General features: G+C 66.0%; 111 protein-coding genes (1 of these 111 cut by a window edge). 58 read left to right on the plus strand and 53 right to left on the minus strand.

The window, feature by feature from the left end; all coding sequences use genetic code 11:
- Positions 1 to 739 carry the 5' portion of a calcium:cation antiporter gene (locus AC07VL_RS11695; protein ID WP_494805986.1) on the minus strand. Its footprint begins 347 nt before the window's first position, so only the first 739 of its 1086 coding nucleotides appear in the window; its start codon is at positions 737 to 739; its stop codon lies beyond the left edge, outside the window.
- A gap of 277 nt (positions 740 to 1016) precedes the next feature.
- Between AC07VL_RS11695 and AC07VL_RS11700 the strand changes: the two genes are divergently transcribed.
- Positions 1017 to 1379, plus strand: a complete 363-nt coding sequence (locus AC07VL_RS11700) for a hypothetical protein (protein WP_494805987.1) — start codon at positions 1017 to 1019, stop codon at positions 1377 to 1379.
- A gap of 5 nt (positions 1380 to 1384) precedes the next feature.
- Here AC07VL_RS11700 and AC07VL_RS11705 read toward each other — a convergent pair whose 3' ends face one another.
- A complete protein-coding gene (locus AC07VL_RS11705) occupies positions 1385 to 2536 on the minus strand; it encodes a GGDEF domain-containing protein (RefSeq protein WP_300755372.1) in 1152 nt (383 codons plus the stop codon).
- Between the two features lie 37 nt (positions 2537 to 2573).
- On the minus strand, positions 2574 to 2849 hold the full coding sequence (locus AC07VL_RS11710; RefSeq protein ID WP_494805988.1) for a hypothetical protein: 276 nt from the start codon (positions 2847 to 2849) through the stop codon (positions 2574 to 2576).
- Positions 2850 to 3064: 215 nt separating this feature from the next.
- Between AC07VL_RS11710 and AC07VL_RS11715 the strand changes: the two genes are divergently transcribed.
- Both AC07VL_RS11715 and AC07VL_RS11720 read left to right on the plus strand, forming a co-directional pair.
- Complete coding sequence (locus AC07VL_RS11715; protein ID WP_494805989.1) at positions 3065 to 3838, plus strand: spermine/spermidine synthase domain-containing protein; 774 nt, start codon at positions 3065 to 3067, stop codon at positions 3836 to 3838.
- A gap of 150 nt (positions 3839 to 3988) precedes the next feature.
- Positions 3989 to 6865, plus strand: a complete 2877-nt coding sequence (locus AC07VL_RS11720) for a bifunctional diguanylate cyclase/phosphodiesterase (protein WP_494805990.1) — start codon at positions 3989 to 3991, stop codon at positions 6863 to 6865.
- Between the two features lie 154 nt (positions 6866 to 7019).
- Here the strand turns inward: AC07VL_RS11720 and AC07VL_RS11725 are convergent, their stop codons facing one another.
- The 6 genes from AC07VL_RS11725 to AC07VL_RS11750 all read right to left on the minus strand — a co-directional run bounded on the left by AC07VL_RS11725 (position 7020) and on the right by AC07VL_RS11750 (position 12883).
- Positions 7020 to 7262: a hypothetical protein gene (locus AC07VL_RS11725; RefSeq protein WP_494805991.1), complete on the minus strand. Its 243-nt coding sequence runs from the start codon at positions 7260 to 7262 to the stop codon at positions 7020 to 7022.
- Entirely contained in the window at positions 7246 to 8310 is a 1065-nt protein-coding gene (locus AC07VL_RS11730; protein ID WP_494805992.1) for an MORN repeat-containing protein, read from the minus strand. The genes AC07VL_RS11725 and AC07VL_RS11730 overlap by 17 nt, the downstream gene beginning before the upstream one ends.
- 79 nt (positions 8311 to 8389) lie before the next feature.
- A complete protein-coding gene (locus tag AC07VL_RS11735) occupies positions 8390 to 9271 on the minus strand; it encodes a LysR substrate-binding domain-containing protein (protein ID WP_494805993.1) in 882 nt (293 codons plus the stop codon).
- A gap of 80 nt (positions 9272 to 9351) precedes the next feature.
- Positions 9352 to 9969 (minus strand): PAQR family membrane homeostasis protein TrhA, encoded by a 618-nt coding sequence (trhA, locus tag AC07VL_RS11740; protein WP_494805994.1) that lies wholly within the window; start codon positions 9967 to 9969, stop codon positions 9352 to 9354.
- 141 nt (positions 9970 to 10110) lie between these two features.
- Positions 10111 to 11622: an NYN domain-containing protein gene (locus AC07VL_RS11745; protein WP_494805995.1), complete on the minus strand. Its 1512-nt coding sequence runs from the start codon at positions 11620 to 11622 to the stop codon at positions 10111 to 10113.
- Positions 11623 to 11734: 112 nt separating this feature from the next.
- Positions 11735 to 12883: a dienelactone hydrolase family protein gene (locus AC07VL_RS11750; protein WP_494805996.1), complete on the minus strand. Its 1149-nt coding sequence runs from the start codon at positions 12881 to 12883 to the stop codon at positions 11735 to 11737.
- A gap of 214 nt (positions 12884 to 13097) precedes the next feature.
- Here AC07VL_RS11750 and AC07VL_RS11755 point away from each other — a divergent pair, with 214 nt between their 5' ends.
- Positions 13098 to 13469 carry a flagellar basal body protein gene (locus tag AC07VL_RS11755; protein WP_290601292.1) on the plus strand — a complete coding sequence of 124 codons (372 nt, stop codon included), beginning with the start codon at positions 13098 to 13100 and terminating at the stop codon, positions 13467 to 13469.
- 25 nt (positions 13470 to 13494) lie between these two features.
- Here the strand turns inward: AC07VL_RS11755 and AC07VL_RS11760 are convergent, their stop codons facing one another.
- The gene (locus AC07VL_RS11760; protein ID WP_494805997.1) at positions 13495 to 14094 is read right to left on the minus strand and encodes a TetR/AcrR family transcriptional regulator; all 600 of its coding nucleotides are present in this window, start codon (positions 14092 to 14094) and stop codon (positions 13495 to 13497) included.
- 140 nt (positions 14095 to 14234) lie between these two features.
- Here AC07VL_RS11760 and AC07VL_RS11765 point away from each other — a divergent pair, with 140 nt between their 5' ends.
- The 3 genes from AC07VL_RS11765 to AC07VL_RS11775 are packed head-to-tail and all read left to right on the plus strand — an operon-like array spanning position 14235 to position 17130.
- Entirely contained in the window at positions 14235 to 15296 is a 1062-nt protein-coding gene (locus tag AC07VL_RS11765; RefSeq protein ID WP_494805998.1) for a sugar phosphate isomerase/epimerase family protein, read from the plus strand.
- Positions 15297 to 15331: 35 nt separating this feature from the next.
- Positions 15332 to 16204 carry an alpha/beta fold hydrolase gene (locus AC07VL_RS11770; RefSeq protein WP_494805999.1) on the plus strand — a complete coding sequence of 291 codons (873 nt, stop codon included), beginning with the start codon at positions 15332 to 15334 and terminating at the stop codon, positions 16202 to 16204.
- On the plus strand, positions 16201 to 17130 hold the full coding sequence (locus AC07VL_RS11775; protein ID WP_494806000.1) for an alpha/beta hydrolase: 930 nt from the start codon (positions 16201 to 16203) through the stop codon (positions 17128 to 17130). The genes AC07VL_RS11770 and AC07VL_RS11775 overlap by 4 nt, the downstream gene beginning before the upstream one ends.
- A 54-nt stretch (positions 17131 to 17184) precedes the next feature.
- Here AC07VL_RS11775 and AC07VL_RS11780 read toward each other — a convergent pair whose 3' ends face one another.
- Both AC07VL_RS11780 and AC07VL_RS11785 read right to left on the minus strand, forming a co-directional pair.
- Positions 17185 to 17724, minus strand: a complete 540-nt coding sequence (locus tag AC07VL_RS11780) for a molybdopterin-dependent oxidoreductase (RefSeq protein WP_494806001.1) — start codon at positions 17722 to 17724, stop codon at positions 17185 to 17187.
- A 27-nt stretch (positions 17725 to 17751) separates the two neighbouring features.
- Positions 17752 to 19755: a TonB-dependent receptor plug domain-containing protein gene (locus AC07VL_RS11785; protein ID WP_494806002.1), complete on the minus strand. Its 2004-nt coding sequence runs from the start codon at positions 19753 to 19755 to the stop codon at positions 17752 to 17754.
- A gap of 270 nt (positions 19756 to 20025) precedes the next feature.
- Here AC07VL_RS11785 and AC07VL_RS11790 point away from each other — a divergent pair, with 270 nt between their 5' ends.
- From AC07VL_RS11790 to AC07VL_RS11825, 8 genes are all read left to right on the plus strand, one after another.
- The gene (locus AC07VL_RS11790) at positions 20026 to 20850 is read left to right on the plus strand and encodes an IclR family transcriptional regulator (RefSeq protein ID WP_494806003.1); all 825 of its coding nucleotides are present in this window, start codon (positions 20026 to 20028) and stop codon (positions 20848 to 20850) included.
- A gap of 55 nt (positions 20851 to 20905) precedes the next feature.
- Positions 20906 to 22060 (plus strand): acyl-CoA dehydrogenase family protein, encoded by a 1155-nt coding sequence (locus AC07VL_RS11795; protein WP_494806004.1) that lies wholly within the window; start codon positions 20906 to 20908, stop codon positions 22058 to 22060.
- 11 nt (positions 22061 to 22071) lie between these two features.
- A complete protein-coding gene (locus AC07VL_RS11800; protein ID WP_494806005.1) occupies positions 22072 to 23613 on the plus strand; it encodes a class I adenylate-forming enzyme family protein in 1542 nt (513 codons plus the stop codon).
- Between the two features lie 103 nt (positions 23614 to 23716).
- Entirely contained in the window at positions 23717 to 24883 is a 1167-nt protein-coding gene (locus AC07VL_RS11805; RefSeq protein ID WP_494806006.1) for an ABC transporter substrate-binding protein, read from the plus strand.
- Positions 24884 to 24983: 100 nt separating this feature from the next.
- Entirely contained in the window at positions 24984 to 25856 is an 873-nt protein-coding gene (locus AC07VL_RS11810; RefSeq protein WP_290601311.1) for a branched-chain amino acid ABC transporter permease, read from the plus strand.
- Positions 25853 to 26827, plus strand: a complete 975-nt coding sequence (locus tag AC07VL_RS11815) for a branched-chain amino acid ABC transporter permease (protein ID WP_494806007.1) — start codon at positions 25853 to 25855, stop codon at positions 26825 to 26827. Before AC07VL_RS11810 ends, AC07VL_RS11815 begins: the two co-directional genes overlap by 4 nt.
- Positions 26820 to 27533, plus strand: a complete 714-nt coding sequence (locus AC07VL_RS11820) for an ABC transporter ATP-binding protein (RefSeq protein ID WP_131377111.1) — start codon at positions 26820 to 26822, stop codon at positions 27531 to 27533. Before AC07VL_RS11815 ends, AC07VL_RS11820 begins: the two co-directional genes overlap by 8 nt.
- Positions 27526 to 28227: an ABC transporter ATP-binding protein gene (locus AC07VL_RS11825; protein ID WP_494806008.1), complete on the plus strand. Its 702-nt coding sequence runs from the start codon at positions 27526 to 27528 to the stop codon at positions 28225 to 28227. The genes AC07VL_RS11820 and AC07VL_RS11825 overlap by 8 nt, the downstream gene beginning before the upstream one ends.
- A 39-nt stretch (positions 28228 to 28266) precedes the next feature.
- On the opposite strand, the gene AC07VL_RS11830 is transcribed toward AC07VL_RS11825, so the two are convergent.
- Positions 28267 to 29259 (minus strand): HDOD domain-containing protein, encoded by a 993-nt coding sequence (locus tag AC07VL_RS11830; RefSeq protein ID WP_494806009.1) that lies wholly within the window; start codon positions 29257 to 29259, stop codon positions 28267 to 28269.
- Positions 29260 to 29420: 161 nt separating this feature from the next.
- Between AC07VL_RS11830 and AC07VL_RS11835 the strand changes: the two genes are divergently transcribed.
- Positions 29421 to 30005 carry a DinB family protein gene (locus AC07VL_RS11835; RefSeq protein ID WP_494806010.1) on the plus strand — a complete coding sequence of 195 codons (585 nt, stop codon included), beginning with the start codon at positions 29421 to 29423 and terminating at the stop codon, positions 30003 to 30005.
- Between the two features lies 1 nt (position 30006).
- On the opposite strand, the gene AC07VL_RS11840 is transcribed toward AC07VL_RS11835, so the two are convergent.
- Complete coding sequence (locus AC07VL_RS11840) at positions 30007 to 30399, minus strand: VOC family protein (protein WP_494806011.1); 393 nt, start codon at positions 30397 to 30399, stop codon at positions 30007 to 30009.
- Positions 30400 to 30482: 83 nt separating this feature from the next.
- Between AC07VL_RS11840 and AC07VL_RS11845 the strand changes: the two genes are divergently transcribed.
- The 6 genes from AC07VL_RS11845 (at position 30483) to fghA (ending at position 34320) form a co-directional block, all read left to right on the plus strand.
- Entirely contained in the window at positions 30483 to 31022 is a 540-nt protein-coding gene (locus tag AC07VL_RS11845; protein ID WP_494806012.1) for a GNAT family N-acetyltransferase, read from the plus strand.
- A 131-nt stretch (positions 31023 to 31153) separates the two neighbouring features.
- Positions 31154 to 31405 (plus strand): hypothetical protein, encoded by a 252-nt coding sequence (locus tag AC07VL_RS11850; protein WP_326456841.1) that lies wholly within the window; start codon positions 31154 to 31156, stop codon positions 31403 to 31405.
- Positions 31402 to 31647 (plus strand): hypothetical protein, encoded by a 246-nt coding sequence (locus AC07VL_RS11855; protein WP_494806013.1) that lies wholly within the window; start codon positions 31402 to 31404, stop codon positions 31645 to 31647. The genes AC07VL_RS11850 and AC07VL_RS11855 overlap by 4 nt, the downstream gene beginning before the upstream one ends.
- 161 nt (positions 31648 to 31808) lie before the next feature.
- Positions 31809 to 32480 (plus strand): signal peptidase I, encoded by a 672-nt coding sequence (lepB, locus tag AC07VL_RS11860; protein WP_494806014.1) that lies wholly within the window; start codon positions 31809 to 31811, stop codon positions 32478 to 32480.
- Positions 32481 to 32530: 50 nt separating this feature from the next.
- Positions 32531 to 33394, plus strand: coding sequence for an NAD-dependent protein deacetylase (locus tag AC07VL_RS11865; RefSeq protein ID WP_494806015.1), 864 nt, complete (start codon positions 32531 to 32533; stop codon positions 33392 to 33394).
- 56 nt (positions 33395 to 33450) lie between these two features.
- Complete coding sequence (fghA, locus tag AC07VL_RS11870) at positions 33451 to 34320, plus strand: S-formylglutathione hydrolase (RefSeq protein ID WP_494806016.1); 870 nt, start codon at positions 33451 to 33453, stop codon at positions 34318 to 34320.
- A gap of 10 nt (positions 34321 to 34330) precedes the next feature.
- Here the strand turns inward: fghA and AC07VL_RS11875 are convergent, their stop codons facing one another.
- From AC07VL_RS11875 to AC07VL_RS11890, 4 genes are all read right to left on the minus strand, one after another.
- Positions 34331 to 34993, minus strand: coding sequence for a dienelactone hydrolase family protein (locus tag AC07VL_RS11875; protein WP_494806017.1), 663 nt, complete (start codon positions 34991 to 34993; stop codon positions 34331 to 34333).
- Positions 34994 to 35183: 190 nt separating this feature from the next.
- A complete protein-coding gene (locus AC07VL_RS11880) occupies positions 35184 to 37514 on the minus strand; it encodes a xanthine dehydrogenase family protein molybdopterin-binding subunit (protein WP_494806018.1) in 2331 nt (776 codons plus the stop codon).
- Positions 37507 to 37977 (minus strand): (2Fe-2S)-binding protein, encoded by a 471-nt coding sequence (locus tag AC07VL_RS11885; protein ID WP_494806019.1) that lies wholly within the window; start codon positions 37975 to 37977, stop codon positions 37507 to 37509. Before AC07VL_RS11885 ends, AC07VL_RS11880 begins: the two co-directional genes overlap by 8 nt.
- Before the next feature lie 41 nt (positions 37978 to 38018).
- Positions 38019 to 39317 carry a c-type cytochrome gene (locus AC07VL_RS11890; RefSeq protein ID WP_494806020.1) on the minus strand — a complete coding sequence of 433 codons (1299 nt, stop codon included), beginning with the start codon at positions 39315 to 39317 and terminating at the stop codon, positions 38019 to 38021.
- A gap of 201 nt (positions 39318 to 39518) precedes the next feature.
- Between AC07VL_RS11890 and AC07VL_RS11895 the strand changes: the two genes are divergently transcribed.
- The 9 genes from AC07VL_RS11895 to AC07VL_RS11935 all read left to right on the plus strand — a co-directional run bounded on the left by AC07VL_RS11895 (position 39519) and on the right by AC07VL_RS11935 (position 46336).
- The gene (locus AC07VL_RS11895) at positions 39519 to 41171 is read left to right on the plus strand and encodes a Na+/H+ antiporter (protein ID WP_494806021.1); all 1653 of its coding nucleotides are present in this window, start codon (positions 39519 to 39521) and stop codon (positions 41169 to 41171) included.
- A 194-nt stretch (positions 41172 to 41365) separates the two neighbouring features.
- The gene (yfiR, locus tag AC07VL_RS11900) at positions 41366 to 41941 is read left to right on the plus strand and encodes a regulatory sequestration protein YfiR (RefSeq protein ID WP_494806022.1); all 576 of its coding nucleotides are present in this window, start codon (positions 41366 to 41368) and stop codon (positions 41939 to 41941) included.
- Positions 41938 to 43203 (plus strand): diguanylate cyclase DgcN/YfiN, encoded by a 1266-nt coding sequence (gene dgcN / locus AC07VL_RS11905; RefSeq protein ID WP_494806023.1) that lies wholly within the window; start codon positions 41938 to 41940, stop codon positions 43201 to 43203. The genes yfiR and dgcN overlap by 4 nt, the downstream gene beginning before the upstream one ends.
- 17 nt (positions 43204 to 43220) lie before the next feature.
- Positions 43221 to 43724, plus strand: coding sequence for an outer membrane lipoprotein YfiB (gene yfiB, locus AC07VL_RS11910; protein WP_494806024.1), 504 nt, complete (start codon positions 43221 to 43223; stop codon positions 43722 to 43724).
- 2 nt (positions 43725 to 43726) lie between these two features.
- The gene (locus AC07VL_RS11915; RefSeq protein ID WP_494806025.1) at positions 43727 to 44227 is read left to right on the plus strand and encodes a gluconokinase; all 501 of its coding nucleotides are present in this window, start codon (positions 43727 to 43729) and stop codon (positions 44225 to 44227) included.
- Between the two features lie 67 nt (positions 44228 to 44294).
- Entirely contained in the window at positions 44295 to 44612 is a 318-nt protein-coding gene (locus AC07VL_RS11920) for a DUF3144 domain-containing protein (protein WP_290601337.1), read from the plus strand.
- Complete coding sequence (locus AC07VL_RS11925; protein ID WP_494806026.1) at positions 44612 to 45526, plus strand: acyl-CoA desaturase; 915 nt, start codon at positions 44612 to 44614, stop codon at positions 45524 to 45526. The genes AC07VL_RS11920 and AC07VL_RS11925 overlap by 1 nt, the downstream gene beginning before the upstream one ends.
- 79 nt (positions 45527 to 45605) lie before the next feature.
- Positions 45606 to 46001 (plus strand): TetR/AcrR family transcriptional regulator, encoded by a 396-nt coding sequence (locus AC07VL_RS11930; RefSeq protein ID WP_494806027.1) that lies wholly within the window; start codon positions 45606 to 45608, stop codon positions 45999 to 46001.
- A complete protein-coding gene (locus AC07VL_RS11935) occupies positions 45983 to 46336 on the plus strand; it encodes a PH domain-containing protein (protein WP_494806028.1) in 354 nt (117 codons plus the stop codon). The genes AC07VL_RS11930 and AC07VL_RS11935 overlap by 19 nt, the downstream gene beginning before the upstream one ends.
- Positions 46337 to 46345: 9 nt before the next feature.
- Here the strand turns inward: AC07VL_RS11935 and AC07VL_RS11940 are convergent, their stop codons facing one another.
- The 5 genes from AC07VL_RS11940 to AC07VL_RS11960 form a co-directional block, all read right to left on the minus strand.
- Positions 46346 to 46888 (minus strand): gamma carbonic anhydrase family protein, encoded by a 543-nt coding sequence (locus AC07VL_RS11940; RefSeq protein ID WP_494806126.1) that lies wholly within the window; start codon positions 46886 to 46888, stop codon positions 46346 to 46348.
- A gap of 31 nt (positions 46889 to 46919) precedes the next feature.
- Positions 46920 to 47663, minus strand: a complete 744-nt coding sequence (locus AC07VL_RS11945; protein ID WP_494806029.1) for a CPBP family intramembrane glutamic endopeptidase — start codon at positions 47661 to 47663, stop codon at positions 46920 to 46922.
- Between the two features lie 84 nt (positions 47664 to 47747).
- Positions 47748 to 48884, minus strand: coding sequence for a benzoate/H(+) symporter BenE family transporter (locus AC07VL_RS11950; RefSeq protein ID WP_494806127.1), 1137 nt, complete (start codon positions 48882 to 48884; stop codon positions 47748 to 47750).
- A 177-nt stretch (positions 48885 to 49061) separates the two neighbouring features.
- Positions 49062 to 50537 (minus strand): MocR-like pyridoxine biosynthesis transcription factor PdxR, encoded by a 1476-nt coding sequence (pdxR, locus tag AC07VL_RS11955; RefSeq protein WP_494806030.1) that lies wholly within the window; start codon positions 50535 to 50537, stop codon positions 49062 to 49064.
- Positions 50534 to 51475 carry a hypothetical protein gene (locus tag AC07VL_RS11960; RefSeq protein WP_494806031.1) on the minus strand — a complete coding sequence of 314 codons (942 nt, stop codon included), beginning with the start codon at positions 51473 to 51475 and terminating at the stop codon, positions 50534 to 50536. The genes pdxR (AC07VL_RS11955) and AC07VL_RS11960 overlap by 4 nt, the downstream gene beginning before the upstream one ends.
- A gap of 149 nt (positions 51476 to 51624) precedes the next feature.
- Here AC07VL_RS11960 and AC07VL_RS11965 point away from each other — a divergent pair, with 149 nt between their 5' ends.
- Together AC07VL_RS11965 and AC07VL_RS11970 are read left to right on the plus strand one after the other, a co-directional pair.
- Positions 51625 to 52080 (plus strand): META domain-containing protein, encoded by a 456-nt coding sequence (locus tag AC07VL_RS11965; protein WP_494806032.1) that lies wholly within the window; start codon positions 51625 to 51627, stop codon positions 52078 to 52080.
- A 55-nt stretch (positions 52081 to 52135) separates the two neighbouring features.
- A complete protein-coding gene (locus AC07VL_RS11970) occupies positions 52136 to 52846 on the plus strand; it encodes an HAD-IA family hydrolase (protein WP_494806033.1) in 711 nt (236 codons plus the stop codon).
- Here the strand turns inward: AC07VL_RS11970 and AC07VL_RS11975 are convergent.
- From AC07VL_RS11975 to ssuE, 5 genes are read right to left on the minus strand one after another with little or no spacing between them, the layout of a single operon-like run.
- Positions 52803 to 53633, minus strand: a complete 831-nt coding sequence (locus AC07VL_RS11975; protein WP_494806034.1) for an ATP-binding cassette domain-containing protein — start codon at positions 53631 to 53633, stop codon at positions 52803 to 52805. The two genes, AC07VL_RS11970 and AC07VL_RS11975, sit on opposite strands and share 44 nt — an antisense overlap.
- A 21-nt stretch (positions 53634 to 53654) precedes the next feature.
- Positions 53655 to 54446 (minus strand): aliphatic sulfonate ABC transporter permease SsuC, encoded by a 792-nt coding sequence (gene ssuC / locus AC07VL_RS11980; RefSeq protein WP_494806035.1) that lies wholly within the window; start codon positions 54444 to 54446, stop codon positions 53655 to 53657.
- Between the two features lies 1 nt (position 54447).
- Entirely contained in the window at positions 54448 to 55608 is a 1161-nt protein-coding gene (gene ssuD / locus AC07VL_RS11985) for an FMNH2-dependent alkanesulfonate monooxygenase (RefSeq protein ID WP_494806036.1), read from the minus strand.
- Positions 55609 to 55623: 15 nt separating this feature from the next.
- Positions 55624 to 56634 carry a sulfonate ABC transporter substrate-binding protein gene (locus AC07VL_RS11990; protein ID WP_494806037.1) on the minus strand — a complete coding sequence of 337 codons (1011 nt, stop codon included), beginning with the start codon at positions 56632 to 56634 and terminating at the stop codon, positions 55624 to 55626.
- 24 nt (positions 56635 to 56658) lie between these two features.
- On the minus strand, positions 56659 to 57279 hold the full coding sequence (gene ssuE, locus AC07VL_RS11995; RefSeq protein ID WP_494806038.1) for an NADPH-dependent FMN reductase: 621 nt from the start codon (positions 57277 to 57279) through the stop codon (positions 56659 to 56661).
- Between the two features lie 254 nt (positions 57280 to 57533).
- Between ssuE and AC07VL_RS12000 the strand changes: the two genes are divergently transcribed.
- The 6 genes from AC07VL_RS12000 (at position 57534) to AC07VL_RS12025 (ending at position 63431) form a co-directional block, all read left to right on the plus strand.
- The gene (locus AC07VL_RS12000; protein WP_494806039.1) at positions 57534 to 58742 is read left to right on the plus strand and encodes an acyl-CoA dehydrogenase family protein; all 1209 of its coding nucleotides are present in this window, start codon (positions 57534 to 57536) and stop codon (positions 58740 to 58742) included.
- 21 nt (positions 58743 to 58763) lie between these two features.
- Complete coding sequence (locus AC07VL_RS12005; protein ID WP_494806040.1) at positions 58764 to 59591, plus strand: MetQ/NlpA family ABC transporter substrate-binding protein; 828 nt, start codon at positions 58764 to 58766, stop codon at positions 59589 to 59591.
- 3 nt (positions 59592 to 59594) lie between these two features.
- Complete coding sequence (locus AC07VL_RS12010; RefSeq protein ID WP_494806041.1) at positions 59595 to 60986, plus strand: LLM class flavin-dependent oxidoreductase; 1392 nt, start codon at positions 59595 to 59597, stop codon at positions 60984 to 60986.
- A 63-nt stretch (positions 60987 to 61049) separates the two neighbouring features.
- Entirely contained in the window at positions 61050 to 61892 is an 843-nt protein-coding gene (locus AC07VL_RS12015; RefSeq protein ID WP_494806042.1) for a hypothetical protein, read from the plus strand.
- A gap of 65 nt (positions 61893 to 61957) precedes the next feature.
- Positions 61958 to 62866 (plus strand): subclass B3 metallo-beta-lactamase, encoded by a 909-nt coding sequence (gene bla, locus AC07VL_RS12020; RefSeq protein WP_494806043.1) that lies wholly within the window; start codon positions 61958 to 61960, stop codon positions 62864 to 62866.
- Between the two features lie 85 nt (positions 62867 to 62951).
- The gene (locus AC07VL_RS12025) at positions 62952 to 63431 is read left to right on the plus strand and encodes an META domain-containing protein (RefSeq protein WP_494806044.1); all 480 of its coding nucleotides are present in this window, start codon (positions 62952 to 62954) and stop codon (positions 63429 to 63431) included.
- Between the two features lie 136 nt (positions 63432 to 63567).
- Here AC07VL_RS12025 and epsC read toward each other — a convergent pair whose 3' ends face one another.
- A complete protein-coding gene (gene epsC, locus AC07VL_RS12030; RefSeq protein WP_494806045.1) occupies positions 63568 to 64521 on the minus strand; it encodes a serine O-acetyltransferase EpsC in 954 nt (317 codons plus the stop codon).
- 200 nt (positions 64522 to 64721) lie between these two features.
- On the opposite strand from epsC, the gene AC07VL_RS12035 reads away from it, so the two are divergent.
- Positions 64722 to 65909 (plus strand): multidrug effflux MFS transporter, encoded by a 1188-nt coding sequence (locus AC07VL_RS12035; protein WP_494806046.1) that lies wholly within the window; start codon positions 64722 to 64724, stop codon positions 65907 to 65909.
- A gap of 126 nt (positions 65910 to 66035) precedes the next feature.
- Here the strand turns inward: AC07VL_RS12035 and AC07VL_RS12040 are convergent, their stop codons facing one another.
- Complete coding sequence (locus tag AC07VL_RS12040) at positions 66036 to 66350, minus strand: hypothetical protein (RefSeq protein ID WP_494806047.1); 315 nt, start codon at positions 66348 to 66350, stop codon at positions 66036 to 66038.
- A gap of 80 nt (positions 66351 to 66430) precedes the next feature.
- Positions 66431 to 66871, minus strand: a complete 441-nt coding sequence (locus AC07VL_RS12045; protein WP_494806048.1) for a carboxymuconolactone decarboxylase family protein — start codon at positions 66869 to 66871, stop codon at positions 66431 to 66433.
- A gap of 103 nt (positions 66872 to 66974) precedes the next feature.
- Between AC07VL_RS12045 and pdxR (AC07VL_RS12050) the strand changes: the two genes are divergently transcribed.
- Positions 66975 to 68447: a MocR-like pyridoxine biosynthesis transcription factor PdxR gene (gene pdxR / locus AC07VL_RS12050; RefSeq protein ID WP_494806049.1), complete on the plus strand. Its 1473-nt coding sequence runs from the start codon at positions 66975 to 66977 to the stop codon at positions 68445 to 68447.
- On the opposite strand, the gene AC07VL_RS12055 is transcribed toward pdxR (AC07VL_RS12050), so the two are convergent.
- The 5 genes from AC07VL_RS12055 to trxC form a co-directional block, all read right to left on the minus strand.
- Positions 68416 to 69006 carry a DUF1287 domain-containing protein gene (locus tag AC07VL_RS12055; protein ID WP_494806050.1) on the minus strand — a complete coding sequence of 197 codons (591 nt, stop codon included), beginning with the start codon at positions 69004 to 69006 and terminating at the stop codon, positions 68416 to 68418. The genes pdxR (AC07VL_RS12050) and AC07VL_RS12055 overlap by 32 nt on opposite strands.
- Positions 69007 to 69068: 62 nt before the next feature.
- Positions 69069 to 69404 (minus strand): DUF6616 family protein, encoded by a 336-nt coding sequence (locus AC07VL_RS12060; protein WP_494806051.1) that lies wholly within the window; start codon positions 69402 to 69404, stop codon positions 69069 to 69071.
- 24 nt (positions 69405 to 69428) lie between these two features.
- Positions 69429 to 70175, minus strand: a complete 747-nt coding sequence (locus tag AC07VL_RS12065; protein WP_494806052.1) for a HEAT repeat domain-containing protein — start codon at positions 70173 to 70175, stop codon at positions 69429 to 69431.
- The gene (locus AC07VL_RS12070) at positions 70172 to 70681 is read right to left on the minus strand and encodes a MarR family winged helix-turn-helix transcriptional regulator (RefSeq protein ID WP_494806128.1); all 510 of its coding nucleotides are present in this window, start codon (positions 70679 to 70681) and stop codon (positions 70172 to 70174) included. Before AC07VL_RS12070 ends, AC07VL_RS12065 begins: the two co-directional genes overlap by 4 nt.
- A gap of 70 nt (positions 70682 to 70751) precedes the next feature.
- The gene (gene trxC / locus AC07VL_RS12075) at positions 70752 to 71204 is read right to left on the minus strand and encodes a thioredoxin TrxC (RefSeq protein ID WP_494806053.1); all 453 of its coding nucleotides are present in this window, start codon (positions 71202 to 71204) and stop codon (positions 70752 to 70754) included.
- A gap of 195 nt (positions 71205 to 71399) precedes the next feature.
- On the opposite strand from trxC, the gene AC07VL_RS12080 reads away from it, so the two are divergent.
- Positions 71400 to 72815: a coniferyl aldehyde dehydrogenase gene (locus AC07VL_RS12080; RefSeq protein ID WP_494806054.1), complete on the plus strand. Its 1416-nt coding sequence runs from the start codon at positions 71400 to 71402 to the stop codon at positions 72813 to 72815.
- On the opposite strand, the gene AC07VL_RS12085 is transcribed toward AC07VL_RS12080, so the two are convergent.
- Positions 72816 to 73421: a LysE/ArgO family amino acid transporter gene (locus AC07VL_RS12085; RefSeq protein ID WP_494806055.1), complete on the minus strand. Its 606-nt coding sequence runs from the start codon at positions 73419 to 73421 to the stop codon at positions 72816 to 72818.
- A 204-nt stretch (positions 73422 to 73625) separates the two neighbouring features.
- Here AC07VL_RS12085 and AC07VL_RS12090 point away from each other — a divergent pair, with 204 nt between their 5' ends.
- Together AC07VL_RS12090 and AC07VL_RS12095 are read left to right on the plus strand one after the other, a co-directional pair.
- Positions 73626 to 74516, plus strand: coding sequence for a LysR family transcriptional regulator ArgP (locus AC07VL_RS12090; RefSeq protein ID WP_290601380.1), 891 nt, complete (start codon positions 73626 to 73628; stop codon positions 74514 to 74516).
- A 160-nt stretch (positions 74517 to 74676) separates the two neighbouring features.
- Positions 74677 to 75621: an alpha/beta hydrolase gene (locus AC07VL_RS12095; RefSeq protein ID WP_494806056.1), complete on the plus strand. Its 945-nt coding sequence runs from the start codon at positions 74677 to 74679 to the stop codon at positions 75619 to 75621.
- Positions 75622 to 75784: 163 nt separating this feature from the next.
- Here AC07VL_RS12095 and AC07VL_RS12100 read toward each other — a convergent pair whose 3' ends face one another.
- The 5 genes from AC07VL_RS12100 to AC07VL_RS12120 form a co-directional block, all read right to left on the minus strand.
- Entirely contained in the window at positions 75785 to 76420 is a 636-nt protein-coding gene (locus tag AC07VL_RS12100) for a phasin family protein (RefSeq protein WP_494806057.1), read from the minus strand.
- Positions 76421 to 76665: 245 nt separating this feature from the next.
- Positions 76666 to 76995 (minus strand): DUF2628 domain-containing protein, encoded by a 330-nt coding sequence (locus AC07VL_RS12105; protein WP_494806058.1) that lies wholly within the window; start codon positions 76993 to 76995, stop codon positions 76666 to 76668.
- Positions 76996 to 77022: 27 nt separating this feature from the next.
- Entirely contained in the window at positions 77023 to 77394 is a 372-nt protein-coding gene (locus AC07VL_RS12110; protein ID WP_290601384.1) for a VOC family protein, read from the minus strand.
- Positions 77395 to 77591: 197 nt separating this feature from the next.
- Positions 77592 to 78863 (minus strand): YncE family protein, encoded by a 1272-nt coding sequence (locus AC07VL_RS12115; RefSeq protein ID WP_494806059.1) that lies wholly within the window; start codon positions 78861 to 78863, stop codon positions 77592 to 77594.
- Positions 78864 to 78919: 56 nt separating this feature from the next.
- Positions 78920 to 79813 carry a creatininase family protein gene (locus AC07VL_RS12120; protein ID WP_494806129.1) on the minus strand — a complete coding sequence of 298 codons (894 nt, stop codon included), beginning with the start codon at positions 79811 to 79813 and terminating at the stop codon, positions 78920 to 78922.
- Between the two features lie 412 nt (positions 79814 to 80225).
- On the opposite strand from AC07VL_RS12120, the gene AC07VL_RS12125 reads away from it, so the two are divergent.
- Together AC07VL_RS12125 and AC07VL_RS12130 are read left to right on the plus strand one after the other, a co-directional pair.
- Positions 80226 to 80663, plus strand: a complete 438-nt coding sequence (locus AC07VL_RS12125; RefSeq protein WP_494806060.1) for a hypothetical protein — start codon at positions 80226 to 80228, stop codon at positions 80661 to 80663.
- A gap of 269 nt (positions 80664 to 80932) precedes the next feature.
- Complete coding sequence (locus tag AC07VL_RS12130; RefSeq protein WP_494806061.1) at positions 80933 to 81289, plus strand: hypothetical protein; 357 nt, start codon at positions 80933 to 80935, stop codon at positions 81287 to 81289.
- 123 nt (positions 81290 to 81412) lie between these two features.
- Here the strand turns inward: AC07VL_RS12130 and AC07VL_RS12135 are convergent, their stop codons facing one another.
- The 3 genes from AC07VL_RS12135 to AC07VL_RS12145 all read right to left on the minus strand — a co-directional run bounded on the left by AC07VL_RS12135 (position 81413) and on the right by AC07VL_RS12145 (position 85504).
- Positions 81413 to 83059, minus strand: coding sequence for a methyl-accepting chemotaxis protein (locus tag AC07VL_RS12135; protein WP_494806062.1), 1647 nt, complete (start codon positions 83057 to 83059; stop codon positions 81413 to 81415).
- A 95-nt stretch (positions 83060 to 83154) separates the two neighbouring features.
- Positions 83155 to 84276, minus strand: coding sequence for a patatin-like phospholipase family protein (locus AC07VL_RS12140; protein ID WP_494806063.1), 1122 nt, complete (start codon positions 84274 to 84276; stop codon positions 83155 to 83157).
- A 313-nt stretch (positions 84277 to 84589) separates the two neighbouring features.
- Positions 84590 to 85504 (minus strand): LysR family transcriptional regulator, encoded by a 915-nt coding sequence (locus tag AC07VL_RS12145; RefSeq protein WP_494806064.1) that lies wholly within the window; start codon positions 85502 to 85504, stop codon positions 84590 to 84592.
- A gap of 107 nt (positions 85505 to 85611) precedes the next feature.
- Between AC07VL_RS12145 and AC07VL_RS12150 the strand changes: the two genes are divergently transcribed.
- The 11 genes from AC07VL_RS12150 (at position 85612) to AC07VL_RS12200 (ending at position 100996) form a co-directional block, all read left to right on the plus strand.
- Positions 85612 to 87180 carry an MFS transporter gene (locus AC07VL_RS12150; RefSeq protein ID WP_494806065.1) on the plus strand — a complete coding sequence of 523 codons (1569 nt, stop codon included), beginning with the start codon at positions 85612 to 85614 and terminating at the stop codon, positions 87178 to 87180.
- 224 nt (positions 87181 to 87404) lie between these two features.
- On the plus strand, positions 87405 to 88625 hold the full coding sequence (locus AC07VL_RS12155) for a maltoporin (protein WP_494806066.1): 1221 nt from the start codon (positions 87405 to 87407) through the stop codon (positions 88623 to 88625).
- 446 nt (positions 88626 to 89071) lie between these two features.
- On the plus strand, positions 89072 to 90085 hold the full coding sequence (locus AC07VL_RS12160) for a substrate-binding domain-containing protein (RefSeq protein WP_494806067.1): 1014 nt from the start codon (positions 89072 to 89074) through the stop codon (positions 90083 to 90085).
- 299 nt (positions 90086 to 90384) lie between these two features.
- Positions 90385 to 92022, plus strand: coding sequence for an alpha-amylase family glycosyl hydrolase (locus tag AC07VL_RS12165; RefSeq protein ID WP_494806068.1), 1638 nt, complete (start codon positions 90385 to 90387; stop codon positions 92020 to 92022).
- A gap of 84 nt (positions 92023 to 92106) precedes the next feature.
- Positions 92107 to 93192 carry an ABC transporter ATP-binding protein gene (locus AC07VL_RS12170; RefSeq protein ID WP_494806069.1) on the plus strand — a complete coding sequence of 362 codons (1086 nt, stop codon included), beginning with the start codon at positions 92107 to 92109 and terminating at the stop codon, positions 93190 to 93192.
- Between the two features lie 109 nt (positions 93193 to 93301).
- Positions 93302 to 94522 carry a maltose/maltodextrin ABC transporter substrate-binding protein MalE gene (gene malE, locus AC07VL_RS12175; protein ID WP_494806070.1) on the plus strand — a complete coding sequence of 407 codons (1221 nt, stop codon included), beginning with the start codon at positions 93302 to 93304 and terminating at the stop codon, positions 94520 to 94522.
- Between the two features lie 128 nt (positions 94523 to 94650).
- Entirely contained in the window at positions 94651 to 96162 is a 1512-nt protein-coding gene (gene malF / locus AC07VL_RS12180) for a maltose ABC transporter permease MalF (RefSeq protein WP_494806071.1), read from the plus strand.
- Positions 96163 to 96172: 10 nt separating this feature from the next.
- Positions 96173 to 97063, plus strand: a complete 891-nt coding sequence (gene malG / locus AC07VL_RS12185) for a maltose ABC transporter permease MalG (RefSeq protein WP_494806072.1) — start codon at positions 96173 to 96175, stop codon at positions 97061 to 97063.
- 2 nt (positions 97064 to 97065) lie between these two features.
- Complete coding sequence (locus AC07VL_RS12190; protein WP_494806073.1) at positions 97066 to 98700, plus strand: alpha-amylase family glycosyl hydrolase; 1635 nt, start codon at positions 97066 to 97068, stop codon at positions 98698 to 98700.
- Positions 98697 to 99608 carry a carbohydrate kinase family protein gene (locus AC07VL_RS12195; RefSeq protein WP_494806074.1) on the plus strand — a complete coding sequence of 304 codons (912 nt, stop codon included), beginning with the start codon at positions 98697 to 98699 and terminating at the stop codon, positions 99606 to 99608. Before AC07VL_RS12190 ends, AC07VL_RS12195 begins: the two co-directional genes overlap by 4 nt.
- Before the next feature lie 101 nt (positions 99609 to 99709).
- Positions 99710 to 100996, plus strand: a complete 1287-nt coding sequence (locus AC07VL_RS12200) for an O-acetylhomoserine aminocarboxypropyltransferase/cysteine synthase family protein (protein ID WP_494806075.1) — start codon at positions 99710 to 99712, stop codon at positions 100994 to 100996.
- Here the strand turns inward: AC07VL_RS12200 and AC07VL_RS12205 are convergent.
- A complete protein-coding gene (locus AC07VL_RS12205) occupies positions 100993 to 101814 on the minus strand; it encodes an SDR family NAD(P)-dependent oxidoreductase (protein ID WP_494806076.1) in 822 nt (273 codons plus the stop codon). The two genes, AC07VL_RS12200 and AC07VL_RS12205, sit on opposite strands and share 4 nt — an antisense overlap.
- 167 nt (positions 101815 to 101981) lie before the next feature.
- Between AC07VL_RS12205 and AC07VL_RS12210 the strand changes: the two genes are divergently transcribed.
- On the plus strand, positions 101982 to 102563 hold the full coding sequence (locus tag AC07VL_RS12210) for a TetR/AcrR family transcriptional regulator (RefSeq protein ID WP_494806077.1): 582 nt from the start codon (positions 101982 to 101984) through the stop codon (positions 102561 to 102563).
- Here AC07VL_RS12210 and AC07VL_RS12215 read toward each other — a convergent pair.
- The 7 genes from AC07VL_RS12215 to AC07VL_RS12245 form a co-directional block, all read right to left on the minus strand.
- The gene (locus AC07VL_RS12215; protein ID WP_494806078.1) at positions 102535 to 103563 is read right to left on the minus strand and encodes an AAA family ATPase; all 1029 of its coding nucleotides are present in this window, start codon (positions 103561 to 103563) and stop codon (positions 102535 to 102537) included. The genes AC07VL_RS12210 and AC07VL_RS12215 overlap by 29 nt on opposite strands.
- Positions 103560 to 104939, minus strand: a complete 1380-nt coding sequence (locus AC07VL_RS12220) for an acyl-CoA synthetase family protein (protein WP_494806079.1) — start codon at positions 104937 to 104939, stop codon at positions 103560 to 103562. The genes AC07VL_RS12215 and AC07VL_RS12220 overlap by 4 nt, the downstream gene beginning before the upstream one ends.
- A complete protein-coding gene (locus tag AC07VL_RS12225) occupies positions 104936 to 105529 on the minus strand; it encodes a hypothetical protein (RefSeq protein ID WP_494806080.1) in 594 nt (197 codons plus the stop codon). Before AC07VL_RS12225 ends, AC07VL_RS12220 begins: the two co-directional genes overlap by 4 nt.
- An 87-nt stretch (positions 105530 to 105616) precedes the next feature.
- Positions 105617 to 107407, minus strand: a complete 1791-nt coding sequence (locus AC07VL_RS12230) for a VWA domain-containing protein (RefSeq protein WP_494806081.1) — start codon at positions 107405 to 107407, stop codon at positions 105617 to 105619.
- The gene (locus AC07VL_RS12235) at positions 107404 to 108375 is read right to left on the minus strand and encodes a hypothetical protein (RefSeq protein ID WP_494806082.1); all 972 of its coding nucleotides are present in this window, start codon (positions 108373 to 108375) and stop codon (positions 107404 to 107406) included. The genes AC07VL_RS12230 and AC07VL_RS12235 overlap by 4 nt, the downstream gene beginning before the upstream one ends.
- A gap of 9 nt (positions 108376 to 108384) precedes the next feature.
- A complete protein-coding gene (locus AC07VL_RS12240) occupies positions 108385 to 108870 on the minus strand; it encodes a hypothetical protein (protein WP_494806083.1) in 486 nt (161 codons plus the stop codon).
- Complete coding sequence (locus AC07VL_RS12245; protein ID WP_494806084.1) at positions 108867 to 110447, minus strand: AAA family ATPase; 1581 nt, start codon at positions 110445 to 110447, stop codon at positions 108867 to 108869. Before AC07VL_RS12245 ends, AC07VL_RS12240 begins: the two co-directional genes overlap by 4 nt.
- Positions 110448 to 110528: the final 81 nt, after the last annotated feature.

The raw sequence follows: 110528 nt of genomic DNA on the forward strand, positions 1-110528 counted from the left end.
CCATGGCGGCAATCGCCGTCTCCAGCGCGGGCGCCAGCGACTTGGCCAGCAGCACCACGGCGCCCAGGCAGACCAGCAAGGCGCCGGCGCTGATCCAGGCGACGGTGGGCGTGGGCGGCGCGGCATGCACTTCCTCGTCGCCCACGGCTTCCTTGGGCAGGAAGTAATCGCGGTGACGCACCGTCTGCACCAGCACGAAGGTGCCGTACAGGACCAGCGAGATCACGGCGATGAAGATCAGCTGGCTGGAATTGTAGTACGGGCCGGCCGCGCTGGAGGTGTAGTTCGGCAGTACCAGGGTCAGGATGGCGATGGCCGCCAGGGTGGCCAGCGAGGCGCTCACGCCCAGCAAGCCGAAGCTCTGCTCGCGGTGGCGCCCGGCGCCCAGCAGCAGGCAGATGCCGACGATGCCGTTCAGGATGATCATGATGGCGGCAAACACGGTGTCGCGCGCCAGGCCCGTCGTTTCCGGCCCGCCCGCCAGCATCAGCGAGACGATCAGCGCCACCTCGATGAGGGTCACGGCCAGCGCCAGCACCAGGGTGCCGTACGGCTCGCCGATGCGGTGGGCGACCACTTCCGCGTGATACACGGCGGCCAGCACGCTGCCGATCAGGCCGGCGACGAGCAGGATCTGGTAAAAGCCGCCGACGTTGAAGGTGGAGCCGAACAGGAACAGCCAGCCGGCGACCGGCGCGGCAAGGGGCCATACAGGCAGGGATTTGAGACTTTTCATCATGGGCCTTGCAAGAGTAAGAAAGAGGGGTGCGGTGCGGACGGCACGCGGGGGCAAGCGACCGCCCCATAGCATAACTTGCTTAGCTTAAATGAAAGTTAGGGTATTCACATGTCGGCGGCAGATGCCCGGCGCCCAGGAAAACTTGCTGCGGCGCACCTGCCCCTTACCCATAACTATAGTCCCTTTGGTAACATGCGGTTGCAATTTTCTTGTCTTTTTGCTTGCGGACACCGTCATACTGCGGGGCACGCCTTCCCGGCATGACCAAGGAGCAAGCATGATTTCAGCAGGTAGCGCAGTCGCGCGCACGGTATTGTTCGCTTTCGCGGGCAGCTTGCTGTGCGCCGCCGCCCAGGCGCGCGAAGCGACGCCGGCCGCACACCCGGGCACAGCGCCGGCGCAGCACGTGGACGCGAACTGGGCCACCCCGCCGGCGCCGGCCGCCTCCCGGTGGCAGGACAGCCTGCCGCCCGCGCCGCCGGTGGCGCCGCGCGAGGAAAAAATCCTGCCCAGGAGTGAATGGCTGAGCGTGGAACCGATGAAGGCGCCGGACCGGCGCTGCGATCCCGGCCTCGATGCCCTGTTCCTCAGCAAGGAATGCGGCAAGGAACCCAGCTGGCTGGGTTCGCCCAAGAAATAAGCGGCTTACACGTCCAGCGTGCTCGCGCCCGGCGCCTCGGCCACCTGGTTGCGGCCCGCCTGCTTGGCCGCCTGCAGCGCTTCGTCGGCCCGCTTGAACAGGCTGACGGTGCTGTCCTCGGCGCGGATGGTGGTCACGCCCAGGCTGGCCGTCAGCTGCAGCACGGCGCGTTCCGTCTTGACGGGCAGCGCTTCGACGGCGGCGCGGATGCGCTCGGCCACCATCAGCGCATCGGCCAGGGTCGTGCGCGGCAGCTGGATGGCGAATTCGGCGCCGCCCAGGCGCCCCATCAGGTCGCTGTCGCGCAATTGCTGGCGGCAGGTATCGACGATGGCCTTGAGCACCGCATCGCCCACCGGATGGCCGTAGCTGTCGTTGACGCGCTTGAAATGGTCGATATTGAGCACCACCAGCGCCGTCGGCAGGCCGGGCCGGCGCGCCAGCGCCATCCACGGCGCCAGCGCCTGGTAAAAGCCGCGCCTGTTCGGCACGCCCGTGGCCGCGTCGATCACTTCCAGGCGCGCCAGTTCGCTGCCCAGCTTTTCGCGCGACAGCAGCAGGTAGCCGAAGGCATTCGTCAGCATCATCAGGTACAGCGCACCGAAGCCGGCCAGCTGCATCAGTTCCGCGTCAAAACCGGGCACGGTGGCGGCCAGCACGCCGCGCGCCGCGATCAGCAGCGACAGGATGCCCATGCTGACGACGAGGAAGCGGCGCAGCATGCTCGCCTCGCGCCACTTCAGGCACAGCGCGGCCACGCCGCCCAGGAAGAAGCCGGCCACGATCAGCGAACCGCCCGCGCTGCGCAGCAGCGGCGCCACGTCGAACACGTAGCAAGTGGCGAACAGCGCGAGCGCGCCGCCCAGCGCCGGCAGCACGGTGCGGCGCCAGCCGCTGCGCCCGGCCGCCTGCCACAGCGCGCCGGCGTCCAGCGCCATGCCGGCAAACAGCAGGCTGTTGCCCAGCAAGATGGAGAGGAAGTCGGGCAGCACGCCGCGGAAATACAGCAGGCACCAGGCCACGGCCTGGCATTGCTTGGCCACCGCCCAGGTGGACATGCTGAGCGACTTCTTGCGCTCGTATTCGAAGAAGAACAGGGCCGCGCACAGGCTCAGGTTGCCGAGCGCCAGGGCCAGTACCAGGGTCTTGATATCCATGGGCTACGCCATCGCCGCGCCGGCGCGGCAGCTGCTGTCAGATTTCGTGTTCGACATTGGTGCTGCCGTCGCCGACCTTGCTGGCCCAGGCCTGCACGAAATACTGCTTTTCCAGTGCGCTGGGCGCTTCATGCCAGAAAACGATGAGAGTGCCCTTGTGATCGTGGATCTGCGCCACTTTTTCAATGAAACCGACATTGCCGGCCTGGTCGGCCAGCGCCGCCGCGTAACCATACACGCGCGTCAGCCGTTCGATGCGGTCGGGTTCGGTAAAGCTATTCGTGGCCGTAATGATGGGGTGATCCAAAAACATGCGTATCTCCATGGTGCCCGTCTGCGCGGCCTTGCCGCCGCCAGCCGTAGTTGCCTCGCGCCGTGCCCGCAAGGGCGCGTCAAACGGCAGGTGGCCAGCCCGCCGCGCTATTGCGCACACGGTGTGCGGATTATAATCGGGTATGCTCTCGGGAGCTTATCAGATTTCTCTGAATGCAACAAAACATCCACCCACGCAATGCAGTGACCTCATCCATGCCGCATCCCCCGCCCGCCCCCTTGCCGCCGCCCCAGGTCCATACCTGCGGCGACCGCCGCCGCCTGGAATTCCAGCCCGGCATGGTCCAGAGCGAAATGCTGCTGTCGCGCCCCGACCACCTCTTGCTGCGCTATGCGCGCGCCATGATGTGCTTTACCCTGTTCGTGCCGCGTCCGCGGCATATCCTGATGGTGGGACTGGGCGGCGGCTCGCTGCTGAAATTCTGCCATCGCCACCTGCCCGAGGCGCGCATCACCGTGCTGGAACTGCGCGCCGACGTGATCGCCCTGCGCGGCCAGTTCATGCTGCCGCCCGACGACGCGCGCCTGCGCATCATCGAGACGGACGCCGTCAGCTACATCCGCCAGCATCCGGGCTGCGCCGACGTGCTGCTGCTCGACGGCTACGACGAGACGGGCTTGCCGCCCGCCCTGGGCAGCGCGCGCTTCTATGCGGACTGCCTGCGCGCCCTGCTGCCCGGCGGCGTGCTCGTCGCCAACCTGTTCAGCTATGACGAGCACTACCCCGCCATGCTGGAGCGCCTGATGCTGACCTTCCGCGGCGCCGTGTGCAGCTTCGACGGCATCGCCGGCAACAACCGCATCATCTTCGCCGCCAAGCCGGAGCGGCGCGGCGACGGCCGCGCCATGCGCGCCGTGCGCCTGGTGCGCTGGCGCCGCGCGGCCGGCCTGGCCTTCCTGAACCGCCTGCTGCCCGCATGGCAGCTGTGGCGCCTGCGCCGCCTGTCGGGCGCAGCCAGCGACGGATAGTCATTCTTCATGGGCAAGTATATTGTTGCTTATTAGCAGCGATCTGGTGCAAAATTCGCATGATGGATATGATTTATGACAAACTACGGCCTGCGCGGGCCGGCAGGTGCTGCCGAGCAATTGTATCCATGAAGTGAGATAGGAAACCCCATGTTGCGTGGCCGCCTGCCATTGTCGATTTCCGCCGCGGCCGCATTGACCCTGGCCTGCGGCGTCAGCGTGACGGCCGTGCTGTTCGCGGCCATCAGCCAGCTCGAATACGACAAGATGAGCCTGAGCCTGCAGCAGCGCGCCGGCGCCCGCGTGGCGGCCATCGAGCAGGGACTCGATGACGCGGTGGAAGTGCTGACCACCACCAACCAGCTGTTTGCCGCCGTCGTGCCCGTCACGCGCGCGCAGTTCCACGATTTCACCACGCCGCTGCTGCAGCGCCACCCCTTCATCCAGGCCTTCAACTTCCACCGCTTCGTGCCGCACGCGCAGCGCGCCGCCGTCGAAGCGGAACTGCGCAGCGTCGTGCCCGACTACGTCATGACGGAAATGCGCGACGGCGTCATCGTGCCCGCGGCCACGCATGCCAGCTACCTGGTGGTCGACTACCTCGAGCCGCTGCAGGGCAACCGTCCCGCCTTCGGCCTGAACGTGCGCCCGGACGGCTTGCTGGCCGGCGCGCTGGAGCAGGCCATCGTCAGCGGCCAGACCACCGCCACCGGCCTGCTGGCCCTGGCGCAGGGACCGCAGCGGGGTTTCGTCATCCTGCGCCCCGTGTACCGCCACGGCCTGCCCTTGCAGACGGTAGCGCAGCGGCGCGCGGCGCTGATCGGCGACACGGCCGCCATCATCCGCGCCAGCGAACTGGTGGAAAAAATCCTGGCCGGCGCCGACCTGCTGGGCGATCCGCAGCTGGAAGTGAGCGTGTATGCGGACGCGGGCGCCGATCCCCGCCAGCTGATCTTCCAGCACGGCCTGGCGGCGGGCGAACAGCCCGACAGCGCCTGGAAATCGCTGCCGCCGTGGCTGCAATTTGCCTACCACAGCCACTACGACCGGGCCTTTTCGTCGGCTGGCCGGCCATGGCACGTGCGCGTGGTGGCCCATCCGCGCCCCTTCCTGGCCGATCACATGGGTTCGCTGTTCACCCTCATCGCCGGCTTGCTGTTCAGCTTGCTGACGGCCGCCTTCGTGCAATCGCTGACGCAGCGCTCGCGCCGCGTGCAGCTGCTGGTGGAGCAGCGCACGGCCGACCTCAAGCGCAGCAATGAACTGCTCAGCGCCGACGTGCGCGCGCGCCAGCGCACCGAGCGGGCGCTGCAGGAAAGCGAAAAGCGCTTCCGCCGCCTGCTGGCCCTCTCCTCGGACTGGTACTGGGAGCAGGACGTCAACTTCTGCTTCACCCACATCACCAGCGGGTTTACGGACAAGTCGAACATGCCGCTGGAACGCTTCATCGGCATGACGCGCTGGGACAACAACCCGGACATGCGCAACTCGCGCTGGGGCAAGCAGCATATCGCCAACCTGGAAGCGCACCTGCCCTTCGCCAACCTCGAATACGCGATGCACGACCGCGACGGCAAGCTGCGCTGGTTCAGCATCAATGGCGAGCCGCTGTTCAACGAGCTGGGCGAGTTCCGCGGCTACCGGGGCACGGGCTCGGAAATCACGGAACGCAAGCTGGCCGAGCAACAGATCCAGCATATCGCCCACCATGACGTGCTGACGGGCCTGCCCAACCGCGCCCTGCTGCGCGACCGCCTGACGCAGGCCATGGCCCTGTCGCGCCGCAAGAACCGCGCCCTGTGGGTGCTGTTGATCGACCTCGACCGTTTCAAGTTCGTCAACGACAGCCTGGGCCACAAGGCGGGCGACCTGCTGCTGAAGACCATCGCCATGCGCCTGCAGGCCAGCCTGCGCGAAAGCGATACCGTGGCGCGCCTGTCGGGCGACGAATTCGTCGCCATCCTGTGCGAACAGGCCGATGAAATCCTCAGCAGCGCCATCGTGCAGCGCGTGATGGACGCCGTGGCACAGCCGGTATTGCTCGACGGCAAGGAATTTTTCGTCACCTGCAGCATCGGCGTGGCCGTCTACGACATGTCGCGCTACGACGCCCCCGGCGACGTGACCCTGCATGGCGAGACGCAGAACCTGATCGAACAGGCGGACATCGCCATGTACTGCGCCAAGAAGCAGGGCCGCAACAACATCAAGTTCTACACGACGGCCATGAACCAGGCCACCCTGGAGCGCCTGCGCATCGAAACGGCGCTGCGCAACGCGCTCGAACGGGAACAGTTCGTGCTGCATTACCAGCCGCAGGTGGACCTGGCCAGCGGCCGCATCGTCGGCGTGGAAGCGCTGCTGCGCTGGCAGCACCCGGACCTGGGCATGGTGGCGCCGCAGCGCTTCATCGCGCTGGCCGAGGATACGGGCCTGATCGTGCCGATCGGCGCCTGGGTCATGCGCCAGGCCTGCGCGCAGATGCAGGCCTGGCATGCGGCGGGACTGGGACCGCTGCGCCTGGCCGTGAACCTGTCGGCGCGCCAGTTCAACGAACCGAACCTGGTGGCCTCGATCGGCGAGGTGCTGGCCGCGACGGGCCTGGCGCCGGCCTGCCTGGAACTGGAACTGACGGAAAGCCTGTTCATGCACGACGTGGCGCTGGCCGTCAGCCAGCTGCACGACATGAAGGCGCTGGGGGTGCAGCTGTCGATCGACGATTTCGGCACCGGCTATTCCAGCTTTGCCTACCTGCGCACCTTCCCCATCGACGTGCTGAAGATCGACCGCAGTTTTGTCGGCGACGTGGCGCGCGACGCGGACGATGCGGCCATCGTCGTCTCCATCATCGCGCTGGCGCACAATTTGAAGCTGCGCGTGGTGGCCGAGGGCGTGGAAACGGCGCAGCAGCTCGATTACCTGCGCCAGCATGGCTGCGACGAGGCGCAGGGTTATTATTTCAGCCATCCGCTGCCGGCGCAGGAAGTGGAGCTGCTGCTGGGCAGCGAAACCGTCACCGCCGCGTAGAGCGGACAGAAATAATCCCCAGCGCGTGGGGATGATGGGTATTGCAAGCGACGGCAGCAGCTTATTTCCGGCTCAGACTATCCAGCAAGGCGTAGGCGATGATGGAGTCGCCCACGTCGGGCGCATGGCTCATGCCGCCTGCCGAGATGGCGACTTACTGCTTGCCGGTCGCCGGCGACTTGCAGACCAGCGGCGCCGCCACGGCACCCACGGGCAGGCGCGCCTTCCACACCTCCTTGCCCGTGGCCGAATCGAGCGCCCGCAGAGAGTTATCCTGCGTGCCGGCGCAGAAGATGAGGCCGGACGCCGTCGACGTCGGGCCGCCGAGGGTCGGCATGCCCAGCGGGATCGGCAAGTGCGCCTGGATGCCCAGCGGGCCGTCAGCCGGTAAAGGCATAGCTGAAAGCCACCGCCATCGCGCACGGCTGCCCGCCGCAACGGCCCGGCGTATATTTGGCCAGCATGAGCATGGATGCCACCAGGTTCCCCACCTGGCTGCTCGGCATTTTCAGCAGCGCGACGCTTTGCGGCACGCCCTGTTCGTCGATGCTGACTATCGCAAGCACTTCGCCGAGCCGGTCCATCTGCCGGATCAGGTTGCTCAGGTTGCGTGACAGCTCGCCATGGCCAAATGCCGGATAGGGCGGCACGTCATCCTCCTGCAGCAAGGGATAGTCGTGTTTCACCAGCCGTTGCTGATCCGGCGTCAGCGCCGCATAGGATTTTTCGGGCGGCACGATATAGCCGGTCGCGGCCACGTCGAACAGGTGCGATCCCACCGGCGGTTCCGCATGTTTCGCCCGGTACTGCTGGGTCGATGGCGGCGCGACTTCATTCCCTGTCAGCAGGAAACTGCCGTTGAAACGTCCTTTCAGCACCTGCCCGTTGGGATACAGGATTTCTCCGTCGCCATCTGGCCTGCCGTGGTGCCACTGCCCCCTGTAGCTGCCGCCCAGCGCGAATACCTTGGTGCCGCTGCCTTCCGGCCAGCCGGCGTGGTCCCCGCCGCCTTGCCAGCCGCCTTCGTAGCGGTCGCCGCCGGGCGAGAAAAACTTGACGTTGCCCACCACGCGGCCATGCTCGAAGGTCCCTGCCAGCTTGCCCTGGTTCGCAAACACGATGACGCCCGCGCCATGCAACTGGCCATTGCGGTAGGTGCCGTCATGCAGGCTGCCGTCGGCCCATTGCGCGATGCCGGCACCGTCCGGCATGCCCTTGCTCAGATTGCCCTCGTAGCGTTCCGTCTCCTTGCCGGCCTTGCTCCATTGCAAAGCGCCGGGACCGCTGGCATAGCCATCCTTGCAAGCACCGTTCCAGTCGGGCGTGTGGCCTGCCACCCGGGGAGGCTGGACGACGCGGCACCCCTCCTTGCCCGCATAGACGGGCTCGGCAGCACCGGCGAATCCGCTGCACAGCAGCACAACGACAGCAAGGTATGTTTTCATGCGATATCCGAATAGTTAAAATTACAACCTTAACATTCTTCCTTCGGAGAAATATACGTGCTTTGTCACGCGGCGGACTTTACAGCTTCTGCTGCAGGAATTCGAGGAAACAGCTGATGCGCTGCGCCAGCTGCGTGTTGCGGTAATACACGGCGTGGATCTGCTGGCGGTAGCCCGTATAGAACGGCTGCAGCACCTGCACCAGGCGGCCCGCGGCGATGTCGTCCCGCGTCATGAAGTCGGACAGGCAGACGATGCCCTGGTCGTGCAGGGCCAGCTGGCGCAGGGTTTCGCCGCTGGAGGCGGCCAGCGCGGGCACGATCTGCAGGCTGTTGCCCGCCTCGTGGCGCAGCGGCCACTGATTGCCCGGTTCGTACTGCGCAAAGCCCAGCAGCGCGTGGCCGGACAGTTCTTCCGGCGTGGCGGGCGTGCCATGGCGCGCCAGGTAGGCGGGTGTGGCCAGCACGTGCAGGGGGCTGGCACTGAGGGCGCGCGCATGCAGGGTCGAGTCGACCAGGGCGCCGATGCGGATGGCGATATCCGTGCGGTGCTCGAGCAGGTCGGCGATCTGGTCATTGCTGGTCAGCTCCAGGCGGATCTCCGGGTACATGGCGCGAAATTCCGCCACGTGGGGCACCACGCAGTGCAGCATGAAGGGCGAGGCGGCGTCGATGGACAGGCGGCCAGCCGGTTTCTGGCGGCGGATGCGGATCGATTCCTCCACGTCTTCCATCGAGGCGAGGATGGCGCGCGCCTTGTCCAGGAACAGCTGGCCCTCTTCCGTCAGCTCCATGCGCCGCGTGGTGCGCGTCAGCAGCGAGGTGGCCAGCTTGTCTTCCAGGCGCGACAGGGCGCGGCTCACGCCCGAGGTGGTTTGTCCCAGGTGCACGGCGGCGGCGCTCAGGGTGCCGCTGTCGATGACGGTGACGAAGATTTTCAGGTCGTCCGAATTGATGTCCATTCATGCCTTATTCTTGCTTTTGCTTCACATATCGCGCCATTATAATAGATTGAAAGCAACAGTGAAGGCGGCAGCCAACGTCAGGCAACGTAGAACAAAATGGCGACAAAGTGGCAGCAACTGCCGGCCAGCACGAACAGGTGCCAGATGCCGTGGCCATGGCGCAGCTTGTGGTCGGTGGCATAAAAGACGATGCCGCCCGTGTAGCACAGGCCGCCCGCCACCAGCCACAGGAAACCGTTCCATTCCAGCGCCGCCAGCAGGGGCTTGAGGCCGATGACGATGAGCCAGCCCATGGCCACGTAGATCACCAGCGACAGGATGCGCGCGCCCCTGGCGTAGACGTATTCCTGCACGATGCCGATGACGGCCAGGCCCCAGACGACGCCGAACAGCGACCAGCCCCACGGCCCGCGCAGGGTCACCAGCATGAAGGGCGTGTAGGTGCCCGCGATGAGCAGGTAGATGGCGCAATGGTCGAGCCGCTGCAGCACGGCCTTGGCCTTGCCGCGCATGCTGTGGTAGAGGGTGGATGTGAGATATAAGGTCAGCAGCATGGCCGCGTAGACGCTGCAGCTGACGATCTTCCATGGGTCGCCCGTGCGGGCCGCCACGACGATCAGGAGGACGCCGCCGATGGCCGCCAGCGCGGCGCCCACCGTATGGGAAATGCTGTTGAACCGTTCACCGTGATACATGCACCACCGCCCGCCGCGTTAAAGACAGGCTCATCGTACACGCTTGCGCGCTTGGCGGTCGTGCGCCTGGCCAAGGCCGGCGCACGCCGAAGGCCGGGACGGGCCCGACGGGTCTGCCCACGGCGGCGGTGCGGATGCCAATCAGGCCGCTTCCGCCTTCTTGCGCGCCGGACGGCGTGCCGGCGTCTTGCGCGGCGCCTTGGCCGGCTTGTCTTCGGCGACGGGGGCGATTTCCACCGCGACCGCTTCGACCACCACGGGCGCCGCTTCCACAACCGCTTCCGCCGCCTTCCTGGCCGGCTTTTTCGCTGCGGCCGCCTTGCGGGCCGGCGTGCGCGGCTTGGCCTTCGGCTTCGCTTCGGCGGCCGCTTCCACCGCCACTTCCGCTACCGGCTCCGGCTCAGGTACCGGGACAGTCGCGGCTTCCACCACCGGTGCTGCCTCGAGAGCCTCGGCACGTGCTTCGCGGGCGCCATCGCCATTCTTGCGGCCGCCACGACCATTGCGGCGCGAACCGCGCTTGGCGTTGCCTTCTTCCGCCACGACCTCGACTGCGGCTTCGGCCACTTCGTGCACCACCTCGGGCTGCGGCGCCGGCGCATACTGCTCGATGACGTCGACGGAGGTTGCCACATCGGCCACCGGCACGAAGGCCTGTGGCGCGGATTCGCCGCGGCGCTGCTCGTTCTGCTTGCGGCCGCCACGGCCATTGCGGCGCGAATCGCGGCGGCTGCCACCTTCGCGGTTGCCCTCTTCCGCCGTCACGACGGCTTCGCCGCCGGCGACGGCGTCGCTGGCCGCTTCCCCGCTCACGGGCGCAGCCACGGGCACCAGGCCGCTGCTGCGGTAGACATAGGCGCCCGACTTTTCATCGCGGCCGAATTCCAGCAAGCCGCGCGTCTGCGCTTCTTCCAGCAGGTTGCCGAAGGTGCGGAAGCCGTAGTACGACTCGCTGAAGTCGGGCTTGCGGCGCTTGATCGCTTCCTTCAGCATCGAAGCCCAGATCTTGCCGCTGTCTCCGCGCTCGGAGACCAGCGCGTCGAAGGTCTCGACGGCCATCTCGATCGCTTCCGTCTTGCGCGACTCGTATTTTTCCTTGCGGCGCACTTCTTCGTCCGGCGAACGCTTGGCCACTGGCGTGTCGCGCGCATCGCGCTTGGCGGCCGTGCGGCGGCTTTCGCGCACCAGGTCGTCGTAGAAGATGAATTCGTCGCAGTTGGCCACCAGCAGGTCGGAAGTGGACTGCTTGACGCCCACGCCGATCACCTGCTTGGCGTTTTCGCGCAGTTTCGACACCAGCGGCGAGAAATCGGAATCGCCGCTGATGATGACGAAGGTGTTGACGTGCGCCTTGGTGTAGCACAGGTCGAGCGCATCGACGACGAGACGGATGTCGGCCGAATTCTTGCCCGACTGGCGCACGTGGGGAATTTCGATCAGCTCGAAGTTCGCTTCGTGCATGGTGCCCTTGAAGCTTTTATAGCGGTCCCAGTCGCAATACGCCTTCTTGACGACGATGCTGCCCTTGAGCAGCAGGCGTTCGAGGATAGGCTTGATATCGAATTTTTCGTAATTTGCATCTCGCACGCCGAGCGCGACGTTTTCAAAGTCGCAAAACACGGCCATGCTGAGGTTTTCTGGGGATGACGCCATAAGGGTGAATTCTCGCTGGATGATAAGGGCGGACGGGAAGCGCAACGCCTCCCTTTTCCCCTAGTATATTCGCCCGCCGCCCGTTTCGGCGACAACTATCGTGCGCGGGGGCTTATTCCGTCCCGCCGGCGGCGCCCGCGCTGCCGCTGCCCCCCGGCCAGACGACGCTTTCATCGACCGAATACAGGCGGCACGGCGCACTGCTGCTGCGCTGGCACGACGCCAGCGCCCGCACGTCGGGGCTTTCGCCCTCTTCCGCCCAGCCCCAGGCGCCGCTGGCCGAGACGGCAAAGGCGCGCGGCGTGGTCTTGCCGAGGAAGCTGCGGTAGGCGGCGCGCCCCTGCTCGGCCAAATAAGGCACGGCGGCGATGTCGCCCTGCAGGGCAAAATGCGTGTCGGGCGGCGGCAGCGGGTCGGCCACGCGGTAGACCTGGCGCACCGGCATGCCGATTTTCTCCAGGAAGCGCTCGGTGGCGGGCAGCCAGACGGCCACGCCATCGCGGCTGCCCAGGGTCAGGTGGGCATCGCGCTTGAACGGTCCGTAGGCGTACAGTTCCCCCTTGCCGCCGGACCCCGCAAACGAGTGGAACAGGCGCTGCACCAGCGGCGGCGCGAAATATGCGTCATTCGCGCCATACAGCCACAGGCTGGGGATGCTGCTGTAGGCGCCAAACGTGGCAAAGGCCTTGGCCAGGGCCGATGGCCAGTCGCAGCCCGGCGCATCGACGCGCAGGCCGCCGGCAAAATTGAGCACGCCGCGCACGCCCGGCACCGGTCGCGTGGCCAGCGCCAGCGCCGCCATGCCGCCATACGACTGGCCGGCCACGACGATATGATCCGCATCGACCCAGTCCTGGCGCCGCGCATAGGCCAGCGCATCGAGCACGTCGCGGGCCTGGCCCTGGGCATTGGCCAGCATGTCGCAGCCGAAATCGCGGTAGCTACCCGTGGAGCGGGCAAATCCCGTGCGCATAGGCAACATCACGGCATAGCCGCGGCGCACGAACTCGGTCGCCATGTAAATGAAGCGCTCGCGCTGCTGCAGCCTGGCCGGCCCGGCCTGCTTGCCGTGATTCATCAAGAGCAAGGGAAACGGCCCGGGGCCGCTGGGGCGAAAGAGCGTCGTTTCCAGCACTTCGCGCATGCCGTCGCCGGCCGGCACCATGATGATTTGCTCGTTCAGGCGGGCGTCGAGCGGCAGTTGCGCAAGCTGCGCTGGCGCGGGGAGGCAAAACGAGCCCAGCAGCAAAGCGAGCAACAACAGGCGGACTAGGCGGGAAATGGCGAACTCCGGGGGATGATTTCCCAGCCAGTCTAGGCAGTGCCATGCAGCAGGACAATATTAAAAAGTTACGACAGGTCACTATTTTTTTGAGGAAGCGGCCGGCGGTCCCGCAGGCGGGAAAATTGTTGCCTTGCACCAACCACTTCTCCTGCACATGGGAGTAAACTGGCGGCATACAGAAGGAGTTGTCATGTCCATATCCGCCCTTACCACCGGCACGTCGGGCCTGGTCGCCAACCAGCGCGCCCTGGATGTGGCCGCCAACAACGTCGCCAATGCGAATACGCCGGGCTTCCAGCCGCAGCAAGCCGATTTCCAGGAAGCCAGCCCGGCCGGCACGGGCGTCACCCTCTCCGTCGAGGGGCGCAAGTTGGCCGCCAGCGAGAGCGTCAGCGGCGCCAATGCGACCGCGGCCAAGGCGGCCGAAAGCCGGCCGAACGGCGTGGGCCTCGCTTCCGAACTGACGGATAACCTCGTCTACAAGGCGGGCTTCAACCTGTCGGCGAACGTCGTCAAGGCGGCCGACCAGGCGCTGGGCAGCCTGATCGACGTCAAGACTTGACTGGCGCGGCTATCGGCAAGATAGTCTAGCGGTTCATTGCCAGCGCCAGCGGCGCCATGGCCGGCGTGATCAAGGCCAGCAGCCGTTCGGCGGGAATGCCGTCGCGCGCCTGCACCGACAGGCCATGCAGCAGCGCCGCATAATAGTCGCCCAGCGCCTGCACGTCGGCTTCCGCCTTTAATTCCCCCGCCAGCTGCGCCGCGCGCAGGCGCTCGATGACGGCCTGCGTGCGTGCGCGGCGGTGCTGCGCCAGCCAGTCGGCGATGCCGGCGTTTTCCGCGCTCGTGTTGGTGGCGGCCGTCACCACCATGCAGCCTTGCGGCTGGCCGCTGCGCGTGTACAGCAGCACGGCTTCCTCCAGCATGCGCGCCACGGCGTCGCGCACATTCAGGCTGGCCGCCAGCGCGTGCACGGCAAAGGCGCCCTCGCCCGTTTCATACAGTTCCACGGCTTCGCGGAACAGCTGCTCCTTCGAGCCGAACGCCGCATAGATGCGCGCCGAGGCGATGCCCAGCGCCGCCACCAGGTCGGCCATCGATACGCCCTCGTAGCCGCGCGTCCAGAACGCGTCGCGCGCTTTTGCCAGCGCCAGCGCGCGGTCAAATTCCCTCGGTCTTCCTGCCATCTTGATCCTCTGCTTGCGAAGTGGCGGCCAGTATAACGCCTGCACGCCATGGCGCGTCCCGCATTTATTTTGCATCACGGCCTTGACCGCGCCGAAGATTTCGCCTATTCTTTGTCGATCGACAAACAATAGGAGCCGATATGAAAACCATCCAAGGACCAAGCCTGCACCTGGCACAATTCGCCGCCGATACGGCGCCCTTCAACACCCTGCCCGCCATCGCCGAGTGGGCGGCCGGCATGGGCTTCAAGGCCCTGCAGATTCCCGCCTGGGATGCGCGCCTGTTCGACGTGGCGCAAGCGGCGCACAGCCAGCAATACTGCGACGACCTCGTTGCCATGCTGGCAGGCCATGGCCTCGTCATCAGCGAACTGACGACGCACATCCTCGGCCAGCTGGTGGCCGTGCACCCGGCCTACGACGCGCTGTGCGACAGCTTCGCCCCGGCCCACCTGCACGGCCAGCCGGCGGCACGCACCGAGTGGGCCATCGAACAGGTGAAACTGGCGGCCATGGCCTCGAAGCGCCTGGGACTGACGGACATGGGCACGTTCTCCGGCTCCTTCGCCTGGCCCTACCTGTTCCCGTTCCCGCAGCGCCCGCCCGGCCTGATCGAGGCGGCCTTCGACGAGCTGGCGCGCCGCTGGCTGCCCATCCTTGACGTGTGCGAGGAACAGGGCATCAACCTGTGCTACGAAATCCACCCCAGCGAAGACCTGCATGACGGCATCAGCTTCGAGATGTTCCACGAGCGCGTGGGCCGCCACCCGCGCTGCAAGATGCTGTTCGACCCCAGCCACTTCGTGCTGCAGCAGCTGAACTACCTGGAATTCATCGACATCTACAAGGACCACATCCGCATGTTCCATGTGAAGGATGCGGAATTCAATCCGACGGGACGGCAAGGCATCTACGGCGGCTACCAGTCGTGGGAAAACCGCGCCGGGCGCTTCCGCTCCCTGGGCGATGGCCAGGTCGACTTCAAGGCCATCTTCTCGAAGATGGCGCAGAACGACTACGCGGGCTGGGCCACGCTGGAATGGGAGTGCTGCCTGAAGGACCAGGAAGTGGGCGCGCGCGAAGGCGTGGCTTTCATCAATGCCCACATCATTCCCGTGACCGACAAGATCTTCGACGACTTCGCCGGCGCCCCCGTCAGCGCGCAGCAGATCAACACCCTGCTCGGCATCACGCACAACTAATCAACTCATTAACTGTATCAATACAAGGACTTGCCATGCATCAGAATGACAACAGCTACATCCACGACTACGTGCGCATCGACGGCCAGCGCCTGCATTGCGTCATCGCCGGTCCCGGCACCGGCAAACCCGTGCTGCTGATCCCAGGCTGGCCGCAGACCTGGTATGCGTGGCGCCATGTGATGGCGGCGCTGGCAGCCCAGGGCTACCAGGCCATCGCCATCGATCCGCCCGGCAGCGGCCACTCCAGCCGCCCGGCAGATGGCTACGACACGGGCGCCGTTGCCGCCACCCTGCACCGCGCCATGCTGGCCCTGGGCCACGCGCAGTACGACGTCGTCGGCCACGACATCGGCATGTGGGTAGGCTATGCGCTGGCCAGCGACTTCCCGCAGGCCGTGACGAAACTGGCGCTGACGGAAGCCGTGATCCCGGGCCTGGCACCGGCGCCGCCCATTTTTGTCGCGCCATCGGACAACATCTTCCTGTGGCACTTCATGTTCAACCAGGTGCTCGATCTGCCGGAAATGCTCACGGCGGGCAAGGAGCGCGAATACATCCGCTTCATCCTGGATCGCTGGTCCTACCGCCGCGACAAGGTGGCCGTCGACGTGTATGCGGACGCCTACGCCACGCCGGGCGCGCTGCGCGCCGGTTTCGCCTACTACCGGGCGATTCCGGAAACCATCCGGCAAAACCTCGAGCGCGCCAAGCGCAGCCTGGCCATGCCCGTGCTGGCCATCGGCGCCGACCACGCGACGAATGACGCGCCGCTGCTGACCATGCAGGGCAAGGCCAGGAACCTGCAAGGCGCCATCGTCGCCGAATGCGGCCACTTCATCATGGAAGAACAGCCGGAAGCGTTCATCGCCCACCTGCTGCCCTTCCTGGCGGGAGAACCTGCATGAGCCTCGATCCGCTGATCGCCGCCTGGCTGGAACAGACGAAAAACGCGCCGCCGCCCGCCTCGCTGGCGGACCTGCGCGCGGCCACGGAAACGGGCCTGCGCCAGCTGCACGGGCCACTGGAAGAGGTCGCGTCGGTGCGCGACTACATCGTGCCGGGCGGGCGCCCGCTCACCGTGCGCGCCTACGTGCCGTCCGGCGCGGACACGGGCCAGCCCATGCCGGCCATCGTCTTCGCGCATGGCGGAGGATGGTGTCTGTGCTCGCTGGACCTGTACGACAATCCCTGCCGCGCGCTGGCCAACGCCACCGGCTGCGTGATCTTTTCCGTCGACTACCGGCTGGCGCCCGAGCACAAGTTCCCCGTGCCACTGGACGACTTTTACCGAGCCCTGTGCTGGGTCGCGGACAAGGCACCGGCGCTGGGCATCGACGCGAAGCGCCTGGCTGTGGGCGGCGACAGCGCGGGCGGCAACCTGGCGGCGGCGGCAGCCCTGATGGCGCGCGACCAGGCCGGTCCCGCGCTGGCGCACCAGCTGCTGCTGTACCCGGCCCTGGATTTCGCCTTCGACACGGCGTCCTACCAGCGCTATGCGGAGGGCCATTCGCTGACGCGGGAAGCGATGCGTTTTTGCTGGTCGGCCTACCTGACCGACCCGGCCGACGGCGCGAATGCCTATGCGGCGCCCCTGCGGGCCGGCTCGCTGAAGGATCTGCCGCCGGCCACCGTGCTGGTATGCGAGTACGACCCGCTGCATGACGAAGGCGTGGCATATGCGCAGCGCCTGCGCGACGATGGCGTGACGGCGCAGTGCGTGCGGCTCGACGGCATGATCCATGCGTCCATCCACATGCTGGGATTGGCACCAAAGGCGCGCGGCCTGTTCGACGTGGCCGGCCCGGCCATGCGCACGGCGCTGGCGACATAAAAAAACGCGCCGGGGATGGCTCCACGGCGCGTTTTTTTCTTCAGCAGCTGCGCGTCACTCCACCAGCTTGCGCACCTCGATGCCATTCAGCCACTTCACGTGGCGCGGACCCGTGCGGATATCCTTCGCCGAGATCAGCGCGATCTCGCCATCATTCTCGTCGAGGGCCTTGCCGTTTTTCTCGTAGTAGACGATCACGCCCTCGCCAGCCGGTGCGTTATACAGCTCGCCCCAGGAAAACACCACCGCATAACCATCGGTGGCCGTGGCGATGATGGCAAGCTTCTTGACGTCATTATGGCCCGGCGCATCGAGCACCGCCTTGTCGAGGATGTCGCGCAGGCGCACGCCCTTGTAGCTGGTGATGGTCTCCGCCTTGTCGCCGTTGTGGCGCGTGACGGCAAGCTCTCCGCCATTCGCGGGCGGCAGCAGGCGCAGGTCGGCCACCTTCAAGGTCAATGGCGTCTCCACCACGCCCGTCACGGCGAGCGCGTGGCTCATGTTGTCGCGCGCGGGAGCAGGAGCGGCAGACCACGCGGGTGCCGCTGCCAGCAACGCCACCGAGGTAAAGCCAGCCAATATTTTCTTGAACATGCTGTGTCCTTTCATGACAGTGAAAAATCAGAACTGGTACTGCGCATTTGCCAGCCACGTGCGGCCCGCGCTGGGGAAACCGTCGGCCAGCGCGTAGTTGCGGTCACCCAGGTTGCTCACGCCCGCTTCCAGGCTCAGGGACGGCATGGGGCGGTACACGGCTTTCAGGTTCACGGTGGTAAAGCCGCCCAACTCCAGCGTGTTCGAGACCCAGCGGCCGCTGTTCGTCTCGGCGATGGCCACCACGTCGACCTGGCGCGCCGCGTGCAGCACGGCGTGCGCCGTCAGCTTGTGGCGCGGCACGTCCGTCAGGCGGATGGCGCGGTCGCTGACGTTTTTCATGTCCGTGTAGGTGTAAGTGCCGCCGAAGTCCAGCCAGGCGCCGGCACTGCCGCGCGCGCCCAGTTCCACGCCGCTGATGTGCGCCCTGCCCGCGTTCTGCATCTGCGCGCGCACGCCGGCCACATTCGCCACGCTCTGGATCTTGTCCTTCACGTCGCTGTAGAACAGGGCGGCGTCCAGCGCCAGTCCGCGCACGCGGGCCTGGTAGCCCACTTCATAGTTAAGCGCCTCCTCGGCGCGCAGGGAGGGGTTTTCGATATACGTGCCCAGGCGCTGCGAGTAGCGGTCCTTCAGGGTCGGCAGGCGCGACTTGCGCGCCACGGTGGCGTACACCTTCGCCTCGGGACTCATCGTGTGGAACACACCCGCCTGCAGGTCGGTGGCCGCCTGATTGCCTGGCAAAGTGTAGGCATTGCCGGCGCTGTAGACGGTGTCCGGGCGCAGTTCGTTGCGCGACACCCCCAGCGACAGTTCCGTCGCCCCGTTCAGGGCGATGCTGTCTTCGGCGCCCAGCGTCCACAGGGCATCCTTGTACCAGGTGGTGCGCACGTCCTTGGCGTCGAGTTCCTGGTGTTCGTCGGCCTTGTAGCTGGCAACGAAGCGCAGGCTGTGCGCGGCCAGGCGGAACGATTCGAGTTCCACCGCGCCGCCATTCGTGCGGTCGTTATAGATGCTGCGCCCGCCGCTGACGCTGCCCTGGCCGCTGGTCTTCAGGGTCGTGTAGCTGCCGTTCGTGTACGAGGTGATTTCATTGTCGTAGCTGTCGTGGTACAGCCGCAGTTTCAGGCGTTCCACCTCGCCCAGGCGCGTCTGCGAGACGAAATACACGCTTTCCTTGTTCCAGTACGGCCATTGCCAGTAGCGCGCGCCGACGGGATTGGTCGATGGCGGCTGGCCCTTTTCGCCATGCTGCTTGTAGTAGCTGAGCGCATACTCGTCGCCCGCCCGTGCGCCATCAGGCGTCAGGCCCACCTTGAACGACAGTTTATGGTCCTTTCGATACGCGTTGTTGCGCATGCCGCCGTCTTCCGTGGCCGTCGGGCGGAAGTCGGACGACAGGGGAAAGCCGTCGCTGTCGATATACGACACGCCCGCCTGCAGATACCACAGGCCCTGGTTCGTGCCCACGTTGGCCGACGCCTGGCGCTCGCTGCCCGAGCCGAAGCCGACGGAAGCGTCGCCTTCCAGGCGCGCCACGGGTTTGCGCGACACCAGGTTGATAGCGCCGCCCAGGGTATTGGCGCCATAGGCCACGGAGCTGTAGCCTTTCGCCACCTGGATGGCGGCCAGGTCGGCTGTGGTGAAGCGGTTGAAATCGACGTAGCCGTCATACGGCACGTAGACGGGAATACCGTCGATGTACAGGGGCACCTGGCGCGCATCGAAGCCGCGGATGGCCACGGTCTTCTCGTTGCGCGAATTGGTCGACAACGACACGCCGGACAGCAAATTCAAGGCGTCGCCCACGTTGTCGCGGTTGAAGCGGCGCATCTCGGCGCGGCTCACCTGCGTGCCCACCTTCTGTTCCGCCTGGCCTGCCTGCTCGCGCTGGCCGATCACCGTGATCGTGCCCAGCACGAACGGCGCAGCCGCCTCCACATCATCCTTGCCGGCTGTCTGCTGCGCCTGCGCCATCTGCGCCAGCGCCAGCATCACGGCGCCTGCCATTACCTGTTTCACCATCGTCATGTTGTTCTCTCTCGTTATATATCGTCTTATATAGCGATATTCAAAAAAAGCGGCCGCCCGTGCGGCGGCCGTCACCCAACAGCGCAATATACAGGCGTATATAGCGATGCTCAAGCGACAAGGCCGAAAGTGCGCGCGCAGGTCAATTTTTCCCGCATTTTTCCCGCATCGCAGCATTTCGCTGTGCGAACGAATGTTTCACAAAACGATTGACAGCCGGATGAGGGCTAGGCAAACTGGTTTCCAGGGAGCCTGAAAATGAATGCCAATATGACAAATATTCAATCCGCAGCAGATCCGGAACTCATCGTCTTCAGCGACGACGAGGAAGGCAAGGACCGCCAGTTCGTCAACGCGCTGGCGCGGGGCCTGGAAGTGCTGCGCTGCTTCCGTCCCGGCGAAGTGTTCCTGTCGAACGCCGACATGGCCAAGCGCACGGCCATCCCGAAACCGACCATCTCCCGCCTGACCTACACCCTCACGAAACTGGGCTACCTGAATTACTCGGACAGCCTGGGCAAGTATCAACTGGGCGCCGGCGTGCTGGCCCTCGGCTACCGCATGCTGTCGAACCTGGACGTGCGCAAGATGGCGCGGCCCCTGATGGAAGAACTGGCCGAACATGCACAGGCATCCGTCTCGCTGGGCACGCGCGACCGCCTCAGCATGGTCTATGTGGAGACGTGCCGCAGCAGCGCCAACGTCACCCTGCGCCTCGACGTCGGCTCGCGCATTCCCCTGATGACGACGGCCATGGGCAAGGCCCTGCTGTGCATCCTGCCGCAGGCCGAGCGCGACTACCTGATGGACCATGCGCGCGTGCACGAGACGGAACGCTGGCCGCGCATCAAGGCCGGCATCGAGCAAGGCTTCAAGGATTACCAGGACCGGGGCTTTTGCATCTCGGCCGGCGAATGGCAGAACGACGTGCATGCCGTGGGCGTGCCCATGCTGGGTGCCGACGGCGAACAGGTGATGGCCTTCAATTGCGGCGGCCCCGCCTTCCTGCTGTCACGCGAAAAACTCGAGACCGACCTGGGGCCGCGCCTGGTGGCCCTCGTCAAGACAGTGGAAAAAAACCTGGGCCGCGGGTAGACTGCGCGCCCCCTCTCAATCACAGCTCCAATCACAGCGCCAAGGAATCAATCCGATGATACGCGACGAAGAAACCCTGAACATCCTGCTGGGCAGCATCTCCCGCTTCGTGCGCGAAGTGCTGGTGCCGAACGAGGCGCTGGTGGCCGAAACGGACACCATCCCGCCCGCCATCGTGGCGCAGATGCGCGAACTGGGCCTGTTCGGCCTGTCCATTCCGGAAGCCTACGGCGGCCTGGAACTGAGCATGGAAGAGGAAGTGCGCGTCGCGTTTGAAATCGCCCGCACCTCGCCCGCCTTCCGCTCGCTGATCGGCACGAACAACGGCATCGGTTCGCAAGGCATCGTCATCGACGGCACGGAAGCGCAAAAACAATACTACCTGCCCAAGCTGGCGGCCGGCGAGATCATCGGCTCGTTCGCCCTGACGGAAGCGGGATCGGGGTCCGATGCCGCCTCGCTGCGCACGACGGCCGTGCGCGATGGCGACTTTTACATCCTCAACGGCAGCAAGCGCTACATAACCAACGCACCCGAAGCGAGCATTTTTACGGTCATGGCGCGCACAGACCCCGTCAAGCGCGGCGCCTCGGCCATCTCCGCCTTCATCGTGGAAAAGGATACGCCGGGCCTTTCTTTAGGCAAGATCGATAAGAAGATGGGCCAGCAAGGCGCGCATACCTGCGACGTCATCTTCGAAAATTGCCGGGTACCGGCCGCGAACATCATCGGCGGCAAGGAAGGCGTGGGTTTTAAAACTGCCATGAAGGTGCTCGACAAGGGCCGCTTGCACATCGCCGCCGTCTGCGTGGGCGCGGCCGAGCGCATGCTGGCCGACGCCCTGGCCTACGCCATGGAGCGCCAGCAGTTCGGCCAGCCCATCGCGGAATTCCAGCTGATCCAGGCCATGCTGGCCGACAGCAAGGCGGAAATTTATGCCGCGCGCAGCATGGTGCTGGACGCCGCGCGCCGGCGCGACAACAAGGAAGACATCTCGACGGAAGCGTCGTGCTGCAAGCTGTTCGCCTCCGAAATGTGCGGCAGAGTCGCTGACCGCTCCGTGCAGATCCACGGCGGCGCCGGCTACATCAGCGAATACGCGGCCGAGCGCTTCTACCGCGACGTGCGCCTGTTCCGCATCTACGAAGGCACGACGCAGATCCAGCAGATCGTCATCGCCCGCAACATGATCAAGGCAGCGCAAAAGTGAAGGAGGCCGCGATGGACATTCCCGCCCTGCTGGCCCACTTGCCGGCGCGCCTGTCGGCCATCCCCATCTATTGGGCGACGCGCGCGCCCGACGCGCCCGCGCTGCATGAAGGTGGCCGCAGCTGGACCTACGCCCAGTTGCAGCACAGTGTGGACAGCGCCGCGCAGCTGCTGCGCGACCTCGGCGTGCGCGCCGGCGACCGCCTGATGGTGGTGGGCGAGAACTGCGCGCTGCAGGTGGCGCTGATTTTTGCCGCCGCCAGCATCGAGGCGTTGATCGTCAACGTCAATGCGCGCCTGTCGGCGCGCGAGATCGACACCATCGCCGCGCACAGTTCCGCGCGGAGGATGCTGTTCCTGGCCGGCGCCTCGCCGGAGGCGGCCGCGCACGCCCCACGTCTGGGCGCGGCCAGCGCCGTCACCGTCGACGGCATGGGCGAGCTGCTGGCCGGTGGCTTGAACGAGGCGGCCATCGCGGAAGACACGGTGCCCGGCAACGAACAGGTGGCCGCGCTGATCTACACGACGGGTACCACCGGGCAGTCGAAGGGCGTGATGCTCACGCACCGCAACCTGCTGTTCATCGCCGCCGTCTCCAGCACCCTGCGCGGCTTGAGCAGCAGCGACCGCGCCTACGGCGTGCTGCCCATTTCGCACGTGTATGGCCTCGCTTCGGTGGCCCTGGGCACCCTGTATGCGGGCGCCGCGCTGTACCTGGTGCCGCGCTTTTCCGTCGACGGCCTGCTCTCGGCCCTGCAGGACGACGGTCTGACCATCGTGCAGGGCGTGCCCGCCATGTACGCCAAGCTGCTGCAAACCTTGGGCGGCGCCGATACGCCGCTGCCCACGCGGCTGCGCTTTGCGTATGCGGGCGGCTCGCCGCTGGCGCCGTCGCTCAAGCACGACGTGGAAAAGCTGCTGGGCACCGCGCTGCACAATGGCTACGGCATGACGGAAAGCGCGCCCACCATCAGCCAGACGCGCCTGGAAGCCCCGCGCCGCGACGATTCCGTGGGCACGCCGATTCCCGGCGTGGAAGTGCGCGTCGTCAGCCTCGACGGCGTCGACGTGGCGCCGGGCGAGGCGGGCGAACTGTGGATACGCGGGCCGAACGTCATGGCCGGCTACTACCGCGAACCGGCCATGACGGCGGCCACCATGCGCGACGGCGGCTGGCTCAACACGGGCGACATGGCGCGCCAGGAGCGCGATGGCGCCCTGTTCATCGTGGGCCGCACCAAGGAACTGATCATCCGCTCCGGCTTCAATGTGTATCCGCTGGAAGTGGAAACGGCCCTGAACGCCCACCCATCGGTGGTGCAGTCGGCCGTCGTGGGGCGCAGCCTGGCCGATGGCAACGAAGACGTCATCGCCTATGTGGAGCTGGACGCGCAGCACCCGGTGACGGTGCAGGCCTTGCAGGATTATCTGGCGCAGACCTTGTCGCCCTACAAATGCCCGTCGGACATCATCGTCATGGAAGCTCTGCCGGCCGCGGCCACCGGCAAGATACTAAAAGGACAACTGCGGCAGATGGCCCAGGAAAGGCAGTAAATTCAGCATTGCAGTTGGTTTCAAGAGACCCGACAATAAAACCCACGCGGGCAGCTTCGCCGGCGCCGATCCTGGCGCCGGCCACATCACCGGAGGAGACACGATGAAACGCACATACACACGCATCGCCATGGCAGCACTGCTTGCCAGCGCCTGGATGACGCAGGCCAGCGCCGACGAATTCCTCGTCGGCGCGGAAATCCCCCTGACGGGCAACCTGGCGCGCGTCGGCGCCGGCATGCAGGAAGGGATCATGGTCGCGGCCGAAGTGTTCAACAAGACCAACGGCAAGCACAAGATCAAGATCGTCACTGTCGATGACGAATCGGCGCCGGCCAAAGCCATCGCCGCCGTGGAAAAACTGGCCAGCCAGGGCGTGGTGGCCATCACGGGCGGCTACGGCTCGAACAATATCTCGCCCGCCTCGGACACGGCGAATAAGCTGGGCCTCGTCTACATCACCTCGGGCGGCGTGGACGACAGCCTGGTGGCCAGCGGGCGCAAGAATTTTTTCCGCATCAATAACACGGCCGGCTACGAAAAAGCCATGCTGGGCCTGCTTGCCGACGTGGGTGCGAAATCCGTCTCCATCGTGTATTCGACCAAGGACGCCACCACGGGCCTGGCGAAGGACGTGGAGAAGGCCCTGGCCGCCAGGGGCGTGAAGGTGACGACGCACTCGTTCGACCCGGCCATCACGGACTTCAAGCCCATCATCAACAAGATCAAGCTGCAGGACAAGTCCGAAGTGGTGGCCATGGTCGGCTACGAAAACGATTACGTGGGCATCATCCGCGCCGCCCGCGTGCTGAAGCCGAAGATCAAGGCCATGGTGGGCGTGTGGTCGCTGGCCACGCCGAAGATGGCGGCCGACTTCCCCGACCTGATGCCGAACGTCTTCGGCACGGCCCTGCTGCCCTTCCCGACCGAATTCAAGACGGCCGACGGCAAGGCCTTCAGCGACGCCTACAAACAGCTGTACAAGAAGGAACCGGACTACCTGGGCCAGTTCGGCTATGTGCAGTCGATGCTGCTGTTCGAGGCCATCGCGCGCGCGGCCGACAAGGGCACCATCAAGAAGGGCGGCGTGGCCGAGGAAATGCGCAAGACGGACCGCGAAACCCTGATCGGCCGGGTGCAGTTCGCCGCCAATGGCGACAACCAGAACTTCGTGCACCGCATGGCGCAGCACCAGGACAAGAAGGTGGTGATCGTCTGGCCTAAGGAGCACGCCACGGGCAAGCTGAACTACCCCGCCGTGCCCTGGTAAGCAGCCTCCCGCTGCACACGCGCGTGCCACGGCACGCACCGATGAACGGCAGCGCCACGCGTCGCGCGCGATGCGGCGGTCTGCCTGACGGGATGACGACATGACAGAATTAATCTTGCAGGCCCTGTATTCGGGCTTGCTGCAGGGCGGCTCCTACGCCCTCATCGCGCTGGGTCTGGCGCTGGTGTTCGGCACCATGAAAGTAATCAACCTGGCGCACGGCGAACTGGTGCTGCTGGCCGCCTACATCGCCTACAGCGTGGAATCGGGCCTGGGACTCGGTCCCATGTTCGCCATTCCCATCGCGCTGGTGATCGTCAGCCTGACGTCCGTGGGCGTCTACCTGATCGTCAGCCGCATCAGGAAAGACCGCGAAATCAATTCGCTGATCCTCACCTACGGCATCGGCGTGATCCTCACCAATTTCATTTTGCTCGTGTGGAAGGCCGACATCCGCTCGACGTCGTCGAGCTGGCTGCAGGAAGGCTTCGAGATCGGCCCCTTCTTCAGCATGCGCAGCGAAGTGATCTTCTTTGGCGTCAGCCTGGTACTGATGGCGGCCCTGTGGCGCTGGCTGTCCACCAGCTGGTATGGCCGCGCCGTGCGCGCCGTCTCCAGCAACCGCGACGCGGCCAAGCTGATGGGCATCGACCCGGGCCGCACGGAACTGGTTTCCTTCCTCGTCGCCGGCATCCTGGCCGCCTTCGCCGGCGTCGCCCTGTTCAGCTATGGCGTGATCCAGCCCGCCTACGGCGGCGCACTGACGGTGAAAGCCTTCATCATCACGGTACTGGCCGGCATCGGATCCATCCCCGGCGTGCTGATTGCCGCCGTGCTGCTGGGCGTGGCCGAGGCGCTGACCGTCACCCTGGCCAGCTCCGCGCTGCAGGAATTGTCCGGCATGGTGCTGTTCCTGCTGGTCCTGTTCATCATGCCGAACGGCCTGTTCGGCGCACAACGGAGGCGCGGATGAAGCGTTCGACAGTCATTGCAACGGCGGGCCTGCTGCTGGCCGCGTATGTCGCCGTGCCGCTGGCGCTGGGCGCCAACCAGTATGTCATGAGCATGGTGGTGGCGGCCCTGATCATCGGCGGCGTGGCCATGTCCTGGGCCCTGCTCGGTAATTTGGGCGGCATGGTCAGCTTCGGCCATGCGGCCTTCTTCGGCGTAGGCGCCTACGTCTCCGCCTTGACCACCGTCAAACTGGGCGTGCCCGTGTTTGCCGCCATGCTGCTGGGCGGCGCGGGCGCGGCCATCGCCGCCATCATCATGCTGCCCGTGCTGCGCCTGCGCGGGCCGTATTTTGCGCTGGCCATCCTCGCCTACGCCCACATCTTCCGCATCCTCGCCACAGAATGGAGTGCCGTCACGGGCGGCGCCGGCGGCATCAACAATATCCCGGCCCTGCCCACCGTCCTCGGCTTCGACCTGGCCAGCAAGACGGGCGCCTACCTGGTGGTGCTGACCCTGGTGGTGTGCTGCGCCTTCGCCTACGGCCGCATCCGCGCCAGCCACTACGGCATCGCCCTGCGCTCCATGCACGACAGCGAAGACGCCACGCGCGTCGTCGGCGTCAACAGCACCTTGCTGAAAGGCGCCATGCTGCTCGTGTCGGCCTTCATGGCGGGCCTGTTCGGCGCCTTCAACGCCCACTACATCAACTTCCTGGAGCCGGACTACGCCTTCAACAGCCTGTGGGTCACCTTACCGATCGTGGCGGCCATCTTCGGCGGCTACCGCACGATACTCGGCCCCGTGCTGGGCGCCGTGGTGGTCTACCTGGTCGACCAGCTGATCTTCAAGTCGCTGATCCCTACCGGGCACCAACTGGTGCTGGGGATGCTGCTGGTGGCGATGATCGTCTTCAGCCCGAACGGCCTGCTGCCGCTGCTGCAAAAATGGCTGAAAAACGCGTTCAACGCCAAGGAGAAAGCACATGCTTGAACTCGATAATGTCTCCGTGCGCTTCGGCGGCCTGACGGCCGTCGATTCCGTCACCCTGAACGTGGGTAGCCACGACGTGATCGGCCTGGTGGGCGCGAACGGCGCCGGCAAGACCACCCTGTTCAACGCCATTTCCGGCCTGGTGCGCCCCACCGGCGGCGGTATCCGCTTCGAGGGGCGCGACATCATGGCCACGCCCATGTACCAGCGCGCGCGCCTGGGCCTCGGCCGCACCTTCCAGATCCCGCAGCCCATGCATGAATTGACGGTGCGCGAAAACCTCGTCGTGGCGCAGCGCTTCGGCACGGGCAAGGTGGACCAGCGCAAGATCGATGAAATCCTCGATTTCACGAGCCTGGCGGACAAGGCGCAGCGCGACGCGGCCAGCGAACTGGCGCTGACGGAACTGAAGGCGCTGGAAGTGGCCAAGGCGCTGGCGACGAACCCGAAACTGCTGCTGTTAGATGAAGTGCTGGCCGGCCTGGAAACGAACGGCAAGCGCCGCTTCATGGGCATGCTGAAGGATTTACATGCGCAGTTTGGCGTGGGCATCGTCATGATCGAGCACGATATCGAAACCATCAGCAATCTGTGCCAGCGCGTGGCCGTGCTCAATTTTGGCCAGCTGATCGCCGACGGCACGCCCGATGCCGTCTTCCGCGACCCGGCCGTCATCGAAAGCTACACGGGAGCCGCGCATGCTTAACATAGAAAACCTGCGCGCCGGCTATGGCGCCATCAATGTGCTGTGGGACGTGTCGCTGTCCATCCGGAAGGGCAAGCTGACCACCATCATCGGCCCGAATGGCGCCGGCAAGACGACCCTGCTGCGCGCCATCATGGGCCTGCTGCCCGTCGGCGCGGGCACGATCACGCTCGACGGCACGCCCATCAACGGCACACCCACGTGGAAGATGAGCGATGCACGCGTGACGATGATCCCCGAGGGGCGCATGACCTTCCGCGACATGAGCGTGGAAGAAAACCTGATCATGGGCGCCTTCCCCAAGGAGCACCGCAGCCACATGCCGGCGCGCCTGGCCGAAGCCTACGCCATGTTCCCCCGGCTGCACGAGCGGCGCAAGCAGCTGGCCGGCTCGCTGTCCGGCGGCGAGGCGCAGATGCTGGCGATGGCGCGGGGATTGATGTCGGACCCGTCGCTGCTGATCATCGACGAACCCTCGCTGGGCCTGGCGCCGCTGGTGGTCAACGAGCTGTTCGAGATCCTCGCGCGCCTGAACGACGGCCGGCGCACCATCATTTTAGTGGAGCAGAACACGGCGCGCGCCGTCGGCGTGGCCGACCACGTCTACCTGATGCAAAGCGGCAAGGTGGCGCTGTCGCAGCCGGCGCTTGATGTCGACCTGGAGCACCTGCACGCGCTGTATTTCGCGCGCTGAGCAGCCCGCCCGGCGCGGGCCTTGACTGGCCGGCGGCCGTCAATCCCCGTCGTCGGCCAGTTTGTCGAACACCTGCAGGTCGCCCCTGCCCAGTCCTGCCGTCACGAAGGGATCGTCGGCCGGGAAGCGGCCCGTATCGACCAGTATGCGCAGCTTGCTCAAGCGCTCGCCCTGCGCCAGCGCTTGCGCCTGCGGATCGGCATCGGCGTGGGCATCGGCTCCGGCCTGGCCGATCGCGCGAATGACGGACTCCGGGAACTCCCACAATTCGGCGATCCGTGCCGACAGGATGCGCGCTTGCGCAAACACCTGGGCGATGAAGGCGTCCGACTGCGGCAAGGCATCGGGCGCATGCATCTGGTCGATCAGGCGGAACGCCACCACGAGACCCACATTGGCCATCAGTCCCGCCAGATAGGCGTCGAAGGCGTTTGCCTGCAGCGCAGGCGCGAGCAGGTTGGCCGCCAGCGCGCATTTCTCGGACTGGCGCCAGATCAGCGGCGCCGTGCGGATGGTCAGCCCGCCGCTCTGCATGCTGACGATGGGGCGGAAGGCGACGCGGGCCAGCAGCATGCGCATGCCGTTCTGCCCCAGCAGCATGATGGCGCCTTCCATATTGTTGATCGACGGGCTGGCGTTGTAGCGCGAATGGTAGCAGGGCCGGTTCGCTTCACGGTAGACCTCGGCCACCAGCGGCACGTCCTGGGCCAGCTGGCGCGACAGCTCGGCCGCGCTCATGTTTTCATCCTGCAAGGTCCGCATCAACTGCGGGATGATGGCCGGAATGCGCGGCACCAGCGCAGCGCCGGCGACCGGTTCACTGGCCAGGCGCATCAATGCGTCCAGAATCTGCTGTTCCTCCTGTGGCGCAGCCTGCGTCGCCCCCGCGGCCGCCAGCCAGCGGTAATAGACGGCATCGATTTCGGCGCTGGTGGCCGGCTGCCGCGCCGCCTCGGGCTGCGCCGCCGTGGTGGCTGGCGCAGGCTTGTTTTTTGCGTCGCCGCCGTTGAGTAGTTTTCCTATCCAGCCCATTTTGCCAATACTGCCTTATATGCATCATTATCGCGACATCCGCCCCGCGATTTTACTTGATGCCGGCCGCACCGGCACGGCCGGGGTGGGCAGCCTTGTCCTCCGGCCGCAAGCTGCTACAGTAGTACTCCCGCAGGTCCCCTGCTTTTGCAAGGAAAATCATGAGCAACATGCTGGCGCGCTACATCACCAGCCAGGCGTATAACAACGCCTGGGCCAACCACCGCCTGCTGGCAGCGTGCGGACAACTGACCGGCGCCGAATTCCAGGCCACGCGGGTCAGCTTCTTCCCCACCATCCAGTTCACCCTGAACCACATCCTCACCTGCGACTGGTTCTATCTCGATGCGCTCGAGCGCGAGCTGCGCGGCGACGCGCCTCATGCCGACTGCTATGTCTTATTTGCACAGGACGAACCGTTCACCGATTGCGCGGCCCTGCATGCGGCGCAGCGCGCCTCGGATGCGCGCCTGATCGCGCATTGCCGCAGCCTGTGCGACGCGGACCTGGCGCGGCCCGTGACGATCCTGCGCGACACGCCGCAAGTCGACACGCGCCTGCGCCTGCTGGCGCATCTGTTCCAGCATCAGATCCACCACCGGGGACAGGTGCACGCCATGCTGGCCGGCACCCGCGTGGCGCCGCCGCAGCTCGACGAATTCTTCTGCGCCGGCGAAGCGGACGAGCGGGCACAGGATTTTGCGGAACTGGGCTGGACGGAAGACGACATCTGGGGCCGGCGCTGACCTATTCCTCGCCGTGGTAGCAGACGCACAGCTTGTTGCCATCGAGGTCGCGGAAATAGGCGCCATAATAATGGGCATGGTAATGGGGCCGCAGGCCCGGCGGTCCCTCGCAGGCGGCACCCTGCGCCAGCGCGGCCTGGTAACAGCGGTCCACCTGCGCGCGGCTGGCCGCCAGCAAGGCCGTCATCTGCCCATTGCCGGGAGTCGCCGGCAAGCCGTCATGCGGCGCCGTCAGCACGAACAGGGGGCGCGGCGCGTCCTGCGCCATCCAGCCGGCCCAGGGCTTGGCCGTATCATGAAATTTTTCGATCAGGCCAAGTTCTCGCGTCAGGGCCGTGTAGAAAGCATAGGCGCGGGGAAAATCGTTGGTGCCGAGGCAAATATGGGACAGCATGCCGCTCCTTCGTGAGTTCGATCGCGTGTGCGCCAGGGGGCGCCGCCTGATTATAATGGCGCTTCTCTTTTTGAGCCGCCGCCATGTCCGACCTTGACCGCCTTCAATTGCAGCCGCCTGCCAGCGCCGATCTCGACGCCTTGCTGGCCTTCGAACTGGAAAACCGCGCCTATTTTGAACGCTGGGTCACGGCCCGCGCACCGTCCTACTATGGCCAGGAAGCCATCGCCGCCGCCATCGAGCAGGCGCAGCGCGAACGCCAGCAAGACCGCAACTACCAATACCTAGCCAAGCTGGACGGCCAGATCATCGGCAGGGTCAACCTGACGGGCGTCACGCGGCCCTATTTCAACAAGGCAGCAATCGGTTACCGCATCGGCGAACGCTTCGGCGGACGCGGCTACGCCACGCGCGTGGTGGCCCTGCTGCTGGAAGAAGCATTCGGCGCACTGGGCCTGTGGCGCGTGGAAGCGACGGCGCGGCCGCAAAACCTGGGCTCGGTCGCCGTCATGCAGCGCAATGGCTTTCACCAATACGGGCGCTCGGAAAAAGCCATGCTTTTCCAGGGTGACTGGTCGGACTTGCTGTATTTTGAACGGCGCAACACACAAACCATGGCTTGAAATGTCGCATTTTTCTGGCGGCAACGCGACTTTTATCCTATCACCAGCGCCTTTGTGACAACGCAAAGCACGGCGATATTGGGCTGATAACGTCAAGGCTCGGGAATTTTTAATATCTTGCCAAGTCCAACATGAAACTGCGTCAACGCCTGTTCGAACACGTGCTGCTGGTGCTGACCTTGGCCATCGTCATCTTTGCCGCCGCCATCGTGCTGGCACGCATGACGCAATGGGCGGAAGCGCAGGAACTACCCGCCTACCTGATACAGGGCATGCACCTGGTGGGCAAGGTGCTGTTTTTCCTGGACGGCGGCATCGTCGTCGCCGTCAGCAGCATCCTGGCCGCCCGGCTGTTCCGCATGCTCACCAAGGAGGATATATGAAGCACCTTCATTACCTGTTCACGCTCCGGCATCCGCGCCGTTTCTGGTGCAGCGCCCTCGTCATCGCCGTGGCCTCGGCCATCCTGCTGGGCACCTGGCTCGACAGCATGCCATGGCTGGCGGCCATCCCCCTCGTGGCCGGCGGCTTGCTGGTGGCGCTGGGCGAATTGTGGGATGACATGCACGGCAAGCGCCTGCCGAACGGCAACGACGACACGCAAGCGCCGTGTCGCCATCCCTGAGGCTGGCGTGATGATGCGTGCACGCAACAACAGTCGCGCCATCGGCCGCGCATGCGCTTGATTTAAGACTGGCTTCAGTCTCGCCGTGCATCGTGATATGGCGCCAGCAGCCATGGCGCCTTCCTTCCCCCTCACGGGCACAGCCCAGCGAAAGAGCCGATATGAGCACATGGATGCGCGCCAACAAAGGTTTCTTGATGTTTCTCCTGCTGTTCGGCGTGTTCCGCACGGCCGTGGCGGACTGGAATCCGATCCCGTCGGCATCCATGCGCCCCAACCTGCTCGAAGGCGACGTGGTCTTCGTCAACCGCCTCGCCTTCAACCTAAAAGTGCCGCTGACCGATATCGTACTGCAGCGCCTGGGCGAGCCGCAGCGGGGCGACATCGTCACCTTTTTTTCGCCGAAAGATGGCACGCGTTTGATCAAGCGCATCATCGCCCTGCCCGGCGATACGGTGGAAATGCGCAACGAACAGCTGGTCATCAACGGCCAGCCGGCCCAGTACACGGCGCTCGACACGGCGCCCGAAACCGTCGCCCAGCTGGGCCAGCTGACGGCGCAGCGCATCAGCGAACGCAACAGTACGGAGCAGCACCGCATCCAGGTCTTGCCGCAGCTCACCGGCGCGGCGCGCAGCTTCGGCCCCGTGACGGTGCCGGCCGACCATTTCCTCATGCTGGGCGATAACCGCGACAACAGCGCCGATTCGCGCTATTTCGGCTTCGTGCCCCGTGAATTGCTGATCGGCAAGGCCGAGCGCATCCTCGTGTCGGCCAACATCCAGGAACATTGGCAGCCCCGCCTGCAGCGCTTCGGCATGAAGCTGGAATAAAAGCTGTCGCCTCGCAACGGCGCCGTGCTTTTCGGTTAGCATGGCGCATCATGTCCACCTTTTCCCTCGCCAGCCAGCGGCCCGCCAGCACGCACCATGCCCTCGACCAGCTGGCCCAGTTCCTGCAGCGCCACCCGGATGCGCTGCTGCTGACGGGCGCCGGCATCAGCACGGCGTCGGGCATTCCCGATTACCGCGACGCCGATGGCGTGCGGCGCGGTAACGCGCCCGTGCAGGGCCCCGATTTTCGCCGCCAGGAAGCCGTGCAGCGCCGCTACTGGGCGCGCAGCATGGTGGGCTGGCCGGCCCTGGCGCGCGCCGCGCCGAATCCCGGCCACCTGGCCATCGCCCAACTGGCGCAGCGCCGGCAAATTGGCGGCCTCGTCACGCAAAACGTGGATGGCCTGCACCAGCAGGCGGGCAGCACGGCCGTGACGGAGCTGCACGGCAGCATCCATGCCGTCGTCTGCCTCGATTGCCGCGCCGGCATTCCACGCAGCACGATCCAAAACATGCTGGAACACGACAATCCGCAACTGCTGGGCGCCACGGCCACGCCGGCGCCCGATGGCGACGCGCTGCTGGAGCCGTCGCAGCTGGCCACTTTCCATGTGCCGCGCTGCCCGCACTGCGGCGGCACCCTGCAGCCGGACGTGGTGTTTTTCGGCGACGGCGTGCCGGCCGCGCGGGCCGCCGAGGCCGAACGCAAGATGCGCGAGGCCAGCGCCCTGCTGGTGATCGGCTCGTCCGTCATGGTGTATTCCAGCTTTCGCCTGTGCCGCATGGCGGCCGAAACGGGCAAACCCGTGGCCGCCATCAACCTGGGCATGACGCGCGCCGATCATTTGCTCGCGTTCAAGACGGAAGCGCCGGCACAGGACATCTTGCCAGCGTTAGCGGCCATGCTGGGCTGATCCGCGCCCGGCGGCATGCCGCTCTGGCTATACTGTGGGATTGACGAGGAGAATTCATGCTGGAACTGTTGAGTGAACACGCCTGTTTTGGCGGCGTACAACGTTTTTATCGCCACGATGCACACGCGATCGGCTTGCCCATGCGTTTTTCGGCCTTCATTCCGGACACGGCGCCAGGCGCCACGGCCAGCAGCAAGCGCCCCGCCCTGTTTTACCTGGCCGGTCTGACTTGCACGGAAGAAACATTCATGATCAAGGGTGGCGCCCAGCGCGTGGCGGCCGAGGAAGGCCTGATCCTGATCGCGCCCGACACCAGTCCCCGCGGCGCGGGCATCGCGGGCGAGACGGATGCCTGGGATTTCGGCGCGGGCGCCGGCTTTTACGTCGATGCCACCGAGGCGCCATGGAGCAGCCACTACCGCATGTACAGCTACATCCTGGAATTGCGCGCCCTGCTGGAGCAGGAACTGGCGATCGACGCGCAGCGCACGGGGATTTTCGGCCACTCGATGGGCGGCCATGGCGCCCTGGTGCTGGCCTTGCGCAATCCGGAACTGTTCCGTTCCGTGTCCGCCTTTGCCCCCATCGCCGCGCCAAGCCAATGTCCGTGGGGCAAGAAAGCCTTCACGGGCTACCTGGGCAGCGACGAGGCCGGCTGGCAGCAGTACGACGCCAGCGCCCTGATGCGCGGCCTGGCGGGCAAGCCGGCACTATTTCCTAACGGCATCTTGATCGACCAGGGCCTGGCCGACAAATTCCTGCCCGATCAACTGTATCCGGACGTGTTCGAGGCGGCGTGCCGCGACGCCGGCCAGCCCTTGCAGCTGCGCCGCCATGCCGGCTACGACCATGGCTATTACTTCATCGCCACCTTCATGGAAGAGCATCTGCGCTTCCATGCGCGGAACTTGCGCGCCGTTGCCTGACCGGCGTCTACTACGCCGTGCTGGTATGCCCGTTGAAGTGGCGCGTGTACCAGTCCGTGGCCAGCACGGCCGCCTGGTGGCGCGTGTCGGGGCCGCCGGGCGCGGCGATCTGCTCCAGTTGCTTGTCGCAGCGCAAGGTGGCAAAGGCCATGCGGTTCAGTCCCGCCACGTCGGGGTCGCGCCCGCCCACGATGAGCAGGGAGGGCACGCGCACGTTTTCCAGCGCCGCCTTGCCCGCCATTTCCACCTGGCCATCGCAGACGGCCAGCGCGGCGATGTCCGCGCTGCGCCAGGCCGCCAGCTGCATCACGACGGCCGCGCTGGTGCCATAGCCATACAGGCCGCAGGGCAGGCGCCGCGTGGACGGGTCCAGCTGCAGCCAGCCCAGGGCCTTTTCCAGCTGCCGCGCCAGCAGGACGATATCGCTGCGCACGAAATAGGCATGGCCATTGCTGCCGCCGCCAGGCCCGACGCCGGCCTGGTCAAAGCGCAAGGTGGCGATGCCTGCCCGCAGGAAATCCTGGGATGTGGCATGGCTGGAAGCGCCCAGGTAGTCGCTATCGGCGCCGGCGCCGTGGGCAAACAGGACGATGCCCACCGGGCGTTCCGGCAATTCAAGCACGCCGTCCATCTGAAGTTCATCCGCCGTAATGCTGACAAATTGTTCTTGCATGGCTGCCTCCGCTATCGGGCTGGTCTGTAGCCGCGCTGTCGAGCCGGCTATCGGGCTGATGGTCTAGCTGATCTTGCCGGGACGGGCATGAATGCATGCCCGCAGCGGCAGTCCTCAGTGTAGCAGCCTGCGGCCGTTCCTGCGCGGCCGCGCCTGCGGCCGTTCGCGCATGGCAAGCCACGCGGCGAGGTCAGACGGCGCCGTGCCGGTCGAGTCCCTTCAGCACGGCTTCCGGGCGGATCGGCAGATGCCGCACGCGCGACGCCACGGCGGCAAAGATGGCATTGCCGATGGCGGGCGCCACGGCCGTGGTAGGCGGCTCGCCCAGGCCCGTCGCCGTTGCCGTACTGGCAACAAACTCGATGTCGAGTTCGGGCACGTCGGCCATGCGCAGGGGCGTGTAGGTATTCAGGTTGGTATCCTTCACCTGCCCGTTCAGGAAGGCCGTGCCTTCATGCAGGGCCATGCTCACGCCCCACAGGGCGCCCCCTTCCGCCTGCGCCAGCGCGCCGTCCGGATCGACGATGGTGCCCGCGTCGATCACCATCGTGAGCTTTTCGACTTTCACCATGCAAGTGCTGCGGTCCACTTTCACTCTGGCAATACATGCCGTCCAGGTGGGCATGTCGCGTTCCTGGCCGAACGTGGCGGCGATGCCCAGGCCCGTGTCGGGCGGCATGGCCGTGCCCCAGCCCGCCTTTTCCGCCGCCCGGCGCAGCACGTGGGCCAGGCGCGCGGCGCCGCCGATGGCATTCGGCGCACTGCCCGCGTTGCGTCCCGTGGCCTGCAGCAAGGACAGGCGGAAGGCCAGCGGATCGACCTTCGCCGCCTGCGCCGCCTCGTCCATGAAACTTTCCACGGCCCAATTCGTCCAGCCCGGCCCCACGGAACGCAGCCAGCCGGGGCGGAAACTGCTGTTGGCCAGGTCGTTCGACACGGCCCGCACGCGCTGCGCGCCCACCGTGTACCAGTGGTCGGCACCGGCGATGGCGAACGGGTCATACGGGTGGCCATCCTTGTCCTTGGCCAGGAAGGCGGGGATCATCGCCTGCGTGGGCCAGCCCGCGCTCGCCTCGTGCACCATGGCCGACACCTTGCCAGCGGCGTCAAACGCCATGCGCACATGCTGCACCGAGGGCGAACGGGGCGAATCGAAGCGCGCATCGTCGGCGCGCGTGCAGATCATCTTGACGGGCCGCCCCACGGCCTGCGCGGCCAGCGCGGCCGGCACGCAATAGTCGCCGTTCAAACGCCGGCCGAAGCCGCCGCCCAGCAGGTAGGTATGCAGCATGACCTTGTCTTCCGGCACTTTCAAGGCCTGGGCCAGCACGGGCAGGATCAGCGACTGCCACTGGTTGCCCGCGTGAATGTGCCAGACGCCGTCGATTTCCTGCGCCAGCGCATTCACCGGTTCCAGCTGAAAATGCAGTACCGTGCTCGTCGTGTAGTGGCGCTCCAGTTTCAGGCTGGCATCCTTGAACGCCTGCTCCACACCCTCATCGTCGACGACGCGGGCGCCCAGGGTGGCATCGGCCAGCTGCTTGCCCGCATAGCCGAGGATATCCTGCTCCGACACGTGCGACGCCGCGCCGGCCCGCCATTTCACCTGCACCAGGTCGGCCGCGCGCACGGCGGCAGCGTATGACTGCGCATACACCATGACCCAGCCGGGCACGCTGCCGCTGGGGTCCTGCAGGGCCGCCGAATGCAGGTAGCCCGGCACTTTCTTCGCGGCCGAGTCGTCGATGGAAACCACTTTCGAACCGTAGCGCGTGGGCGGGATCTTCGGCCTCGCGTACAGCATGCCGTCCACGTGCGCATCGATACCGTACACGGCCGTGCCATTCGTCTTGGGCGGGATGTCCAGCGCCTGCACGTTCTGGCCGATCAGGCTGCGCTGCTGCGGCGTCTTGAGCACGATGGCCTTCAGCTGCGCGGGCGTGTACTGGCGCGCCAGCTTGCCCCGGCGCACGATGTCGCCATAGCTGATCGAGCGCCCGCGGCCATGCACCACGCCCAGTTTCGCATGGCACCCGGACACGGGCACGCGCAGCAGCCGCGCGCCCTCCTCGACCAGCGCGAGGCGTCCGGCCGCGCCGGCACGGCTGAGCGGATCGAAATTCTGCCAGACGGACCAGCTGCCGCCCGTCACCATCAAGCCCCATTTCGGGTCCGTGTCGACGTAATGCAGGCGCACCTTGCTCCAGTCCGCTTCTAGCTCGTCGGCCACGATGCGCGCCAGGGCCGTGCCGATATGCTGGCCCATTTCCGCCTTGGCGATATTGACGGTGATCATGCCGTCACGGTCGATCTGGAACCAGATGCTGGGATCGAACACGGGCGCGGCCGCCTTGGCCTGCGGCGCCTGCGCCGCCTTGCCGGCCGCCAGCGAACTGTCGGCGCGTAAAAAGGCGAACGTCAAGCCCGTGCCGGCGGCGGCGATCAGGAAGCCGCGCCGGCCCGGCGAGGGGGAACGGCCGGCGCCGCCCTCTTTCGGCAGTTTGCCTGGAAACTCAAGCATGCGGCGCCTCCGCCTGCATGCCGGCAGCCAGCTTGATGGCCTTGCGGATGCGCACGTACGCCATGCAACGGCACAGGTTGCCGCTCATGACGGCATCGATGTTCGCATCCGTCGGCTGCGGATAGTCTTTCAGCAAGGTGGCCGCCTGCATGATCTGGCCCGACTGGCAATAGCCGCACTGGGGCGCCTGCGTGGCGATCCACGCCTGCTGCAGCGGGTGCGTGCCGTCCGGCGACAGGCCTTCGATGGTGGTGATGGCGCAGCCGGCCACGGCGGCAATCGGCGTGATGCACGCGCGCATGGCGCGGCCATCCACGTGCACGGTGCAGGCGCCGCACATGCCGATGCCGCAGCCAAACTTCGTGCCTTTCAACTGGGCTTCGTCGCGCAGCAGCCACAGCAGGGGCGTCTCGCCATCGGCCTCGGTGCCGAACGGCTGGCCATTCACGGTCATGTTATACATAAGTGTTATAAATAAGTGTCATACATAAGAAACTTTCATGTTTACTTGCCGGCACGCGCGCGCGCCACGGCCGCTTCCAGGTTCGTCCAGGCCGGCTGGTGGCTGCGGCTGCGGCGCAAATAGGCCGCCAACTGGGCCACGTCGTTGTCCGTCAGCGAGGCGGCGAAGCCGGGCATCAGCACGCCGGGCATGCCCGCGTCCTTGCCGATGCCGTGCAGGATCACCTGCACCAGGTTGGCGGGGTCGGGCGCGCTGACGGCGCTGTTCAGGCTCAGTTCCGGGCGCAATGCCACGGGCTGGCCATTGCTGTTCGAATGGCACGACGCGCAGGCGGCCACGTACAGGCTGGCGCCACGGTCGTTGTCGACGAGGCTGACGCGCTGCGAGCGCGCGATGCCGGCCTCGATCACGGCATCGGCGTCCACCTTGCGCCCGTCAGCGCCGGCCACGCCGGCAAAATACACGGACAGGGCGCGGATGTCGCTGTCCGGCGACGCCCCCATGCCCTCGTGCACGACGGCCGACATGGGTCCTGCCGCCACGCCGTGCAGGGCCGTCACGCCCGTGCGCAGGAAGGCATACAGTTCCTCCCGCGTCCACGGCAGCGGCGCCGTATTGGCGCCGGTCAAGGCGGGGGCATACCAGTGGTCGATGCTCGCGCCCAGATAAGCGGAGCCGGCGATCTCGGCGCCCAGCGCATTGCGCGGCGTGTGGCAGGCGGCGCAATGGGCCAGGCCCTCGGCCAGGTAGCGGCCCCGGTTCCAGTCCAGCCCTTGCGCAGGGTCCAGCCGGTAGCTGCCAGGCTTGAAGTAAAGCAACTTCCAGCCCGCCTGCAGGGGTCGCAGGTTCAGGGGAAAGGGCACGGTGTTGGCGGGCGCCACGGCGTACACGGGCGGACGCGTCATGAAGTAGGCGTACAGGGCCGTCAAGTCCCCGTCCGAGACGCCGTTGAAGTGCGTGTAGGGAAAGACGGGATACAGGTGGGCCCCGTCGCGGTCCACGCCTTCGCGCATGGCCCGCTGGAAGGCGGCCAGCGACCAGCGGCCGATGCCCGTCTGCGGGTCGGGCGTGATATTCGTGGCATAAATCGTGCCAAACGGCGTGGCCAGGCCATGGCCGCCCGCAAATGCTGCGCCGCCCGTGGCCGTATGGCAGGCGGCGCAATTGCCCATGCCCGCCAGGATGCGGCCCTTGTCCACCACTTGCGGGGAAAACGCCGTGGCGGCGGGCGGGTCGATGGGCGCCAGCGCAGGACGCCAGTAATAGACATAGGCGGCCAGCGCCGCCAGGATGAGTAGCGCCAGCAAAAGCAGCAGGCCGGTGACAATCTTTTTGAACAAAACAGGAACCAGTGAAAGTAAAGGCGGAGTGACAGCAAGGCGGACCCTGCCGCCAGCGGCTGGCGGCGGCAACAGGGCCAGCATGACAATCTTACCGCGATTGTGACTTGTTGTATGTACGCAATGACACGCAGGCGGCCCCATGAGCGGGCGGCCCCTTATAATCACCTTTTCAGCACGCTCCCCGCCTTCCTGCCCCCCATGCATACCGTTACCATCATCCTCATCCTGGTCCTGACCGTCGTCCTGTGCGGCTTCATCGCCCGTTCGCGCTGGGTCAAGCTGCCCCTGCCCCTGATCCAGATCGCCGGTGGCACGGGCCTGGCCATGTTCGGCGTGCAAGTGCCGCTCGATCCCGACATCTTTTTCCTGCTGTTCATTCCGCCCCTGCTGTTTCTCGATGGCTGGCGCATTCCCAAGGGCGCCTTCTTTTCCGACGCGCGCTCGATCCTCATGCTGGCCATCGGCCTGGTGCTGTTTACCGTGCTGGGCATGGGCTTTTTCATCGACTGGCTCATCCCCAGCGTGCCGCTGGCCGTCGCCTTCGCCCTGGGCGCCATCCTCTCGCCGACGGACCCCGTGGCCGTGTCGGCGATTGCGGCCGGCAACCCCATCCCGCCGCGCCTGATGCATATCCTCGAAGGCGAATCCTTGCTCAACGACGCCTCGGGCCTCGTCTGCTTCACGTTTGCCGTGGGCGCCATGATGACGGGCGGCTTTTCCATCGGCGCCGCCTCGCTGAGTTTCCTGCAGGAAGCGGGCGGCGGCATCGTCATCGGCCTGGCCATCTCCTGGGGCGTGGGCCTGGCAAATAAATGGCTGGTGAGCAAGGTTGGCGAAGAGCCGGGCCTGCAGATCCTCATCAGCATCCTGATCCCGTTTGCCGCCTACCTGGGCGCCGAGCAGATCCACGGTTCCGGCATCCTCGCCGCCGCCACGGCGGGCGTGTCCATGCATTACGCCGACCTGATCGGCCGCCCCCTGGCCGCCACGCGCACGCAGCGCAAGGCCGTGTGGGATACCGTGCAACTGGTCCTGAACGGCGCCATCTTCGTCATGCTGGGCGCGCAATTGCCCGCCACCGTTGCCGGCCTGCCCGCCGCCTCCATCGAAGTGGGCGCCGGCAGCGCCTGGAAACTGCCCCTGTTCGTCATCGCCATCACGGTGGGACTGACCTTCATGCGCTTCGTCTGGGTCTTCATCTCGATGAAGCTGACCTTGTTCAAGCACAACAAGAAAGTGGCGGGCGAATCGAAGGAAGCGGCCCTGCTGGCGCGTCCCAGCCTGCGCCTGCTGCTGGTGGCCTCGTTCGCGGGCGTGCGCGGCGCGCTGACCCTGGCCGGCATCCTGACCCTGCCCCTGTTTTTGCCTGACGGCAACCGTTTCCCCGCGCGCGACCTCGTCATCTTCCTGGCCATGGGCGTGATCCTGCTGTCGCTGCTGCTGGCCAGCGTCACCCTGCCCCTGCTGACCAAGGGCCTCGTGTTCGCCCCGCCCGCCCGGCGCTCCACGGAAGAGCGCAATGCCCGCGCCGCCGCCGCCGAAGCGGCCATCGCGCGGCTGGAAAAAGTCTGCGCCGGCATCGACAAGGATGGCAAGCAGCAAGTCGTCACGGAAGCGGCCAACCGCCTGATCGAAGCCTACCGGCGCCGCCTCGCCTATGGCGAAAGCAGCAACGACGAAGCGACGCGCATGCAGGAACTGGCCAAGGCCGAGCGGGCGCTGCGCCTGGAAGCGCTGAATGCGGAGCGGGACGAACTGTTCCGCCGCCGCATCTCGGGCGAGCTGGACGACACCATCCACTTGCGCCTGCTGCGCGAAATCGACTTGCTGGAAGCGACATTGGAAGAATAGAGACAGTCCGGCCCGGTATTTTTCATGATGCCGGGACATTCTCATGGTAAAGAATGCAAGTTTTTGCATTAGTGTTTATAATGCAAGGTTATAGGGCATCAGCGATTTACTTTCCGCACGCATTTCCGTACAGTCTGTGTTGATGAGTAGCAATCCGCGTAGCCAACCCGACCTGAATAAAGACACACGACGCCGTGCCCTCTTCCCATTGCCACCGGCAGCGCGCCGCGCCGCCCGCCCTGCTTGCCGCCGTGCTGCTGGCGTTCGCCTGCACCGTGCTGGCATCGCAGGCCGCATGGGCCCAGGGCAGCGCGGCGCCCGACGCCAGGCGCCCGGCCGAAGTGGCCCAGGTCCTGTTCGGCATCATCAGCTACGTGCGCTGGCCCGTGGCGCGCCCCGAAGTGCGCGTCTGCATGGTGGGCGCGCCCCACTATGGCGCGGCCATCGTCGACAAGCCCGCATCCAGCCTGGGCCAGCGCATCCGCGTCAAGGTCCAGCCGGCGGCCGGCGCCGTCAACGAATGCGACGTCGTCTACGTGGGCAGCCTGCCCGATGGCGAGCGCGACCAGCTTTTGGCGCAGATCATCGGCAAGCCCATCCTGTCCGTCAGCGAACCAGGGGCCGCCTGCCCCGTGGGCACCATGTTCTGCCTGCGCCTGACGGAGGCGCAGATCGGCTTTGACGTCAACCTCGACGCCATCGCCCGCAGCGGCCTGCGCGTGCATCCGAACGCCTTGCAAATTGCACGTCGCAAGGGAGCCCAGCCATGAACGCGCGCCTGACCGGCAAGCTGGCCAGCCTGCCGCGGCCCACGCTCGACAGCGTGCTGCGGCGCGCCCACCTGAGCGTGTCGCTGATCGCCGTGCTGGCGGCCGGCCTGACCCTGACGGCCGTGGCGCTGCTGGCCCTGCGCGTGTATTCGGACCAGAACCTGCGCCTCGTGGCACGCTCGATGAGCTACACGGTGGAAGCGGCCGTCGTCTTCGGCGACCCCATGGCCGCCAAGGAAGCGCTGGCCTTGATCGGCGTCAATGAAGACATCGACCAGGCCCAGGTCAGCGACCGGGATGGCAAGGTGCTGGCCCGCTGGGAACGGGGCGAGCACGGCACGCGCTACTTCATCGAACGCACCCTGACGGGCTGGATGCTGCCCGATTCGCTGACCTTCCCCATCACCCACGATGAACAGGTGATCGGCAGCATCAAGCTGATACCGCACAGCCGCAGCCTGCTGCCCTTCCTGCTCAGCGGCCTGTCCTGCCTGCTGGCCTGCCTGGCGCTGAGCCTGATCGTCGCCGTGCGCCTGTCGCGCCGCATGGAAACGGATATCACGGCGCCCCTGCGCCACCTGGCCGAAACGGCGCACCGCGTGCGGCGCGACCGCTCGTTCGAGTTGCGCGTGCCGCCGGCCAATATTGCCGAGCTGAACCAGATCAATGACGACTTCAACGCCCTGCTCGACGAACTGGAAGCGTGGCAAAGCCATTTACAGAAGGAAAACGCCTCGCTGTCGCACCGCGCCAACCACGACAGCCTGACGGGCCTGTCGAACCGCGCCTTCATGGAAACGGAGCTGGAGCGCGCCATCATCGAAGCGCGCGTCGGCAATGGCAAGGTGGCCGTGTTGTTCCTCGACAGCGACCGCTTCAAGTACATCAACGATACCTTCGGCCACGCCTCGGGCGACCGCGTGCTGGTGACGATCGCCGCGCGCATCAAGCAGCAGCTGCGCGAAGGCGACCTGGTGGCGCGCCTGGGCGGCGACGAGTTCGCCATTCTGCTCAAGCCCCTGCGCAACAGCAGCGATGCCATGCACATCGCCGACAACATCATCGCCGCCATGGCGCAAGCCATCGAACTGCCCACGGGCAACAGCATCGTCAGTTCCCTCACCATCGGCGTGGCCGTCTTTCCCGACCACGCCATCGACGCCGCCTCCCTCGTGGGCGCGGCGGACGAAGCCATGTACCGCGCCAAGCAGGCCCAGCGCGGTACGCGCCAGGTGGCGCGCCTGCCCCATACTCACCCCTGACCGCAAGGAGCAACACCATGCCATTCCTCTTCAAGCAATTCCGCCTCGGCTTCCTCGCCATGCTCATGCTGGGCCTGCTGGCCGCCTGCCAAAGCACGCCGGCAAAGAAATCGCCGTTCAATGCCGAACAGGTCGCCACCCTGACGGAGCAAGGCTTCGTGCAGACGGATGAGGGCTGGGAACTGAGCTTCACCGACAAGCTGCTGTTCGAGTTTGACGCCGCACGACTGACGGCGCCAAGCCGGGTTGCCATCCAGAAAATCAGCGCCGCCCTGCTAAAAGTGGGCATCACGCACATGCGCGTGGAAGGCCATACGGATAACGAAGGCACCGAAGCGTATAACATCAAGCTGTCGCTGGCGCGCGCCAACGTGGTGGCCGATGCCATGAGTGCGACGGGCATTCCGCGCAACAACCTCGTCGTCAAGGGACTGGGCATGAGCAAGCCCGTGGCCTCGAACGCCACCAAGACAGGCCAGGCGGAAAACCGCCGCGTCACCATCATCGTCACGGCGCCGTGAGCATGGCGCCACCCGCCGCGCGCTGGGTCGTGATGGGCGTGTCCGGCTGCGGCAAGAGCGCCGTCGGCAACGCGCTGGCCGGCGCGCTGGGCGTGCCCTACGTGGAAGGCGACGACGTGCATCCGCCGGAAAACGTGGCGAAAATGGCCGCCGGCATCCCCCTCGACGATGCCGACCGGGCCGGCTGGCTGGACGCCCTGCGCGAGCGCATCGCCTCGGCCCGCGCCCAGGGCAGCGGCCTCGTCGTGTCCTGCTCGGCCCTGAAGCGCGCCTACCGCGACGTGCTGCGCCGGGGCGACCCGGCCCTGCGCTTTGCCCACCTGGACGGTCCGCGCGAGGTGCTGGAACGCCGCATGCAGCGGCCCGGCCACTTCATGCCGCCCAGCCTGCTCGACAGCCAGCTGCACACCCTGCAGCCCCTGCAGCCGGACGAGGCGGGCATCGTGCTCGACATCCGCCAGCCGCCCGCCGTGCTGGTCGGGCAGATCCTGCAAACGCCCTGACGCGCCGCGCGCTGGACAGCCAGCGGCCCGCTGTGTAGACTGACGCGCACTTTCATGAAGGATAGTTATGACCACAGCCAGCACCAAACCAGCCCCAGGCCCGGAATTCTGGGAACGCGCCGACCAGATCATCGCCCTTGCCAACGAGCAGTGCGAACAGAGCCGCGGCAACGAAGTGGCCACCTCGCTGCTGTACGCGGCAGCCCGCTTCAATGCCTTCCTCGTTGCCAGCAAGACCAACGACGTGGTCAAGATGCAACAGGAGAAGGATGACGCCGTGGCCTTCTTCACGGAACAGTACAAGCGCATGCTGACGGATAACTTCAACGACTACATCGCCAATTTCGACAAGTACACGCAACCGTCGGCCGCCCCCAAGGGCTGATGCCGACGGCCAGCCTGGCGGGCCACCGCGCCAGCGCGCCCCGGGCCGACAGCGTGCTCCATGGTGCCGTGCGCTACGCGCCCGTGCCATCGCTGTGGCTGGCGGCCATGCTGGCCGGTGCCGTGCTGGGCGCCACCCTCGCCTTCAGCTGGACCGGCCTGGCGCTGTTCCTGGCCAGCACGGCCATCGTTCTCCTCTTCGGCCACTCCCTGGGCAGCCACCGCAAACTCATCCACGACAGCTACCGCTGTCCCCTCTGGCTGGAATACCTGCTCGTCTACCTGGGCGTGCTGGTGGGCCTCGGCGGTCCGCTGGGCCTGCTGCGCCAGCACGAGCTGCGCGACTACGCCCAGCGCCTGCCCGCCTGCCACCCCTACCTGCGCCACGGCGGCGGCTTCTGGCGCGATGCCTGGTGGCAACTTCACTGCCGCCTGGAACTCGACCACCCGCCGCGGATCCGCATCGAAGCGCGCATCGCGCACGACCGTTTTTATCGTTTTCTGGAAAGAACCTGGATGCTGCAGCAGATGCCGTGGGCCATCGCGCTGTTCCTGTGGGGCGGCTGGGGCCTGGCCTGCTGGGGCGTCTGCGCCCGGGTCAGCGCCGGGGTGCTGGGCCACTGGCTGATCGGCTACTTCGCGCACAACCATGGCCAGCGGCATTTCCACGTCGACGGCGCCGCCGTGCAGGGCCACAACATCCGCCTCGCCTCCCTGCTGACCATGGGCGAATGCTGGCACAACAACCACCATGCCTATCCCGGCTCCGCCCGCCTGGGCCTGCTGCGGGGCGAGTGGGACCCCGGCTGGTGGGTGCTGCTGCTGTGGCGGCGCATGGGCCTGGTGTCCGACCTGCGCCTGCCGCAAGACCTGGCGCCGCGGCCGGAACTGCGGCGATGGAACACGGAAAAATAGTTGTTGACCAATCGTTCACCAATGCCTATAGTAAGGCCATGGACAGGGCATGCCGCCCCATCCCCTTTGCGGACCGAGCATGGCCAGACCACGCAACTTTGAAGAAGCAACCGTCGTAGCCCAGGCCGCCACTGTGTTTGGCAAGCTCGGCTACAACGCCGCATCCATCGATGACCTGGTGAAGGCGACCGGCCTGCTGCGCGGCAGCCTGTACAAGGCATTCGGCTCCAAGCACCACCTGTTCGAGCGCGTGCTGGCGCAGGCGCTGCAAGCCGGCTGGCCCGCGCGGGAGGAAGCGGTGGATTTGCTGATCATCGCGCTGAAGGAACTGGCGCCGTCGGACGCCGCCATCACGGAACAATGCCGTGCCGCCGTGCAGGAAACGGGCGCCGATACGGCCCGCCTGCTGGGCGAACGCCTGTTAAGCCACCTCAACCACCCACCCAAGGAGACACCATGCCCACCCTCGAATTGAACGATGAAGCACTGACCGTCCGTCTGGCCCTGTGGGAAAAGCTGGCATCCTTCCAGGGCAACCTGCGCATTCCCCTGCGGCATGTCCGCGGCGCAACCGATGATGACGGCTTCCGCGGCACGGCACTGGGCTTGCGCGCGCCGGGCACGGGCTTGCCGGGCGTCATTTCAGCGGGTACCTACCACAAGGGCGGCGACCGCCAGTTCGTCTTCATGACGCGCGGCACGCAGCCGCTGGTGATCGAGTTGCAGGACGAAAAGTGGGCGCGCCTGGTGCTGGGGGTTGCCGACGCGCGCGCCCTGGCCGCGCGCATCAATGCGGCAGCCGCGCGCTAGGACTGCGCCTCAGGCGGACTCGCCGCCCGCCAGGTAATTGTTCTTCACGCGCACGTAATGCTCGGCCGAGTAGCGCAGGTAGGCGATCTCGGCCTCGGTAAGCGGGCGCACCTTGGCGGCCGGACGACCCACGTACAGGTGGCCGCTTTCCAGCACCTTGCCCGGCGACACGAGGCTGCCCGCGCCCAGCATCACGTGCTTTTCCACCACCACGTCATCCATGACGATGCTGCCCATGCCGATCAGGCACTCGTCGCCGATGGTGCAACCGTGCAAGATCACGGAGTGGCCGATGGTCACGTACTTGCCGATGGTCAACGGTGAACCGTCCGGCTTGGCCGCATTCCTGTGCGACACATGGCCCATGGAAAAGTCCTGGATATTGCTGCCTTCGCCGATGACGATGCGGTTGACGTCGCCCCGCAGCACGCTGTTGCACCAGATGGAACAGTCGTCGCCGATCTGCACATCGCCAATCACTTGCGCCGTGTCATGCAGGTACACGCGCTCGCCCAGCACGGGACGGGTATTCAGGTAGGAACTGACAGGCATCGTTTTCTCGCTTTTCATTAATAATCAACATTCACACCCAGCCGGCGGCCAGCGCGAAAATCGCCAGGCCATGGGCCAGGGAGGCGCCCAGCAAGCCGGCACGGCAATATACCAGTCCCGCCACCACGCCCTCGATCACGGTAAACACGAGGATGGGCGCGCCCACCTGCGTCACGGTGGTGGCGAGAAAGGCGTGGCACAAGCCAAACAGCAGGCCCGACGCGAGCGCCGCGCGCCAGGCGGGCAGCCAGGCACGCAATTGCTGCTGCAGCAAACCGCGGAACAGCCATTCCTCGTAACAGTTGGCCGCCAGCGCAAAACCCAGCAGCAATGGCCATGCGGAAACGGGCACGGGCGGCAGCGACGGCAGGCCGAACGCGGCTTTCAAACCGATCGCCAGCCCGACGATCAGGGCGGCACCGGCCACGCCCTGCAGCACGGACAGGAGCGGCCGCGTGCCGCACCAGCGGACCTGGCGGCGCGCCTCGCTTTCCAGCCAGCACGTACTTGCCACCAGGGCCAGCGACATGGCGCCCAGCGCCAGCAAGACCGGCGGCGGCGCCGTGAAGCGCAGGCCGCCCGCCGCCACCTGCCAGTAGCCGTGCGCCGTCATGGCATCGCGCGCCAGCACGAAAAACAGGATGTGCACGAGCACGCGCAGCAGCGGGACGGTACGCGGCACAGTACGTGGCAACACCAGCAGCAAGGCGGCGCAGACGAGGAAGGCGGGCGTGATCGCCAGCAGGTACTGCGCCAGGGAAGTCAGGTCGGCCATCGCTCGCATCGGGAAAAGTACGGTGCCAACGGGCACAGGCTGGCAATTGTATGCGCCGGCTGGCAAAACGGGCAACCTGTCTTGCTATGCCGCCTTGCGCCAGCCATGCATCAGCCCATGCGCCGCCAGCCCCGCCACCAGGCCCCACAGGGCGCCGCCCACGCCCAGCAGGGTCACGTTGGCCGCCGTGGCGAGAAAGGTGATCAGCGCCGTCTCGCGCGTGCGCGCGTCCGCCATGGCCTGCGCCAGGCTGTTGCCGATGGCGCCCAGCAGGGCCAGTCCCGCCAGGGTGGCGATGAAGGTGCGCGGCAAGACCATGAACAGGCTGGCCAGCGTCACGCCGAAGATACCCACCGTGATGTACAGCGCGCCGCAGGCCAGTCCCGCCACATAGCGCTTCGATGGCTCCGCATGGGCATCCTTGCCCGTGCAGATGGCGGCCGTGATGGCGGCCACGTTGAAGGCGTGTGCACCGAACGGCGCCATGAGCAGCGAGCCGAGTCCCGTCACCGTCAAAATCGGATTGGCGCTGACCTGGTAGCCGTCGTTGCGCAGCACCAGCATGCCGGGCATGTACTGGCCCGTCAGGGTGATCAGGAACAGGGGCAGCGCCACGCCCAGCAGGGCCGACAGGGAAAAGCGCGGCATCTCCAGCACGGGCGCGGCCAGCGCCAGTGCTATGCCTTGCACGTCGATGCGCCCCTGTGCCAGCAGCAGGACCAGGCCAATCAGCATGATGCCCACCACGGCATAGCGCGCCGTAAACCGGCGCAGCAGCGCATACGACAGCAGCAGCACGGCCACCAGCACGGGATCGGCGCTGGCGCCGCCGAAGGCATTCACGCCGAACTGCAGCAGTATGCCCGCCAGCAAGCCGGCGGCGATGCCACCCGGAATCAACCGCACCAGGCGCTCGAAGGCACCGGACAGGCCCAGCAGGATGAAGGCGATGGCCGACAGCATGTAGGCGCCGATCACCTCCGCATACGGCGTGTGCGGCATGACGGTGGCGAGAAAAGCCACGCCGGGCGTCGACCAGGCCGTGATGACGGGCGCGCGGTAGCGGTAGCTGAGCCAGATGCCCGTGACGCCCACGCCGATGCTCAGCGACCAGACCCAGGATGCCGTCTGCGCCGCGCTCAACTGGGCCAGTTGCGCCGCCTGGAACACCAGCACGAAGGTGCCGCCATAGTTGACGAGGACGGAAATGCAGGCCGCCATGGCCGGCGAAACGAGATCGTGCCAGCGCAGCCCGTCCGCCGCGGTGGAACTTGCAGTGCTTGTTGCGTTGGTTGTCATGCGTATGCCTCCCTGCCATTGAAAGGGAGCATGGTAGCGGCCAGATGGCCTGCCAAAGCAGGCCAATTTCAGCGCGTACGGCAGACCACTTTGAGCGTATCAGTCCAGCGCGCGCGCCAGGCGGACGATGCCGCTGTCGATTTCGTGCGGGGTCAGGGCCGCAAAGCCCAGCAGCCACCCGCCGCGCTCCGGCGGCGTCGCATACAGGCGGCTCAGGCCCGGCAGCACGATGCCCGCCTGCGCCGCCAGGCGGATCGTCGCCAGCTCGTCCCTGCCCTCGCGCAGCCGGCACGGTATCTGCAGGCCGCCCGGCGGCAGCTGCGCCGTCACGATGTGGGCCAGGTGCCGCTGCACGGCCTGCGCCATCGCATCGCGGCGCACGGCGTAGATTTTACGCATGGCGCGCACATGGGCGGCAAAATGGCCGTCGGCGATGAAACGGGCCAGGGTCAGCTGGTCCAGCTGCGGCGTGTGGCCATCGAGGATGCTGCGCGCGTGCGTCATCGGCTTGACCAGCGCCGGCGGCAGCACCATGTAGCCGATGCGCAGGCCCGGGTACAGCGACTTGGCGAACGTGCCCAGGTAAATCGTGCGCTGCTGCGTATCGAGCCCCTGCACGCAGGCCGTCGGCAAGCCCGCGTAATGGAACTGGCTGTCGTAGTCGTCCTCGATGATCCAGCCCTGGCGTTCGGCGGCCCAGGCGACCAGGTCCAGGCGGCGCTCCAGCGCCAGGGTGGCGCCCGTCGGGTACTGGTGCGACGGCGTCACATACACGACGCTGGCGCCGCTCGTATCGGCGCGCAGGCTGTCCATGCACAGGCCCTGCGCATCGACGGGCACGGGCACCACCGTCAATTGCGCCATCTCGAACGCCTTGCGCGCGCCGAAATAGCCGGGATCTTCCATCAATATCGGGCCATGCGCGTCGGCCAGGACCTGCGCGCACAGGTACAGGGCCTGGCGCGTGCTGCTCAGCACCAGCACCTGGCCGGCCGTGGCCCGCGCGCCCCGCTCCAGGTTGACATAGTCGGCGATGGCCTGGCGCAGCGGTTCGGCGCCTTGCGGGTCGCCATGCAGCAGCACCTTGGCACGGTGCTCGCCGGCGGCCTGGCGCCGCAGCCGCTCCCACACGTCGACGGGGAAGGCCCGCGTTTCCGGCAAGCCCGTGGCGAATGCCTGCACGCGCTGCTGGTCGGTCACGCCGCCGCTGGCGAGAATTTGCGCGCCGCGCGCGCTGAGCGCCACCGGCTGCGCGGACACGGGCGCCAGCCCTTTCGCAGGCTTGCCCAGCAAGCTCGCGCCGATCGAGGCCGAAACGAAACTGCCCGATCCCGCCTGCCGCCGCACATAGCCGTCCAGGCGCAGCTGCGCGTAGGCCAGTTCCACCGTATCGCGCGACACGCCCAGCGATTGCGCCAGCGCGCGCGTGGCCGGCAGGCGCAGGCCGGGCGCCAGCACGCCGTCGAGCATCAGCTGGCGCAGCGCGCGCTGCACGCGCACGCGCAGGTCGAGCGCCGCCAGTTCAGGCGCGGCGAGCCGGATTTTCAGGGTCTCGAGTTCGAACCGCGGCGTCATGGCGCTGTCGGCGCGGCGCCGGCGGCGGCCACGGCGGCCACGCTGCTGGCATGCGAAAAGCCGTGCTGCTGCAGCACCGCCACCAGCTGGGCGCCGGCGCAGCCCAGGCGCAGGTTTTCAGCCACCCAGTCCTGCCATTCGCGGCTGATGTCCGGCATGGGTTCATCTTCCAGCGCAAGACCGAGTATGCAGCTGGCCAGCAGACCATTGATGCGCTTCGTGTCGATCAGGTGTTGCACCACCGCGTGGCCCGAATGGGGAAACGGATGCAGGGTGCAGCGGCCAAAGGGCGCCAGGCGCTGCGCGTGCATGGCGTCGAGGTTCACCGATTCGCTGGCGCCCGCGCCAGCATTGGCCGCATCCGGCCGGGTGCCGAACACCAGGTGCATGTGCGTGTGCGGCGTCGCCCTGGCGCGGCACAGGGCTGCCAGGTCCGGGTAGCCTGACGCTGGCGGGTCCTGCGCCAGCGACTCCATCACGGACAGCCAGCGCAGCTCATGGTACAAATGCGCCTGCTCCACGTCGAGAAAGGATAGCGGGCCGAAGGCGACGATCTGCTGCACCTCGAGCAGCAAGCCATACATGACGGCCGCATACGCGCCCATGGACTGGCCGACGGTGGTGACCTGGCTTGGCGCAATGCGAAGCACGAGCTTGCGCAAGGCTTGCGCCGATTCGTCCACGTGATTGCCCAGGCCCGCGATGCGGCGGTGATACCAGGCGTTGCCCGAATCGCGCACGAGGATCTTGTTCAGGTGCTGGCCGCTGGCCTGCTCCAGCTTGCGCAGGCGCCCGTAAAAATCGAAGGCGGGGCGCGTGGTCCACGAGACGAAGCCAAAGGCGATCACCAGCGGCGCGCCGGGCACGATGCGGTCGACCAGCACGTCGTCGGCACTGGTGGCGACGAGTCGATTATCCAGCGCTTGCGCTTGCAGCATCGGCCAGGCTCCCCGATCAAAGTGAATACAGAAGAAAGCATGAGTGTAATGCCAGTGCTGGCAAAATGGAAACATTCTCCGCTGGCGTACGCGGGCCGGCACGGGAAAGCTGCTAGTCTGACGGCTGTTCTCATTCACAGGAGCCTTCCATGCTGCCTCGCCTGACCTCTCTTTCCCTCGCCGCCGCCATCGCCATGGCGGGCGGCTGCGCCGCCACGCCGGACAGCGCCCCGCCCGACACCGGCCTGGCGCCCAGCTACAGCCTGACGAATACCTACTGGAAGCTGACGCAGCTCGATGGCGCCGCCGTGACGATGGCGCCGCAGCAGGAACGCGAAGTGCGCATCACCCTCACCGACGACGGCAAGGTCCACGGTTTCACGGGCTGCAACCAGGTCATGGGCGGCTACACGCTGGCTGGCACGGCCCTGCGCTTCACGCAGCTGGCGGGCACGCGCATGGCCTGCCCGCCGCCCGTGATGCAGCTGGAAAGCGCCCTGCTGGCCAACTTGAACAGCGTGACGGGCTACCGCTTCGAGGGCGAATTCCTGATCCTGCTCAAGGATGGCGCGCCCGTGGCCACGTTCGAGTCGGTCTACCTGTGAAATAAAAACCGGCTGCCGTTACAATGGCTTCCAGCCCATCAATTGGAAGGAAGCCATGTCCGCACTGCCCTCGCCGTCGTCATCCCCAACGCCATCGGCCGCCGGCCGCTACCGGGCTTTTCTTTTTGACATGGACGGCACCGTCATCAATTCCATCGCCGCCGCCGAACGCATCTGGGGCACGTGGGCGCAGCGCCAGGGCCTGGACGTGGCGGCCTTCCTGCCCACCATCCACGGCGCGCGTTCCGTCGACACCATCGCCAGACTGGCCTTGCCGGGCGTCGACGCGCAGCGCGAGTCGCAGGGCATCACGGATGCGGAAATCGTCGATGTGGAGGGAATCATTGAAATCGCGGGCGCGCTGCGTTTTTTGACGTCGCTGCCGCCGGCGCAGTGGGCCATCGTCACGTCGGCGCCGCGCGCGCTGGCCACGGCCCGCCTGAAGGCGGCCGGCATGCCCATACCGGCCGTCATGGTGACGGCGGAAGACGTCAAGGCCGGTAAACCAAAGCCCGATTGCTACCTGCTGGCGGCGGAAAAACTGGGCGTGGCGCCCGGGGATTGCCTGGTGTTCGAAGATGCCTCCGTCGGCATCGAGGCGGGCGAAGCGGCCGGCGCGCAAGTCATGGTCGTCACGGCCACGCATGCGCACCCGCTGGCCACGCGCCATCCCGTCATCGACAGCTACGACAGCATCGTCGCAACGGCCGATGGCGACGGCTTCATCGTGCTGTCGGAGTCGGTTGCAGCACGCGCGACAAAATAGCCTGCTCCAGCGCGGCGAAGGCCGCACTGCCGCGCTGGCGGGGGCGCGGCAAGTCTACCTGCAGGTCCAGCGTGATCTGCCCCTCCTCGATCAACAGCACGCGGTCGGCCAGCGCCACCGCCTCGGCCACGTCGTGCGTCACCAGCACGGCCGTAAAGCCCCGCGCCAGCCACAGCGACTCGATCAGCTGCTGCATCTCGATGCGCGTCAGGGCGTCGAGCGCGCCGAGCGGCTCATCGAGCAAGAGCAGCTGCGGCTCGTGCACGAGGGCGCGCGCCAGCGCCACGCGCTGCTTCTGCCCGCCCGACAGGGCCGACGGCCAGTCGTCCGCCCGCTCGGCCAGGCCCACCGTCCACAGCGAGGCGGCCGCCGCGCCGACGGAACGGGGCAGGCCCAGGGCCACGTTGTCGAGCACCGATTTCCACGGCAGCAGCCGCGGCTCCTGGAACATGATGCGGACGTCGGGCGCGCCGATGCCCGCGCCGACCGTGAGCTGGCCGTCGTCGATGCTTTCCAGGCCCGCGATCGAGCGCAGCAAGGTACTCTTGCCGCAGCCGCTGCGCCCCACGATGGCGACGAACTCGCCCGCTTCCAGCTGCAGGTCGATGTTTTTCAGCACGGGACGGCTAACGTAGGACTTGCTCAGCTTCGTCAGGGCCAGCGGCACGCCGCGCCGCTGCAAGGGCGCCGGTGGCGCCTCCCTCGCCTGCGGCGGCGCGCTGGCGGGGTCGTACTGCACGAAGTGCGACAAAAAGTCCGTTTCGATCTGGATGGGGGCGAGCAGCATGGTGTCCTCTTTCTTCAGTCACTATCGGTAGGCGGGATTCCAGCGCAGGCAGTGGCGCTCCAGCCGGCGCGAGAACAGGTCCGCCAGCTTGCCCAGCAGGGCGTACAGCAGTATCCCCACCAGCACCACGTCCGTCTGCAAAAATTCGCGCGCATTCATGGTCATGTAGCCGATGCCCGCCTGCGCCGAGATGGTTTCGGCGACGATCAGCAGCACCCACACGAGGCCCAGCGAAAAGCGCACGCCCACCAAAATGGAGGGCATGGCGGCCGGCAGGATCACGTCGCGGTACAACGGCCAGCCGGACAGGCCATAGCTTTTCGCCATCTCGATCAGGCCCTGGTCGGCCGAGCGGATGCCGTGGAAGGTATTCAGGTAGACGGGGAAAAACACGCCGACGGCCAGCAGGAAGAGTTTTGCCGTCTCGTCGATGCCGAACCACAGGATCACCAGAGGGATCAGGGCCAGGGCCGGGATATTGCGCACCATTTGCAATGTCGTGTCGAGCAGGGTTTCCGCGTGGCGGAAGCTGCCCGTCAATAGCCCCAGCAGCAAGCCCAGTCCCGCGCCGACGGCGAAACCGACGGTGGCGCGCCACAAGCTCGTCTTCAGGTGCAGCCACAGCTCGCCCGACACGGCCAGGTGCCAGAAGGCTTTCGCCACGGCCCACGGCTCGGGCAGGATGCGGCTCGACAGCCAGCCCCACTGCGCCGCCAGCTGCCAGGCCAGCAGCAGCGCCACGGGCAATGCCCATGGCGCCAGGGCATTGCGCCACGGCGCGGCGCCGGCCCGTGGCAAGGAGCTGGCCGCCATCTCAGGCCGCCTTCTTCTGCGGCGCGGCCGGCACGATATTGCTGGCCATGATTTCGCCGAATGGCCCGCTCAAGGATTGCTCGCCGACGGCCTTGCCCTTGCCCAGCAGCGGGAACACCAGCTCGGCGAAGCGGTACGACTCTTCCAGGTGCGGATAACCGGAGAAAATGAAGGTGTCGATGCCCAGCTCCGCGTATTCCTGCATGCGCGCCACCACCGTCGGGCCGTCGCCCACGAGGGCCGTGCCCGCGCCGCCGCGCACCAGGCCCACGCCGGCCCACAGATTCGGCGACACTTCCAGCTTGTCGCGCCGCCCGCCGTGCAGGGCAGCCATGCGCTGCTGGCCCACGGAATCCATCTTGCCGAACGCCGCCTGCGCCTTGGCGATGACCTCGTCGTCCAGGTGGCTGATCAGTTCTTCGGCCGCGCGCCAGGCCGCCTCGTTGGTCTCGCGCACGATCACGTGCAAGCGGATGCCGAAGCGCACCGTGCGGCCTTTTTTTGCTGCGCGCGCGCGGATGTCGGCGATTTTCTCGGCGACGGCGGCGGGCGGCTCGCCCCACGTCAGGTACACGTCCATCTGCTCGGCCGCCAGTTCGTGCGCCGGTTCCGACGAACCGCCGAAATACAGGGGCGGATACGGCTTCTGCACGGGCGGGTACAGGGTTTTCGCGCCCTTCACCTGGATATGCTTGCCCTCGAAATCGTAGCCGGCCGCGCCGCCCTCGCCCGCCAGCGTGGCGCGCCACACCTTGATGAATTCATCGGAGATTTCATAGCGCTTGGCGTGGTCGGCAAACAGGCCGTCCGCTTCCAGTTCGCCCTGGTCGCCGCCCGTGACGACGTTGATCAGGAGGCGCCCGTTCGACAGGCGGTCGAACGTGGACGCCATGCGCACGGCCAGGCCCGGCGTGGACAGGCCGGGGCGCACGGCCACGAGGAACTTGAGCTTTTGCGTCACGCTGATCAGCGACGAGGCCACCACCCATGCATCTTCGCAGGAACGGCCCGTGGGCAGCAGCACGCCGTCGTAGCCCAGGGTGTCGGCGGCCACGGCCACCTGGCGCAGATAGTCGGCATCGACGGGACGCGCGCCCTGCGACGTGCCCAGGTAGCGGCTGTCGCCGTGGGTGGGGATGAACCAGAAGACATTCAATGACATGGTGGGATTCCTTGATTATTTGCTGCTGGTGGCCAGCTGGCGCAACGGCAGCAGCGCGTCCTTGACGACGATGGGTTTCGGGATCAGCTTCAGGCTGGAGAAGGCGTCGGCCACCCTTTGCTGCGAGGCGATGACGTCGACGGAGACGGGTTTCACGCCATACGCATAGCGCGAGGCGGCCAGCGCCACGACATCCTTGCCCAGCCCCGTCTGCGCGGCGAGGATGGTCGCCACTTCGTCCGGGTTGCTGCGGCCCCAGTCATCGACCTTGGCCACTTCATCGAGCACGATGCGCAGGATTTCCGGGTTTTTCTCGGCATACGTGCGCGAGGCGAGGTAGAACTGGTAGTTTGCCACCAGGCCCTTGCCATCGGCCAGCACGCGGGCGCCCAGCTGCTTTTCGGCAGCCGCCAGGAACGGGTCCCATATGGCCCAGGCATCGACGCTGCCCCGCTCGAAAGCGGCGCGCGCATCGGCCGGCGGCAGGAACACGGGCTGGATGTCGGTGTACGCGACGCCCGCCTTTTCCAGCGCCTTCAACAGCAGATAATGCACGTTCGAGCCCTTGTTCAGGGCGATTTTCTTGCCCTTCAAGTCGGCCAGGGTGCGCAGGCCCGAACCCTTGGGCACGACGATGGCTTCGCTGGCCGGCGACGCCGGCTCATTGCCGACATACACCAGGCTGGCGCCGGCCGCCTGCGCAAAGATGGGCGGCGCCTCGCCCACGGTGCCGAAATCGATGCTGCCCACGTTCAAACCTTCCAGCAGCACGGGGCCGGCCGGGAACTCCGTCCATTTCACGCCCACGCCCTGCTCGGCCAGGCGTTTTTCCAGGGTGCCGCGCCCCTTCAACAACGTCAGGGTGCCGTATTTCTGGTAGCCGATACGCACCTGCACCTGTACTTCTCCCTTGGCCTGCGCCTGCGCCGCGGCGGGCATGCCGGCCGTCATCACGCCGGCAGCGGCGGCAAACAGCAGGCCCAGAGTGGTACGGCGCGAGAGGCGTTGTGCGTGGCGGTGTGTCATGGCGGTTCCTTGGTCGGTGAATAATCAGGCGGCTTGATAGTGGGCAGCGTAGGGCTGGTCGTGCAGCGAACGGGCGGGCGCGGCGATGTCGGCGGGCGCCGGCGGACGCCGGCCCTGCAGCAGGAACAGGCCGGCGGACACGTCGTCGATGCCGGCCTGCACGCGCGCGGCGATGGGCGCATCCAGGCTCAGGCCCCGCTCCTCGTGCCAGGCCAGCTGCTGCGCATTCGCGTAAATGCTGGTGAAGACCTGCTTGGCGCCCAGCGCATGCAGCACGGGGCGCAGCGCATAGTCGAGCGCCAGGGTGTGGGCATGGCCGCCGCCCGTGGCCAGCGGCAGCACCAGCTTGCCCGCCAGGCCATCCTGCGGCAACAGGTCGAGGAAGGCCTTCAGCAAGCCTGTATAGGACGCCTTGTAGATGGGCGTGGCGATGACGATGGCGTCGGCATCGGCCACGGCCTGCACGGCGCGGGCAATCGCCGCATCGGCGTAATCGGCCTGCAGCAGGGCATGCGCCGGCAGGTCGCGCACGTGCAGCCTGGCGTAGCTGTGGCCCTGCAGCGCCAGCTGTTCGCCGATATGCGCCAGCAAGCGGCTGGAACTCGATGGTAGCTGGGGGCTGCCGCCCAATAACAAGATGCTCATGTGATGCCCGTCCCTGTACGTGATGGTTTGATTTGGCTACTTGGATGCTTGCAGCCTATCGCCATCAGCGGTCCGGCAAAACGAATGCTTTCGCGCTTCGATATGCGTTTTTTGTCTATCCGGGCCTGACGCCCCGCAAGCCTGGGCGCAGGCAGCCGTGCGGCTTTTTTCGCATATCCATGTGCGGTTTTCTTCGTGTACTGCGCCCGCCCGGCGGTGCAATATCAGCCTCATCGTCTTTCTGGAACTGTCCCATGTCTAGCGCCTTTCTCCACGCCACCCGTCCCGCCGCACCGGAACCGCTGCAGGACGCCATCCGCATCGCCACGGCACTGGCTGCCCGCCTGGCCGAGACCGCCAATGCCCGCGACCAGGCGGGCGGCCACGCGGCGCAGGAGCGCGAATGGCTGCGCGAATCGGGCTTGCTGACCCTGTCGATTCCCGTGGAATTCGGCGGCCAGGGCGCCTCCTGGCCCCTCGTGTACCGGGTGATCCGCATCCTGGCGCGCGCCGACAGCGCGCTGGCGCATGTCTTCGGCTTCCACCACCTGCAGCTGGCCGGCCTGCAGCTGTATGGCAGCGCGCAGCAGCAGCGCCGCCTGCTGACGCTCACCGTCGACGAGCGCCTGTTCTGGGGCAATGCCCTGAATCCCCTCGACAAAAGGACCACCGCCACCGACAGCGCCGACGGTTTCATCCTCGACGGCATCAAGAGCTTTTCTTCAGGCTCCGTGGGGTCGGACTGGCTGACCGTCTCCGCCTGGCACGCGCCCACGCAGACGGCGCTGATCGCCGCCCTGCCCACGCGCCAGGATGGCGTGACCGTGCAGGCGGACTGGGACGCCTTCGGCCAGCGCCAGACGGACAGCGGCAACGTGCATTTCCAGGGTGTCGTCCTGCCGCGCGAGCTGGTGCTGCAGGCGCCCGCGCAAGCGGCCACGCCGCAGGCCACCGTGCGTTCGCAGATCGCCCAGCTGATCATGGCCAACCTGTACCTGGGCATCGCCGAAGGCGCCTTCGAGGCGGCGCGCCGCTACACGGACGAGCAGGCGAAAGCCTGGTTTGCCTCCGGCGTGGCGCAGGCCACGGACGACCCGCTGGTGCAGCACCGCTATGGCCAGCTGTGGCTCTTGCTGCGCCCCGCGCAGGTGCTGGCCGACGCGGCGGCGCAGGAACTGGAAAGCGTGTTCCGCAAGGGCGCGCTGGTAACGGCGCGCGAGCGGGGCTTGCTGGCCGTCGCGGTAGCTGAAGCGAAATGCCTGGCGCACAAGGCGGGGCTGGAGATCAGCAGCCAGATGTTCGAACTGACGGGCGCCCGCTCTACCTCGGCCCGGTACGGCTTCGACCGCTACTGGCGCAACGTGCGCGTGCATACCCTGCACGACCCCATCGACTACAAGCTGCGCGATCTGGGACGCTTTGCCTTGACCGGCACGGTGCCCGAGCCGACGGCGTATTCATAATTCACACACCAAGGAGCCAGCATGACCATCGCCCGCCGCACCGTTCTTCTCGCCACCCTGACCCTGGCCCTGACGGCCAGCTTGGCCCACGCCAAGGACCCGAAAGACATCACCATCGGCACCAGCGCCGGGCCGTATGCGGACCAGATCAAGCTGGGCATCAAGCCCATCCTGGAAAAGCAGGGCTACAAGGTCAAGCTGGTGGAATTCAACGATTACATCCAGCCCAACTTCGCGCTGGCCGAGGGCTCGCTGGACGCCAACGTGTTCCAGCACATCGTCTACCTGAAGAAATTCGCGCAAGAGCACAAGCTGGCGCTGACGGACCTGATCACGATCCCCACGGCGCCGATCGCCATCTACAGCAAGAAGCACAAGAGCCTGGACGACGTGAAGGAAGGCACGACGGTGGGCTTGCCGAACGACCCGACCAACCAGGCGCGCGCGCTGGTACTGCTCGACCAATTGAAATGGATCAAGCTGCGCGACAATTTCGACCCCGTGCGCGCGTCGGAAAAGGATATCGCCGTCAACACGAAGAAAATCAAGCTGCTGCCGCTGGAGGCGGCGCAGCTGCCGCGCTCGCTGGGCGACACCGATTATTCTTTCATCAACGGCAATTATGCGCTGGCGTCGGGGCTGAAGCTGACGGATGCGCTGGTGGCCGAGAAAATCTCGCCCAACTACATCAACCTGGTGGCCATCCGCACGGCGGACAAGGAGAAGCAGTTTGCGAAAGACCTGGCGGCGGCCTACCGCTCGCGCGAATTCCTCGACATCACGAATAAACACTTTGCCGGCTACTCGAAACCCGACTACCAGCAAGCCTTGCAGACGGCGGCCAAATAAGCCATGGCGAAGACGATACGCTTCAACGCCTTCCAGATGAACACCGTCGGCCACCAGTCGCCGGGCCTATGGACGCACGCGCGCGACCGCAGCCACCGCTATACCGATCCCGAACACTGGACGGAACTGGCGCGGCTGCTGGAAGCGGGCCTGTTTGACGCCGTGTTCCTCGCCGACGTGCTGGGCGTGTACGACGTCTACCGCGACAGCCTCGATGCGGCCCTGGAACACGGCGTGCAGGTGCCGCTGAACGACCCACTGGCCCTCGTGCCCATCATGGCGCAGGCCACCACGCACCTGGGTTTCGGCGTCACCTGCGCCCTCACCTATGAACACCCGTACACGTTCGCGCGGCGCATCTCCACCCTCGATCATCTGACGGACGGGCGCATCGGCTGGAATATCGTCACCGGCTATCTCGATAGCGCGGCGCGCAACCTGGGCTTGAGCCAGCAGCTGGGCCACGACGAGCGCTACGACCTGGCCGACGAATACCTGGACGTCGTCTACAAGCTGTGGGAAAAGAGCTGGGACGACGACGCCGTCGTCAACGACAAGGCGCGCGGCATCTACGCCGATCCGGCCAAGGTCCATCCGATCAACCATGCCGGGCGCCACTACCAGGTGCCCGGCATCCATTTGTGCGAGCCGTCGCCGCAGCGCACGCCCCTGCTGTACCAGGCGGGCACCTCGCCGCGCGGCACGCGCTTCGCGGCGTGCCACGCGGAAGCCACCTTTGTCAGTGGCCCCAGCAAGACGGTGGTGAAACGCTACGCGGACGACTTGCGCGCCGCCGTGCGGCAAAGCGGGCGCGATGGCGAGGCGCTGCTGATCTACGCCCAGGCCCTGGTCATCACGGGCGCCACCGAGGAAGAAGCGCGCGCCAAGCACGCCGACTACCTGCGCCACGTCAATATCGAGGCGGCGCTGGTGCTGCTGTCCGGCTGGACGGGCGTCGATTTCAGCCGCTACCCGCTCGACGCCACCATCGACTACATCGACTCCCCGGCCGGCCGCTCGGCGCTGGCCTCGTTCAGCCAGGCCGACCCGGAGCGGAAATGGACGGTACGCGAGGCCGCCGAATACATCGGCCTGGGCGGGCGCGGCCCCGTGCTCGTCGGCGACGCGCGCCAGGTGGCCGACCAGCTGGAAAGCTGGATGGACGACACGGGCATCGACGGCTTCAACCTCGCCTTCGCCGTGGCGCACGACAGCATGGCCGACGTCGTGGCCCACATCGTGCCGGAACTGCAGCGGCGCGGCCGCTACCGCACGCAGTACGAGGAAGGCACCCTGCGCCACAAGGTGTTCGGCCAGGGTCCGCGCCTGCCGGCCGGCCACGCGGGACGCCAGGTCAGCATCGGTTCCGGCAGCGCCACCCTGGCTGCGGCATGAGCGCGGGCCAGCGGCCCAGTGACAAGCCTTGCCATTCATGTTAGCTTGCCATGTTGAAAACACATGGACAAGCGCGTGCACTCCTTTTTCTCGCCAGGCAAACCCGTATTCCTCCTCTCCTGCGCAGCCCTGGCCGCCGGCCTGCTGTACGGCAGCCACGCCGCGGCGCAGGCCGGGACCACGGCCGACCATCCGCCCGAAGCGCAGGCGGAGGCACCTGCCGAGACGGGCCGGTCCATCCACATCAACAGCATCCGCAACCCGGAACTCAAATCGTACCGCGTGATGGCGGCCGGCCTCGACGCCTTTGACGAATACCATGCGCTGGCGCCGCAAGCGCGCGACGTGCGCTTCCAGCTCAATGCGGGCACCGGCGCGCCGGCGGACGCCATGCAGGACCTGGCCTTGCGCATCGCCGGCAACGAGACATCGATTGCGCTGCCCCTGTCGGCCAATGGCAGCTTCGTGCTGCCGCGCAACGCGCAGGCAGACAGCGAGGACGCGGACCTGATCACCAACAAGAAAAAAGGCCAGTACCGCTGGCAGGCATCCATCCACAGCGATGGCGTGCCCGCCAACATGCGCCGCCTGGGCGACCTGCGCCTGCAGTGCCAGGTGACGATTGCCATCGCCAAGAAGGAGATCCCGTTCTGGGTACGCACCCTCGTCGGCACCTTGCTGCGCACCACCGACTGGTGCTCCGCCAAGGAGCTCAAGATGGGCACGCGCAGCGACATGGCCATCGCCAGCGCCACGCTGCTCGACGGCGCCCAGCGCATCGCGCTGCCGGTAAACAATGGCGGCAAGACCTTCCTCGCGCCGATCGGCGACACCCGCTATGCGGACGATACCTTGATCGAACTGGTATATCTGGATGCCGCCAGCGCGCCGCCCGCATCCTTGTGATGCGTTTGCGTCGCGCCCCGTTCCGTGTCAGCATAGCTAACCCGGCAACACGGACAAGGATACCCATGCCCCTCACTCATACCCGCACGCTGGCCCTGGCCCTGCTGCTGGCCGGCCATGCCTCCCTGGCGCTGGCGCAGGCGCCCGCCACGCCGCCGACACCAGGCTGCGAAGCCTGCGCCGCCTGGAATGCCGACCAGGCGCCGTTCCGCATCTTCGGCAATACCTATTACGTGGGCGTGAAGGGCCTCAGTTCGGTGCTCATCACCTCGCCGCAGGGCCATGTGCTGATCGACGGCGGCTTGCCGGAATCGGCACAGAAGATCACCGCCAATATCGGCGCGCTGGGTTTTCGCATCGAGGATGTCAAGCTGATACTCAATTCGCACGGCCATATCGACCATGCGGGCGGCCTGGCCGAACTGCAGCAGCGCAGCAATGCGCTGGTGGCCGCCAGCCCGTCGGCCGCGCTGGACCTGGCGTCGGGCGAGGTGGGACCGGACGATCCGCAATACCATGCGCTGCCCAAGTACCCGCCCGTAAAGGACATGCGTCTGGCGCGCGACGGCAGCCAGTTCAATGTCGGCCCGATCAGACTGACGGCGCACGCCACGCCGGGCCACACGCCCGGGGGCCTGAGCTGGACGTGGCAGTCGTGCGAGGGCCCCCGCTGCCTGAACATGGTGTACGCGGACAGCCTCAACGCCGTCTCGCGCCCCGGCTTCAGGTTCAGCGCCAGCAGCGAGTATCCGAACGCGGTGGCGGACCTGCGCCACAGCTTCGAGACCCTGGAAAAGCTGCCTTGCGACGTGCTGATCTCGGCCCACCCGGAAGCGTCGCAATTATGGGAACGGCTGGAAGCGAGCGCCATGGCGGGCAGCGAGGCCTTCGTCGACCCGCAAGCCTGCCGGACCTACGTGGCGGCGGCGCGCACCCTGCTCGATGCCCGCCTGGAACAGGAAATGCAGCAGTAAGCTTGGCAAAGCGCTTGTCAACCGTGCACGCTGCCGTGGCGCGTATCTGCTACGCTGGAGGCTATCACTTCAACAAGGAAATGCCATGTTCACACTCGCCAGACTGATTCCCCTCGCCGCCATCGTCGCCATCACGGCAGGCTGCGCGCAAACGCCCGTGCGCTCCGATGCGGCCGCCGCCGCGCCCGGCGCCACCTCGCCCGCCCAGCCGGCGCCGAAGCTGGCGGGCACGCAGTGGAAGCTGAAGGAATTGAAGGGCAAGAAAGTCGTGCGCAAGGCGCCCGAGCAGCGTGAAGTGACACTGCTGCTGGCCGAAGGCCGCGCCAGTGGCCATAGCGGCTGCAACCAGATGATGGGCGGCTACACCAGCGATGGCGTCAGCACCCTGAGCTTTTCGCAACTGGCCGGCACCATGATGATGTGCCAGCCGCAGGACATGGACCTCGAGCGCGAGCTGCTGACCACCCTGGGCGAAGTCAACGGCTACCGCTACGCCGACCAGGAATTGCTGCTGCTCAAGGATGGCGTGCCCGTGGCCCGCTATGAAGCGCTGACGGTGAAGTAAGGTCTTTGCAAAGCCAGGCGCCCCGCCCGGCTTGAAGAGTGCCCGAAAAACGTTCAGGGCAAGGCGCAGCGCCGCAGGCAGTACGCTAGTACGCCAGGCGCTGCAACGCCGCCATGGACGTTTTCTCGGCCACTCTTCAATCGTTGCGCATCTGCGCCTGCGACACGTTACTATCAGGCGGCACGCTCTGCGTCAGCCACACATTCCCCCCCACAGTCGAACCGGCGCCGATGGTGATGCGCCCCAGCACGGTCGCGCCCGCGTAGATCACCACGTCGTCCTCGACGATGGGGTGGCGCGGCGTGCCCTTGATCAGCGCGCCGGAAGCGTCCGCCGGGAAGCGCTTGGCGCCCAGCGTCACGGCCTGGTACAGGCGCACGCGCTGGCCGATGATGGCCGTCTCGCCGATCACCACGCCCGTGCCGTGGTCGATGAAGAAACTGGCGCCGATCTGCGCGCCCGGGTGGATGTCGATGCCCGTCAGGGTGTGCGCGATGTCGGCGATCAGGCGCGCCAGGAACGGCGCGCCGAGGGCATGCAGCTGGTGCGCCAGGCGGTGGTACAGGATGGCGATGGTGCCCGGGTAGCACAGCATGATCTCGGCCACCGAGGTGGCGGCCGGGTCGCCCGCGTAGGCGGCCTGCACGTCCGACACCAGCAGGGCGCGGATGCCGGGCAGGCTGGCGGCAAACGCGCGCGTGATGTCGCGCGCCTGCTGGGCCAGGGCCGCGTCGTCGGCCGCGCCCGCTCCGTCATCGCCAGCTGCGGCGGCGTGCGCAGGGGCGGAAAACAGCAGGCCGCGCCGCACCTGCTCGCTGAGGCGGTTCAGGGTGGTATTGAGGGTATCGCCGACAAAGTAGTCGATGCTTTCATCGGTGAGGTTGGGCCGCCCGTAATGCGTGGGGAACAGGGCTGCCGACAGGCCATTGACGATAGTGGTCAGCGCTTCGCGCGACGGCAGTTCGCGTACCCTGCCGTTATGGCGGATCTTGTGCGTGTCTTCGCGCGAGCTGCGCAGCGCCTGGATCACGGGACCCAGGTTCCACTGGACGGATTCCTCGGCGGGCGCCGCGGGATGAATGCTGTGCATGGTGTATCACTTCCGAAAAAATGGCGAACAGGCCGGGTCGCCCCAGCTTAGCGGCGGCGCACGGCAAAGCCAACGAAGGTTTTCAAGGTTTGATATGCGAAAAACGCATATGAGCGGGCGCAACGCGGCAAACAGCGCCCGCGCCAACCCGATTGTTGCCGCTGGCGTAAAATGACGGACTAACAAAAACACTCTTCAACATGACTAAATTATTAACCTGGATTTTGGCGGGCCTGGCGATGGTCGGACCGCTTGCAATTGACACGTATCTGCCGTCTTTCCCCGCCATCGTGCACGATTTCAATGCCAGCCCCCTGCTGGTGCAGCAAACCCTGAGCTTTTTCCTGTTCACGTTCGCCTTCATGATGCTGTTCTACGGCACCCTGTCCGACTCGTTCGGCCGCCGTCCCGTCATCCTCGTCTCGCTCGTGCTGTATGTGATCGCCTCCGTGGGCGCGGCGCTGGCGCCCACGCTGGGCTGGCTGCTGGCCTGGCGCGTGCTGCAGGGCCTGTCCGCGGGTGCCGGTTCCGTCATCGGCCGCGCCATCGTGCAGGACCGCTATTCGGGCGCCGCCGCGCAGAAGATCCTGTCGCACATCATGATGGTGTTTGCCCTCGCGCCGGCCATCGCGCCCGTGCTGGGCGGCTGGCTGCAGGTGGGCCTGGGCTGGCGGGCGATCTTCTGGTTCCTGACGGCCTTCGGCGTGCTGATGTTCGTCGTCGTCTGGCGCGCCTTGCCGGAAAGCCTGCCGAGGGAGCAGCGCCACGCCTTCCACCTGGGCGACATCGCCGTCAATTACTGGAAAGTGCTGTGCCACCGCCAGTTTTTGCTGCTGTCGACGGCCATCGGCGCCGCCTTTGGCGGTTTCGCCCTGTACATCGGTTCGGCCGCCTACTTCATCATCAACATCCTGCACCTGCCGGAGACGGCATTCGCCTGGCTGTTCATTCCCCTGATCAGCGGCATGGTGTTCGGCTCGGCCCTGTCGGCCAAGGTCGCGCACCGCTACAGCCAGCGCCAGATGATCTGGGCCGGATTTATCTTGATGCTGGTGGCGGCCGCCGCCAATATCGGCTACAACTATGTCTTTGCCGCCGAAGTACCATGGGCCGTGCTGCCCCTGTTCTTCTACTCGTTCGCCCTCTCCATCGCCATGCCGCCGATGACCCTGATGGCCCTGAACCACTTCCCCCACAACAGCGGCCTGGCATCGTCGATGCAGTCCTTCATCCAGATGCTGCTGTTCGCGCTCGTCTCGGGCCTGGTGGCGCCGCTGCTGTTCGACAGCGCCCTGAACCTGGCGTATGGCGTGATGGCGGGTCTGCTGGTGAGTTTATTGTGCTGGGTGTTTGCGCAGGGCGGAAAAGCGGAAGCGGTCAAGCAGTAACTTGTGCAGGGAATTTTCAGGACGGGAGCACCTGAAAAACGTTCAGGACAAGGCGCCGTGCCGCAGGCAGTACGCGAGTACGGCTAGGCACGGCAACGCAGTCATGGACGTTTTCTCAGGCGCTCCTCAAGGCCAGGGCGCTGGCGTCACATCGACATACTGCGCGCCGCCCTGCTCCGGTTCCGGCTCCGTCCCATCGCGCGCGGCTGGCTGGTTCAGGGAACCGGCCGGCGAGCGCAAGCTCAAGATTTCCTTGCGCGCCTCGACGAAGTCGGCGGAACTGAGCGGGTGTTCCCGGTCGGGCCAGTGGCTGACGGCCCATTCCTGCAGCGCCTCGAAGCGCCGCCACAGTTCGGCGATGAATTCGCGGCGCGCCGCTTCCTGTGCCGCGTCCAGTTCCTGTGGCGTCTTGTCGACGCCGTCTCCCACGCTCGCTTGCATGATGCTTCCCCGGCTGATGGATCATGACGCCAAGGTAGGCGATGCCGGGCCGGCCGTCTGTTCGCCAGCGAACACAGTTCTTATTCCGGCATCTTGCGGAAACCCACGGCCAGGCGGTTCCACGTATTGATGGAGCCGATGGCCAGGGTGACGTTGACCATTTCGGCCGGCGTCAGTTCGGCCGCCAGGGCCGCATACACGTCGTCGGACGCATGGTTCTGCGGCAGCAGGGTCAGCGCCTCCGTCCAGGCCAGCACGGCCCGTTCGCGCGGCGTGAAGAACGGCGTTTCGCGCCAGACGGACACGGCATACAGCCGGCGCTCCGTTTCGCCCGCCTTGCGCGCATCGCTCGTGTGCATGTCCACGCAAAAGGCGCAGCCGTTGATTTGCGAAGCGCGCAGGCGGATCAGCTCGAGCAGCGAGTGCTCCACGCCCAGCTTGGCGATCGCCGCTTCCAGCGCGTACATGGCCTTGACGACGTCCGGCGAAGCTTGTGCGAAATCAATACGTTGCAGTGTCATGATGTATTCCTTGATAATGAGAGATGCATCATTGTAAAAGCGCAAGAAGAGTGCGCGGCAGGCCAATCCTGCCGAAAAACGGCAGACCACCAGCAGATACTCCATGGAATTACATATCCTGATCGACGGCACGCGCGACCTGGGCGGCCAGCTGTATCGCCAGCTCAGCGAGGCCATCCGTTCCGGCCGCCTGGCCGATGGCCAGCAATTGCCCCCCTCGCGCCTGCTGGCCAGTCAGTTGGGCCTGTCGCGCAAGACGGTGTCCGACGTGTATGACAAGCTCGGCTATGAAAAGCTGCTGGTAGGAAAAGTCGGCGTGGGCAGCTTCGTGCAGACGCCGCACGCCTCGCCGCAGCGCCGCCATGCCAGCACGCCGCTGGCCAGCGCCCAGCGCATCGCCCGCTGGGAAGCGACGCCCACGCCCCTGCGACGCGCCAGCCAGGAGCAGCCGGCGCGCTACGCCTTCATCGGCGGGCGCACGACGCCTTCGCACTTCCCCCAGGATGAGTGGCGCGCCTGCGTGCTGCATGCGCTGCGCCAGGATGGCCAGGCGCGGGGCCGCTATGGTCCCGTGCCCGGCCTGCCCGCCTTGCGCGCGGCGATTGCCGGCCATGCCGCCTTCAGCCGCGGCATCCATTGCACGCCGGAGCAGGTACTCGTCACCAGCGGCGCCCAGCAAGCCCTGCACCTGCTGGCGCAGACCCTGCTGGAACCGGGCGACACGGTGGCCGTGGAAGAACCGGGCTACCCGGTGGCGCGCGCCGTGTTCGCCAGCCAGGGCGCCCGCGTGGCGGGCGTGGCGGTGGACGAGGATGGCCTCCTCGTCGGGCAGATCCCCGATGGCACGCGCTTGATCTATGTCACGCCCGCCCACCAGTTTCCGCTCGGCATGCCGATGAGCATGGCGCGCCGCCATGCCCTGCTGGAGCGGGCGCAGCAGCTGGGCGCCATCGTCATCGAGGACGATTACGACAGCGCCTTCCGCTACGAGGGCCGGCCCGAGGATTCCCTGCAAAGCATGGACCGCTACGGCGTCGTCGCGCACGTGGGCAGCTTTTCCAAGATCATGCTGCCGGAATTGCGCCTCGGCTATGTCGTGCTGCCGCAAGCCATCGTGGCCGCCATGCAGACGGTGAAATACCTGACGGATTGCCATACGGCCAGCCTGGGCCAGCATGCGCTGGCCAAGTTCATCCACGACGGCCATTTGCTGCGCCACATCCGCCGCTGCCACGACATCTATGCGGGGCGGCGCGAGCGGCTGCAGCACTGGTTCGACGGCCCGCTGTCGCCGTGGTTCCGCCTGGTGCCGGCCAGCGCGGGCTTCCACGTGGCGGCCCTGGCACAGGCACCGCTCGACATTGCCGAATTGCTGCGCCGGGCACGGTTGGCCGACGTCAGCCTGTATGCCCTGTCCAGCTTTTACCATGGCCCCGCCCGTCATGAGGGCCTGTTCCTCGGCTATGGCGCCATCGACAGGCTCGATATCGACACGGCGCTGGCCATCGTGCTGGCGATCCTGCAGGACATGGCGCCCCTGCCCCTCAGCGGGGTTGCCAGCGATAGTGTCCCGTGATGGGATAGCTGAACAGGATATTTTCCTCGCGCACGCCTGCGCCAATGTTATGGATGACCAGCGGCACGCCGCCCCACGACTGCCTGTCGCTGACGATGCCGATGTGCGTGAGGTTGCGCGGCAGGAGCCAGGTGACGATGTCGCCCGCGCGGTAGGCGTGCGCTTCTTTGCTTGGCGGCAAGCTGGTGCCGTGGCGGGCAAAATAGGTGCCCAGGTTCGGCACGCGGCGGTGGTCGATATTGCGGTCCGGCCCCTTCATCTGCCAGCGCCCCTGCCGCCGGTACACCTGCCACGCCTTGCGCATGTCTTCGTGCACCAGCACCTGCAGATCCTGCCCCAGTTGGCGATAGGCGCGCACGACCACGTCCGTGCATACGCCCCGCTCGAGCGGCACGTCGCCGCCCGGATAAGCGAGGCGCTCATAGCGCGGGTCGTACGCCACCGTCACGCCCACCTGGCTGCGGGCGGCGGCGACGAGGGCTTGCGGCGTGGCGGGAGCGGCCGGGGCCAGCAGGGGCGCCAGCGCCAGCATCACGGTGAAAAGCGGTTTGATGGGCATCAAGGTCGGGGCTTGAGTATAAATGCCAACTTTACCGTAGCGGCAAGAAAAATGCCGTACGCTTAGACGGTCGCCAGCTGCGCCAGGTGGCCGGGGAAATCCACGGCGGGGCCGGCTGCATTGACGGTGTCGAAGTAATCATGCCAGCCCGTGGCAGCGATGCCGGCCAGCAAGGCGTCGAGTGCCGCATCGTCCGGGAAGCGCCAGACGGCATAGAATTGCTGGGGTGCCGCATGCAGCTTGCCGCCGTCGATGGCGCCCATGGCCAGCGCCTCGGCACCGCTGCCCGACAGGGCCGCCATGCCGGCGCCGACGGTGTCGAAATACGCCTGGCGCGCGGCGCCGTCGAGGGCCAGCCAGGCCGGTTTCGGGCTGTACAGCTCTAGCAGATAATGCATGTTTTCTCCTTGAAAGATGAATCCTCAGGCCAGCGAGCGCTGGGCCCGCTTGCAGATACGTAGGGTCGCGGCAACGGGGCTTTCCGCCAGCCATTGGGCGCATACGCCGCGCACCCAGTCCGGCCGGCTCTTGGCCGCATCGTTGAGCCAGTTGGCCACGGCATCCTGCACGTAGACGGCCGGGTCGGCGCGCAGGGACTGCAGCAGGGGCAAGGCCAGCTGCGGCTGCTGTTTTAGCTCGGGAATGTGCGCGCACCACACGCCGCGCGGGCGCAGCGCTTCGCAGGCAAAGCGGCGCAGGCGCTCCGACGCCTCGCCTGTCCACGGCAGCAGCAGCGCCAGCGCTTCTTCCAGGCTGGCGGCCAGCAGGGGCCGCAGCGCCAGCCAGGCCCATTCGCGCACGCCGAAATGCCCATCGTCGGCCAGCGGCCGCATGGCCTCCAGCCGCTGCGGCAGGCTCAAGCCAGGCTGGGCGGCAATGGCAAAGCAGACCCAGCCCCGTACCGTATCGGACGGGTGGACTTGCAATTGCACCAGATCAACGTTGGCTTCCAGCAGCAGTTGCGCCGCCAGCGCCATGCGCCGCGTGATGCCGGCGGCGGCCTGCGCCCCCATCCGCGCCAGCCTGTCCCCGCCGATGGCGGGCACGGCGGCGGCCAGCAGCCGGGCAAAATCGATGGCCAGGCCTTCCGTCAGGGTGGCGCTGGCGACGCTCCCTGCATTCAGGAGGGCCAGGCGCGCGGGCGCGATATCGGCGATGCCTCGACTCATGCCGCGCCCCGGTCCGTCTTGCGCCAGGCTTTTTCCAACAATCCGCTCAATAACTGCATCTCTTCTGGCGTGAAATCGGCAAACAGGCTGGCGATCCACTGCGCGTGTTCGTCGACGAGGGTGGCGGCGGCGGCCTCTCCCTTGGCATCCAGGCGCACCAGCAGCTTGCGCCGGTCGAGCGGGTCCCCGTGGCGCGCGAGGAAACCGTCGCGCTCCAGGCCGTCGAGCAAGCCCGTGATGGTGCCGCGCGTGACGCCCGCCCGCTCGGCCAGCTCGTGCGGCGAGAGTCCCTCGGGCACGTCGCGCAGCAGGGACAGCAGGACGAACTTGCCTTCCGACAAACCATGCCGGCCCAGGCGCGTGGCGCAATCGCCATCGATGGCGGACGCCAGGCCCAGCACTTCAAAGCACAGGCGCAGGCGCGCGGTGGACTGCGCCATGTCGAGACCGCTGGCGCGGCGCTGCACGTCACCCAGCAGGGCCGTGTATTTCTGTTCGAGTTTTATCATATGGCGCAATATAATATGGCGCCATATTAAATGTCAAATGGAAAACCTCTCCGGTTTTCCCTGCGGCCTAGGAACGCGCCTTGTCCTTCGCCCAGGCGATGATGCCATTCGCATCGGTGGCGCCCGGCTGGCGCGCCACTTCCACGCCGCGCACGAACAGGGCCAGGGTGGGAATGCTGCGGATGTTGAAACGGCTGCCCAGGTCCGGCGACGCTTCCGTATTCACTTTGACGACGCGGAACGCGGGCTCCAGGGCCTTGGCGGCCTGGGCGTAGAATGGCGCCATGCTGCGGCACGGTCCGCACCACGGCGCCCAGAAATCCACCAGCACGGGGATGTCGCTGCGCTCGACATGCTTGAGGAAACGGGCGCTGGCCAGGTTCACGGGCTGGCCCGTGAACAAGTCTTTCTGGCATTTGCCGCACGTGGGCTGCTCGCGCAGGCGGGCGGCCGGCAGGCGGTTGACGGCGTCGCAATGGGGGCACACGATGTGCAGGGAATCTGGCGTGGTCGTAGTCATGGCATTCCTGAATGCAAGCCGGCGCTACCGGCGGATCAGCCATTCTACGGCGAATCGCACCACCCCATTGCTTGCGCGCACGATTGACGCCGACCACCGCCATCCGCTTCCGCATGCTGCGGGACGCACACCGCCGTCCGATTGCTGTACCCTGCCGGTGGCACTATCGCCGTCCACGCGAGGAGACCCATGCACATGACCGCTTCCCCGGCGCACGCCGCACTCGACGCCGCCCTGGCGCGCCAGCGGGCCGCCTGCCTGGCCCGGCCCGCGCCCACGCTTGCCGAGCGCAAGCGCGACCTGCAGACCCTGCAGCGCTACCTGCGCGACCACCGGGAAGCCCTGTGCGAGGCGATCAGCGCCGACTATGGCAACCGTTCCAGGCACGAAACTTTGCTGGCGGAAATTTTTCCCGCCATCGACGGCATCGACCATGTGCTGAAACACCTGAAGAAATGGATGCGGCCGCAGCGCCGTGGCGTGGACTGGCGCACTTTCCCGGGCGCCCGCAACCGCGTGATCCCGCAGCCGCTGGGCGTGGTGGGCGTCATCGTGCCGTGGAACTTCCCCGTCAACCTGAGCTTCGTGCCCTTGACCTACATCTTTGCCGCCGGCAACCGCGCCATGGTCAAGATGAGCGAAAACTCGCGCCACCTGGCCCGACTGCTCATCGCGACCATGCCCGCCTATTTCCCGCCGGACAAATTGCAGTTTTTTGACGAGACGGGCGGCGTGGGCATTGCGTTTTCGCAACTGCCCTTCGACCATCTGCTGTTTACGGGTTCCGGCCAGACGGGCCGCGCCGTCATGGCGGCCGCCGCGCGCAATCTGTGCCCCGTCACGCTGGAACTGGGCGGCAAGGCCCCCGCCATCGTCTGCGCCGGTTTCGACGTGCGCACGGCAGCCGAGCGCATCCTCTACGTGAAATACCTGAACGCGGGACAGATCTGCACCAGCGTCGACCACGCCTGGCTGCCGCAGGCCAGCATCGCCGCCTTCGTCGAGCATGCGCGCGCCATCGTGCCCGCGCGCTACCCCACGCTGGACACGCCCGACTACACTTCCATCATCGACGAGGCCGCCTTCGAGCGTCTGCTGCAGGCGCTGGACGAAGCGCGGGAACGGGGCGCGCAAGTGATTTCCCTGTTGCCGGGGCCGGCTTTCGACCGGGCCACGCGCAAGATCGCGCCGCACATCGTGCTGGGCGCCCCCGAGGACAGCCTGCTGCTGACGCGGGAAATCTTCGGCCCCATCCTGCCCCTGCGCGGCTATACGAAGCTGGAGACCGTGATCGCCAGCATCAACGCAGGGCCGCGCCCGCTGGCCATCTATCCGTTCAGCAACGACGCCGGCACGGTGCAGCTGCTCATCGACCGAGTGATGTCGGGCGGCGTGTCCGTCAACGATGCCCTGTTCCACGTGGGCCAGCATGACCTGCCCTTCGGCGGCGTGGGCGCGTCCGGCATGGGCCATTACCACGGCGTGGAAGGTTTCCACACTTTCAGCAAGCTGCGGCCCGTGTTTTACCAGGCACGCTACAGCGCGCTAAAACTGCTGTGGCCGCCGTACGGCAAGCTGGCCAGCCGCGTGCTGGCGTTCCTGACCCGCTGATTACAGGAACAGCGAGGCGGCGATGGCCCACATGACGAGGGCGATGATGCCGTCGAGCACGCGCCAGGCCATGGGCTTGGCAAACACGGGCGCCAGGTAGCGGGCGCCAAAGCCCAGCAGGAAGAACCACAGGGCCGAGGCCATGATGGCGCCGCCGGCGAAGTAGAAGCGTCCCACGCCTTCATGCTGGCCGCCGATGGAGCCGAGCAAAATCACCGTATCGAGGAAGGCGTGCGGGTTCAGCAGGCTGAACGCGAGCGCCGCGCCGATCACGGCCCAGTAGCCTTCCGGCGCCTTCGCGGCCGACACCGTCAGGGCCGAAGGACGCCACGCCGATTTGGCGGCGCGCAAGCCGTAGGCAATGAGGAAGGTGGCGCCGCCAGCCTTGGCCCACAGCAGGAAATTGGGATTATCGGCAATAAAGGTGCCCATGCCGGCCACGCCGGCCGTGATCAGCATGGCGTCGCACAGCAGGCAGACGAGGATGCAGGTGAGCACGTAATGGCGTTTCAGCCCCTGCTTGAGCAGGAAGGCGTTTTGCGTGCCGATGGCCACGATCAGGCTGGCCCCGAGTCCCATGCCTTTCAAGAAAATTGCGCTGTCCATATCGATTCCTTTCTATTGCTTTCCATCACGCGCACGGCCGCCCACGCTCTGCCGGCAACGGCAAAGTCATCAGTGGTAGGTGGAGGGTGGTGCGGAACCAGGGGGACCGCGCGGCAGAGTGGAGTTGTTACCCTATTTCAACAGTGTAAAGAAAAAGTAAATATAAGTATAATGAATGATTTTAACCATATATAAGAGAAACTTATGCGCGTCGTGGACTACCGTGGATTGGCCGCCCTCGACGCCGTGATCGGCCTGGGCAGCTTTGAAAAGGCCGCGCATGCGCTGGCCATCAGCCAGCCGGCAGTGTCGCAGCGCATCCGCACCCTGGAAAACCTGGAGGGCACCCTATTGATCATCCGCAGCCACCCGCCCGCGCCCACGGAAGCGGGCCAGCGCCTGATCGCCCACTACCGGCAAGTCAAGCTGCTCGAAGCGGCCCTCGATGCCCAGCCGGGACCCACGACCCAGCTGCCGGAACTGGCCATCGCCGTCAATGCCGACAGCGCCGCCACGTGGATACCGGAAGCGCTGGGCCCGCTGCTGACGCCGCCGTCGTGCCTGCTCGACATCCGCCTCGACGACCAGGACCACACCCTGAGCCAGCTGCGCGAAGGCCGCGTGTTTGCCTGCGTCACCAGCGCCACCGACCTCGTGGCGGGCACCACGGCCACGCCGCTGGGCGGCATGCGCTACCTGTGCGTGGCCTCGCCCGCGTTCGCGCGGCAATGGTTTCCCCATGGTTTTACTGTGGAGGCCGTCAGCCAGGCGCCCGCCATCACATTCGGCAGCAAGGATGCGCTGCACGAGCGCTATCTGCAGCACCGCCTCGGCTACGCGGGGCGCTACCCGCACCACGTGCTGGGGTCGGCGCGCGACTTCGTGCGCTTCATCGAAGCGGGCTATGCCTATGGCATGGTGCCCCTGCTGCAGGCGGAAACGGCGCTGGCCGCGGGACGGCTCGTCGACGTGGCCGCCGGCCAGGCGCTCGACGTGCCCCTGATCTGGCACGCCTGGGATATCCAGACGCCGCTCACGCGCACCCTGTCGGACGCCGTCATCGCCACGGCGCGCAAGTGGCTGCTGCAGGATTGATGACGCCCGATGCATGGCGCCGGACGGGCACCGCGCAATGGCGGCGGCGCCTGCCCTCACCCTTCAGACAATTATCTATGCTTCCATACAAGTTTCTCGTGCGCATGCTGGCCTGTGTGGCCTACACTGCAAGCACCATACAACACGATCAGGGGCAAGCATGACGATCCTGCGCACTACCGTGCTGGGCCTGCTGGCTGCGCTGCCGCTGACGGCCGGCCTGATCGCCTGTTCGCCCTTGACGGCCATCAATGCCCTGTCGTCCGGCAGCGCCTCGCAGGTGACGCGCGGCCTGGCCTACGGCCCCCTGCCGCGGCAGAAACTCGATGTGTATGCGCCGAAAGTGCACGCCGGCCCCGTGCCGGTCGTGGTTTTCTTTTACGGCGGCAACTGGACGTCGGGCGAACGGGCCGACTACGCCTTCGTCGGCCATGCGCTCGCTTCGCGCGGCTATCTTGCCGTCATCGCCGACTATCGCTTGTATCCTGACGTGCACTACCCCGAGATTTTGCAGGATGCGGCCCGCGCCGTGGCCTGGGCCGCGATGGAATCGAGCCGCCACGGCGGCGACCCGACGCGCCTGTTCGTCATGGGCCACAGCGCCGGCGCCTACAATGCGGCCATGGTGGCGCTCGACGCCAGCCTGCTGGCGCGCCACGGCATGCACCCGCACGACTTGCGGGGATGGATAGGACTGGCCGGCCCGTACGACTTCCTGCCCATCGAAAATCCCACGGCCCGCCCCGTCTTCTTCTACCCGGACACGCCCCTGGCGTCGCAACCGATCCACCACGTGACGGCCGAGGCACCGCCCGCCCTGCTGATCGCGCCGGCGCCGGGCAAGGACAAGCTGGTCAATCCACGGCGCAACACGGGCGGCCTGGCTGCCGCCTTGCGCGCGCAGCAGCGCCCCGTGACGGAAACCTATTTCGATTCCGTCAGCCACGCCACCCTGGTCGCCTCGCTGGCCGCCCCCTTGCGCATGCTGGCTCCCACCCTCGATGCCGTGAGCGCCTTCATCGACGCCCAGGGCGGTCCCGCCACGGCGGCCGCGCCAGCCCACCCTGCCACCCTGGCCCTGGACGAGGAAACGCCCATCCCCTGAGGGACGGGCGCTTTGACTGGAGCAGCAAAGGCAGGCGAGACAGACCCTGCTCGACGCAGAGCCCCCGCCCGAGCCCCGCTCGACGCGGGGCCGCCTGACGGCAGGCGCCAGCCCCCAAGGCTCGGCCCTTGGGGCAATGGTTCAGCCGGCAGCCGCCGCCGACTTATTCCTTGCGGCTGGCGCTGGTGCTTTTGCCTTGTGCGCCAGCCGCTTGCGAAGCGCTGCCGCTGGTCACGCTTTCGCTGCCGGCCGACTGCTGGCTGCCCTGGTGGCTGGCGCTTTGCAGGCTTTGGCCATCACGGCTTTGGGCGCTGCGCTGGTCGCGGTTGGCGCCGTTCTGGTGGTAGGACTGGAACGGTTCGGCGATGCGCTGCATGGCTTCCTGCTGCTTGCGCACGTTTTTCTCCGTTTCTTCCGACGCCGTGCGCGCCACTTCTTCCGCCAGGGCCTTGGCCGTGCGGCTCGTTTCATTCACATGCTGCTCGGCCACATTGGCCAGTTCGACCTGCGTATCGGCGGCCAGGCGCGACAGTTGCTGCTGATACTTGCGCAGGTGCTCGGCGGCAGGCTGGCCCGCCGCGGCGGCGACCTGCAGCGCATCTTCCACGCGCTCGACCGTCAGCAGATTCTGGCTCGTGATCGAGCCTTCCTCCAGCAAGCCTTGCGCCAGTTGCATGTTCAGGTCATTGAATTGCTGCGCCGAATGGAACAAGGACTTCGACAAGCCATTAAAAAACGCCAGTTGGGCTTCCAGATGGTTTTTGGCAGCAGGGGTAACACTACGGGAATATGGATACATGGAGTTTCCTCATTAAATAACGGTTGGAATGAACTGCTTAGTAGGTGGCCACAGGCCACGAGACGCGAAAAACATATCCGATGGGTGGAGAGATGCTTTGCAACGCGAGTCCCAAGGCTACGTGAGCACCGTCGGCGAGGCATGATCTGGATCAAAGGTGCGCTAAGCTGCGCAGAAAGTTTTGGCTGGACGGCTCACCCTTGGCGAGCGTCAGTGTCAGGAAGGAAAATTTATGTCAGCAACAATCAATCGCCGGTGCCGGGCACGACCGGCCGGTATCCGTGGCGGCGCAAGGAGGCTTCGAGCCAGCGGTTGCCATACCAGCCGCGCGCCAGCAGGTAGCTGAGCTCGGCGCCTGCCATGAGCAATATCATGGGGCCGATGCGCGATTCGCTCGCCAGCTGGCTGCCAAACCACAGGCACGCATCCATCGCCAGCATGAGCAGCAACAGCCACCAGCGGCGCTTGGCCACGGCCCAGAACGAACCCAGCAAAAGCGCCGGCCAGGAAAAGCCCGACCGCACGTAGGCGTAGCGGCCAGCGTCGTCCGCAAACAGGGTGGCGGTGTGTGTCATGCGGTTCTTTTCAGAGAGTGAGCGATGTCAGTCCTCGGCAAGGTGGCAGACGGCTTCGACATTGTGGCCGTCCGGACCCAGCACGAAGGCGCCGTAATAATTCGGGTGATAGATTTCGCGGATGCCAGGCGGGCCATTGTCCGTGCCGCCAGCGGCCAGCGCGGCCGCGTAAAACGCGCGCACCTGCTCGCGGCTGCCAGCCGTAAAGGCGAGATGCATGCCGGCGTGCGGCGTGCCGCCCGCGCCGAACCAGAAGTCAGGCTTGCCGTCCTTGCCCAGGCCGACCCAGCCCTGCACTTCCATCACCACCGACACGCCCAGGGGCGCCAGGGCGGCCGAGAAAAAGGCCTTGCTGGCCTGTGTATCGCTGACAGTCAAACCGATGTGATCAAGAATCATGATGGCATACCGTGGATGTAAAAGACAGGAAGCGCAGTATGCCGCAATGTTACCTTCCTGCCAAGTAAAAAACGACAGGCTGGGGCATCACGGCCACCCTCTGCGCCCGGGTTGCCAGCGGGCCAGTTCTGCCCGCCTGGCTCCCGCTCATCCGGCCCGTCGCCGGGCTGACGGCGACAGGCCGATGTGCGCGATGCCTAGCGCAAATTGCCCGTATGACCCAGCGAATAGCGGCCCGGCTGCGGCCACACGGTCAGGCCGTGCGGTTCCTGGCCGACTTTTACCTTGGCCACGTCGCCGCTGGTCGTATCGATGCGGTACACCACATCGTCGAAACGGCCCGACAGCCACAGATACTTGCCATCGGCACTCACATTGCCCATGTCGGGGCTGCCGCCGCCGGGGATGGGCCAGTTCGCCACCACTTTTTCCGTGGCGAAATCGATCACGCTGACGCTGCCCTTGCCCTTCGGCTTGCCATGAATGCGGTGCGTGCCGCGGTTGGCCACGTATAACTTTTTACCGTCACGGCTGGGGTACAGGCCGTGCGCGCCCACGCCCGTCTGGATGAAGCCGATTTCCTTCAGGGTGGCGCCATCGACGATGTGCACGCCGTCCGCGTCCATGTCGGCGATGAAGAATTTCTTGCCGTCCGGCGAAATGCGTATGTCTTGCGGCATGCCCTTCTTGACGCTGCAGATCTCATTTGCCGGGCCGCCCACGGGACCGGACTCGGCAAAGCGCTTGGCCGGCATCTGCAGTTTCAGGTAGCCATCGACCTTGCGGCCCACCAGGTCGATCTTGGCGATGGTGCCGTCGAACTCGCAGGTGAACATGGCGTAGCGGCCGTCATTCGAGAAATCCGCATGGTTGATGCCGCCGCACTGGGGCGTGTCGATCGAATACTGCACGGCCATGGTCTTCGGATCGCGGAAATCGAGGCGGTGGCGCGCCTCGGCCACGACGATGGCCGACTTGCCGTCCGGCGTGTAATACATATTGTAGGGATCGTCGACGGGCACTTCCTTGCCCGGCTTGCCCGTCAAGGGGTCGATCGGCGTCAGGCTGCCCTTGTCCGTGCGCTCGGCATTGTTCGCCACCCACAGGGTGCGCAAGTCCCACGACGGCACGACGTGCTGCGGGCCGCTGCCCACCTTGAACTTGTCCACCACCTTCAGGCTGTCCTGGTCGATCACGTACACGTCGTTCGAGCGCAGGTTGGGCACGTAGACCCGGCGCAGATGATCCTTGACGACGGGACTCATATTGGTGGGGGCGATGCTGCCATACACGTTTTTCGGGTCCACCAGCGGCGGCATGCCGGGCAGCGGCGAATACGCGGCGGCCGGAGCAGCGGCGGCAGGTGCCGGCGTGCTGGCGCCGATGACCTGGCTGGCCACGCCCAGGCCCGCCAGTGCGGCAGCCAGGGCGGACAGGGTGACGATGGTGCGTCGTTGAGATTTTTTCATGTGATTTCGCGTCTTTTCGTTGCAAAAGCCGGAAGTTACGCACTCCCGGCGGTAGATTATTGATTCCGTTGCAGCAATTTCTTGATGGCGGCCACCGAGCTGTCGACCTGCAATTTGATGCCGATCTGGCCCAGCTCCCGCGTCGCCCGCGTGGCGTCGCCGCGCACGCCGTCGGCCACGCCGGGCTTGGGTCCGTGCGCCATGGCTTCGCTGCGCACCAGCGACGGGTCCGTCGCCAGCATCAGCGCCGCGTCCGCCAAGCCCGCGTGCAGGCCGATCTCGGCACTGCTGTAGCCACGCTTCTGCAGCTCGGCCACGTAGGCCGATTGCGTGACGTCATAGTAATCGAGCAAGGCGTAGGCGCGCGCCTCCTTGCCGCCCGCCCCCTTGCCCCAGGCGCGGTTCAGCTTGTTCGCCACGTTCTGCTCATTCTTTTGATACCCGCCATGGTCGCCGAGAAAAATGATGTCGCGGAAACCATGCTGGCGCAGGCTGGCCGCCGTGCCTTCCAGCACGGCCTCGAAGGCGGCGGGCGGAATGGAAATCGTGCCGGCAAAGCGCATGTGGCCGGCCGGCGGGGAAATGCTTCCTTCCGGCACGTAGGAAACGACGGGCGCGACGATGGTGTTGCCCAGCGTTTGCGCGATCTGGCGCGCCAGCAGCCCGGCGCGCACATTGTGCTTGCCCAGCGCGATATACGGCCCGCTCTGCTCGACACCGCCGATCGGCACCAGCACCGTGGTGGCGCCGTGGTCGATGCGGCTGCGCAGCTCCGTGCTGGTGAGCTCTTCCAGCATGACGCTGTTGCCGGCAGGCGCGGCCGCCAGGGCGGACGCGGCAGGCATCAGGCAGGACAGGGTCAGGGCAAGCAGCACACCGTAGGGCTTGGACGGTCTGGCGGGCGCGCGGGGCGCCAAAGGTACATTCGGCAGGGGGAACTGCAGAGTCATAAGCAAACATCTTTCCAAGGTCAAGGCGTGACGCCGTGCCCGGCCTTGCCAGGCAAGCTGGCTGCCACGCAGGAATTGTATTCCATCATGACGGGAACGGCACGTTAATTTGACGGGGCAGCTTGCAAGGAATTGACCGGGAGCAGCTAGTCTTGCATCAGGGAGGAAACGGCGCCGGCCTGCGCGCCGACCATCCAGATGCCAAGGCGGCCCTGGCAGCTTGGCGCAGGCCATACATCAATGACAATTTTTTCACTAAAACAATATTTATAAAATAATTAGCGATTATGCACTTCGGCAAAAAGCTTAGGCTAGAATACCGCTACCGGGAAGCGTCCCGCCTTCGGACACGCGCTTGCCGCAGCCGCATCCTGCGGCGGGAAATCGCCGCAATATCGCCGGATGGGCAGACATGATGAAGGAACACTGGAAGATGCAATATGGATGCGGTGCTGCGTTGATGTTCCTGCTCGCCGCTGCGGCGCCCGCCCTGGCCCAGGACGGGCGATGCGATGCGGGAGAAGGCAAGGCCGTCGCCTCCCTCGACGAACTGCCGCCCCAGGTCCTGCATCTGCTGGGGCGCGACAAGGCGGGCACTGCGGGCATCGCCGATATCGGCGGGAAATTCAATCCAAGCGACGCCATCGTTGACAGCGCCATACCGATGCGCAGGCTGCTGGGCGGGCGCGCCGCGCCCCATTGCATCGTGCTGGCAGTCGAATACGGTGGCGTGGGCCACTACGAAAGAACGCTGGAATACCGGCTGGCCGGCCAGGAATGGACAGAATTCAAGGCGCCCAATGCGGGCAAGGCGCCAAACTTCCCGCTGCCGGCCAGGCAGTCGCCATGAAGGCCTGCGTGAAGACCTGCGACGAATGCGCAAGCGCATACCGCGACGACGCCAAGGGCATGGCCAGCTTGTGTCCCGAATGCGCCCACGTGCTCTATGGCTTGCCGGCGTGCGGGCACGTCTTCCGCGCAGGCAGATGCCAGACATGCCTGTGGGATGGCAGCAAGAGTGATTTTGTGCAAAAACTGGACAAACAACGTGCGTGATACCCCTCCCCTGCATGCCGGCCCCTCTTCCCGCCATGCTTGCAGCCCATCCGGGAGCCAGCCATGAATGCAGCGAGAACGGGAACGATCGGCGTCATCAGCGCCCTTGGCAGCATCCTTGCGGTATTTCTCGTCTACGCGGGCTGCGAGAGATATTCCTGGGTCGTGAATGCATTTGCCATTGTGTTGAGCGGCCTGGCCATCGGCATGCTCCAGGGATGGTTCGTCCAGCCCGCCCGCCACCGGGCTATCGGCCTGGGCAGCTTCACCGGCATATTGCTGTGCTGGCTTCCGGTAGTCGCCGTAACCTACGGGCTGGCCTTGCTGGCGCTGCCGCTGCTGGCGGCCTTTGCGCTGCTCGTGTTCTTTGGCGCCAGACTGGGCAGCCAGCTGCGCGCGCACTGCGGCAAGTCCGCATAGCCTGCGGCGGCGCCCTCATGCGCCCCGCCAGTCCAGGCAGGCTATTGAGCCGCGTCAATAGGGCGGCGGCCCGATGCCGGGCTGCGGCAAGCAAGCCCCGGCGTGCCGGGGCAGTCACGGGAATCAGCCGCGGGCGCTGCGGCCCGGCAGCGCCAGGCGCCGGCTGGCCGGGGCAGCAGCCGGGGCTGGCAAGCCGCCCGCCACCGTCAGCGATTTACCCTTGGCTTCACCGCGCAGGCGGAACACGGCCACCACGTCGACCAGTTCCACGGCGCGGTCCTGCAGCGAGGATGCCGCTGCGGCCGCCTCTTCCACCAGGGCCGCGTTTTGCTGCGTCACCTGGTCCATCTGCGAAATGGCCTGGTTCACCTGCTCGATGCCGGCGCTCTGCTCGTGGCTGGCGTTGGCGATGTCGCCCATGATGTCCGTCACGCGCAAGATGCTGGCGACGATTTCTTCCATCGTCGCGCCCGCCTGGTCGACCAGCGCGCTGCCCGTGTTGACCTTGTCCACGGAATCTTCGATCAAGCCCTTGATTTCCTTGGCGGCCGCGGCCGAACGCTGGGCCAGGTTGCGCACTTCGGTGGCCACCACGGCGAAGCCACGACCCTGCTCGCCCGCGCGCGCCGCTTCCACGGCCGCATTCAGCGCCAGAATATTGGTCTGGAAGGCAATGCCGTCGATCACGCCGATGATGTCGGCGATCTTCTTCGCCGATTCATTGATGGAACCCATGGTGCCCACCACTTGCGCCACCACGGCGCCGCCCTTGCGGGCCACGTCCGAGGCGGACACTGCCAAGGAATTCGCCTGGCGCGCATTGTCCGTATTCTGGCGCACGGCCGAGGTCAGCTCTTCCAGGCTGGACGCTGTTTCTTCCAGGGAAGACGCCTGCTGCTCCGTGCGCACGGACAGGTCCGCGTTGCCGGCGGAAATCTGCGCGGCCGCTACGCTGACCGTATCGGCCGACGTGCGCACGGTGGCGATCACATCGACGATGCGTTCGAGGAACTTGTTGAAGGCCGTGGCCGTGCGGCCCACTTCATCCATGCGCTCGACGGGCATGGCGGCCGACAGGTCCAGCGAGGCGCTGACGCGCTCCAGGGTGTGTTCGATATTGCCCAGGCCGCCGCTGATGGTGCGGTAGATGTGCCAGGCCAGCGCGCCCGTCAGCAGCACGGCCACGCCCAGCACGGCCAGCATGGTGTTGAAGGCCGTGTCGTAGGCAGCCAGGCTTTCCGCCTTGACGTCGTCGACCAGCTTGTTGTTGTAGGCGATATGGTCATCCATGCTCTTCTTGGCGGCCGCAGCCGTGATGGCCAGCGGCGTGCCAGCCAGCAAGGTGGCGCGCACGCCATCCATGTCGCCCGCGTAGGCGGCGGCAAAGAAAGGCACCAGCGCGCGGCGGTACGCTTCCATGGCGGCCTGGTCGGCGTCCAGCATCTTGCTGTCCGTCGCGTCATAGATGCGCTCGGAACGGTAGGTGGCGATGACCTTGTCGAAATTCGTGTTGGCGTCGGCGACGGCCTTGTCCAGCGCCGTCTTGTCGGCCAGGTTCGAGAAGACGGACAGGCGGTAGCCGGCCAGGCGCGAGTCGGCCAGGAAACCCTTGGCTGCGTTCAAGCCCTGGATGCTGGGGATGATGCGGTTTTGCACGGTATCGAAACGCTCCTGGGCACGCTTGAGCTGCATGGCGCCGCCCGCGCCCAGCAATAGCAGGGCCAGCAAGGCGATGGTCAGGGTCAGAATGAGTTGCTTGGTGATATTCATGGTGTTTCACAGTAAAAAGGGTGGCCTGGCGGGGGCCAGGCAGGATAAATAGCTGCCGATCGGGTGGCCGGGATCGGGAAGCGTGCAGCTCGGCTTTACGCCGCCAGCGGGGCGGCGTCCGGCGTGCGGCGCAGCAAGTCGCCATGCTGGCGGCAGAACGCCAGGCCCGCCTTGTGGCCCACGTCGAACAGCAGCTGCATGTTCGAGCTGGACCAGTCCAGCGTATCGGGCCAGTGTTTCTCGGGGATGCCGCCCATCAGGTCGAGCTTGAGCAGGCGCCGCTTGGGCTGGCCCGTGCGCGCATCCGTGTTGTGTTCGAGCTCGAACAGGCGCAGTTCGCTCTTGGAAATTTTTACCAGCGGCGTGATGATGGAACGCACCCACGCGTCATACAGGTTGCGCGGCTTGCGCAGCAGGCGCTCGTCGCCGAGGATGTCGAGGATGACGAGGGTGTCGGCGTCATGGTGCTCGCCCTTGCCTTCGATAAACGGCTCGAAATTGAGCGTGTCGAGGGCCGCGCCTTCGATGTAGTCATCGCCGGCGATGGTCGTCGGCGCGTACAGGAAGGGGAAGGACAGGGCCGCGCGCACGTGGACGGGCGCGATCTCGTGCTTGCCCCAGATCTGCATGCGGTGTTCGCTGAGGTTGTAGGCATTGATGTAGAAATCGGGACGCATGCGCGCCACGCCGGAAAAGTCCACGGCTTTTTCCAGGAAAGGCAGGTGCGCGCACAGGCCCAGGCTTTTTGCCGACAGGTCCGATGGCGACAGCGACGACACCATCAGCTTGCCCCAGTCCGACCAGGCCGTGGGCATGCCCGCAAACGTTTGCTGGAAGGCCTGGAAAAAGGGATTGTTGGCCGGTGGCTGGAAGGCATCGCGGAAAGTGCTGGCATGCATGCCCGGCTTCTGGAATACCTTGTAGTTGATCGGAATCATCTTGTAGATGCTGTCGGCCACGCCCGTGTCGGCCCAGCTCTGCAGCGCCTGGCGCGGCGTCGCCTCGTGCGGCGACGTGTACAGCAGGCCCATCAGCACACCGGCGCCGGACGCGGAAATGACGTCGAATTCGATGCCCTCGTCGAGGAACGCGGCCAGGGCGCCCGCGATCAAGGTGGAATTTGGTGCGCCGCCACCGAGCAGCAAGCCCGTTTTGCGGGCCGCTTGAATTGTGACGGCCGGTGCCGGATCTGGCGCCGTCGTGGTGACTGTCTTCATGCACACTCCCTGAATAAAACAGGGCTTGCGCCCCTAATTGTTGGTTACTCGCTGCGTACAACGCTGAATTACACCCATGTTTCCGCCAGCATAAAAGGGAAACAATGTTGCAGAAACAGATATGAAATTAACATAAATAAATTCCATATGGCAATTTAAATAACGCATGACTGATATTCAGGAATACCATAAGCTGATGCCCGGCGGCGTAGCGTGGTGCGGCGCAGCAAATAAAAATTCCGCAACGTTAGGAAAAATCTCTTTTGGGGTAGGAATAATCCTCAAGCAGCCGCCACGGCGGCCCTTGGGCATGTCAGCGGGCGGGAAGCGGCGCGGAAAAATGCAGATGGCTGCAGAGGAAGTCGACAAACACGCGGATTTTCGGCGACAGGTGGCGGCTCGACGGCCACAGCACCCAGAACTTGCTGGCAGTGTCCAGGTAGCCGTCCAGCACGGCTTGCAGTTCGCCGCGCGCGATGGCGTCGCGCACGATAAAGTCCGGCAGATAGGCCAGTCCCACGCCCTGCGCCGCGGCGCCGATCAAGGCTTCGATATTGTTGCAGGTCAAGGCAGTGGGCAGGCGCAGTTCGCCGCCGCCATCGCCCTCGGCGTGCCGCACGGCCCATTCCTGCAGCTTGCCCGTGGTGGGGAATTTGTAGCGCACGCAGGCGTGCCGCTCCAGCGCGCGCGGCGTGGCCGGCACGCCGTGGCGGGCAAGATAGGCGGGCGAGCCCACGATGGCAAAGGCGAACGGCCCCAGTTCGCGCGCCATCAGGCGCGAATCCGTCAAGGTGCCGCTGCGCACGGCCACGTCCACGCCCTCGGCCACGACGTCGACGAGGCGGTCGTTGAAATCGAGATCGAGCTCGATCTCGGGATATTGCCGCGTAAAGTCCGCCAGCAGGGGCAGGATGATGCGGTAGCCGATGACGGGCAGGCTCACCTTGAGCTTGCCGCGCGGCGCCTCGGCCAGGTGCGACAGTTCCGCCTCCGCATCGCCCAGGTCGGCCAGGATGCGCTGGCAGCGCTCATAGAACAGCGCGCCTTCGTTGCTCAGGCTGATGCGCCGCGTGCTGCGGTTGAGCAGGCGCACGCCCAGCTTTTCTTCCAGCCGCGCCACGCTCTTGCCCACGGCCGAAGCCGACACGCCGAGCAGGCGCCCGGCCGCCACGTAACTGCAGGTTTCCGCCGCGCGGACGAAGGCGGCAATGCCGTTCAGATTATCCATGCCATGTCAATTCAGGAATATTTGTCCGCTATGAGTGGATTTTCAGCCACTTTTTAAGCTATTGCGTCCATATTATCATCAGATTCCCTCTTTCTGGAAACCTTCCCATGGATACGAATCTCCCCGCACAAGGCGCACATGCCGCTTCCGCCACGGCGCGGCGCGCGCTGGTCCTGGCCGCCGTCTGCCTGGCCGCGCTGTGCATGCCGCTCAGTTTCACGGGACCGGCCATCGCCATCCCCGCCATCGCCGCCGAACTGCGCGCCAGTCCCCTGGCGCTGGCGTGGATCACGAATGCCTTCATGCTCAGTTTTGGCGGCTGCCTGATGGTGGCCGGCGCCCTGGCCGACCGCTATGGCCGCAAGCGCGTCTTCTTGCTGGGCATGGCCCTGTTCTTCCTCGCCGCGCTGTCCCTGGCGGCGGCGCCGTCCATTGTCCTGCTCGATGTGTTGCGCGCCGTGCAGGGCCTCGGCTGCGCCATGGCCCTGTCCAGCGGACTGGCGGCGCTGGCGCAGGAATTCGACGGCGCGGCCCGCGCGCGCGCCTTCAGCCTGATCGGCACGGCCTTCGGCGTGGGCCTGGCCTTCGGCCCCTTCCTCGCGGGCGTGCTCATCGCCCATACGGGCTGGCGCGCCATCTTCATCGCCACGGCGGGCGCCGGCCTGGCCGCCCTGCTTGCCGCCGCGCGCGCCATGCGCGAAACGCGCGACCCGCAGGCGCAGGGCGTGGACTGGCCCGGCGCCCTGACGTTTACGGGCGCCTTGTCCCTGTTTACCTATGGCTTGCTGCAGGCGCCCGATAGCGGCTGGAGCAGCGCTTCCAGCCTGGGCCTGCTCGCAGGCGCCGCGCTGCTGCTGGCCGCCTTCATCCGGGTGGAACGTCGGGCGGCGCGGCCCATGCTGGACTTGAGCCTGTTCCGCCTGCCCGCCTTTGCCGGCGTACAGTTGCTGGCGGCCGCGCCCGCGTTTTCCTTCGTCGTGCTGCTGGTGCTGCTGCCGGCCCGCTTCATCGGTATCGAGGGCTACAGCGCCTTCGACGCGGGACGCATGATGATCGCCCTGTCGGCGCCCATGCTGGTACTGCCCATGCTGGCGGGCCTGGCGGCGCAGCGCTACGCCGCCGCCCGCATCTGCGCCAGCGGCCTGCTGTTGGCGGCGGGCGGCCTGCTGTGGCTATCCACCTGCGCGCCGGGACTGCCGGCCGCCGCCTTGGTCGGCCCCCTGCTGCTGATCGGCTGCGGCATCAGCCTGCCCTGGGGCTTGATGGATGGCCTGGCCATCAGCGTCGTGCCCGTTGAGCGGGCCGGCATGGCGGCCGGCATCTTCAACACGACGCGCGTGGCGGGCGAAGGCCTGGCGCTGGCCATCGTCAGCGCCGTGCTGGGCAGCTTCACCGTGGCGGCGCTGGACGGCGGCATTGCCGGCATCGGCGCGGCACAGGCGGCGCACGCGGGTCCCTTCCTCGCGCTGGGCGAACTGCGCCATGCGGGCGAACTGCTGCCGCAGGCAGGCGCCGCCGACCTGGCGCAAGCGTACGGCACGGCCTTCCGCCACCTGCTGTATGTGCTGGCCGGCATCACGACGGCGTCGGCCCTGCTGATCCTCGCCTTCCTGCGCCATCCGGGCCATGCGGCAACGGACACGGCCGCCCTGCACGCCGGCAAGGCGCAACACTGAACCACCCGGCCTTCCCCATCCCTCCTGCCGTCCACGGCGGCGCCCACGCGCCGCCCCTCCCTGATGTTTCCCCGCAACATACAAAAAGTTTTCAGGAATAAAACTAGTTTACTGATCAAAGCGCTTTGAACTATACTCAAAGCGCTTTGAAACAGAATTAAAGCGCTTTGGCTGTGCAAAGTGATGCACGCCGATCCCACACCTATAAAAACACTGGAGACGCAATGAACCAACATTTCTTGAAAACTTTGCCTGCCGCCGTGGCGTTGGCCTTGAGCGCTTCGGCCGCCCAGGCTGCCCTGCCCATCGATTTCGGCGGCTACATCCGCTCGGGCTTCGGCACCAGCAGCGAAGGCGGCAAGGAAGCCTGTTTCGGCCTGGCCGGCGCCTCGTCCAAGTATCGCCTGGGCAATGAGTGCGAAACCTACGGCGAGCTGAAATTCGGCGGCGAAGCCTTCAAGGCCAGCAATGGCACCACCTTCCGCATCAACACCCTGGTGGCGTTTTCCGTCAACCAGAACCAGGACTGGGAGCAGTCGGACCCGTCGTGGCGCGAAATGAACGTGGTGGCTGACAAGATCGGCTCGGGCGCCTTCGCCGATGCGCGCGCCTGGGTGGGCAAGCGCTACTACGACCGCCAGGACGTGCACATCACCGATTACTACTTCTGGAATAACAGCGGCCCCGGCGCCGGCCTGGAAAACATCGACCTGGGCGCCGCCAAGCTGGCCTACGCCATCGTGCGCACGGCCGACGACGGCGACAGCAAGCGCATGGGCCTGTCCCACGACCTGCGCTTCTCCGGCATCAAGGTCAACCCGGACGGCGAACTGACGCTGGGCCTGCAATACAACCAGAAACGCAATGCCCAGGGCGCCGCCCCCATCGCCAGCGGCCACTTGCTGACCATCATGCATACGCAAGGCAACCTGCTGGGCGGCTTCAATAAAGTGGCATTGCAGTTCGGCAAGGGCAGCGCCGCCAACACGGGCGGCTTCAGCCTGGGCGCCAACAGCAATGACAAGGTCACGCGCCTGACGGAACAGATCATGATCCAGCCGAAGGGCGCCTGGTCGGGCATGGGCACCTTCGTCTACGAAGACAAGGAAACGGCGGGCGTGAGCAGCAAGTGGACGTCGATCGGCGCGCGCCCCGTCTACCACTTCACGGACAACTACAGCCTGGCCGTGGAACTGGGCCACGACATCGTCAAGCCGGAAGGGGGCGAAAGCCGCAACCTGACCAAGCTGACCTTCGCCCCGCAACTGTCGGCCGGCAACAGCTTCTGGTCGCGCCCCGTGCTGCGCGCCTTCTACACCTACGCCAAGTGGAACAAGGCAGCCCAGTCGGCCGCCGCGGCGGAATCGGCCCTGTCGTCGACGGGCGTGTTTGGCGGCAAGACCAATGGCAGCTCCATGGGTTTCCAGGTCGAATCCTGGTGGTAAGAGCATCTGAGAAACGTCCATGGCGGCGTTGCAAGGGCTAGCCGTACTAGCGTACTGTCTTCGCCCTTGCGCCTGGCCCTGAACGTTTTATCAGCCGCTCTCTATTAATGAGAGGCATCCCACACTGGCTGATGCCGCAAGGCGCCAGCCTCTGGCAGCAACACCGCCCGCTTATCCAGGGGCAAGCAAGATCCGGACCCACCATTTCGCCGCTGCACGCGATGGCCGGCAGCTTCAATGTAGTGATTCAGCAGTATCCTCTTTTCACGCGGGCGCCCCTGGGTTTGCCCGCGTATTTTTTTTCCTGCGGCCGCTACGGATCACTACCCTGATCACCACGGCATTTATCAGATAAACTATCCCACATCGCACCGCGCCGCCTCCGTCAACCCACGGACGCCGGCAGCGGCAAGAACCACCCAGGAAAGCCCCCGACTGCAGCATCCATGAACCTCAAAAATCTCGCCAAAACGCTAGGAATATCCGAAACCACCGTCAGCCGCGCCTTGAATGGCTATCCGGAAGTGAGTGAACGCACGCGCGAACGGGTGCTGGCCGCCGCGCAGGCGGCCGGCTACCGGCCCAATCCCATGGCGCGCAGCCTGGCCGTGGGACGCACGAATATCGTCGGCATCATCTACCCGCTGATGCCCAACGACCTGGCCGACCCCATGTTCATCGAGATCGTGGGCGGCATGTCGGAAGCGCTGGAAGCGCAGCAGATGGACATGATCATCGCCCCCGCCTCGGCCAGCAAGGAATTTTCCACCTATGAACGCATGGTCAAGGGGCGCCGTATCGACGGCCTGATCGTCGGGCGCACGAAACCGTTCGACGAGCGCATCGCCTACCTGGCGCAGCAGGGCATGCCCTTTGTCGCGCACGGCCGCACGCAGCTGAACCAGCCGCATGCGTGGTTCGACTACGACAACGAGGCGGGCATGCGCCTGGCCGTCGAGCGCCTGGCGCAGCTGGGCCACCAGCGCATCGGCCTGATCAGCGCCACGCCGGACCTGAACTTCGTGCGCCAGCGCGTCGAGAGTTTCCAGCACGCCATGCAGGCGGGCGGCCTGGCCGTCGATCCGGACAACCTGGTCGACAACGCGCACGACCGCCGCGCCGGCTACCAGGCCATGCAGCGCCTGCTGGCCCGCTCGCCCCGCCCTACCGCCGTCATCGTCGACAACCACATGTCGGGCGTGGGCGCCGTGCGCGCCCTGCTCGACGCGGGCATCGCCATCGGCCGCGACATGTCGCTGATCGTCTGGGGCGTGATGGAAGATTCCCTGGCCGGCCACAACGTCACCACCGTCGTCCAGCCCGACCCGCGCGGCGCCGGCGCGAAGATGATCCAGATGCTGCTGGCCCTGCTCGACGGCACGCCCGCCACGGACCTGCAGGAACTGTGGCCATGCGAACTGTTGCCGGGCGAGTCAGCCGGGCCTGTCGTCAACACCTGATTTACCTCTTCATTGCGAAACCCGTTGACTACCGGGGTCAGTCACTGCGTGATCGGAATGCGCCCCATCGGGACGCATTCCCCCGGCGGGTCTGACCCGGCTCTCCCGTCTTGTTGTCCTGAATCACCCTCATAAAAAAATCGTATGTCTGGCGCGTGTATCGCTTTACTTTTCAAAGCGCTTTGGACTATACTCATTTCATACTCAAAGCGCTTTGAATTTCAAAATAAGACGTTCGCCTACCAACCAGCAGCGCCGCCCTGATAGCTGAAGCTACAGGCACTTTTAAGAAATCATTCATGCCAACCATCAAGAACAATCTCGCCCACCTGCCCGCCGACTGGTGGCGCAGCGCCGTCATCTACCAGGTCTATCCACGCAGCTTCCTCGACAGCAATGGCGACGGCATCGGCGACTTGCCCGGCATTACTTCCAAACTTGACTACATCGCCGCCCTGGGCGCCGACATCGTGTGGATTTCGCCCTTCTTCACGTCGCCAATGAAAGACTTCGGCTACGACGTGGCCGATTTCTGCGACGTCGATCCCATGTTTGGCACCCTGGCCGATTTCGACCGCCTCGTGGCGCGCGCCCATGAACTGGGCCTGAAAGTGATGATCGACCAGGTGCTGTCGCACTCGTCCGACGTCCACCCGTGGTTCGTGGAAAGCCGCGCGAGCCGCGACAATGCCAAGGCAGACTGGTATGTATGGGCCGACCAGAAGCCGGACGGCACGGCGCCGAACAACTGGCTGTCCGTGTTTGGCGGTTCCGCCTGGCAATGGGAACCGCGCCGCGGCCAGTACTATCTGCACGATTTCCTCGCCAGCCAGCCCGACCTGAATTTCCACAACCCGGCCGTGCAGCAGGCGCAACTGGACAACCTGCGTTTCTGGCTGGAACGGGGCGTCGACGGTTTCCGTTTCGACTCCTGCAACTTCCCCTACCACGACCAGCTGTTGCGCGACAATCCACCCGCCGCGCAGCGCGATGCGAGCAGCGTGTCGGCCATCAACCCCTACGGCATGCAGGCGCACGTGTACGACAAGACGCAGCCGGAAAACATCGCTTATTTGCAGCGCGTGCGCGCCATCCTTGATGAATACCAGGCCATTTCCATCGGCGAAGTGGGCGACGACAATGCGCTGGCCACGATGGCGGCCTACACGGGCGCCGACAAGCTGCACATGGCTTACAGTTTCAACCTGCTGACGGCGGAGTTTTCCGCCGCGCACATCCGTACCCAGGTGGAAGAATTCGAAGCGCAAGTGGCCGACGGCTGGGCTTCCTGGTCCGTGGGCAACCACGACAGCGTGCGCGTCATGACGCGCTGGGGCGGAGATAATCCGTCGCCCACGCTGGCCAAGGTGGTGCTGGCCGTGCAGGCGGCATTGAAGGGCACGCCGTGCCTGTACCAGGGCGACGAGCTGGCCCTGACGGAAGCGGACCTGCCCTTCGAGGCGCTGCAAGACCCGTACGGCATCCCGTTCTGGCCCCAGTTCAAGGGCCGCGACGGCTGCCGCACGCCGATGCCGTGGGCGGCCGAGGCGCCGCACGGCGGCTTCAGCAGCGCCACACCGTGGCTGCCCGTGCCGCCCGAGCACCTGCAGCGCGCCGTCGACGTGGAACAGCGCGATAGCGCCTCGCCTTTGACATTTGCGCAAAACATCCTCGCCTGGCGCCGCAGCCAGCCGCAATTGCTGCAGGGCGACATCACCTTCTTCGATGCGCCGGAACCCGTGCTGGCCTTCCGCCGCGACCTGGCGGGACAGCCATCCGTGCTGGCCGCCTTCAACCTGGGCACGCAAGCACTCACGTTCGCCTGGCCGGATGCGGCGCAAGCGGCCGACCTGGCCGGTCACGGCTTGCCGGGCAGCCAGCACGCCGGCCAGATCACCCTGCCCGCGCATGGCGGCTGGTTCGGCACCCTGGCGTAAATCGCAGGCATTGGCGGCCATGCCGCCAATTACAATAACGAGCCCCGCGCATCAGCGGGGCCAAATTGAGAGAACGAGGACGACATGGCTGGACTGAAGTTAACAGGCCTGAAGAAGGCATATGGCGACGTGCAAACCCTGCACGGCATCGACCTGGAGATCGCCGATGGCGAATTCATGGTCTTCGTGGGCCCGTCGGGTTGCGGCAAGTCCACCTTGCTGCGCAGCATCTGCGGCCTGGAAGAAATCAGCGGCGGCGACTTGTTCATCGGCAAGACCCGCATGAACGACGTGCCGCCCGCCAAGCGCGGCATCGCCATGGTGTTCCAGAGCTACGCGCTGTATCCGCACATGAGCGTGGCCCAGAACATGGCCTTCGGCCTGAAACTGGCCGGCATGAGCAAGGTCCAGATCGCCGACGCCGTGCAGCGCGCCGCGCAGATCCTGCGCATCGAGCCCTTGCTCGAACGCAAACCAAAAGACTTGTCGGGCGGCCAGCGCCAGCGCGTGGCCATCGGCCGCGCCATCGTGCGCAAACCCGATGTCTTCCTGTTCGACGAACCGCTGTCCAACCTGGACGCCTCGCTGCGCGTGCAGATGCGCATCGAACTGGCGAACCTGCACCGCGAATTGCGCTCGACCATGATATACGTCACGCATGACCAGGTCGAGGCGATGACCCTGGCCGACCGCATCGTCGTGCTCAACGCGGGACGCATCGAACAGGTGGGCGCGCCGCTGGAGTTGTACCACCACCCCGCCAATCTGTTCGTGGCCGGCTTCCTCGGTTCACCCCGCATGAACTTCCTCAAGGGCAAGATCCACAGCTATGCCGACGGCGTGGCCACCATTGCCACCAGCGCGGGCGGCTTGCTGCAGGCGGCACTCGAGCAGCCGCTGGCCAGCGGCACCCCCGTCACCATCGGCGCGCGCCCCGAGCACGTGCAGGCCTGCGCGCCCGGCGCCGCCGCCGCCATCACGGCCACCGTGCAGGCGGTGGAGAAGCTGGGCGACATCAGCTATCTGTACGTGCAGGTGCCGGGCGGCGACGAGCCGCTGGTGGTGCGCGCCGACGCGGAAACCGACTGGAGCATCGGACAATCGGTTTCCCTGCAGGTGGCGCCCGCCCGCGTCCACGTATTTGACGAGCACGGCCAGACCCGCACCTGATCTACCCGCTTTAGGGGCCAGGCGCTACAGGCGCCGCCTGGCCTGGTTGCATGTTTCAGCCTTGATACTCAACATAAACTTAGCATAAAAAAAGATACTGGAGATTGACATGTCCTACACGAACCCGAAACGCAGCTTCATCAAAACCACCCTGCTCGCCGCCGCCCTGGCCGGCATCGGCAACCTGGCCGCCGTCAGCATGGCCAACGCGGCCGAAGCAGGCACCCTGTTGATCTGGATCAATGGCGACAAGGGCTACAAGGGCCTGGCCAAGGTCGGCGAGGAATTCACCAAGAAGACGGGCGTCAAGGTCGTCGTCGAGCACCCGGAAGATGCGCCGAACAAATTCCAGCAAGCGGCCGCCGCCGGCAAGGGCCCGGACATCTGGATCTGGCCGCATGACCGCATCGGCACCTGGATCGACGCGGGCTTGCTGCAGCCATTGACGCCAAGCAAGGAAGCGCGCGCCGCCATCCTGCCGCTGGCCTGGAACGCATTTACCGTGGGCGGCAAGACCTGGGGCTACCCGATCTCGATCGAAGCCGTCGCCCTCGTCTACAACAAGGACCTGGTGCCGAACCCGCCAAAGACCTTCGAGGAAATCGCCGCGCTGGACAAGAAACTCTCCGCACAAGGCAAGAAAGCCATCCTGTGGGATTACACGAATACCTATTTCACGTGGCCGCTGCTGGGCGCGGGCGGCGGCTTCCCTTTTGAAGTCAAGTCCGACGGCCGCTACGATGCAGCGAAAACCGGCGTGAACAATGCCGGTTCGCAAGCCGGCGTGAATGCGCTGATGACCCTGATCAACAGCGGCGCCATGCCGAAGGGCGCGGGCTACGCGGAAATGGAAGCGGGCTTTAACCAGGGCAAGATCGCCATGATGATCAACGGCCCCTGGTCGTGGGACAACGCGCGCAAATCGAAGATCAATTTCGGCGTGGCAACGATTCCGACCGTGGCAGGCAAGACGGCCACGCCATTCGTAGGCGTGCTGGGCGCGATGATTTCGAAAGCCAGCCCGAACAAGGACCTGGCGACGGAATTCCTGGAAAACCAGATGCTGCAGCTCAATGGCCTGAAAACCATCAATGCCGACGTCCCGCTGGGCACGCCAGCTAATAAAGTGCTGTTCGCGGAATTGAAAGCCAATCCGAATATCCAGGCGACGATGGAAAGCGCGCAGGCGGGGCGCCCGATGCCGAACAACCCGGAAATGGGCCGCTTCTGGTCGTCGATGCAATCGGCGCTGGAAAACATCACGCAGGGCCGCCAGACCACCAAGGATGGCCTGGATGCGGCGGCGAAGCGGATTACGACCGCCAATTAAGCCATATTTTGATTGAGCGTAGGTCGGATTAGCGTGTAGCGCGTAATCCGACATGTGCCGCAAACAATGTTGTCGGATTACGGCCCTTTGGGCCTAATCCGACCTACGTATCATTACAGGTATCCATCGTGCGCAAGTTTATCGGCCCTACGGTATTGACCATCAGCATGGCGCTGGGTCTGTATCTGCTCTTCATGTTGTACATTTCCGGCCAGACCATGCTGGCCGCCGTCTTCCTCGGCTTGCTGACCCTGACGACGTTCGTCTTCACGTCGCCGCGCGCCTATGCCTACCGTTATCTGTTTCCCGGCATCACGGCGGTAATCGTCTTCGTGCTGTTGCCGATGGTGTACACGGTGTCGATCGGCTTTACCAATTTCAGTTCGCGCAACCTGCTCACCTATGAACGGGCGACGCAATACCTGCTCGACGAGACGCAGAGGGTGGAAAGCACGGGCTACGCGCTGACAGTGCACCCGGACAACAAGGAATACCGCTTGCGCCTGGAAAGCCCGGACACGGGCGAAGTGCTGTTGACGCAGCCGCTGGCCCTCAAGCGCGCCGTACCGCTGAAGGTGGAAGTGGCGCCGCTGGACCCCGTGCAGGCACCCGTGCTGGCCCCTGCCCTGCCCATCAAGGACATCATCGCCCTGCAAAAGGATTTGAAGCTGCTGACGCTCATCCTGCCGAACAGGATCGAGCTGCGCATGGTGGGCTTGCGCGAATTCGGCCCCGTCGCGCATGTCTACAAGCAGTTGCCGGACAAGACCCTCAAAAAAGTCGCCACGGGCGAACTCGTGACACCGAACTTCAAGACGGGTTTTTATGAAATGCCGGACGGCACCAAACTGGAACCGGGCTTCAAGGTCAACGTGGGCTTCGCCAATTTTGTGAAGATTTTCTCCGATGAAGCGTTCCGCGGCCCTTTCCTGCGCATTTTCGTCTGGACCATCGTCTTCGCCCTGATCAGCGTGGCCACCACGACGGGCCTGGGCATGGCCCTGGCCGTGCTCTTGAACTGGGATGCGCTGCGCTTCCGCGGCCTGTACCGTACCCTGCTGTTCCTGCCCTACGCCGTGCCGGGCTTCATCTCCATCCTGGTCTTTAAAGGTTTGTTCAATAATAACTTTGGCGAAATCAACCTCGTGCTCGACGCCTTGTTCGGCATCAAGCCCGCCTGGTTCTCGGACACCACCCTGGCCAAGGCGATGATTTTGATCGTCAACACCTGGCTGGGCTACCCCTACATGATGGTGGTGTGCATGGGCCTGATCAAGGCGATCCCGGCTGACCTGTACGAAGCGTCGGCCCTGGCCGGCGCGGGACCGCTGACGAATTTCTTCAAGATAACGTTACCCCTGATCATCAAGCCGCTGACACCGCTGATGGTGGCCAGCCTGGGTTTCAATTTCAATAATTTTGTGCTGATCAGCTTGCTGACGGGCGGGCGACCGGATTTCCTCGATACCACCTTGCCGGCCGGCACCACGGACTTGCTCGTGTCCTACACCTACCGCATCGCGTTCGAGGATTCGGGCCAGAACTTCGGCCTGGCCGCCGCCATCTCGACCCTGATCTTCTTCCTCGTGGCCGCGATTTCGCTGGTCAACATGCGCCTGACGCGCATGAACAAAGCATAAAGGACAGACCATGGCTATCGTTGTCGACCGTTCCAACCGCTGGCGCATCCTGGCGGCCCACGTCGCCGTCATCGCGCTGATCGCGCTGGTGATGTTTCCCTTCCTGATGATCCTGTCGATTTCATTGCGTCCAGGCAACTTTGCCTCGGGCAGCCTGATACCGCCCGAGATCAGCTTCGAACACTGGCGATTGGCGCTGGGCATGTCCTACCAGGCGCCCAACGGTGCCCTGGTCGAGCCGGACTTCCCCGTGCTGCTGTGGCTATGGAATTCCATCAAGGTGGCGACCATGAGCGCCAGCGTCACCGTGCTGCTGTCGACCACCTGCGCGTATGCGTTCGCGCGCATGCAGTTCCGCTTCAAGTCGCAGACGCTGTCCGCGCTGATGCTGCTGCAGATGTTCCCCGCCGTGCTGGCCCTGGTGGCCATCTACGCCATCTTCGACGTGCTGGGCAGCTACGTGCCATGGCTGGGCATCGACCACCACGGCAGCCTCGTGCTCGCCTACACGGGCGGCATCGCCCTGCATATCTGGACCATCAAGGGCTATTACCAGACCATCCCCATCGAGATCGAGGAAGCGGCCAAGGTCGATGGCGCCACGCAATGGCAAGCGTTTGTCTACGTGCTGCTGCCGATGACGGTGCCCATCCTGATGGTGGTGTTTTTGTTGTCGTTCATCGGCGCCATCATCGAATATCCGATCGCCTCCGTGCTGCTGCATGAACAGAACAACCTGACCCTGGCCGTCGGCTCCAAGCTGTTCCTGTACGAGCAAAAATACCTGTGGGGCGACTTCGCCGCGGCGGCCATTCTGTCCGGCCTGCCCATCACGGCCGTGTTCCTGCTGGCGCAGAAGTGGATGATCTCCGGCCTGACGGCTGGCGGCGTGAAGGGCTGACCATGCGACGCTCCCTGACCACGCTGGCCGCCCTGTTACTCAGCGCTTCGGCGCAGGCAGGGAGCTTCAGTTTCGCGGACAATCCCATCGTCTACTTTGCCGTGACGGACCGTTTCGCCAACGGCAATCCCGGCAACGACCACAGCTATGGCCGCGCCGCCGACCCGCAAGGCGGCGACGTGGGCAGCTTCCACGGCGGCGACATCGCCGGCATCACGCAGCAGCTCAAGGCCGGCTATTTCAAGGAGCTGGGCGTCAATGCCCTGTGGATCACGGCGCCGTACGAGCAGATCCACGGCTGGGTCGTGGGCGGCAAGCAGCAATTCCAGCATTACGCCTACCACGGCTACTGGGCGCTCGACTACACCACCATGGATGCCAACATGGGCACGCGCGAGGAACTGCGCGAGATGATCGACACGGCCCACGCGCAAGGCATCCGCGTGCTGTTCGATGTGGTGCTGAACCACCCCGGCTACGCGGACTTGCGCACCCTGGCCGAATACAAGGTGCCCGTGCTGTGGCCGGGCCACGACAAGGCCACCCTGCGCGACTATCACAGCTACATCGACTACAACAACTTTGATTTCGCACAATGGTGGGGCCCGGACTGGGTGCGCGCGGGCCTGCCCGGCTACCCCGACGGCGGCAAGGACGACTACACCATGCAGCTGGCGTATCTGCCCGACTTCCGCACGGAAAGCGCCAAGGCCGTGGGCTTGCCGCCGATTTTGCAGCGCAAGACGGACACGCGCGCCGTCGCCCTGCCCGATACGACCGTGCGCGGCTACCTGGTGCACTGGCTGGCCGACTGGGTGCGCGAATTCGGCGTCGACGGTTTCAGGGCCGACACCGTCAAGCACGTGGAACCGGCCAGCTGGCTGGCCCTGCGCGCGGCTGCAACGGACGCATTGAAGGACTGGAAGACGCGCCATCCCGAACAGAAAATCGACGACGCCCCGTTCTGGATGACGGGCGAAGCGTGGGGCCACGGGCCTGAACGCAGCAGCTGGCATGACGCGGGCTTCGACTCGATGATCAATTTCGACTTTCAAGGCCGCGCCGGCGGCGACTGGAAAAGCATCGATGGCGTCTACCGCCAGTACGCGGGCCTGCTAGGTAAAAGCCCCCGCTACGACATCCTGTCGTACATCTCCTCGCACGACACCAGCCTGTTCCCGCGCGATCAATTGAAGCATGGCTTGAGCGCCCTGCTGCTGGCGCCGGGCGGCGTGCAGCTGTTCTATGGCGATGAAAGCGCGCGCCAGCCTGGCGCGGCGCCCATCGGCGACGAACAGCAGGCGACGCGGTCAAGCATGAACTGGACATCCATGGATGCGGCGACGCTGGCGCATGCGCGCAAGCTGGGCCAGTTCCGCCTGCGCCACCCTGCCCTGGCGCGCGGCGAGCATCGCCTGATCGCTGAAAAACCGTATGCATTTTCCCGCGTGACGGATGGCGACGCTGTCATCGCCGTGCCAGAAGCGCAAGGCGCGCTCGAACTGCAGGTGCACGGCGTGTTCGCCGATGGCGCCCTGCTGCGCGACGCCTACACCAATCACCCTTACACCGTCAGCAATGGCGCCGTCGCGGTACACGCTGCCGGCACCGTCCTGCTGGAGAAAGCTGCACCATGAGTACCTATGACATTTTAGTGGTTGGCGGCGCCGGCATCGACACCATCGTGCGCGTCCCCGACCTGCAATTGCCGGTGGCCGATTCGCTGCACGTACCCCCCATCCGCGACTACGTGGCGCACACGGGCAATGGCGTGGCCCTCGGCTGCCACGCGCTGGGCCTGCGCTGCAAGTTCATCGACTTCATCGGCGACGATGCGCAAGGCGCGGCCATCCTGCAGCGTTACAAGGAGGCCAAACTCGATTTCTCGCACATCCTCGAGCCGTCCGGCACGCGGCGCAGCGTCAACCTGGTCGACCCGCAGGGGCGCCGGATGTCGCTGTACGACGGCCGCCACCCGGAAGACCTGCGCATGCCGTCCGCCTTTTATCTGCCCTACCTGGGGCCGGCGCGCCACGCGCACTTTTCCATCATGGGCTGGGTGGCCGACCTGTTTGACGATGCGCGCGTATGCGGCACCACCGTGTCGACGGATTTGCACGACTGGGACGGCATCAATCCCCACCACAAGGTCTTTGCCCTGCGCGCCGACCTGGTTTTCCTCAGCACGGCGGCACTGGGCGAGCGCACGGACCCCGTCATGCGCGCCATCGTGGAACAAGGCCGCGCGCACGCCGTGATCGCCATGGCAGGCGCGGATGGCGCCTACCTGCTGGAACGGGGCAGCAAGACTGTGCGCCACTTCCCCTGCGCGCAACTGGGCCTGCCCGTGGTGGACACGAATGGCGCGGGCGATTCCTTCGTCGCCGCCTTCCTGCACGCCTGGCTGGCTGGCGCGGGCATCGACGCCGCCATGCGCCGTGGCGCCATCGGCGGCGCGTTTGCCTGCGCCCAGCATGGAACGCATGAACGCTTCATCGGGCGCGAAGAGCTGCATGACTTATATCAAGACAGCACTAGCTTATGACTTAAAATTCTATCAAGCGTGATAACTTGGTAACGGGTGCGTGGCACAATGGCTGCGGATGTCAAACGCTACACCATCGCAGACCGAGAACCGGAGACCACATGAGAATCGAAACCCTGGCCGTGCACGCCGGCTACACCCCCGACCCGACCACCAAGGCCGCCGCCGTCCCCATCTACCAGACGGTGGCTTACGCCTTCGACAATGCCCAGCATGGCGCCGACCTGTTCGACCTCAAGGTGGCCGGCAATATCTACACGCGCATCATGAACCCCACGCAGGACGTGCTGGAAAAGCGGGTCGCGGCGCTGGAAGGCGGCGTGGCCGCGCTGGCCGTCGCCTCGGGCATGGCAGCGATCACCTACGCGATCCAGACGATCGCGGAAGCGGGCGACAATTTCATCTCCGCCAGCCAGTTGTATGGCGGCACCTACAACCTGTTTGCCCACACCCTGCCGCAGATCGGCATCGAAGTGCGCTTCGCCGACGCGCGCCAGCCCGAGACCTTCGCCGCCCTGATCGATGCGCGCACCAAGGCCATCTTCTGCGAATCGATCGGCAACCCGCTGGGCAATGTGACGGACGTGGCGAAACTGGCCGAGATCGCGCACGCGCATGGCATCCCGCTGATCGTCGATAATACGGTACCGAGCCCCTATCTGTTCCGCCCCATCGAGCATGGCGCCGACATCGTCGTCCATTCGCTGACCAAATACCTGGGCGGCCACGGCACCACCGTGGGCGGCGCCATCGTCGACAGCGGCAAGTTCCCGTGGGCAGAACACAAGGAACGCTTCAAGCGCCTGAACGAACCGGACGTGTCCTACCACGGCGTCGTCTACACGGAAGCATTCGGCCCCGCCGCCTTCATCGGCCGCGCGCGCGTCGTCCCGCTGCGCAATATGGGCGCCGCCATTTCGCCATTGAGCGCCTTCCAGCTGATCCAGGGTATCGAGACGCTGGCCCTGCGCATGGACCGCATCTGCGACAATACGCTGGCCCTGGCCAAACACCTGAAAAACCATCCGAAAGTCGCCTGGGTCAATTACGCGGGCCTGGAAGACCACCCTGATTACGCGCTGGTCAAAAAATACATGGGTGGCCGCGCCTCGGGCATTTTGTCCTTCGGCCTGAAGCTGGCCGCAGGCGAAGATCCGCGCGCGGCCGGCGCCCGCGTGCTCGACGCCCTGCAGCTGTTTACGCGCCTGGTCAACATCGGCGACGCCAAGTCGCTGGCCACCCACCCGGCGTCCACCACGCACCGCCAGCTCAATCCCGAAGAACTGGCCAAGGCGGGCGTGTCGGAAGACATGCTGCGCCTGTCCGTGGGCATCGAGCATATCGACGACTTGCGCGAAGACCTGGAACAGGCTCTCAACGCCGCTTAAATGCCAGCGCTGGCGCTGACGCTGACGCCGTAGCGCGATGCCGGCTTGCCGCGCATCGCGCCTGCGAACAGGGCCAGGCGCGCCGCGTCAAAGCGCTCCCACAGTTCCTGCTCTTCCACGGAAGGCAGGGTCACCAATTCTCCCTGGTCCAGGCCCGCCAGCGCCGCATCGACGCAGTCTTCCGCCCGCATGATGGTGGCCTGGTCCAGCTGCGCCAGCGGCACGCCGCTCAACTCCCAGATTTCCGTCGCCGTCGACGCGGGCAGCACCAGCTGCACCCGGATGCCCGTGCCGGCCAGTTCCTGCTGCAAGCCCCGCGTGAAATTCATCACATAGCCCTTGGTGGCGCTGTAGATCGTGCTGACGGGCAGGATATGGAAGGACAGCACGGAACCGATGTTGACGATGGTGCCGCTGTTGCGCTGCTTGAACTGCGGCAGCACTGCGTAGCTCAGCTCGGCCAGCGCCGTGACGTTGACCTTGTCCATCGCGGCGATGCCCTCGCGGGGCGCATCCACCACGGCCCCCAGGGTCGAGGCGCCCGCGTTATTCACCAGCATGGTGATGGCGGCGTTCGACGACAGTTCGCCGGCCACGCGCCGCAGATCATCCGCGTCGGCCAGGTCGGCCGCCATGGCGCGCACGGCCACGCCATATTTTTCCGCCAGCGACTTGGCCAGCACATCCAGGCGCTCGCCCCGGCGCGCCACCAGGATCAAGTCGAAGCCGCGCGCGGCCAGGCGGTCTGCGTAGACGGCGCCCAGACCGGAAGAAGCGCCGGTGACGAGGGCCGTGCCCTGCGTAGTGTTTGTGCTCATGATGGTTCCTTTAAGGTTTTCAAATTGAAAATGCATGGATAGCAAGCATGATGCTCATCATGCTTTGACACGACATTAAACATGACGATCATCATGATTAATGTCGCAAGCATGACGCACGTCATGTATGATGTCAACAGAAATTAATTGATGACCCGGAACACGCCATGCGATACCCAGCAGCCGAGACGGCAGAAAAACACCAGCGCATCCTGCAGGAAGCGGCGCGCCTGTTCCGCGAACAGGGCTTTGACGGCGTCAGCGTGGGACAGATCATGCAGGCGACGGGGCTCACGCACGGCCCCTTCTACAACCACTTCGCATCGAAGGAAGCGCTGATGGCGGCAAGCACCCTGCACGGCTCGGAACACTCGCGCGCGGCGCTCGATGCGGCAACCACCAGCCCGGAAGCCATGCGCCAGTATGTGCGCGATTATGTGAGCGCGGCCCACCGCGATGCGCCGGGCAACGGTTGTTTGCTGGCGGCGCTGGCCGGCGACGCGCGCAAGCAGCCGGCCGTGCGCCCCGCCTTTGGCATCCACCTGCAAGCCATCATCGGCAAGCTGGCGGCGCATTTCCCGTGGCGGAAAAAACGCAATCCCCGTCAGGACGCCATCGTCATGCTGTCGGCCATGGTGGGCGCCGTGGCGCTGGCGCGCGCCGTCGATGATGGCGCATTGTCGGACGAGATCCTGGCGGCGGTACAGGCCGCGTATGCGCCTACCCCAGCACCTGCGCCACCTGCCTGACCCTCTCGTCCACGGAACCAGAGACATCGACAAAGGCGATCCCCCGCCGCGCCAGCTCCGCCTGGTACCACGCATGCTGGCGCAGCCGGAAGCTGTCGTCGCGGCGCGTGCCATCCTGGATGAAGGGAAAATCGGGCGCGCACAGCACGACCAGGTCGTAACCATGGCCGGCCAGGTCCAGCAGTGCCGCTTCGGCCCGGCCAAACATCTCGATGCAGTAAAAGTACGTCGTCAGGGGCGAGGTATCGCAAAACAGCCAGCGGCGCGCCTGTCCGGCAGCGGCGGCTTCGCGCCGCAGCTGCTCCCTGCCGATCTTGAGCAAATCGTCATAGGCCAGCACGCCATCCTGGCTTTCCCACAGTTCGCGGCCATACTCGGCCACCCAGGTCGTGTCGAAATGCCGTGCCAGCGCTTGCGCCAGGGTCGTCTTGCCGCTCGACTCGCCACCGAGCACGCACACGCGCGTCACAAAATCGGCGCGCACGACAGGCGATAACAACGCAGCGTGCGCATGCGGGTCCTGCCGCACCAGCGTGCCAGACACGGAGACGCGCGTCCTGGCCTGGTCCACGCTGACATGCGCCACGGCGCCGAGCGCGTAGTGCTGCTGCAGCACCCGGGCAAAGCCGGGGCCGTAGTCCTCGCTGGTAAACACGGCATCGACGGGCAAGTCCAGCACCGTCCAGCACAGCCAGCCCATGAAGTGGCGATGCAGCTCGCCATCGTCGTCGTTGTGCGGCAAGGTCCGCGCCGGCACGCCGCGCGCCGCGCACAGGGCAGCCAGGCGCGCATCGTCCAGCACCACGACATGCGCCTGCGGAAATTGCGCGCGCAGCCAGCCTTCCCGGCGCGCCGGCTCCAACCCGGGAAATTCAGGTTTCGTGTAGCTGACCACCAGCAGTTCCCCGCAAGCGTCCGTGGCGCGCCGTATCAATAGTTCATGGCCCAGGTGCAGCGGGCAGAATTTGCCCACCACGAGGCCCCGTTTATAAGTGCTCATACTGCCGCTTCCCGCAAATCCGAGGTGTATTGAATGATCTTGTCTTCCACCAGCAAGGTCTCGACGGCGATGGCGCCGAAAAACGGCGCGAGCAAGGCGCGCGCCCGGCCTGCCTGCGGCATGGCGTTCGGCGCCAGGCGCAGCGCGATGCTGCCATCGCCATGCTGGTGCACGCCAAACACGGCGATGGCCAAAGGCTTCAGGGCGTGCGTGATGTCGATATTATTGATCCACTCGCCCTGCGCCGTGCGGTAACGCAGCGGGCTGCGGCCCGCCAGCCCCACTAGCACGGGACCATGCGGGCCATGCGCCAGCGACGCGTAGTCGCCCGTGCGGTAGCGCACGAGGGGCAGGCAAAAGTTAAAACCGCCCGTCACCGTGATTTCGCCGCGCGCGCCCTCTGGAACGGGCCGGCCGTCCGCGTCGAGGATTTCCACGTACAGCCGGTGCTGCAGCAGCACATGGCCGCCCGCCCGCTCGTCGTACACGGCGACCGGCCCCACCTCATTGAGCGAATAGATATCGAGCACGGGGCAGCCGAAACGCTGTTCCAGGCGCGCGCGCATGCCGGGCAACAGCATCATCGAGACGGACAGCAGCGCGGCCGGCTTGTGCGTCATCGGCAGGGTCAACAGCTCGGCAAACGATATGGGGTCGCCCGCGATCAGCTCGGGCGCCATGGCGTCCAGGTAGCGCGCGCGGTCGTCCGGGTGGCGCCAGTCGTCCGTATGCAGGTTGATCTTCGCCAGGCCCGATTCCCCCATCGTGGGCGTGACGGAGACATAGGTGAAGCAGCGGCGCTGGTGACCCAGCAGCATCACACCCACCTGCCCCGCGCCATGGCGCAGGGTCACGCCGAAGCGCGCCAGCGCGCGCTTGTGGAAAGCCAGGTAGCGCCCCGCCACCAGCGGGTGCGAGGCGATCAGCAGCGGATGGCCCGTGGTGCCCGTCGTCTGGAAATTGATCATGCGCGCCAGGTCCGCGTCGTCGGGCACGAAGGCGGCGATGTCGTGCGCCAGCTCGGCGCGGCTGATGGGCTGCACGTCCTGCAAGCGCGCCGGCGGTGAACCGCAGGCGCGGTAATGCGGCACCGTGGCATACGTCGCCTTGAGGAACCCCGGCAGCCAGGCTGGCGGCGCAGCGGTGCTCCAGCCGATATCCGCCTGCATGACTTCCTGCTCGTAGGCGCGCAAGGCCGCCACTTCCGCCGCCTGCAGCTTGTTGCCGCTGCGGTTGCGGTAGCGGGGGGCCGCGGGATGGCTGCGCAGTGTTTCCAGCATGCGCGCGCCCGCTGGCGTCAGGGTGGGACAGTAATCGCGGTCCGATTCCCACGCGCCGTCCGGCAGATTGACGTCAGGTTTGCCTGCGAGCGTCATTCGCGCGACCACTTGTCGGCCGATTCCTCGGCCGCCTTCTTCGCCAGCGCTTCGCGGATTTCCCGCGCGCGCTGCTCGGCCAGGCGGCTCGCTTCGAGCAGGCGGCGACGTTCCGTGCCGCTGATGGCCGACAGCCTGTCCGTCGCCTGCGCCACGCTTTCCTCCGCAGGACGAAAACCCAGGCGCGCCAGCACGATGCGCGCCAGCTCCTCGCGCCGCTCGGGGTCTTGCGTGAACTGGTGCGCCGGCGTGACGGCGGCCAGTTCGCGCGCCGCCTCTCCCAGCACCTGCAGCAGATCCTGCTGCGCCAGCCGCCGGCCGATGAACCACGCGTCGGCCAGCAGCCAGCACGCGATCATGGCCAGCGCCAGGCGGTTGCGGTCCGCCTTCACCTGCGCGCCGATAAATCCCTGCAGGGAAGAAGCCGGCGCGCGGGCGCCATGCAGCAGCAGGATATCGTTGACCAGCGCCGCCACGGACACGGCCTGCGCGTTGGCAATGCCGGCGATGCGCGGTTCGGCGAGGAATTCGACGGGCGTGTCGGCCAGGCGGTGGGTTAATATTTCGAGGTGGGGACCGATTTGCATCATGATGTCATTACCTCAACCCAACGGCAAATGCTGGGGTCAGACCCGCCGGGTCTGACCCCGGAATTTTGCTGCGCATATTCATCTTATTTAACTCTTCACATAATGCCTGCGGCTGAACGCCCGCGCAAAGTCCAGCAAGTCCTCGTAGCGCTCGACGGCGTGGATATCCCAGCCCTGCTCGCGGCGCGCGCGTTTCAGGTCGTCGTAGATCTGCTGCAGCCAGGTCTGCTGCAGCCACGTGTGGCTGGCCGCGCCTTCCCAGTCGCGCGCCAGGTTCAGGGCCATGGTGCCGCCCGCGCCGCCCTGGGCCAGCGCCTTCGCCGATATATCCCAGCCGCTGTTGCCCAGTTCATCCTTGTCGAACATGGTGGTGATGCCGTCGTCGGAAATCATCAGGATGTGCGCGGGCCGTTCGCGCCTGGCCGCATAGGTCTTGCGCAGACAATGGATGGGGAAACAGGTACCGCCGCCAAAGAACTCCGTCAGCACGCCGAGGATCAGGTCTTCATCGCGCACGAAGCCGGGCGTTTGCATCACCTCGTTCTTGCCGCTCCACAGGGTCACCTGCACTTTCGCGCCGGCGCGCAGGGCCGACAAGGCGATGACGGCGCCGGCCAGGGTCAGGAAGGAAGTGTGCGCCTGCGGGTTCGGCATGGAGCCGGAGCTGTCCACGTACATGTCCAGGTCGACGGGCACGGCGTCGATGGCGCGCGCCGGTTCGCGGCCATAGACCCTGCGCACGGTGCTCACGCCCGGCACGGGACGCGGCGACTGCAGCACCGATTGCAGCCAGTCGATGTCTTCCAGCGGGTCGCCGATTTCCCATGGCTCCAGCCCTTCCATCTGCGGTTCCTGCGACTCGGGAGCCGGGCGGCGGGGAAACGCCACCAGGTGCGGCAAGGCCCGCTCGCGGTAGTAGCGGATGGCGATTTCATGGTCGCTCAAGTCCACGCCCGACGCCTTCAAGATATCGCCCAGTTCGAACGGTTCGCGCAGCTGGCCGCCGCCCGGCCGGGCCGGCGCCTCGGCCTGCGGCTCATCGCCATCGAGGCCCGAGATGCGCTTGTCGTGAACGGGGTGGATGGCGCCGCCCTCCTCGTCATCCTCGATCTGCTGCGCGCCATACGTCTGGCAGCCACGGGCAGCGTCGCGCGTGTCCTGCAGATAGCGGCTCGGGTCCAGGGCGTCCGTATCGTCCACCAGATAGGGCAGCAGCAAGGTGGCGAAGCGGCCCGCCGCCAGCATCCAGTCGTTGGCATACACGCGAATGAGCCGAGCGCCCAGCCAGGCATCCGTATCCAGCCGCTCATCGGCCTGCCCTCCTCCCAGGTCGCCCTTCTGCAACTGCCACAGGTTTTCATAGATGCGCATGTACAGGGTCCACACGCCGCCGCTGGCCTTGGCCTTGCCATCCTCCGCCGCCTCCCGCCCCTGCTGCAGCTTGCGGTAGATGTCGGCCATGCGCAGGTTCGCCTGGCGCTGCAGGCGGTCGTTGATGAACAGGTCCGTGTACAGGTTGGCCACCATGGGCGCGTGCTGCTCCAGGGTGGGCAAGGCGCGGCGCATGCGCGCCAGCAGGCGGAACTGGTCACTGGCGCTGCCCGGCGCGAGGATGTGGTGCCCGATTTCATGGGCGAGGATTTCCAGCGCATAGTCGTCCAGGCCCAGTTCCGTCACCAGCGGCAAGTCGACCACCACACTCTGGTCCAGCAGGCGGATCATGGCGAAGCTGCCGGACAAACCCTGCTCGCCGGCTTCGACGCGGCTGGCGCACAGGCTGGGATCGCGCAGCCGCGTAAACTTGCTCCACACGGCAAGGGCTTCGGGCCAGGCGGCGCGCCAGGCGTCGATCAGCGCGGTGTCGGCATCGTTCTTCATGCGAGCGGCAGCAGCCGGATGGCATGCGTCCACGGTGACGTGACGGCGACCGTATGCGCATTGGCGGCGATGGCAATGTCGCCTGGCGGCAGGTCGAGCGCAATGCTGCGCGCGCCGACGTGCAAGGCCGCCCCGTCGAGGCGCACGGACGCCGGCGCGCCCGTTTGCGCATGATCAAACTCCTGCGCCGTGGCGCCATGCAGCACGGCGCCATAGGCGTCCGCCACCAGCAGATAATGGCGCTCCCCGCTGCGCACGGCAAAACCGTCCGGCGTGGCGCGCACCTGCGGCGGCGTGCCAAAGTCGCCGCCAAGGCCAGTGAAGCTGCCGAATTCGCGGCCATCGGCATTGCCGCGCCAGGGGTTGGCCAGCAACTGCGCGCGGACTTGCGGCCACTGCGCGCCCGGCTCGCCAAAGGCGGCCAGCGCCAGCGCTTGTGGCAAGGTGTCGGCGGCGGCCAGCGCGCCCTGGCGGAAATGTGCCACGCCGGCACGCCAGGCCAGCACCTGGCCCACGGCGCGCAGCTGCGCCACGGTCGCGACCTGCGGCGCCAGGGCGGCCAGCTCGCGCTGCCACTGCGCGGGCCGCGCGCCCGCCACGGCGCCAAGGTGGATGGCCGCGTTGCTGAGCATGCCCAGCACCTCGACAGGCGCCGCCGCCAGCAGCGAAGAAAACTGTGGCGCCAGCTCCCGCCAGACGGTATTTAAGAAGGGATTTTTCGCGGCCGGTCCCGCCAGGCCATGGCCGACGAGTTCCAGCGCCATGTCGTAGGCGGCCAGGGTGACGCCGCCCGCGCGCTCGGGCGCAGCGGCGGCCATGGCCGCCACCAGCGGATCGACGCCGTCGCGCAAAAAGGCGCCGAAGGCGACCATGTCCAGCGCGGGAAAGCGCCGGCGCGCTTCTGCTGCGCGGGCATTGAACTGGGCGCGGCCGCTGGCCAGGATGGCCGCAAAGGCAGGAGAAATCATTGTTCCTCCTCAATCGCTGTGCGAAAAATGCAGCAGATAGCGCTCGTTCCCGGATTCGAACGCGATCTCGTCCCAGTGGATCGCATACCAGACACCGGGCGGCAAGGCCATCGTCACCGCGTGCGTAGTGAATCCGGCCAGCGACATGTCCAGCGCTTCGAGGAAGACGTTGACGAGGCAGGCGCGAAAACGCTCCGGCGGCGCCGCCCGCATGTGCTCCGACGAGAAGAACCAGCGCTGGCATATCTGCTCCAGCTGCGCGCGCCCGCACGGCGCCACCGTGATCTGCCACAGGGGGGCCGGCAAGTCACGCGCCGGGGCACTCATATGCAAGGCGTCATCCTCCACGCGCATGCCCAGCGCCGTGGCCAGGTCGGGCGCGTCGGGAAGGCGCTGCAGTTCGTAGCTCGCGCACAGGTCGCTGGCCTCGCTGTTCAACCTGGCCAGCGCATCGAGAAAGCCCCGACAGTGATCGATATTCAGCGCGTCATTCATTGCGAACGCAGCCAGCTGCGGTAATTCGTATAGCGCTGATGCAGATACTTCAATTTCAGCAGGTCGTCGTACAGGGGGCCGTACAGCTTGCGCCCCTTCGTGCGATCGCCGATCAGCTTTTCGATGCGGTTCAGGCGCGCCAGGGTTTCGCGCTCGCTGACGCCGTCGAGGCCCAGGTCGAATTCGGCGGACAGCACGCCCACGGGATCGTCGCGGTCCAGGTCCAGGCGGTTGAATTCATCGTTGGACAAGTCGAACAGGCGGCGCAGCCAGCCCAGCCTGTCGCTGCGGTAGGCTGCATTTTCCGGCAGCGCGAAGAATGGCGCGTCCGGGTCCGGCTGCAGCTTGTTATGCAGCACAAACGGCAGCACCTGGCGCAAGTCATCCAGCGCCACTTCGCCATTGCCGCGAAAATATGCCATGGCCTTGGCGTAGATCAGGAGCGCCATCAAGGTGCGCACGGAGATGCCGTTCAAGGTCTGGCAACCGAGGTCCTTCAGGCGGTCGCGCCCATTGTCGGCCGCCTGCGCGGCGCCCCGGTCGGCGCCCGCCAGGCGGGCCGTATCCTTGGTCATGTATTCGAACTGGCCGCCCGCCGTCTCGAACAGCTCGAACTGGCTGGCGAAAAATTCCAGGCGGCGGCGCACGGCCTCGGGCACCACGACCTGGCGGATATCGTTGCCGATCTGGTCCACTTCCCCTTCCGTGAAGATGATATCGGGCGGCACCAGCTCTTCGGGACGCACGTTTTCTTCCACGCGCAGCAGCAGCTCATTCAAGAAGCGGGGGTTGAAGGCCAGCGCCTGCACCGTCACGTCGACCCGGTCGCGCAGCGCCTCGATCACCTGGTAGGTGCCGCCGCCCTGGTCGTCGTTGGCCGTCAGATACCAGGCCGCTTCCGGGCATTCGTAAATGTGGTTCAGCACTTCCGCGTAATTGTCGCCCATGACGGTGAGCAGCGCGCTTTGCGTGCGCGTGGGGATGCGGTTGTATTCATCGACGATCTTCACGCGCATGCCCAGCCACGCGCGCCAGGCGATGCGGATGTCGTCCATGCTTTGCGCGTTGACCAGGTCCGCCGGCAGCGGGTTGCCCAGCAAGTCGGCCACCGTCATCTGCGGATGGCCATGCTGCATGGCGCGTTTCACTTCTTTCACCGTCGAACCGGCCAGCACGCCCATCAGCAAGGCGCTGGCCGTCTTGCCCCGCCCCGGCCCGCCGACGAACAGGCATTTGCGGCGCGTGGCAAACGTCAGCAGGGGCAGCAAAATGAAGCTGGAATAGCTTTGCGCCGACGGCAGGTTCAGCGTACGGCGGCTGTCGCCCACGGAATACGTCTGCGATGGGCCGTCGTTGTACTCGATATCGTAATGGGGGCTGATGATGGCGTGGTTGACGATCCAGAAATACGCCTGGCGCAGCTTTTCATCGAAAGGCCGCGCTTGCGCCTCGCCTTCCGCGCCCAGCGCGATGGGCCCCTGGTACAAATCCGCCACGTCGAACTGCCGCGCGGCGGGCGCGGCCTTGGGCTTGGTGGGGGCTTGGGACAGGCGCTGGAACAAATTGAATGCAGACATATTTGCTTAACGCCTGTCAAAACCTACTGCGCGTCGGTATTTGCGGCCGGCGATGCTCACTGACTCGGCGTCCCCGTACCT

It is taken from the genome of Janthinobacterium sp. GW821-FHT03C08 (assembly GCF_059420905.1).

Excerpts from the sequence above, each read along its gene's own strand:
- AC07VL_RS11700 (WP_494805987.1), top strand. The coding sequence starts at position 1,017 with ATGATTTCAGCAGGTAGCGCAGTCGCGCGCACGGTATTGTTCGCTTTC.
- AC07VL_RS11705 (WP_300755372.1), bottom strand. The coding sequence starts at position 2,536 with ATGGATATCAAGACCCTGGTACTGGCCCTGGCGCTCGGCAACCTGAGC.
- AC07VL_RS11710 (WP_494805988.1), bottom strand. The coding sequence starts at position 2,849 with ATGTTTTTGGATCACCCCATCATTACGGCCACGAATAGCTTTACCGAA.
- AC07VL_RS11715 (WP_494805989.1), top strand. The coding sequence starts at position 3,065 with ATGCCGCATCCCCCGCCCGCCCCCTTGCCGCCGCCCCAGGTCCATACC.
- AC07VL_RS11720 (WP_494805990.1), top strand. The coding sequence starts at position 3,989 with ATGTTGCGTGGCCGCCTGCCATTGTCGATTTCCGCCGCGGCCGCATTG.
- AC07VL_RS11725 (WP_494805991.1), bottom strand. The coding sequence starts at position 7,262 with ATGCCTTTACCGGCTGACGGCCCGCTGGGCATCCAGGCGCACTTGCCG.
- AC07VL_RS11730 (WP_494805992.1), bottom strand. The coding sequence starts at position 8,310 with ATGAAAACATACCTTGCTGTCGTTGTGCTGCTGTGCAGCGGATTCGCC.
- AC07VL_RS11735 (WP_494805993.1), bottom strand. The coding sequence starts at position 9,271 with ATGGACATCAATTCGGACGACCTGAAAATCTTCGTCACCGTCATCGAC.
- trhA (WP_494805994.1), bottom strand. The coding sequence starts at position 9,969 with ATGTATCACGGTGAACGGTTCAACAGCATTTCCCATACGGTGGGCGCC.
- AC07VL_RS11745 (WP_494805995.1), bottom strand. The coding sequence starts at position 11,622 with ATGGCGTCATCCCCAGAAAACCTCAGCATGGCCGTGTTTTGCGACTTT.
- AC07VL_RS11755 (WP_290601292.1), top strand. The coding sequence starts at position 13,098 with ATGTCCATATCCGCCCTTACCACCGGCACGTCGGGCCTGGTCGCCAAC.
- AC07VL_RS11760 (WP_494805997.1), bottom strand. The coding sequence starts at position 14,094 with ATGGCAGGAAGACCGAGGGAATTTGACCGCGCGCTGGCGCTGGCAAAA.
- AC07VL_RS11765 (WP_494805998.1), top strand. The coding sequence starts at position 14,235 with ATGAAAACCATCCAAGGACCAAGCCTGCACCTGGCACAATTCGCCGCC.
- AC07VL_RS11770 (WP_494805999.1), top strand. The coding sequence starts at position 15,332 with ATGCATCAGAATGACAACAGCTACATCCACGACTACGTGCGCATCGAC.
- AC07VL_RS11775 (WP_494806000.1), top strand. The coding sequence starts at position 16,201 with ATGAGCCTCGATCCGCTGATCGCCGCCTGGCTGGAACAGACGAAAAAC.
- AC07VL_RS11780 (WP_494806001.1), bottom strand. The coding sequence starts at position 17,724 with ATGTTCAAGAAAATATTGGCTGGCTTTACCTCGGTGGCGTTGCTGGCA.
- AC07VL_RS11785 (WP_494806002.1), bottom strand. The coding sequence starts at position 19,755 with ATGACGATGGTGAAACAGGTAATGGCAGGCGCCGTGATGCTGGCGCTG.
- AC07VL_RS11790 (WP_494806003.1), top strand. The coding sequence starts at position 20,026 with ATGACAAATATTCAATCCGCAGCAGATCCGGAACTCATCGTCTTCAGC.
- AC07VL_RS11795 (WP_494806004.1), top strand. The coding sequence starts at position 20,906 with ATGATACGCGACGAAGAAACCCTGAACATCCTGCTGGGCAGCATCTCC.
- AC07VL_RS11800 (WP_494806005.1), top strand. The coding sequence starts at position 22,072 with ATGGACATTCCCGCCCTGCTGGCCCACTTGCCGGCGCGCCTGTCGGCC.
- AC07VL_RS11805 (WP_494806006.1), top strand. The coding sequence starts at position 23,717 with ATGAAACGCACATACACACGCATCGCCATGGCAGCACTGCTTGCCAGC.
- AC07VL_RS11810 (WP_290601311.1), top strand. The coding sequence starts at position 24,984 with ATGACAGAATTAATCTTGCAGGCCCTGTATTCGGGCTTGCTGCAGGGC.
- AC07VL_RS11815 (WP_494806007.1), top strand. The coding sequence starts at position 25,853 with ATGAAGCGTTCGACAGTCATTGCAACGGCGGGCCTGCTGCTGGCCGCG.
- AC07VL_RS11820 (WP_131377111.1), top strand. The coding sequence starts at position 26,820 with ATGCTTGAACTCGATAATGTCTCCGTGCGCTTCGGCGGCCTGACGGCC.
- AC07VL_RS11825 (WP_494806008.1), top strand. The coding sequence starts at position 27,526 with ATGCTTAACATAGAAAACCTGCGCGCCGGCTATGGCGCCATCAATGTG.
- AC07VL_RS11830 (WP_494806009.1), bottom strand. The coding sequence starts at position 29,259 with ATGGGCTGGATAGGAAAACTACTCAACGGCGGCGACGCAAAAAACAAG.
- AC07VL_RS11835 (WP_494806010.1), top strand. The coding sequence starts at position 29,421 with ATGAGCAACATGCTGGCGCGCTACATCACCAGCCAGGCGTATAACAAC.
- AC07VL_RS11840 (WP_494806011.1), bottom strand. The coding sequence starts at position 30,399 with ATGCTGTCCCATATTTGCCTCGGCACCAACGATTTTCCCCGCGCCTAT.
- AC07VL_RS11845 (WP_494806012.1), top strand. The coding sequence starts at position 30,483 with ATGTCCGACCTTGACCGCCTTCAATTGCAGCCGCCTGCCAGCGCCGAT.
- AC07VL_RS11850 (WP_326456841.1), top strand. The coding sequence starts at position 31,154 with ATGAAACTGCGTCAACGCCTGTTCGAACACGTGCTGCTGGTGCTGACC.
- AC07VL_RS11855 (WP_494806013.1), top strand. The coding sequence starts at position 31,402 with ATGAAGCACCTTCATTACCTGTTCACGCTCCGGCATCCGCGCCGTTTC.
- lepB (WP_494806014.1), top strand. The coding sequence starts at position 31,809 with ATGAGCACATGGATGCGCGCCAACAAAGGTTTCTTGATGTTTCTCCTG.
- AC07VL_RS11865 (WP_494806015.1), top strand. The coding sequence starts at position 32,531 with ATGTCCACCTTTTCCCTCGCCAGCCAGCGGCCCGCCAGCACGCACCAT.
- fghA (WP_494806016.1), top strand. The coding sequence starts at position 33,451 with ATGCTGGAACTGTTGAGTGAACACGCCTGTTTTGGCGGCGTACAACGT.
- AC07VL_RS11875 (WP_494806017.1), bottom strand. The coding sequence starts at position 34,993 with ATGCAAGAACAATTTGTCAGCATTACGGCGGATGAACTTCAGATGGAC.
- AC07VL_RS11880 (WP_494806018.1), bottom strand. The coding sequence starts at position 37,514 with ATGCTTGAGTTTCCAGGCAAACTGCCGAAAGAGGGCGGCGCCGGCCGT.
- AC07VL_RS11885 (WP_494806019.1), bottom strand. The coding sequence starts at position 37,977 with ATGTATAACATGACCGTGAATGGCCAGCCGTTCGGCACCGAGGCCGAT.
- AC07VL_RS11895 (WP_494806021.1), top strand. The coding sequence starts at position 39,519 with ATGCATACCGTTACCATCATCCTCATCCTGGTCCTGACCGTCGTCCTG.
- dgcN (WP_494806023.1), top strand. The coding sequence starts at position 41,938 with ATGAACGCGCGCCTGACCGGCAAGCTGGCCAGCCTGCCGCGGCCCACG.
- yfiB (WP_494806024.1), top strand. The coding sequence starts at position 43,221 with ATGCCATTCCTCTTCAAGCAATTCCGCCTCGGCTTCCTCGCCATGCTC.
- AC07VL_RS11915 (WP_494806025.1), top strand. The coding sequence starts at position 43,727 with ATGGCGCCACCCGCCGCGCGCTGGGTCGTGATGGGCGTGTCCGGCTGC.
- AC07VL_RS11920 (WP_290601337.1), top strand. The coding sequence starts at position 44,295 with ATGACCACAGCCAGCACCAAACCAGCCCCAGGCCCGGAATTCTGGGAA.
- AC07VL_RS11925 (WP_494806026.1), top strand. The coding sequence starts at position 44,612 with ATGCCGACGGCCAGCCTGGCGGGCCACCGCGCCAGCGCGCCCCGGGCC.
- AC07VL_RS11930 (WP_494806027.1), top strand. The coding sequence starts at position 45,606 with ATGGCCAGACCACGCAACTTTGAAGAAGCAACCGTCGTAGCCCAGGCC.
- AC07VL_RS11935 (WP_494806028.1), top strand. The coding sequence starts at position 45,983 with ATGCCCACCCTCGAATTGAACGATGAAGCACTGACCGTCCGTCTGGCC.
- AC07VL_RS11940 (WP_494806126.1), bottom strand. The coding sequence starts at position 46,888 with ATGCCTGTCAGTTCCTACCTGAATACCCGTCCCGTGCTGGGCGAGCGC.
- AC07VL_RS11945 (WP_494806029.1), bottom strand. The coding sequence starts at position 47,663 with ATGGCCGACCTGACTTCCCTGGCGCAGTACCTGCTGGCGATCACGCCC.
- AC07VL_RS11950 (WP_494806127.1), bottom strand. The coding sequence starts at position 48,884 with ATGGCGGCCTGCATTTCCGTCCTCGTCAACTATGGCGGCACCTTCGTG.
- pdxR (WP_494806030.1), bottom strand. The coding sequence starts at position 50,537 with ATGACGCCGCGGTTCGAACTCGAGACCCTGAAAATCCGGCTCGCCGCG.
- AC07VL_RS11960 (WP_494806031.1), bottom strand. The coding sequence starts at position 51,475 with ATGCTGCAAGCGCAAGCGCTGGATAATCGACTCGTCGCCACCAGTGCC.
- AC07VL_RS11965 (WP_494806032.1), top strand. The coding sequence starts at position 51,625 with ATGCTGCCTCGCCTGACCTCTCTTTCCCTCGCCGCCGCCATCGCCATG.
- AC07VL_RS11970 (WP_494806033.1), top strand. The coding sequence starts at position 52,136 with ATGTCCGCACTGCCCTCGCCGTCGTCATCCCCAACGCCATCGGCCGCC.
- AC07VL_RS11975 (WP_494806034.1), bottom strand. The coding sequence starts at position 53,633 with ATGCTGCTCGCCCCCATCCAGATCGAAACGGACTTTTTGTCGCACTTC.
- ssuC (WP_494806035.1), bottom strand. The coding sequence starts at position 54,446 with ATGGCGGCCAGCTCCTTGCCACGGGCCGGCGCCGCGCCGTGGCGCAAT.
- ssuD (WP_494806036.1), bottom strand. The coding sequence starts at position 55,608 with ATGTCATTGAATGTCTTCTGGTTCATCCCCACCCACGGCGACAGCCGC.
- AC07VL_RS11990 (WP_494806037.1), bottom strand. The coding sequence starts at position 56,634 with ATGACACACCGCCACGCACAACGCCTCTCGCGCCGTACCACTCTGGGC.
- ssuE (WP_494806038.1), bottom strand. The coding sequence starts at position 57,279 with ATGAGCATCTTGTTATTGGGCGGCAGCCCCCAGCTACCATCGAGTTCC.
- AC07VL_RS12000 (WP_494806039.1), top strand. The coding sequence starts at position 57,534 with ATGTCTAGCGCCTTTCTCCACGCCACCCGTCCCGCCGCACCGGAACCG.
- AC07VL_RS12005 (WP_494806040.1), top strand. The coding sequence starts at position 58,764 with ATGACCATCGCCCGCCGCACCGTTCTTCTCGCCACCCTGACCCTGGCC.
- AC07VL_RS12010 (WP_494806041.1), top strand. The coding sequence starts at position 59,595 with ATGGCGAAGACGATACGCTTCAACGCCTTCCAGATGAACACCGTCGGC.
- AC07VL_RS12015 (WP_494806042.1), top strand. The coding sequence starts at position 61,050 with ATGGACAAGCGCGTGCACTCCTTTTTCTCGCCAGGCAAACCCGTATTC.
- bla (WP_494806043.1), top strand. The coding sequence starts at position 61,958 with ATGCCCCTCACTCATACCCGCACGCTGGCCCTGGCCCTGCTGCTGGCC.
- AC07VL_RS12025 (WP_494806044.1), top strand. The coding sequence starts at position 62,952 with ATGTTCACACTCGCCAGACTGATTCCCCTCGCCGCCATCGTCGCCATC.
- epsC (WP_494806045.1), bottom strand. The coding sequence starts at position 64,521 with ATGCACAGCATTCATCCCGCGGCGCCCGCCGAGGAATCCGTCCAGTGG.
- AC07VL_RS12035 (WP_494806046.1), top strand. The coding sequence starts at position 64,722 with ATGACTAAATTATTAACCTGGATTTTGGCGGGCCTGGCGATGGTCGGA.
- AC07VL_RS12040 (WP_494806047.1), bottom strand. The coding sequence starts at position 66,350 with ATGCAAGCGAGCGTGGGAGACGGCGTCGACAAGACGCCACAGGAACTG.
- AC07VL_RS12045 (WP_494806048.1), bottom strand. The coding sequence starts at position 66,871 with ATGACACTGCAACGTATTGATTTCGCACAAGCTTCGCCGGACGTCGTC.
- pdxR (WP_494806049.1), top strand. The coding sequence starts at position 66,975 with ATGGAATTACATATCCTGATCGACGGCACGCGCGACCTGGGCGGCCAG.
- AC07VL_RS12055 (WP_494806050.1), bottom strand. The coding sequence starts at position 69,006 with ATGCCCATCAAACCGCTTTTCACCGTGATGCTGGCGCTGGCGCCCCTG.
- AC07VL_RS12060 (WP_494806051.1), bottom strand. The coding sequence starts at position 69,404 with ATGCATTATCTGCTAGAGCTGTACAGCCCGAAACCGGCCTGGCTGGCC.
- AC07VL_RS12065 (WP_494806052.1), bottom strand. The coding sequence starts at position 70,175 with ATGAGTCGAGGCATCGCCGATATCGCGCCCGCGCGCCTGGCCCTCCTG.
- trxC (WP_494806053.1), bottom strand. The coding sequence starts at position 71,204 with ATGACTACGACCACGCCAGATTCCCTGCACATCGTGTGCCCCCATTGC.
- AC07VL_RS12080 (WP_494806054.1), top strand. The coding sequence starts at position 71,400 with ATGACCGCTTCCCCGGCGCACGCCGCACTCGACGCCGCCCTGGCGCGC.
- AC07VL_RS12085 (WP_494806055.1), bottom strand. The coding sequence starts at position 73,421 with ATGGACAGCGCAATTTTCTTGAAAGGCATGGGACTCGGGGCCAGCCTG.
- AC07VL_RS12090 (WP_290601380.1), top strand. The coding sequence starts at position 73,626 with ATGCGCGTCGTGGACTACCGTGGATTGGCCGCCCTCGACGCCGTGATC.
- AC07VL_RS12095 (WP_494806056.1), top strand. The coding sequence starts at position 74,677 with ATGACGATCCTGCGCACTACCGTGCTGGGCCTGCTGGCTGCGCTGCCG.
- AC07VL_RS12100 (WP_494806057.1), bottom strand. The coding sequence starts at position 76,420 with ATGTATCCATATTCCCGTAGTGTTACCCCTGCTGCCAAAAACCATCTG.
- AC07VL_RS12105 (WP_494806058.1), bottom strand. The coding sequence starts at position 76,995 with ATGACACACACCGCCACCCTGTTTGCGGACGACGCTGGCCGCTACGCC.
- AC07VL_RS12110 (WP_290601384.1), bottom strand. The coding sequence starts at position 77,394 with ATGATTCTTGATCACATCGGTTTGACTGTCAGCGATACACAGGCCAGC.
- AC07VL_RS12115 (WP_494806059.1), bottom strand. The coding sequence starts at position 78,863 with ATGAAAAAATCTCAACGACGCACCATCGTCACCCTGTCCGCCCTGGCT.
- AC07VL_RS12120 (WP_494806129.1), bottom strand. The coding sequence starts at position 79,813 with ATGACTCTGCAGTTCCCCCTGCCGAATGTACCTTTGGCGCCCCGCGCG.
- AC07VL_RS12125 (WP_494806060.1), top strand. The coding sequence starts at position 80,226 with ATGATGAAGGAACACTGGAAGATGCAATATGGATGCGGTGCTGCGTTG.
- AC07VL_RS12130 (WP_494806061.1), top strand. The coding sequence starts at position 80,933 with ATGAATGCAGCGAGAACGGGAACGATCGGCGTCATCAGCGCCCTTGGC.
- AC07VL_RS12135 (WP_494806062.1), bottom strand. The coding sequence starts at position 83,059 with ATGAATATCACCAAGCAACTCATTCTGACCCTGACCATCGCCTTGCTG.
- AC07VL_RS12140 (WP_494806063.1), bottom strand. The coding sequence starts at position 84,276 with ATGAAGACAGTCACCACGACGGCGCCAGATCCGGCACCGGCCGTCACA.
- AC07VL_RS12145 (WP_494806064.1), bottom strand. The coding sequence starts at position 85,504 with ATGGATAATCTGAACGGCATTGCCGCCTTCGTCCGCGCGGCGGAAACC.
- AC07VL_RS12150 (WP_494806065.1), top strand. The coding sequence starts at position 85,612 with ATGGATACGAATCTCCCCGCACAAGGCGCACATGCCGCTTCCGCCACG.
- AC07VL_RS12155 (WP_494806066.1), top strand. The coding sequence starts at position 87,405 with ATGAACCAACATTTCTTGAAAACTTTGCCTGCCGCCGTGGCGTTGGCC.
- AC07VL_RS12160 (WP_494806067.1), top strand. The coding sequence starts at position 89,072 with ATGAACCTCAAAAATCTCGCCAAAACGCTAGGAATATCCGAAACCACC.
- AC07VL_RS12165 (WP_494806068.1), top strand. The coding sequence starts at position 90,385 with ATGCCAACCATCAAGAACAATCTCGCCCACCTGCCCGCCGACTGGTGG.
- AC07VL_RS12170 (WP_494806069.1), top strand. The coding sequence starts at position 92,107 with ATGGCTGGACTGAAGTTAACAGGCCTGAAGAAGGCATATGGCGACGTG.
- malE (WP_494806070.1), top strand. The coding sequence starts at position 93,302 with ATGTCCTACACGAACCCGAAACGCAGCTTCATCAAAACCACCCTGCTC.
- malG (WP_494806072.1), top strand. The coding sequence starts at position 96,173 with ATGGCTATCGTTGTCGACCGTTCCAACCGCTGGCGCATCCTGGCGGCC.
- AC07VL_RS12190 (WP_494806073.1), top strand. The coding sequence starts at position 97,066 with ATGCGACGCTCCCTGACCACGCTGGCCGCCCTGTTACTCAGCGCTTCG.
- AC07VL_RS12195 (WP_494806074.1), top strand. The coding sequence starts at position 98,697 with ATGAGTACCTATGACATTTTAGTGGTTGGCGGCGCCGGCATCGACACC.
- AC07VL_RS12200 (WP_494806075.1), top strand. The coding sequence starts at position 99,710 with ATGAGAATCGAAACCCTGGCCGTGCACGCCGGCTACACCCCCGACCCG.
- AC07VL_RS12205 (WP_494806076.1), bottom strand. The coding sequence starts at position 101,814 with ATGAGCACAAACACTACGCAGGGCACGGCCCTCGTCACCGGCGCTTCT.
- AC07VL_RS12210 (WP_494806077.1), top strand. The coding sequence starts at position 101,982 with ATGCGATACCCAGCAGCCGAGACGGCAGAAAAACACCAGCGCATCCTG.
- AC07VL_RS12215 (WP_494806078.1), bottom strand. The coding sequence starts at position 103,563 with ATGAGCACTTATAAACGGGGCCTCGTGGTGGGCAAATTCTGCCCGCTG.
- AC07VL_RS12220 (WP_494806079.1), bottom strand. The coding sequence starts at position 104,939 with ATGACGCTCGCAGGCAAACCTGACGTCAATCTGCCGGACGGCGCGTGG.
- AC07VL_RS12225 (WP_494806080.1), bottom strand. The coding sequence starts at position 105,529 with ATGATGCAAATCGGTCCCCACCTCGAAATATTAACCCACCGCCTGGCC.
- AC07VL_RS12230 (WP_494806081.1), bottom strand. The coding sequence starts at position 107,407 with ATGAAGAACGATGCCGACACCGCGCTGATCGACGCCTGGCGCGCCGCC.
- AC07VL_RS12235 (WP_494806082.1), bottom strand. The coding sequence starts at position 108,375 with ATGATTTCTCCTGCCTTTGCGGCCATCCTGGCCAGCGGCCGCGCCCAG.
- AC07VL_RS12240 (WP_494806083.1), bottom strand. The coding sequence starts at position 108,870 with ATGAATGACGCGCTGAATATCGATCACTGTCGGGGCTTTCTCGATGCG.
- AC07VL_RS12245 (WP_494806084.1), bottom strand. The coding sequence starts at position 110,447 with ATGTCTGCATTCAATTTGTTCCAGCGCCTGTCCCAAGCCCCCACCAAG.